This is a genomic window from Pseudomonas sp. E6002, from assembly GCF_013385565.1.
Lineage (GTDB): Bacteria > Pseudomonadota > Gammaproteobacteria > Pseudomonadales > Pseudomonadaceae > Aquipseudomonas.
Window position 1 is genome coordinate 80071 of sequence record NZ_JACAPT010000001.1, and the last position, 112205, is coordinate 192275.

The following is a 112205-nucleotide window of genomic DNA, read 5'->3' on the forward strand; positions in this document are numbered from 1 at the left end:
TTGAAAAAGCCCGACCACACCACCGCGAAATGCGGTGGCAATGAGTTGGTGTAAATCACCGTGGCCACCGCGTTGGCGGTGTCGTGGAAGCCGTTGACGAACTCGAAGCCCAGGGCGATCAACAGCGCCACGCCCAGCAGGAGGAACGGCGTCCAGGTGGTGACCACCGTGCCCAGCTCGTGCATGTCGTGCATCAGGCTGTAGGCGGTGAACAACAGGCCCATGGCGAGTACGGCGAAGAAAATGATCACCGTCACCAGGCCGGGTTTTTTGTCCAGGCGCGGTTTGGGATCGTTGGAGACGGAGGCGGTGGAGGCGGTCAGCGAAGGGGTTGCCATGCCGGAACATCCAGTGTTGAGGGAGGATATCCGTCATGATCGTTGCAGAATGTTACAGAGATGCTGCGGTAAATCAGTGTTTAGGGAATTGAAGTTGCCGCCGGTCTATAAAACACCGCCGATAAAATGTGGGAGCTGGCTTGCCTGCGATAGCGGTGATCAGTCACCACCGCTATCGCAGGCAAGCCAGCTCCCACACTTGATCGCATTTCAAATTCAATAATCCTTGCGCTTGCGAAACGCCCAGCGTCCGGCAATCAGGGTGAATGTCGCCACCAGCGCCACCAGAATCCAGAAGCCTTCCGGGTCTGTGGAGAGCGGCACGCCACCAACGTTCATGCCAAAAAAACCGGCAATGATGTTGATCGGCAACGCCAGCACCGTGACCACGGTCAGGGTGAACAACGTGCGGTTGCTCTGTTCGTTGAGGTTGGCGGCGATCTCTTCCTGCAGCAGCTTGATGCGCTCACCCAACGCCATCAGGTCGTTGATGATCAGCGCAAACTCCTCGGTGGATTTGCGCAGCTCTTTCACGTCTTCCTTCTGCAGCCACTGGGGCGGGCGATTGAGCAGTCGCAGCAACGAGCCCGGCTCCAGCGCCAGCAACCGTTGCAGCCGCACCAGCACCCGGCGCGCGGCACCCAGTTCGGCGCGGTTGGTGGACAGGCGCGACGACAGCAACTGGTCCTCGATCTGGTCGACGCTGAGGCTGGTCTTGCGCACGATCTGCGTCAGCACCTCGCCCTGGTCCCGCAGCAAATGCACCAGCAGTTCCAGCGGCGAGCGAAAGTGCTCACCGGCCTTCACTGACGAGCGCAGCTTGTCCACCGAGTGCAGCGGTTGCAGGCGCGCGCTGATCAGCAGCCGGCTGCGGGCGCACACCCATAAGGTGGAAATGTCTGAAGAGACCATGCTGCTGAAGTTGAACACCACGTCGTTGACCACCGCCAACAAGGCCGAGTCCACGTGTTCGATGCGGGTGGAGCGCGAGCCTTCGTGCAAGGCCTCGAAGAATTCTTCCGGCAGGTTCAGGTGCGCCTGCATCCAGCGCTCACAGGCGGCGTGGGCCAGGTTCAAATGCAGCCACAGAAATTCTTCGGGGTCACCGGGTTGCTGCAAGGCCGCCAGGGCGGTGGCTGAGTCAATCTGTTCGCCCTTTTCACCGGGGCGGAAACGAAAACCGTAGAGCAAGCCAAACAGGTCGGAGTCCTGGTGGCTGTGGTCGATGCTGTGGTTCATGGAGGCTCGCAGGGAAAGTGCCTGTAGGAAATTTCACAGGTTCACTTGAGCGCATCATGGCAACAGGATTTGACGGTTTTGTGACGGTTTGAGGTGGCCGTCAATCACCCGCGGGCAAGCTGAAGCTGAACACCGTGCCGTCCTGCTCGTGGGAAGACACTTCCAGCCGCCCGCCATGGGCGTCGGCAATCTGCTTGACGATGTACAACCCCAGGCCCAACCCGGCCTGGGGCAGGGCGCCCGTCGGTCGGGAGTAGGGCTGGAACAGCAGCGGCATGGCTTGCTCACTGATCAGCCCAAGGTTTTTCACCGTTAACTCAAACGTGCCGGCGTTGACCTGCGCACTGACTTCAACCGGTCCTTGCGGGTTGCCGTGGCTGATGGCGTTGGCCACCAGGTTGGAGAGCAATTGCGCGAGCCGCTCGCGGTCGCCTTTCACACCCTTGAGATTGCCGATGCGGGCGTGGATCAGCCGCTTGGGGTGCACGTGCTGCACCTCTTCCACCACATGCTGCAAAGTGTCTTCAAGCCCGGTGCATTCACTGATGTTCACCGGGATGCCGCTGCCCATTCGGCCACGGGCAAAGTCCAGTACGTCTTCCACCAGTTGCGAGGCCCGGCGGCCGCTGGCCAGCATGTGCCGCACCAGGGTGTCGGTGGCCGGGTCCGGGTGTTTGCGCAGCAGCCGTTCGGCGCCGACGTTGATGGCGAACAGCGGGTTGCGCAGGTCGTGGCCGAGCACGGCGATGAATTGTTCGCGCAGTTCGGCGGTTTCCCGCTCCTGCTGCAGGTCGGCCTCGGTCTGCTGGAGGCTTTCTTCGGCTTCGATCTGCAGCGACAGCACCCGGGCAAACGACTCCATGGTCGACTGGATGGTGCTGCTGCGCAGTTGCGCCGGGTTCGGGTCCAGGGCACAGATGGTGCCGAAGAAACGCCCGTCGGTGCGGAACACCGGCACCGAGATGTAGCTTTCAAAGTGGTAGATGCGCGGCGTGTGGTGGTCGCGGTACAGCGGGTCTTCGCTGGCTTTGTCGATCACGATCGAGACGTGGGAGTCGCGTATTTCGTGGCACAGGGTGGTGGTCAGGTCCAGCTCGCCACCCACGGGCAGGCCGAAGTCCAGTTGGTCGCGCACGGCGCAGGCGGTCCAGGAATCGTCGGTGACCCGGGCCACGGCCGCAAAACGCAAGCCGGTCATCTCGCTGACTACCTGGAGAATCGCCGGGACGGCGCTGATTCTGCCAATGGTGGCAATGTCGACGGCTTTTTGCCCCATGGCGAACGGTTCCGGTCCTGATGCTGCTGGCGTTGTGCCTTGGCTGATGGTTGGGATTCTAGCGAGCTTGGCGGCGTAAGGTACAAATTCGTTCACGCTAATTAGACTAATTGCTCTTCTGGGCGACGAGCGCGCATAAAAAAGCCGCGCGGCCCGAAGGCGGCGCGGCGTTTTTGCAGTTCAACTCAAGTGTCTTGCTTGTTTTCCAGGACTTCGCCGGTCTTGGCATCCAGCTTCACGTCCCACTTCACGTTGCTGGTGTCACGCAGTTCGGTCTCGTAGACCAGGCGGCCGGCTTTGTCTTCCAGTTCGGTGTCAACGATGGTGGCGCCTTTGTGCTGGGCCACGGCCTTGGCGTTGAGCTTTTCAAAATCCATCACGGCACCGGACTTGAGCAGGCTCGGAATCTGGTCCGGGCGAACATCGGCCTGGGCCAAACCGGCGGTAAGGGTCAAGGCGGCAGCGGCGAACAGAGCGGTCAGGTTTTTCATGGTGTGATCCTTTGGGGTGAGCTGTTTAAGTGGGATCAGGTTAACCAGCGCAACTTAACTCACCCTTAAAATTGCGCCGTTTGTTCAATCGGCGGCGAGTGCGGGGTTTCATGCTGGCGTCTCACTTACGGGAGGCACAGATGAAACAGTTAATGGCCTGGGTGTATGCGCCCTTGTTCTGGGCGGGGTTTATCGGGTGGGCGCTGTGGCTGGTGCAGAGGGATGCGCTGCAGTGGCTGGGGCTGGTATTTGTTCTGGCGGTGGCGGTGTCGTTTATCGCCGAGTGGTGGTTGCCCTATGAGCCGCAGTGGAATCGCAACCAGGGTGATCGTCGTCGCGACTTGATTCACGCGTTGGTCAATGAGGGCCTCAATGCGGCGGGCTTGTTGATCTTGCCGGTGCTGACCGCGCTGTTGGCCGTCGACGGTGTATGGCCGCGGGCGTGGCCGCTCTGGGCGCAATTGCTGCTGGCGATCTTCATTGCCGATGCGGGCATCACCCTGATGCATTACGCCAGCCACCGAGTCGCTGCCTTGTGGCGCCTGCATGCGGTGCACCACAGCGTGCAACGGCTGTATGGCTTCAATGGCTTGATGAAGCATCCGTTGCACCAGATGCTGGAAGCCACGGCCGGGTTGGCGCCGTTGATCCTGCTGGGCATTCCCACGGAGGTGGCGCTGCTGCTGGCCCTGGCGATTGCCGTGCAGCTGCTGTTGCAGCATTCCAATGTCGACATGCGCCTGGGGCCGCTGCGCTGGGTGTTCGCCTGGGCGCCGGTGCATCGTTTTCATCACATGAAATATGGCCGGGCTGGGGATGTGAATTTTGGCTTGTTTTTCAATCTGTGGGATTGGCTCTTGGGTACGGCGTTTTACAGCCATGACTATCGAATGGGGCAGGGCGACTTGGGGATTGGCAGCCGGCCGGATTTTCCGCGGGAGTATGTGGCGCAGTTGCGCGATCCGTTCAGGACGGTGCAATTGAGCAAGGAGCCGCCGGTTCCCGCAGGTCTAGTCCAGGATTCGTACGTGCAGGTTGCGCAACGACGCCCCGGCCGTGACGCCGAATAGTTGCTTCATGGTCCGGGAAAAATGCGCCGAATCGGCGAACCCGGCGCCATGGGCAGCCTCGGTCAAGGTGCTGCCGCCGAGCGCCAGTCCCAGCGCCACCCGCAAGCGCCGCCACAACACCAGGCGACGTACCGGCAAACCCAGTTGGTTGGCGAACAAACGTTCCAGCTGGCTCAACGAAACGTGCGCCGCCTGTGCCAGGGCGTGGGCCGAGACCTTGCCACTCAGTTGCTGATCCAGCGCCGACAGCGCGCGCTCCACCCTGGCATCTTCCAGTGCGCGTCTCGGCAATTGGCGCAGCGTGCGCTCGAGTGCTTCCAGGGACCGTTCACTGTCGGCCAGGGCGGCCTGCAAAGAGTCGAAGTCAAAGGCGCCGGGTTCGGCATACACCATCAATACCTCACCATGGGTTTGGAGGATGGCGTGGGGCATTCTGGACGGGATAAACAGGCGATGGGCCGTGGTGGCACGGCCATCGAGGCTGGCCGTGACCGGCCCGCCCGCGGAGAACATCAGCTGATGGGCATAGTGTGCATGGGGCGCGGTGCGCCCCGGTGTGCCCTGGATCAGCCCGTAGTCAGGCCCCAGCCACAGGCGACCTGACCATTCGGGGCTCACTCAGTAACCGTTGTCCTGCAGCAGGTCGGCCACACTCGAGGACGGCCAGCGCTTGTAGTACTTCAGCAGTTCGGCAGCGCGGTTGGTGAAGATGCCGTCGACGCCGGCTTTCATGACCTTGTCGAAGTCCACCGGCTCATCCACGGTGTACACGTGCACCAGCAAGCCCTTGTCGTGGGTCAACTGGTTCATCTCGGGTTTGACCAGGTCGGAGTAGCTCTGGTCGCCCAGGTTGGTCAGTTGTGCCGAAGGGCCGGTACCGATGGCGCCCAGGCTCTTGGCCTCGTCGATCCATTTTTCGAACTCGGCGGCGTCCTTCGGCTCCTGCTTGGCGTAGTAGGCGGCTTTGCTCGGCTCGCCGGACTCGGCGAAGGGCACCTTGGATTTCGGTTCGATGCTGCCTTCACCTACCCACAACAGCAGGATTTTCGGGGTGTTGGGCATCTCTTTTTGCAGTTCTTTCAGGCTGTCTTTCTCAAAGGTTTGCAGCACCACGCGGCCCTTGCCCTGGCCGACGCCGATGTTTTTCTGGGCCTGGTTGGAGCCGGTGGAGCTCAACCAGCCTTTATCCAGCAGTTTGTTCTTCAGGTCGGCCTCGATGCCCGGGAATTGCTTCGGCTCCTTGGTTTCGATGTACAGGCCGGGTTTGTGCTGCGGGTTGCCTTCGGCGATCTTGATGATTTCGTCCAGGCTGAGGATTTTCAGGCCGACGAAGCCCGGGCGGGCACGGTCCGGGTAGGCGGCGTTGAACCAGCTGCCGGCGTCCAGGGTTTTAAGCTCGGCCCAGGTGAACTCGTTGGCCGGGCTGTCCTTGCGCTCCGGGAACTTGGTGGCGACGTCGGTGGTGCGTTGCAGGTTGTTGTCATGCAGGGCGAATAGCACGCCGTCCTTGCTGCGCTGCAGGTCCATTTCCAGGTAGTCGGCACCCAGGTCGCGCGCGACTTTGTAGGCGGCGGCGGTGGATTCCGGTGCATCGAAGGAGGCGCCACGGTGGGCAATCACGGCAGGGTGCGGGATGCCTTCGTTGGCCGCGAGTTCGGTAGGGCTGATCGGGCTTGCCGCCTGTGCCTGGCCAAGGCCCAGCATCAGGGCCAGCAGCAGGGCACTCTTGGTAAACGTGACAGGCATATGCGAAGTCCTTTCGTGGAGGTAACTTTGAGAAGGGCTCCTTTTTAACAATTGCTTGCGAATGGCGCTATCACCAAACCGACATTAACGTGTTCACCGGCCATTTTTCTGCACTTTTGTGCGGTGCGATGCAGTACTCTTGCCTTGAATTGCCCCATCAGAGGGCAGATTTTCCTGCCACGCGTGTAAACCATCTTTCCAGTCCAAGTAGGACTTTTCAGTGAGGTTTACCATGCGCATCACCTCCGAGCTTATCTGCCAGGCCGCCGACCAACTCCAGGGTTTTGTCGGCCTGAACCGCAAGACTGGCCAGTACATCGTCCGTTTCAGCGAAGACTCCTTCGGCATGGACGTGGCCGATGACGGCATTATCCCAACCGCCGAGTTTGTCTGGCTGCCGATCGACGGGCAGGCCATGACCTTGTCCCGCGAGCGGATCCAGTTGTTGCTGGACCAGAACATCGACGATCGCATCAACATCACCGAACCGCTGCGGGTGTACATGCGTCGGGTGGAGATTCCACAGATCAGTGCGGTGCGCAGTCTGGTCAGTTGAGTGCCGCATAGCCCTGCGGCTGGAGCGCTTTTTGTGGCTAGGGAGCTTGCTGTGGCAGGAGGCTTGCTGTGGTGAGGGAGCTCCCTCACCACACAAGCTCCCTCACTACAGCAAGCGCCCTCACCACAGAGCCTCCCTTGTCCACATTAAGTGTTTTACACAGGCTGAGGTTTCAGCGCTCGAACGCGTAAGACCGCTCCACCTTGCACACTCGTGTATGGCACGCCAAGTACCAGGTGGCGCGGCCCTGTTCGCGCACCTCAGTGTGTTCGGCGTGCTGCTTCCACGCCAGGATCGCGGCTTCGCTGCTCCAGTAGGACACCGTGATACCCAGCCCGTCGTCCCCGCGCGCCGATTCCACGCCGAGAAAACCGGGTTGTTGCCGGGCCAGTTCCAGCATGCGGTCGGCGGCTTGTCCGTAACCGTTGTCACCTTCAGTGCGCAATGAACTGAACACCACGGCGTAGTACGGCGGTTTGGGTGTCTTGGCGATCATGCGCAGGCCTTCAGCAGCGCAATGGCCAGCGGCGGGGTGACGTCTTTAAGCGCCGCACGTTCCGGCTGGAACAGGGTGGCGACAAAAAACGGATGGCCCAGCAACTCCACCGCCCGCAGGTCACCCGCCGAGTCATGGCCGCTGGCAATCAGGTCGGCTTCCAGCAATGCGCTTTCGAAGTCTGGATTGATGCCATAGCGGCAACGGTAGCCTTCATGGATATCCAGGGTGGCGTAGGCCTCGGCGATGCGGGTATAGGCCATCAAGCGGATGGTGTCGGTCGCTTCCACCAGCGCACAGGTCAGGGGCGTGAGTACTGCACGGGGCGAATCGGGAGCCAGTTCGCCGTGTTCTGCGTCGGCCCAGCCCAGCACGTTGCGGGCATATTCCAGCACCGCGTGTTGAAAACCGCCGCAGGTGCCGAGGAAAGGGCGCCGCTGTTCACGGGCATAACGGATGGCCAGCAGGGCGCCGTCCAGATCACGGTAAGGGCTGGCGGGGACGCACCAGAAGCCGTCGTAGTGCTGCAGTTGTTCGGTGGATTTGATCGTGTCGGTGGCCAGCCAGTCGAACCGCACCGTCAGGCCCAGCGCCGCGCCGGCCTGTTGCAACGCCAGGGGAATGGCCTGGTGGGCGGTGACCTGTGCATCGTAGTCGCCGATCAGGGCCAGGTGCAGGGTGGTTTTATTCATCGAGGGTATCCGTGGCTTGTTGAGTCCTGGCGCTCACTATAGATTGGCGTTCACGCAATCAATATTGGCGTTAACACACATGTTCAATGCAGCGGCGCACTATCAGATCGACTACCCAGACCTTTCCCTGATCCTCGCCCTGGTGCGCGGCGGCACGCTCGCGCGGGCGGCGGCGTTGCTGCGGGTGGATGTGTCTACGGTGTTTCGCGCAGTGCGGCGGCTGGAGACGGCACTGGGCCAGACGCTGTTCGAAAAGAGCCGCGCCGGCTACCTGCCCACCACCTTGGCCACCACCCTCGCCGAGCAGGCCGAACGTGCCGAACAGGCGCTGGAGGCAGCACGTGTGGGAGTGGAGCAGGGCGGTGAAGTGATCAGCGGTACGGTGCGCCTGACGTGCACGGACTCGGTATTGCAGTCACTGTTGCTGCCGGCCCTGGCGCAGTTCATGCCGGGTTACCCGGCGCTGACCCTGGAGCTGAGCACGTCCAATGACTTCGCCAACCTCAGTCGCCGCGATGCGGATATCGCCCTGCGCCTGACCAAGGCACCGCCCGAGCATCTGGTAGGACGTTGCCTGGGCACGGTGTCGTATCGGGTGTGCGCCAGTGCCGACTATGCCCGCCAGCATGGGGGGGAGGAACTGGCGGCCCTGAACTGGATCGCGCCGGATGACTTCCTGCCGGATCACCCCACCGTCACCTGGCGGCGCCAGCACTTGCCGGGAGTGATGCCGGCCTATCGCTGCAACAGCATGGTTTCGGTAACCGAACTGGTACGCGCGGGACTCGGCGTGGCCGCGTTGCCGGATTACCTGCTGGGCGCGGACCTGCAACCGTTGAGCCCGCCGCTGGTGGGGCACGACACCGCCCTGTGGCTGCTGACGCGCCCCGATTGCCGGGCCTTGCGCTCGGTGGTGACGTTATTTGATCAGTTGGGCCAGCATGTGCGTTTGCCGGTGAGATAACTGTGGGAGCTGGCTTGCCTGCGATACAGGCGCTGTGGTGCATCAGGCATACCGCGGTGATGCAATCGCAGGCAAGCCAGCTCCCACACGGGATGCGTGGGAGGGTCAGGTCTTGCGCACGAATTGGTCGTGCATTTCGCTGGTCAGCCCTTCGATGCGTTCGGTCAGTTGTTTGGTCATCTCGGTGAGCTTGGTGTTCTGCTCCAACAGTTCCAGGAGTTGCTTGGTGGTCTGCGCCGCCTGGGCCTGGCGTTCGGTGTTGGCCACGGCCAGGGCTTCGCGGTGCTGGGCGTCGGCGTCGGATTGGGCCTTGTCCCGTGCGGCCTGGCGGGTCTGGGCGAGCAAAATCAAGGGGGCGGCATAGGCCGATTGCAGGCTGAACGCCAGGTTCAAGAGGATGAACGGGTAGACGTCAAAGTGCGTGATGCCGGTCATGTTGAGCACGACCCACAGAATCACGATTGCCGTTTGCGCCCCCAGGAACGTCGGGGTACCAAAGAAGCGCGCGAAGGCTTCGGCTTTCAGCGCAAAGGTGTCGTTGCCAAAGGTCGGCGCGAGATGGGCGTGTTTACGATGAAAGCGCAGGTGGTCAACGTTGGCTTCAGGTTTATCCGGGGTCATGGCGGGCTCGAATCCGTGGCGTAAGACAAGCCACCACTATAGACCGAGCCCTCGGCCTGGCACATGAAGAAGCCTGTCGCTTACCTGTTGCCCCGTTCATTGGCAAACGCACTCACAGCCTGCACCGCCTCGCTGGCGCCTTCGCGAATCTGCAGGATCACCGTGCCGGCCTGGTTGGCCAGGTCCACGCCCTGGGCGGCGCGGTCGCGGGTACCGTCCATGCTGTCGATGGCCTGGCGGGTTTCGGTCTGGATCATCTCGATCATCGACGAAATCTCGGCCGTTGAACCGCTGGTGCGCGCCGCCAATTGCCGCACTTCATCGGCCACCACCGCAAAGCCACGCCCTTGTTCGCCGGCGCGTGCGGCTTCGATGGCAGCGTTCAATGCCAGCAGGTTGGTCTGGTCGGCAATCCCGCGAATGGTGTTGACGATGGCGGTGATCTGCTGCGAACGCTCGCCCAGCTTGGCGATCAGCGCGGAAGAACCGTCGATATTGGCGGCAATCTCACGCATGCCGGTGGCGGTCTGCTGGATCACCTCGGCGCCTTTTTCGGCGATGTCCCGGGTTTGCAGCGAGATGTGATAAGCCTGGGTGGCGCTTTGCGCGTCGGCCGCGTGTTTCTCCACCATGGCCGTGACGTCGGAGGCGTATTTCACCACCTTGCACAGGCGCCCGCTGGCGTCGTACACCGGGTTGTAGTTGGCTTCCAGCCACACCACCTGGCCGTTTTTGTCGATGCGTTCGAACTGGCCGTTGAACAGCTCACCCTGGTTCAGCCGTCGCCAGAAATCGCTGTAGGCGCTGCTGTTGGCCAGCTCCGGTGTGCAGAACATGCGGTGATGCTTGCCCTGCACCTGCGCCAGGTTGTAGCCCATGCGCTGCAGGAAATTCTGGTTGGCGCTGATGATGGTGCCGTCGAGGTTGAACTCGATCACCGCCATGGCGCGGTCGATGGCCTGCAACTTGGCGTTGGCTTCACTCTCGGCCTGCATTTTCGGGGTGACGTCCATGGCGTACTTCACCACTTTCACCACGCTGCCGGACTCGTCGCGCACCGGGTTGTAGCTGGCCTCCAGCCAGATCGGCTGGCCGTCGCTGGTCACGCGCTCAAAGGTGCCGGACTGGAATTGGCCGTTGCGCAGTTGCGTCCATAGCTGGCCGTACTCGGCGCTGCGGGCAAAGGCCGGGGTGCAGAACAGGCGGTGGGACTGGCCCACGACTTGGTCGGCGGTGTAGCCCATGGCCTTGAGGAAATTCTCGTTGGCCCGCAGGACTGTGCCTTGCAGATCAAATTCAATCACCGCCATGGAGCGGTCGATGGCGTCGAGAAGGCTGGCTTGCTGGGCAAGGGTGGCTTGCAGGGTACTGATGGTTTTTTTATGGGCGTTGAATAGCATGGTCGTGTGCTCGGGGGAAGCAAGCGTCAGGGGTATCCATGGGGGCGCCTGCCACCGTAAGGCCTGGCCATACGGCAAACGTGCTCATTGCCAGCTTCCTTGTGCTGGCAGCGGGGTGGAACAGCGGGTTCTGAGTCGTATGGCCGGCAAGAAGTTCTATGCCAGTCGACCAATGGCGGCATTATGCTATCGGTCGGCGACGGGCGCGTTTAATTCAGACGAGATGCAGAGGGCGGGATTCAGGCGGAATGGGCGACCACGTAGTCGCTGATATTGACTCGGTTACGGCCGGTGTCCTTGGCCGCGTACAGCGCGCGGTCCGCTGCGTTGAGCCACATGGCCGCGTCGGTGAAGGTGCTCTGGAAAGACGCCAGGCCAATGCTCAGGCTGACCCGCAGTTCGGGGATTTCCGGGTTGCGGTAATTGCTGAACACCTCGCGCATGCGTTCCATGACTTGCGCGGCCTGTTCCATGGGCATGTCAGGAAGAATCACACAGAACTCGTCGCCGCCGTATCGCCCGGCCAGGTCGTTTGCCCGCAGGTTGCGTCGAAGTTCCAGGCTTAGTTGGCGCAGAACCTGGTCACCGATGATGTGCCCATAGCTGTCGTTGATCTGCTTGAAATGGTCGATGTCGATCAGTGCGATGGTGGCGTTCCCATGTTGTTGCTGGCACTTGTGAAACTTCAGGTGCAGCAGGTCTTTCCACGAACCGTGGTTGAGCAGGCCGGTGAGGCTGTCGGTGCGGCTCAGGGCGCTCAGGGCGCGTTTGTGTTCCGACAATTTGATCGCCAGGCGGTAGCAGACCATGCCCAGCGCCATGGGATACAGGGTCAGCATCGGCAGGCAGGCGTAGACCTGGACCAGGCTGACGTCTGGATTGAAGTGGATGCCAAACAGCAGCCAGGACACGCCGATACCTGCCAGTTGCGCCACGATGCCGTGGAGGAACAGGCGTTTGCCGCCGGCGGCGACGTTGTTCATGGTCATCATCGACAGGATGGTCACGGCCGTCAGTGGCGTGAACTGTGTAGTCGCCGCCCAGAACCCGCCGAGCAGCGAGTCGTAGAGCAGGTTTCGCCGTTCCGCCTTGTAGGGGAAATCGGAGCGGGTCGAAAGTTGATAGGCCAGGTGCGCCCAGCCAAAACCATTGAACAGCAGCAACGCCCAGACCCAGCCTGGCATTTGCAGTGGGTAGAGCGCGGCGATGACGCTGATGCAGCCGATGCCCAGGCCGATGATCCTTGGCCTGTAGATACGTCTGGCAAATGACAGCCCTTTGCCTCGTTGGTTTTCCATAGATTCCTGGGTCGATTCTTTTTTTGCAGGTACGACGGCACACGTGATCGGGAAAACCACTGGTCGGATAATACGTGTGAATATTGTCAGTTATTCGCGTGGGAATAATCAGTGTCCTTCCAGGCCATTTGCAAAGGACACGCGGCGAATCAGATAAAAACGACCTTGGATGTCGTTCCTGCAACAGGTCAGTGCTGCGGCACGACCTCATAGCCTGCGAGGAACAGGTCGATGGCCGACTCGATGACGTTCGCTTGGGCGTCGGCGTCCAGGGTCGGCTGGCCGAGGGTGATCTGTGGCCAGAAGGCAAAGGCCTTGAGCAGGCTTTGCACCTGGTGGGCGGCGAAGCATGGGTCGGTGCAGCTCAGCCGGCCGTCTTCCTGGGCGGCGCGCACCCATTGGGTGAAGCCTTCTTCACGCTTGCTCAGGCGGTTGACCATGTCCTGGGCACGTTCCGGCGAGTGGATGGTGGCGGCAATCGCGACCCGGGCCAGGTCGAGGAAGTTGGCGTCCGACATCATCGTCATCTTGGCCTGCAGCAACCCGCGCAGTTGCTCTCGCAGCGGGCGGTCGCTGGCGTAGCTGACGTCCAGTTGCGCAACACTGCTGGCCCACAGTTGATGCAGGATCTCGGCGAACAGCTCTTCCTTGCTCGGGAAGTGGTTGTACACCGTGCGCTTGGAAACCCCCGCCGTGGCGGCAATCTTGTCCATGCTGGTGACCTCGAACCCGTTGTCACGAAACTCGGCAATGGCGGCTGCCACGATGGCTTCGCGTTTACGGTCGGTGAGGCGCAGGGGTACAGTCATGGTGGGAGTTCGGCTCTGAAGGGAAACTTACACTCGGTAGTTTACTTGCTCCCGGTTTTGTTGCAATCTAGAAACTACACTGTGCAGTGTAATTTTTAGAGCAGTCTGCAGGAGTTCCTCGGTAATGGCCACGATCTCAACCCGTCTCGACAGTTCTTCTACAGCGCCCAAGTCTTCCGAACAGCATCAAGGTCACTTCACCAATCAGAAGCCCATCCAGCATGGCGGCTTGGGCAAGACCCTGGGCATCATGTGGAAGATGCTCTTCCAGAAGCCCCGTAGCACGCGCCCGGTGGGTGAGATCCCGGTGCAGCCGCTGACTCGCGAGCAACTGTTTGCCGCCCCGGACCATAGCGTTTTCCGCCTCGGCCATTCCACCGTGCTGCTGAAAATGCGCGGCAAGTTCTGGCTGACCGACCCGGTGTTCGCCGAGCGTGCTTCGCCGTTCAGTTGGGCGGGCCCCAAGCGTTTCCATCAGCCGCCGATCAGCCTTGAGGACCTGCCGCCGATCGAGGCGGTGATTCTTTCCCACAACCACTACGACCATCTGGACCACAAGGCGGTGGTGCAACTGGCGGACAAGACCCGCTATTTCCTCGCGCCGCTGGGTGTGGGCGATACCCTGGTCAAGTGGGGTGTGGATGCCAGCAAGGTGCGGCAGCTGGATTGGTGGCAGGGCACTGAAGTGGACGGGATTCGTTTTGTGTCCACGCCGGCCCAGCACTTTTCCGGGCGCGGCCTGTTCGATGGCAACCAGACGCTGTGGTGTTCGTGGGTGATGATCGACGGCTCACGGCGAATTTTCTTCAGCGGTGATACCGGCTATTTCGAGGGCTTCAAGCGTATCGGCGAGCAGTACGGCCCGTTTGACCTGACCCTGATGGAGACGGGGGCCTACAACGTCGACTGGCCCCACGTGCACATGCAACCGGAAGAAACCCTGCAGGCGCACATCGACTTGAAGGGCCGCTGGCTGCTGCCGATCCATAACGGCACGTTCGACCTGGCGTTTCATGCATGGCACGAACCCTTCGACCGCATCATGGCGCTGGCATGGGAGCGTAACGTGTCGATCACCACACCGGCGATGGGGCAGGCGTTCATGCTCAACCAGCCGGAGCGCGGGCAGGCCTGGTGGCTGGAAGTCGAGCATCAGGGCAGTGAAGCGCACGTCAGCGGATAATCACCGTCTGATCGCGCGCTCAGGGATTTTGAACGAGCCATAACCAGCCATTTCCGACAGACATCCACCTCGCTGAAGGGATGCAATCACGCCTCGAAACTTTATTCCGGGGCGTGGGAGTGTATGGACGATAAGAGTAGGAAGGTCACGGGGCCGGGCGTGCGCTGCCTGTTCAAGCCTTCAGGATCGGGGGACAGTTGTACTCCCCAGCCTTGCGCCCCCACTGCCAGCCAGGGTGTTGTGTTTGGCAGTCATGCGGCCGGTACGATCGTCAATTCGGCCACTCACCAGGGCGGCCTGGAGTTTGGCTCCACGGGCGGTTACGGCCCCAGGCTCGACCTCCCTGGCCCCATGATGCACAGCGTGCGCGATCCCGCGTTATCACTGATTGCCCTCAGCGGTGTCGACCCTGAGGGGCGGGTGATGGTGGAGATTCCACCCGTCGCTGATTCGGGTCATCTGATCAACACACCGCCCTTGGCTGGCAGCCGTATTGGTTTTGCCAGCGAGTACGTTACCGGTGATGTGCGCAAACCCGCCAAACACAGCTCGCACTTTGCCCGGGTACTGGACGTACTGCGTGCAGCCGGTGCGCAATTGGTGCCTGTGACGGCGCGGGTGACCGATGACACACGTCACTTCACCCTGGACCCCGGCAATGAGATTAACGACCGGGTCACGGAAAACCGCCTGGATGGGGTGGTGGCGGATGCGCAAGGTGTTGCTTTCCACAAAGCAGCGACTGCCGATAACCCACGCTTCAGCGTGCCCGCGGGCACCGACGTCGACGGGGTGTCGAGGGTCGTCTGGTTCTATGGTGCGCACTGGTCCAGAGATCGTCTGGCGGCGTTGGTGCGAGGTTGCCAGCAGGCTCTAGGGCGGCTTTAAGGGCCTACGCCATGGGGAGAGTGATCGTACGCCGCGGTAAGAGTTGCCCCCGAGTCATCGAGTATTTCGCTTCTTAGACTGAGGCAGGGATATCGAACGGTATTCCCAACATTCAGGCAGGCGGGGAGTATTTATGATCGGACCAGGTTTGGGCGCGGGATGGGCAGCGGGGCTTTTCGATGCAGTGGTGAACCCGCCACAGGCCTACAGGAGTGCCGACGATTTGGCAGCGGCCATGACCCGGCCCAATGGGGCCAGTTCCGATTCGGTGGTGAGGGATTCGCTGAAGCTGATCGCCAACATGGACAAGGGCTTGCAGGGCGGCAATGCATTCATTGAAATCAATCCTGACGCTCGTGTGAAAGCCCGTGCGCTGGATCTGGAACGGGCCGAAGGCAAAGTGCGCGGGCCTTTGCATGGCGTTCCGATAGCGCTCAAGGATGTGTTCGAAACCGGCGACAAGATGCAGACCAGCGGTGGCTCCATGGCGCTGGTGGGCAGGCCCGCTTCAAGGAACGCCAAGGTGGTGGACAACCTGCTGAAGGCTGGCGTTGTGATTATTGGAAAAACCAACATGAGCGAATTGTCCAATTTTCGCTCTGAGGCTCCGGTTGATGGCTGGAGCTCCAGGGGCGGCTTGACCCTCAACCCGCATCGGCTGGATGGCCAGGCGGCGGGATCGAGTACGGGCTCTGCGGTAGCCGTTGCTCAAGGGATTGTGCCCTTGGCATTGGGGGTCGAAACCAATGGTTCAATCATTACGCCGGCGGCTTACAACGGTGTTATTGGTTTCAAACCGACCGAAGGGTTAGTGAGCACTGAAGGGGTGATGACCAGTTCCCGCCAGGACACGGTGGGCACCTTCACCCGTAACGTGCGTGATGCGGCGCAAGCACTGGATGCGATGACGGATACCAACCGCTACACCCAGGGAATCAAGCCTGACGCCTTGGTGGGCAAGCGCATCGGCTATACGCCGTTGCCTGAGTTATCAGCAGAAGATGCCAACGACCCGGCGAAAATAGCCGACAGGCAGCACTTCGAGGATGCCATTACGTTGCTGCGGGGCAAGGGCGCGACATTGGTACCCGTGGGTCAACTGGGTGAGGGCGTCCCGTACGAAACCCATGAACAATATAACGACGCGTTGTTATCGGACGTTAAACACCAGCTTGAAGCCTACCTGGCCGGACGGGCAGGCTTGCCGGTGAAGTCGCTGGCTGAGCTGATTGAATTCAACGAGCGCAACAGCGGTCCGGGTGTGCCGGATCAACAGATGCTCACCATGATCAACGGGATGGATATCAGTGATGAGGCGCGCAATGAGTTATGGGCTGCCATCGGCCCGATTTTCAAAAGCACCATCGATAAGCCGCTGGCCGAGCATAAGCTTGACGCAATAGTGTCCAATTTTCACTCGTACAGTTACTACTACTCGGCAGTGGCCGGTTATCCCGGTATCTCCATGCCATCGGGAATGGACGACGAAGGGATGCCAACGGCTGTTCACTTTTATGGGGCAAATTTGAGCGAAGCCACGTTGCTGTCGGTCGCCTACGGGTATGAGCAGGCCTCCCATGCAATTAGGAAGCCTGCGTTTACACCCGGCCTGCGCTAGTCCGGATTACTTCAACCCATAACGAGCGGCGGGTTCACGGTGCGACAGGTTCGGGCCTAGGGCCAGCCGTGCGCTTTCGTAGGTGTCCCAATCGGCGCTGTCCGGCAGGGACGGAATCGTCACGGCTTCACCCTGGGCAAGGCCTGCCAGGGCGGCGTCCACCAGGTTCTCGGTGGTCATCACCATGGCTTCCGGCAGGTTGTTCACAGGCAGGCCGGCGATGTCCCAGAACTCCGTGGCGGTAGCGCCTGGCAGCACTACCTGGACCACCACGCCCTTGTCACTCAGCTCATGCTGCAGCGATTCGCTGAACGCCTGCACGAACGCTTTGGTACCGCCATACACGCCGTTCAGCACTTTGGGTGCGAGAGCGACAATCGAGCCGATATTGATAATCGTGCCACGGCCCTGGGCGACAAAGTTGGTTGCCGCGGCTTTGGCCAGGCGGGTCAGCGCCAGTACGTTCAGCAGAATCATCGCGTCCATTTTGTCGGCATCCGACTCCAGCAGCGAAGCCGTGGCGCCCACACCGGCGTTATTCACCAGCAGGCTGATACGGCTGTCTTCGTGCGCGATCCGGGCGATTCGCGCCAAGTCGGCTGGCAGATTGAGATCGGCCGCTATCACCTGCACGTCACGCTGGGTATTGGCTTTCAAGCGTGTTGCCAACTGCTCCAGACGTTGCTGGTTGCGGGCCACCAGAATCAGATCGTAGCCGGCACGGGCCAGGCGGTCGGCATACACCGCACCAATTCCTGACGAAGCACCGGTAATCAGGGCATAACCTTTGTGTTGCGACATGGCAGTTGCTCCAAATGGGCCGGGGAGGGGATCGGCCTTGTTGGAACCAAGATTATGGGTGTAATGTGGTGGCTGCAATGTCATATATCCCTCCTTTAGAGACATGAGGTTTGGCCATGGTGTCCGTCGGTATCCTGCTTTTTCCCGGTTTCCAGGTGCTCAGCCTGTCCACCAGCAGCGTGTTCGAGTTTGCCAACTTCGTGGTGGGGCGACCGTTCTACCGCGTGGACTTGTTGTCGGAGCATGGCGGGCCGATAAAAAGCTCCATGGGCTTTGCCATTGATAGCCTGGCGTTCGGGCAGCAGGTCTACGACACGATCCTGGTGCTGGGGGACAACGAACTACTTGAGCCCACTCCTGGCATGGTGGAGTACCTGCAAGCGTCGTTGACGGCGTCGCGCCGGGTTACATCGGCCTGCACCGGTTCGTTCCACCTGGCAGCGGCCGGCCTGTTGGAAGGGCGCAAGGCAACCACCCACTGGTACCACGCCATGACGTTTCGCCAGCGCTACCCCAACGTGAAGCTGGAGGAAGACCGGATCTTCACCGTCGATGGCCCGCTCTGGACTTCTGCCGGGATGACCGCCTGCATCGACCTGGCCCTGGCCCTGGTCGAGCACGATTTGGGCGTGGAAGTGGCCCGCGACGTGGCGAAAAAACTGGTGGTTTACCATCGCCGTGCCGGTGGCCAGTCACAGTTCTCGGCGTTGCTGGAACTGGACCCAAAGTCCGACCGCGTACAAACCGCCCTGGCGTGGGCCAAAGGGCACTTGCACGAGGACCTCTCGGTAGAACAACTGGCGCAAGCGGCACACCTCAGCCCGCGTCAGTTCAGCCGACTGTTCCGCGCCGAAACCGGGCAATCCCCGGCCAAGGCGGTAGAACACCTGCGCATTGAAGCGGCGAGGTTGATGCTCGAATCCGGCAGCCACTCCATCGACGTTGTCGCCCGGGAGACGGGCTTCGGTGACCCGGAGCGCATGCGTCGAGCCTTCCTGCGAGCGTTTGGCCAACCGCCACAAATGATCCGTCGGGCGTTGCAGTTGCAGGCGTGAACTTGCGGGAGCCAGAACCTAGGGCAACTCAGGCGAATAGCACTTCAATACGTCCTTGAGTACGTGAAGCTGGCGCAGCCGTAATAACGATTTGCACATCGCGCCCCAGGCGCGACAAACACTCAAGCATTTTGGCTTCACTGATACCCCGAAACCTGCCACGCAGCATTTCAGACACCTTGGGTTGGGATAAACCGAGAATGACGGAGGCTTGTGCCTGAGTGAGGCTACGTGCCTTGAGAATCTCACCAATCTTCGTCGCCAGCTGTGCCTTGACCTGCATTTCACTGGCGTCGGGCTGCCCGATGTCTTCATAGACATTGCCGGTGCTTTCTTCGATCTCAATCGCGTTGTGATGCTTGTGCATGATCCTGCGCCGCCTTGAGTCGCTGTTTGATCAGTTGTATGTCGTGCTGTGCTGTAGCGATGCCTTTCGTCGACTTTTTCTGGAAGCAATGAAGGACATAAACAGCTGAGTCGAAACGGACGGTATACACACCACGATAAGTGTTGCTGTCGAAATCCTCCACCACCTCAAGTACCGCGTTACCGCCAAACCCTTTCAATGCCTTGGTCTGTGAGTGCTTGCCTCCTCCTTGGGCGAGGTGGAGCGCAAAGCCAAACACATCTTGAACAGGCCCAGGCATTTGCTGCAGATCTTTCTTGCTACCGCCCACCCAGAGGAGTGGCTTCCATGAACTCATGAGAGGATATACCTAAATAGGGATAAGCGTCAGCGCGAAGAGAAATCTTACTCAACCGTTTCAAGCACTGAATGCTCTGACGACAGTGGCAAAGAGCCCCGCACATTCATCCCCCAACCCGGCGCAAAGCCCGGGAAAAACACCAACCCTTCAGCCTCCAGGCGAAACGCCACACTCAGGCGGACAGCATCGTCCACGTCGCCATGGCTTTCAAAACGTTGAAGGGCGTCCACTTCCACATCCGCTTCCCGGGCCAGGTCTTCCCGGCTCCAGCCCAGCATCAGGCGGGCCTGGACGCTGTGCCGTGGGGTGAATTGATGAAGGACGATCTGCTGTTCTACGGTGCTGCTCATTGCCAGAGAGGACATGGACTTTCTCCAGGTTCGACGGGGGGAGGGCAAACTATACTGTGTTTTTGTACAGTTGTTTTGACCGCTCATCAACTGGATTTTCCGATAGCGCTGCCGCCGCTCTATTTCGCCCCTTCCAGGTAGGTGCTCGGTGACTGGCCCAGCACCCGGCGGAACATGCTGGAAAATGCCGCCGGGTTTTCATAGCCCAGGTCCAGGGCGATCCGGGTGACGCTTGCACCGCTGGCCAACCGCGCCAAGGCCTGCACAACACAGGCTCGCTGGCGCCACTGCACGAAGCTCAGGCCGGTTTGTTGGCGGAAATGCCGGCTGAAGGTGCGCAGGCTCAGGTGCGATTGTTGCGCCCATTGAACCGGTGACTGGTGCACGTCCGGCCGCTGCAGAAACGTCAGGCACAGAGCAAGCAGGCGAGGGTCCTCCGGCAGCGGGATATGCAGGGGCAAGTGCGTGGCACGTGCCAGTTCATACAACAGCAGGCTGACCAGCGCACCGTCGCGCCCGGCCTCGTCGTATTCCAGCGGCAGCTCCACCGCCTCCATCAGCAACTGTCGCATCAGGGGTGAAACGTTGATGACGTGGCAGTCGGTGCCCAAGTCGGTGACGGCGTGCGGTTCGATATACAGGCTGCGCGTCGACACGCCGAGCATCAGCACTTCATGGGGCACTTGGGCCGGAATCCACACCGCGCGCTGGGGCGGCACAACCCAGTTGCCTTGCTGGGTGCTGACTTGCATCACCCCGGTGGCGCCATACAGCAACTGGCCGCGGCGATGGCTGTGGCGCTTGAGCAGATAGCCGTGGGGATAGTCGGTGCCGATTGCCACGACCGTTCGCGGGGTCAGGTCGAGCTGAGCGATGGAAACGTTGCGCATGGAGCTGATTCCGGAAGTGGCAATATCTCGCATATTATTGGCCGACATGCGCAAGCGGGCCAAGCCTTGAATCTCTATCGTCGACAGCTCTCCCTGATACTGAAGGCGATTCCCGATGTTCTATCTATTACTGGCACTGTTCGGCTGTATGACCGGCGTGACCGCTGTGCTGTTCGGCTTCGGTGGCGGGTTCGTGGTGGTGCCGTTGCTGTACGGCATGCTCAAGCTCAGCCACGACGCGGGCGTGAGTGGATCAGCGATGCATATCGCGGTCGCCACCTCCACCTGCGTGATGATCGTCAACGCGCTGCTTGCTACCGGAAAACACCAGCGCAAAGGTAATCTGATTCGCCACTACCTGTGGCCGTTGGGCGGGTACATCGGGGTCGGCGCCGTGCTGGGGGCAGGGGCTGCAATGTTCGCCAGCGGCGATTTCATGCGGTACGCCTTTATCGCCTACCTGGCCATCACCATCGTCGATTGTCTGTTGCGCAGGGGCTTTCTCAGCCAGGACGACACACTCCAGCCACGACGCCTGAGCGGCATGGAAGTGACGGGCGGCGGCATCGCCATTGGCCTGATCGCGACCTTCCTGGGTGTGGGCGGCAGCGTGATGACCGTGCCGCTGTTACGCCGTTGTGGCTTGAGCATGTCCCAGTCCACGTCCATGGCCAACCCGCTGAGCGTGCCGGTGGCGCTGGCCGGTACGTTTACCTACATGCTCATGGCGGGATTCGCCGAGGTGCAATTGGGCACGTGGTTTGTCGGCTATGTCGATTTGCTGGCGTTCGCCATCCTCACCCTGGGCTCGCTGCTGGGCATTCGCCTGGCCACGCCGTGGATCGGTCGCATCCCGGATGCACTGCATGCGCGGGTGTATATCGGGTTGTTGGGCGTGGTGATGGTGAGCATGCTGGTCTGACGCAAGTGGATTTTGCGTTCTTTTAGCCGCAGGCTAGGGATACTTCTCTATTCAAAAGAAAGTGACCGGGGGAATGTCATGTCCATTTCCGAAAGCGATTGGCAGAAGTTCAAAGTCCTCAGGGCATTGGCGCTTGAACGCTTTTACCTAGGCGTACTGGCTGATGCAAAGACCATCAGCGAGCGCGAAACGCTTTCTGCCGAGGCTCGGTACAGGACGCTGTATAGCCTCACCAGGGATCGCGATAACGATGTCGTCCGAATGTTTGATCTCTACAGTCGTTCGAAAGCCCGCGAGAGCCTTGCGCAAATGATCAGGCATGATTTGTTGAGTGATTCAGAGTTGTCGGTATTAAGCGAAGAGACATTGAGCGCTATCGGCTACGCGGTCAGGCAGCGTTACGAAATCGAGTGGGTTGCTGCACACGTACAAGGCGACTGAGTCTTGTCTTAGACTTCAGTCAGAATGTTCAGGAAATATCTTGATGCTTAGTTTTAATTGTACGCAGGCGGCTGGTAATTTTTTTAGCCGGGTTCACAAAGGCAAAAAAATTACCCCGGTTCAAAAACCGCCGACACAAGAGCGCCAGGGCGATGACCTGTACGCCGACCCTCATCAGTGGCTGGTCCATGCCGCGACGGTGCAACGTAAACATGTGCTGTTGGCGATACATCTGAAAACCCGCTATTGCATGCTGTTTTTTGATATGAAAAAAGCCGACGCCGATGGCTTCGTGCGCACCTTTATTAATCGGTGGATGAGTGGTGTTTTGGATCTCGCCTTGAAGTCTGATGTTTTGGATTTGGTTGATCCGTCTGTGCCTGAGCAGCAATTCGTCAGTTTGGTCGAGTCGTACTCTCTACAGCAGCGGGGTGATCGGAGTGCGCAGACTCAAATCAACGAAATATTGCGGAGTTTTGAGATGGACGCAGAAGGCGTGGATCTTGTTGCAATGCCTTGGAGCGCTCTGCATTACGACGCTCGAATCAACCATACGCCTCGAAGCTTGAAAGATGTGAAGGGGCTTCATTTACCGGATGAGGAAATGCTGATTCACTGGTTGGTCACGGTAGGCGGCTTGGACCCTGCGGGCGCCGCACTTGCACGTGAAAAGTACCGTTTATTCAGCCGAAGGGCCTGACCTGGAATCGCATTACCGTTCTCCCAACCCCGGCGCCTCGCGAATAATCAGGTGATCCAGGTTCTCGATATTGGCACTGAATACCCCGAACGTCTGCTCGGGGTTTTTCTTGCTTGGCACCTGTTTCAGCTCCGGCGTCACCCCGTAGAAGAAGCAATACAACGGCCGATCACTGTCCACCGCGGCCTTGATCTGCTCCAGGAACGCCTTGCGCTTGCGGTAGTCCTCGATCAGTTTTTTGCTCAGGTAAACGTTGATGGAATAGGGCTTCTTGTCGAGCCAGGCTTTCTTTTCGAAGTCGATGCGAAAGCTGCTGGTGTAGTCCTTGATCTCCTTGATCTTGCCCCAGTAGATCAGGCCTTTATTGTCTTGCAGGTATTCGATCTTCTTGAAAAACGTCCAGTAGGTCGCGGTGTGATCGCCGATCTTCAAGGGCATGCTTTTCAGCTTTTCCTTATCGCCGATATTCGACACGTAGCATTCCACGGGGTGGGCAAAGACGCTGGTCTTGTCCGGGGTGGTGTCGCTTGAGCTGTGAGACAAGGCGTTGCGGGTTGCCGGCGTTTTCGGTGGCTCTTGTGCGGTGCCACCCTCAGCACCGATGACCGGCGTTTTGCGTTCGTACTGGCGCCGCGTCAGGACAAATTCCGACGGGAAGTTTTCCTCCGGCCCATCCTCAGATTCGCCTTTTCCGGCAGGGCGACTGGCGTAACGGCAACCCTCGATATGCCGGGTGCTGGGGATGTTCTTGAAGTGGGGCGTACGCAGGTAATTGACGTTTTTTGCATTGAACGTGCCCAACACATTGCCCGCCGCAAACGCCGCCCGGCATTCGTCGTTGGGGCACAGGAAACTGTCCTTGTCGGAATCGAAGGCGGCGGTTTCGTCGAAATTCAGGTCGCGCACGTCATAGATCGACAGCTTGTCGTCGAGACTCAGGCTGTAGGCCGTGTCGAATTTCATGGGGCTCGGGTCCGTGAGAGGTTTCGCTATTAATAGCGGGATATCGAGCAAATATCAGTAGAAATTACGCACGGACCACCACACGCCGGCCACTCAGGAAACACAAGGTGCCACCCACCGCCGTCAGCCCGCTGAGTACATAGAACATAGAGGCGGGGGATGCGTTGATCAGCAGGTAGCCGCAGATCACCGGGCTCAGTGCCCCGCCAAATGCCGCCAGGTTTTGTGCGCCGTAATAACTGCCGCGCAGGGCGTCCGGGGCGATGGTGTCGATAAACAGGAACTCGGACGGGTAGATGATCATCTCCCCGAGGGTGAACACAAACATCGCGACACACCACGACACCAGGCCGTCCGCCATGCTGAAGCCGATCAACCCGGCAATAAACAGTGAGGTGCCGAGCACGATCCAGTAGCGCAGTTGTTCACGCTTGAGGAAGCGGCCGATCTGGTACTGCATCAGGATCACCGTGATCGCGTTGCACGCCAGCACCGCAGAGAGGATTTTCAGCGCGTTCTCCGGCTTGTAGGCCACCAGCAGAAACTGCGACAGATACAGGGTGTAGCGCCCGTGGACAATGGTGCTCAACAGGCTGCCGCTGGTGAACAGGATCAAGGTGCGATCGCTGCGCAGGGTTCTCAGGGTGCTGAGAAAACTTAAGGGTTTGTTGCTGTCGTCGCGCTGGGTCGGTGGGATGCCGATCATCAGGAACAGGCTGCCAAAGGCAATCGCGCTGGCGATCAGGAACGGTGCCAGGGGCATCTGCCCGGCAATCACCACGCCGAGCATCGGGCCGGTGGCGTAGCCGACATTGGTCAGGGTGTAGCGCAGGGAAAACACCTTGGCCCGCTGGCCCACCGGCAGATTCTCGCTGATGATCGCCTTGGAGCCGATCAGGAACAGTGCCGAAGCGGCTTCGGTGATCACCAGGGTCAGGGTGGTCAGGTACAGGTTGCTGGCGAAGGTCAGCAACAGAAAACCGATGGAACTGGAAAGCATCGCCAGGATCAGCAGCTTGCGCTTTTCCAGGCGGTCGATGATGTAGCCACCGTAGAGGCCCAGCAGGGTGGCGATGAACACGGCGATGCCCATCAGCAAGCCGATGTCTTGCTGGTTGAGGCCCAGGCGGGTGCTCAGCAACAGGGCGAGCAATGGGCTGGTCATGGCGCGGCTGACGACGATGGTCACCGAGCAGATCATCAGGCGGCGGATTACCAGGGAGTACGTGGCCACGGTGGGGCGGATGTCCTTATTCTTTTTTCAAGGCGATGAAGATCCAGTGTGGGAGCGGGCTTGCTCGCGAATGCGGTGTGTCAGTGCCAACTGTACCGGCTGATCCACCGCATTCGCGAGCAAGCCCGCTCCCACATTTAGATCGAGTTACTGGCCGGCATTGATGCTGATTTTTTCCACCGCACCCTGCTCCAGATCCCACTTCTTCAGAATCTTGCCATACGTCCCATCATCAATCATGCCCTGCAACGCCTCACTGATGGCCGTGACCAACTCGGTATTGCTCTTCTCAATCCCAAGCCCGGTGAACTGCTTGGAAATCGCCAGGCCCACTGGCTTGTACTTACCCTTGTCCAGCGACATCAGGTAAGGAATGGTTTCACTGCCCTGCATCGCCGCATCCAGACGGTTCTGCTGCAACTGAGCCCGCGCATCCGCCGAGCCCTCGGTACCAATCACCACGATGGCTGGCTTACCGGCCTTTTCGCAGTTTTCCTTGCTCCACGCGGCAATTTCCGACGGCCAGGTCGTACGTCGGCTGGTGCCGACTTTTTTACCGCACAGGTCAGTCAATTCCTTGAGGTCTTCACGCTTGGCCAGGGTGTACAGCTGCGGGCCGCTGGTGAAGTAGTCGATAAAGGTCACCGCCTTCTGACGCTCGGCAGTGTCGGTCATGCCCGACAGCACAATGTCCACGCGCTTGGTGGTCAGGCCGCTGAGCATTTGTTCGAAGCCGGTTTCCTGCCACTTGATCTTCACCCCCAAACGCTCGGCCAGGGCGTTGCCCAGGTCAAAGTCCAGGCCGGTGAGCTTGTTGGTGGCGGTGTCCTTGAAATCCATCGGTGGGTAGTTCGGCACGATGGCCGCGCTGATCTCACCCTTGTCCTTGATCGCTGCCGGCAATGCCGCCAAAACCGAAGTGGAGGCCATCAGGCCTACGAGCAAACTTGGAAGAAACAGATTTTTCATGGGGGCGTTCTCGTTAGTTTTTTAGTTAAGTGCGAACGGCAGAAATAAAGCTTTGGGTACGCGGGTTTTGTGGGCTTATTAGAATTTCTTCCGGGCTGCCGGCTTCCACAATCTGGCCGGCATCCATAAACACCATGCGGTTGGACACTTCGCGGGCGAAGCCCAACTCATGGGTGACCACAATCATGGTCATGCCGGTGGTGGCCAAATCGCGCATCACCGACAGCACTTCTCCTACCAGCTCCGGGTCGAGGGCCGACGTGGGTTCGTCAAACAACATCAGCTTGGGGCGCATCGCCAGCGCACGGGCAATTGCCACACGTTGTTGCTGGCCGCCGGACAACTCCACCGGGTAGGCATTGCGCTTGTCCGCCAGGCCGACGCGGGCCAACAACTCCAACGCATCCTCGGTGGCTTCCTTGGGCGAGCGCTTGAGCACCTGGCACGGGCCCTCGATGATGTTCTGCAACACGGTCATGTGCGGGAACAGATTGAAGCGCTGAAACACCATGCCGGTGGCCAGGCGCTGACGAGCAATCTGTGATTCATTCAACTCATGCAGCTTGTTGCCGACGACCCGGTAGCCCACCAGTTCGCCATCGACCCACAGGCCGCCCTTGTCGATTTTTTCCAGCTGATTGACGCAGCGCAGCAGGGTACTTTTGCCGGAACCGGACGGGCCGATGATGCACAGCACTTCGCCTTGTTCGACTTCCAGGTTGATGTCCTGCAACGCGTGATACTGGTCGTAATACTTGTTCAGGTTCACGGCCTTGACGATGCTTCTCATGGGCAAATCTCCTCAGTCAGGGCTTACGAGCGCTTGCCGGCGCCGCGGGCAAAACGACGCTCGAGGCGGCTCTGACCGAATGAAAGAACAGTCACCACCGCCAGGTACCAGATGCCGGCAACAATCAGCAGCTCCATGACCCGGGCGTTGGCGTAGTAGATGTTTTGCGCGTTGTGCAGCAGCTCCGAGTACTGGATCACACTCGCCAGGCTGGTCATTTTCACCATGCTGATGAACTCGTTGCCTACAGGCGGAATGATCACCCGCATCGCCTGGGGCAGAATCACCCTACGCAGCGCCTGAAGGCTCGGCATGCCGATCGACTTGGCGGCTTCGTACTGACCGGTGTCCACCGACAACAGGCCGGCGCGCACCACTTCAGCGGTGTAGGCACCCTGGTTGATGCTCAGGCCGAGGAGGGCGGCCACGAACGGCGTCATCAGGTCCACGGTATCGATGCTGAACAGGCCGGGAATCGCGATCACCGGGAAAATCAGCGCCAGGTTGAACCACAACAGCAGTTGCAGAATCAGCGGCGTACCCCGGAACAGCCAGGTGTAGGTGATGGCCACGTAACGCAGGATCGGGTTGGCCGACATGCGCATGATCGCAGTGATCACCCCGATCACCACCCCCAGCGCCATGGCCAGGATCGACATGATGATGGTGTTCACCAAGCCCCAGATGATCGCCTCGGACGTGAGGAACTGACCGATGTAGGACCATTCGATCTGGCCGTTGGCGAATGCACGCAGCAAGGCAGCCAGTGCGATCACGATCAACGTGGCAAAAAACATCCGCCCGTAATAGCGACGCGGCACGTGCTCGTACTGGGTGATATCGAACTGGTTCTCGGTCTGCTGGCGCTCGGCTTGCAAGCGCTCTGCCGGGGTTTGTTTCATGGTGACTCTCCAAAACAACTGAATACACTGATCGTTCCCACGCTCTGCGTGGGAATGCAGCAAGGGATGCTCTGCGTCCCCAAAGCGTGACGCGGAGCATCACAAGAGGCATTCCCACGCAGAGCGTGGGAACGATCTTTAAATTCGAAAGCCGGTGTAGTTTTCTGCCCACTTCTGTTGCGCAGCCAGGGCCACCTTCAACCGCCCAATCTGCTCCCGCACCCGATCCGGCGCCGTACCGCCCCAACCACTGCGCGCCGCAATCGCCGCTTCCAGGGTCAGGCACTCACGCACTTGCGGCGTCAGCCGCGTATCCACCTCTGCCAACAACGCCGGCGAGGCTTCCCACAATTCAATTTCATGCTTCTCACAGGCCTGCACCAAGGCACCGGTAATCTCATGGGCCTCCTTGAACGGCACACCACGAGTGGCCAGCCAATCCGCCACCTCAGTTGCCAATGTGAAACCCATTGGCGCCTGACGCCGCAGCTCTTCCACCTGCACCTTCATCGTCGCGACCATCCCGGCCATCGCCGGCAGCACCAGCAGCAACGTATCCACGCTGTCCAACACGCTGTGCTTGTCTTCACTCAAGTCGCGGTTGTACGACAGCGGCAACGACTTGAGCGTCGACATCAACCCGGTCAGGTTGCCAATCAAACGCCCAGCCTTACCCCGCGCCAATTCGGCAATGTCCGGGTTCTTCTTCTGCGGCATGATCGAGCTACCAGTGGCGTAGGCATCGTCCAACTGCACCCAGCGAAACTGCCGCGACGACCACAGGCAAAACTCCTCCGACAGCCGTGAAATATTCACCCCGAGCATGCCCGCCACAAACAGAAATTCCGCCACGTGGTCACGACTGGCTACAGCATCAATCGAGTTTTCGCACGGCCCGGTGTAACCCATCTCCTTGGCCGAATGCTCCGGCTGGCGAGCAATTGCCGAGCCGGCCATCGCCGCAGCACCCAACGGCGACAACGCCGTACGCGCATCCCAGTCCACCAGGCGCTGCACATCCCGCAGCATTGACTGCGCATGAGCCAGCAGGTGATGGGCGAACACAACCGGCTGCGCCTGCTGCAAATGGGTGAAGCCCGGGCAGATGCTCTCGATATGCTGCTCGGCCTGGTCCACCAGCGCCTGCTGCAATCCCAACACCTCGGTGGTGATGGTGCGCGCGTGGTCTCGCAGGAACAGGCGCAAATCGTTGGCCGTCTGGTCATTGCGCGAACGCCCGGCGCGCAGCTTGCCACCTAGGGCGCCCAAACGCTCGGTCAACACCCGCTCGATGAAGGTGTGCACATCCTCGTCATCCAGCGTCGGGTGCAGGCGGCCAGCGGCAAAGTCCTCACCAATCCGGTCCAGCGCTTCCAGGGTGCGCAAGGTTTCCGACTCATCCAGCAACCCGGCGCGCTGCAACTCACGGGCATGGGCCCGGGAGCCGGCCAGGTCGTAGGGCGTCAGGCGAAAATAGCGCTCGGGGCAACGGGACAGCGCCGCCAAAGCAGCAGACGGGCCGGACTTGAAACGAGCACCCCAGAGGCGATCGGTGGGCTGAGACATGGTGTTCCTCACGCTTGTTTTTAGAAGTGACAAGCCCGATGGACGTGGCTTGGCCTTATGGATTCGGAGGGCAGTAGCAAAACGAAAAGTCCTGATCGAAGTGTCAGGTTTTTATGGGCATTAAATCAGCCGGTAAAAGCTGTTCAACCCGCTATATTCAAGGTTGCCAAGGGCGGTTAAGTATGTTCATTATTGCCGCCCGGCGATGTTCATGGAGTAGGTCAAAGCCTGTTGAATATGGCACTTGAGGTCAACACGTATTATGGAAACCCCACTTTCCAATTCTGGAAACATACCGCCAAAACCCGGCACAAGACCGCCCCTGCAACTCAGTGGCCTGGACTTCAAATTGCTGCGGGTGTTCAAGGCTGTGGTCGAAGCGGGCGGCTTCAGCGCGGCGCAGAACGAGCTGAATGTGGGCCTGGCGGCGATCAGCAAGCAGATTTCCGACCTGGAAATTCGCATCGGCATGCGCCTGTGTACGCGAGGGCGGGAAGGGTTTGGCCTGACCGAAGAAGGCAAATTAGTCTATCAAGCGTCCATTGAATTATTTGCCTCGGTAGACAGTTTCAGAGACAAGCTTAGTTCGGCGCAGAATGAACTGATCGGCGACCTTAGTGTGGGCGTTATTGATAACACCGTCTCCGACGTTAATTCACCATTGATTAACGCGCTGGGAAGATTACATACAGAGTCGCCAAAAATAAGATTACGTCTACATGCCTCGCAACTGGACGAAGTTGAACGGGGCGTGGTGGAAGGGCGGCTGATTGTCGGCATCGTCCCGGTGTACCAGCGACGGGAAGAATTCGATTATTTCCCGCTGTACGAAGAAAAGTCCCACGCGTACTGCGCCGTCGGGCATCCGCTGTTTGAAGCGAGTGACATCAACGCAGATGTGTTGCGCCAGCATGAAGTGGTCAACCATCGTTACGCGATCCACAGCGACAAGGCCAACTTCGTCAGCTACGACAGTCAGTCCGCCTCGGCCTCACAGGTTGAAGCCGTGGCCATCCTCATCCTCACCGGCCGCTTCCTGGGCTTCCTCCCGGAACACTACGCCGCGCCGCTGGTGAAGGAAGGGCGCCTGCGCGTGTTATGCCCGGAGCAGATCCACCTGAGCACAGCGTTCAACCTTATCCTGCGCCACAACGCCCCACGAAGCCCGCTGGTCAAAGCCTTCGCAACGGCATTGGGCGTGGATCTGAAAGCGCCAATCTAATCCGCTCATCCAACTCTGAGGACATACAGAGACCCCCTGTGGGAGCTGTCGAGCCCCAGCGAGGCTGCGATGGGATCAACTCGGTCTACCCGCAGACCATATCCACCCGCATCACCGCCGCAACTTGCCCAACTTCTTCTTCGCATGAAAATGCGCTTCCTGCGCCGCTACCAACAGCTACCTGTTCGGCTACGCTCGTCGGGTAGCTGCTATAGAGCTATGCAATAGAGCACCTGCAAACTATCATTCTTACCTGTCTTCCCATGCCTTAAGAGGTGTTCCTTATGTCTACTGGAACGATCTTCACCAATAACCGTACACAAAATATCCGCATCCCTGCTGACATGCGTTTTCCCGCTGGGGTGAAAACTGTAGAGGTGCGTGCCGTGGGGCGCGAACTGATTATTTCGCCGGTTGAAAACACTTGGGACAGCTTTTTCCTTGCAAGCGAATCGGTATCTGATGATTTTATGGAGGAGCGCGCCGACCAAACCCAGCAAGAGCGAGAGTCCTTTGATGATTAAGTACATGCTTGATACGAACATAGTGATCTACATCATCAAGCGTCGGCCTATGGAAATACTGGAAAAATTCAATGCGAATGTAGGTCGTATGGTGATCTCTTCGATCACCCTTGCGGAATTGATGCACGGGGCCGAAAAAAGCCAGTTTGTTGAGAGAAATACTCGGGCGGTGGAGGACTTCATCTCCCGGCTTGACGTCATTCACTACGATGACAAGGCCGCTTTTCACTACGGCTCGATCCGCTCCGATCTCGAAAAGAAGGGCACTCCAATCGGCGTAAATGACCTGCACATCGCGGGCCACGCCAGAAGCTCAGGATTGGTCTTGGTGACTAACAACGAAGGTGAGTTCAAGCGAGTGAATGGCTTGATCGTGGAAAACTGGATCGCCGCCTAAGGCAGTCAATCCAGCGCACACAGATAGGTCGTCCAGGCGATTCAGCGTTGCTTGATTCGTTTCTTCTTCGCATGAAAATGCCGAAAATGCGCATCCTGCGCCGCCGCCAACAACTCCCGATCCCCGCGCGTATCACCCCAGGCCCTGAGCCGATACTCCCCCAGATCCCCATAAACCGCCTCAAGCCGAAGCACCTTATTCTCACACCGGCAATTATTCCCGGTGAGCTTGCCCGTCAATACTCCGTCAACCACCTCAAGCTCAGTGCCTATCAACCGGATCCCAAGCCGATCCGCAAACGGCTGCAACACCAACGCCGGCGACGCCGAACACAGCGTCACCACCGCCCCGGACTTCACCTCATCGGCCACCGATTGCAGCCCGGTTGGCCGCATCAACTTGTTCCAATAGGCCTGGCAATACGCTTCCGCTTTCTGCTGAACCCACGCCTTATCCACGCCGGTCATAAAGGTGCGGATCAACTGCGCCTTGAGCTCATCACGGCTAATCACGCGCAACAGAAACTGCGCGCCAGGCACCGCCAGCTTCACCATCCTGCGCACGAACTCGCCTTTACCAAAGGCGAACTTCAGGAACGGCACGAAGCTGTCGTGGTGGGTCAGGGTGCCGTCGAAGTCAAAGACGGAGAGCACTTTGGCATCCAAGGGGCCGGATTCGAGCATGTCTGGGTTCACGGGCGGGTCTCGGTCCTATCTCGTAATTTTGGTAATACATCAGTTGTGACCACAGAAGTTTACTCTTCTTTCAATCTTTCGATTTTCGAGTAAAGCCCTTTGGTGAAGTCACCGCGGTCACTTGATCGGTGACAACGCTGATGGCAATTCGGGCACAAGGCTACAGCATTGGTGATGCGATCCGAACCCTTCTGGGCGAGGTGCTTGACGTGATGTACTTCAAGAAATGGCAAGCCATCCACTTCGAAGGGAGCGTTTGAACCGCAGCCTTCGCAAATGCCATTGGCCTCATTCAATACCCAAGCGCGTACTTTGGGATCGCGAACAAAAGCCGTACCGACAATGGACACTTTCTGTGGCTTCGCAATTCCGTCCGGCACCTTCTCGATGGGCTGCTGCAGTAGCTTGGATGCTCGGCGGACGAGGGTTTGTTCATCTGCAGTTTGCGCTGTTTCATCTGATTCAAATATACGAAGGGCAGTGAGGGCTTTGCGAATCTGTTGTTCTACTCCCGAGCCCACGTTATTTGCAGGTTTGTACCCCTTGATCCGATCCAGGCCCATTTGGACCAGAACCGCAGAGATATTCTGCATGCGAAACTCGATGGAGCCTTCTGTACGACCTGCGATTGGTCCCTGACGTAGCAATCGGTTTTCATGGGCTTTATTAAAGGGTTGGCCGTTCTTCTCCAACGCCAACATCTTCAAGTAGGTCTCGACTGCCGCGGCTAATTCCTCGTCGCTCCAGTCGATGCTGTCTTTTGTAATATCCATACAGTCGCCGAGGGTAGAAAGTCCTCGGACGATACTGAGTGGCCACTAGCACGTCTACGAAATTTCCTACGAGACTGTAGGATTTGGCACTCTGCAAATACAAAAAAGCCCTGAACAAGTCAGGGCTTTTCAGTTGGCTAAGGAATCAATCCCAGCTCAGCGCGCCACCAGTCTGATACTCGATCACACGAGTCTCAAAGAAATTCTTCTCTTTCTTCAAGTCCATGATCTCGCTCATCCACGGGAACGGGTTGGTGGTGCCTGGGTATTCTTCTTTCAAACCAATCTGCGACAGACGACGGTTCGCGATGAACTTGAGGTAGTCCTCCATCATCGCCGCATTCATGCCCAACACCCCACGCGGCATGGTGTCACGCGCGTATTCGATCTCCAGCTGAGTCCCTTGCAGGATCATCTGGGTCGCTTCTTCCTTCATCTCGGCATCCCACAGGTGCGGGTTTTCGATTTTGATCTGGTTGATCACATCGATACCGAAGTTCAGGTGCATCGACTCATCCCGCAGGATGTACTGGAACTGCTCGGCCACGCCGGTCATTTTGTTGCGACGGCCCATGGACAAAATCTGGGTGAAGCCGCAGTAGAAGAAGATGCCTTCCAGTACGCAGTAGTAGGCCACCAGGTTGCGCAGCAGCTCTTTGTCAGTCTCAACGGTACCGGTTTCGAACTTCGGATCGGAGATCGAACGGGTGTACTTCAAGCCCCAGGCAGCCTTTTTGGCGACCGATGGAATCTCGTGGTACATGTTGAAGATCTCGCCTTCATCCATGGCCAGCGATTCGATGCAGTACTGGTAGGCGTGGGTGTGGATCGCTTCTTCGAAGGCCTGGCGCAGGATGTACTGGCGGCACTCCGGGTTGGTGATCAGGCGGTACACGGCCAGTACCAGATTGTTCGCGACCAACGAATCCGCAGTGGAGAAGAAGCCGAGGTTGCGCATCACGATGCGACGTTCGTCGTCGGTCAGGCCTTCCGGGTTTTTCCACAGGGCGATGTCGGCGGTCATGTTGACCTCTTGCGGCATCCAGTGGTTGGCGCAGCCGTCGAGGTACTTCTGCCAGGCCCAGTCGTACTTGAAAGGTACGAGTTGGTTGAGGTCGGCGCGGCAGTTGATCATGCGCTTTTCGTCAACGGCGACGCGGGCGGCGGAGCCTTCCAGCTCGGCGAGGCCTTCGGCGACGTCGAGTTTGTCGAGGGCGGCCTTGGCGCGCACGATGGCGGCGGAGTCAGCGGCGGTGACGGCGCGGGCTTCGATGGCGGCAGCAGCGCCGGCGCCGTCGAGGCGGTCCATGTTGGCTTCGGTGGCGTGGCCGGCGTTGGCGCCTTTGGCAACTACTTCGCCGTCTTCTTCTTTGTCGAACTCGTCCCAGCTCAGCATGACGTGTCGTCTCCTGCGTGAGGGCTCTAAGGTGCCCGTGTGAAACCGGATGGTTGGGTGTTCACACGGCCCAAAGGCCGCGGTGGATCTTAAGGAATCGTTTGTTGCAGCTAGCGCACGCATTAAACGGAATCAGGGTTACGGGTGTTCTGCTTGAGGCTTGAGGGGCGGAGCAATGCTTACTGGCTCCAGCGGGGGCCTCAGGTCTGGCTCTTCGTCCCCATGTAAAGGGATATTGCAGGCCCGATTTACCCGCGCATTATAGGGAAAAATTCGACTTTGTGTTGCGGCGGATGGTCTCGGTGAGCGGCCAAAATGGTGGTGTTTGCAGCCAAGGTCCGGGTTTACAAGGCTTTGCCTGGCTTGGATTTTTTTGACGGGCGGTAGGCGTTTGTTTCAGCGCGCCGAACTGGGGCAGATTCGGTCTGGAAGTTCTTGCGCCGTTTGGCGCAAGAACGGGTCGCGGGGGGTTACTGGGCTGCGGCTTTGATGCTGGCAAACATCTGCTTGCCAGCCTTGGCAGGGTCCGCGTCTTTATTGCTCATGAAGTTGCTGACCACATCAAACACCGCCCCTTGCACCGCCTGGGACGTGGACATGTTGAAGGCCATGCTCGGCTCCAGCGTGCCGGCGTTCTCGGCTTCGGCGAAGTCCTTGGCGGAAGCCTGGGCACAGCTGTCGAACTGGCTCATGTCCAGGCCCTTGATCACCGGGATGGAGCCTTTGTTCTGGTTGAACACGCTCTGGAATTGCGGCTCCAGGGCGATCTTGGCCAGGTCGTCGCGAGCCGCGTTGTTGCCCGGCGTATCATTTTTACTGGACGGTTTGAACATGGCCAGTGAGTCGATGGTGTAGCTATAAATGCCTTGTGAGCCGGGGAAGGGCACGCATTCATAATCGGCCCCGGCTTTTTTACCCGCCGCGGTCCACTCACTCTTGGCCCAGTCCCCCATGATTTGCATGCCGGCCTGGCCATTGATGACTTTGGCGGTTTCCATGTTCCAGTCCTGGCCTGCGCCGTTGGGGTCCATGTAGGTCTTCAGCTTGCGCAGCGCGACGAAGACTTCGGTCATTTTGGGGCCGGTGAAGGTGGCTTCGTCGTTGTCGATAAAGGCTTTCTGGAAGCCATCGGCGCCCAGGATGCTGAGCACCAGGCCTTCAAATACGGTGGTGTCCTGCCAGGGTTGGCCGCCGTGGGCGATGGCGATGAAGCCGGCGGCCTTGAGTTTGTCGCCGGCGGCGTAGAGTTCTTCCAGGGTGGCCGGGGCTTTGGACACGCCGGCTTTCTTGAGCACCTCGGGGTTGATCCATAACCAGTTGATGCGGTGGATGTTGAGCGGTACGGCGACGTAGTGGTCGTCGAACTTCATCAGTTGCGCAATGCTTTCGGGCAGCAGGCTGTCCCAGTGATTGGCCTTGGCGACGTTGTCGACGCTGGTCAGCAGGCCCAGCTTGCCCCACTCCTGAATGTCCGGAGCTTTGATCTGCGCGGCAGAGGGCGGGTTGCCGGAGACGGCGCGGCTCTTGAGGACGGTCATGGCAGCAGCGCCACCGCCGCCGGCCACGGCACTGTTTTGCCAGATGAAGCCGTCTTTCTCGATCAGTTGTTGCAGCACCTGTACAGACTTGGCTTCCCCGCCCGAGGTCCAGTAGTGGACGACTTCAACAGTGCCTTTGCTGTCGGCTGCGTGAGCGGCGAACGTGCAAAGGCTGGCGAGGGAGATGGCAACGGCAAGGCGATGGGGGATTTTCATGTGGGATAACCCTTTTTGTTGTTTTGGGGAGCGGTGCTTATTCCAGCCCCAGCCCTTTGCGGCCGAGGGTGTTCAGTTGCGGCGTCATGAAGCGGTCTTTCCACTCTTTCTCGTAGTCCTCCCGGGCGAAATCATCCGGTGAGGCCCCTTGCTCGAACGCCCTGAGCACATCCTTGGCGTACCGCAGGTTTTTCGGGCACATGGGCGCGGCGGGCACGTACATCACGTTGCCCCAGCCCTGTTGATTTTCGACGGGGGCGACGCTGTGGATCACGTCGCAGTGCCACCACACCGAATCGCCGGCCTGCACGTCCGGAATCGGGGTCATGCCCTGGACCAGCAGCGGGTGCCATTTCTCTGAAACTGGCAGCACCTTGCCCGGCGCAACGCCGCACAGCTCATCTTCGGGGACATCGTCCAGCAGCGGGCGCAGCAGCATGTAGGCCATGGCCTTGGGGATCGGCAAGGTATGCAGCACGCCCTGGTCGGCCTGCATGTCGCACAGTGCGGTCCAGCCCTGGAAGGTGCGGAAGGCCGAGCATTTCACCGTGTCCTTGTAGGCGTATTCATCGACTTCGGTGCGATGGGCGGCGTCCCAGGGGTCGTAGGACTTGAAGTCGTTGCGGTAGATCTTGTCGAACACCTTGAGGTAGGCGGGGTGCAGCCAGCGTTCCAGGGCGCCCGAGTCGGTGTGCGGGCCAAGCCCTTTGGAGCTGGTGCCCGGTGGGCGGCGGCGGACGCGGTCGGGGTATAGCGCATTGATGTCTGGGTCGAACCATTGCCGGCCTTGGGAATCGTAGGTCCACAGGCGATTCAGGAACGACTGCGCGGCGCCCATGCGCTCGTGTTGGCGCAGTTGCATCTGGGCGTCGGACCAATAGATCGGGAATATCTCCGGGCGCGAGGCTTCGAGGTTACCGAAGAAATTGTCGGCCGGGCCGCGATACACCTCGTCGAAATGGTTGTGGTCGAGGTAGTCCAGCAGGCTCTTGTCCCACGCGAGCACCTGTTCCCTGGGGAAGTGGTTGCGGATCACCAGGCAGCCCCTGCGCTTGATGATTGCCCGTTGTGCTTCGGTGACCTGGCCGTTGGCGATGGTTTCAAAGTCAAGCTCGGGCCAGGCGGACTGCTGTGCCTTGATCGAGGCGATTTCAGTACTGATGAACTCGCTGACCTCGGCGAACAGCGTAGGCACATCGCCGATCTGCGCGCGCAGGGCCTTTTTCATCGCGACGATGCTGCGCTTGTAGTCGTCCGGCAGCTCGGCGCATTCGAAGGCGTGGTAGTTGCTCATGGGGTGACCTGTCTTGTTGTTGTGTGCATACCGGTATGGAATCACCCCGGCCCGCCTGGGCGGCAGCCTGATTTGGCGCGTTGAGCAGTACGATTGTGGCGTTTGTTGTAAGGCGTATAGAAGAATCGGCTTATTGAAAGTGATGCCCGTGTTGAAGCCGAAACTGTGACGGCGTCATGCCCTTGTGCGCCTTGAACTGCCGATTGAACAACGCCTGGGAGGCATAGCCGACCTGTTCGGAAATCGCGCTGACCGCCAGGTTGCCCTGCATCAATAAAGCGCAGGCATGTCCGATGCGTAGCCGGACGATGTAGTCCAGCGCCGTGCAGCGTGTATGTTTGCGGAACATGCGATGGAAGGCTGAAACGCTGACACAGGCCATTTGCGCCAGCTCGGGAATGCCGACAGGTTGCGCATAGTGGCCGTGCAGGTAGTCCAGGACGCGGCGGATGCGCGCGTCTTCAACGATGTGAGGGGCGGCGTTTTCCGTCGCGATGCGCTGCGCGGCGATATCCCGGGACAATGTGTTGAGCACGGTAAGCAACGAGATCAGTCGCTGGGAAGCGTCTTGCTCGACCATGGCTTCGATCACCGGGCGCAGCGCCCGGGACGTAGCATCACTGAAACTCAACGCCTGTCGCGCAGCAGCCAATAGCGCACGCGTCGACCCCATCTCCGGAAACAGTTGCACCAGCGAGTCCGCCCAGGCCTCGGAAAACCAGATGACCAGGGCAATGTGCGGTTTGGCGGGGTCGATCAGCTCGGCGGAAGACCAGCTATGGGGCACGTTCGGGCCCACCAGCACCAGGTCGCCGTCATCGTACAGCGCCACATCGTTGCTGATATAGCGGTGCCCGCGGCTGTTGAGGGTGAGGGTCAGTTCGTATTCGGGATGGTGATGCCATTCAAACGGAATCGCCTCCTGTAGACGCCTGTTCAGCAGGGTCCAGGAGGTGTTCGCCTCGGTGGGGATTTTTTCGAAACTGGCTCGCATGAATGCATCCTGCCTTGCAGGTGAGGTGGCGGCGCCACAATCGTAGCATTCGATTCAAGCGGTAGGGGATAAGCCGGCTCTTTGCCGCAAGAACGATTTCTTGCGGCGAATAAGATCAGGTTCAGTTCAAACTAACGAAGTTATTATCCGTTAGAGCAACCGTTACCCATGACCTGATATTGAAGAATATGACGCTGACCTTGTGAGTCTTCATATTCCATTTTTACCGGTACAACTTTGCATACATCCGGGACTTCACTCATGGACACTACTTTGGCGACGTCCAGATGGGTGCTGTAAGTGTAATCCTCAACAATCGGGGTGCTCTGGCTGGCTACGTCAGTCGGGGCTTCGTCGGCCAGGGCGGCGGTGGCGCACAAGCTGCTAAGGGCCATAACTAATAACGCTTTCATTTGACTATTTACCTTTTGGCGGTCGAAAGGGGTCACGGGGCCCTTGTGAGGCCACGTGTGTAACTTGATTGGGAAGTTCGGATTAACGTTGCCTTCGTGGGGGCTGTTACGTTGTTAATCACAGTGCCTTGATGGCGAGGTTGATTTTAGGCGTCCGAGTTATATTCATATACCCGTGCTTTTGATAAACACTATTGGTGGTTTTTGTAACAATCGCGAAATGAAGGTTTTTTCAGAAACCTGCAAAGCGCCACGGGCCGCGGGCCAGAGCGCTGCCAGGGGATAGGTGGGCAATTTGTAGGGGCTTGTTACTACCATCGTCGAATGGTTCTATAGGTCCGGCCCGGCTACAACAGGGCCATACAACAACAACTATGTCACCGAGGTAAGAAAGATGAGTGCGGCTTCTCTGTACCCCGTTCGCCCCGAAGTAGCGGCCAATACGCTGACCGATGAGGCGACCTACAAGGCCATGTACCAGCAGTCGGTGGTCAACCCCGACGGTTTCTGGCGCGAGCAAGCCAAGCGCCTTGACTGGATCAAGCCTTTCACCACGGTGAAGCAGACCTCCTTCGACGATCACCATGTCGACATCAAATGGTTTGCCGACGGCACCCTCAACGTTTCCTACAACTGCCTGGACCGCCACCTCGCCGAGCGTGGCGACCAGCCAGCAATCATCTGGGAGGGCGACGACCCTGCCGAAAGCCGCACCATCACCTACCGCGAGCTGCATGAAGAAGTCTGCAAGTTCGCCAACGCCCTGCGCGGCCAGGATGTGCACCGCGGCGACGTGGTGACTATCTATATGCCGATGATTCCCGAAGCCGCGGTCGCCATGCTGGCCTGTGCCCGGATCGGTGCGATTCACTCGGTGGTGTTTGGCGGGTTCTCGCCAGAGGCCCTGGCCGGTCGGATCATCGACTGCAAATCCAAGGTGGTGATCACCGCCGACGAAGGCATTCGTGCCGGCAAGAAAATTTCCCTGAAGGCCAACGTCGACGACGCCCTGACCAACCCGGAAACCAGCAGCATCCAGAAAGTCATCGTGTGCAAGCGCACCGGTGGCAACATCAAGTGGAACCAGCATCGCGACATCTGGTACGAAGACCTGATGAAAGTGGCGGGCACCGTGTGTGCGCCGAAAGAGATGGGCGCCGAAGAAGCGCTGTTCATCCTTTACACCTCCGGCTCCACCGGCAAGCCGAAGGGCGTGCAGCACACCACCGGCGGCTACCTGTTGTACGCAGCCCTGACCCACGAGCGCGTGTTCGACTACCGCCCGGGCGAAATCTACTGGTGCACCGCCGACGTCGGCTGGGTCACCGGCCACACCTATATCGTCTATGGCCCACTGGCCAACGGCGCGACCACGCTGATGTTCGAAGGCGTGCCGAACTATCCGGACATCACCCGGGTGGCGAAGATCGTCGACAAGCACAAAGTGAACATCCTCTACACCGCACCGACCGCGATCCGCGCCATGATGGCTTCCGGCACCGCCGCCTGCGAAGGCGCCGATGGCAGCAGCTTGCGCCTGCTGGGTTCGGTGGGTGAGCCGATTAACCCGGAAGCGTGGGACTGGTACTACAAGAACGTCGGCCAATCCCGTTGCCCGATCGTCGATACCTGGTGGCAGACCGAGACCGGCGGCAACATGATGAGCCCGCTGCCGGGCGCCCATGCGCTCAAGCCGGGTTCGGCGGCGCGCCCATTCTTTGGCGTGGTACCGGCGCTGGTGGATAACCTCGGCAACCTGATTGAAGGCGTGGCCGAGGGTAACCTGGTGATCCTGGATTCGTGGCCGGGCCAGGCACGTACGCTGTATGGCGACCATGACCGGTTTGTGGACACCTACTTCAAGACCTTCCGTGGCATGTACTTCACCGGTGACGGTGCGCGCCGTGACGAGGATGGCTACTACTGGATCACCGGGCGTGTGGATGACGTGCTGAACGTCTCCGGCCACCGCATGGGCACCGCCGAGATTGAGAGCGCCATGGTTGCGCACCCGAAAGTCGCGGAAGCGGCGGTGGTGGGTGTGCCTCATGACATCAAGGGCCAGGGCATCTATGTGTATGTCACGCTGAAAAACGGCGAAGAGCCGAATGAAGCGCTGCGCCTGGAGCTGAAAAACTGGGTGCGTAAAGAGATCGGGCCGATTGCTTCACCGGATGTGATCCAGTGGGCACCGGGCTTGCCGAAGACCCGTTCGGGGAAAATCATGCGCCGGATCCTGCGCAAGATTGCCACCGCTGAATACGACGGGTTGGGCGATATCTCCACCCTGGCGGATCCGAGTGTGGTGGCGCATTTGATCGAGACGCACAAGACCATGAACGTCGCGTAAGGCGGGTTTGTGGGACGAAGCCCCATTCGGCGTAGGCCGGATGGGGCTTTTTTGTGCGATCGGACAGGCGACCTATAACCCCCGTGGGAGCGGGCTTGCTCGCGAAGGCGGCGTGTCAGCCAGCACATCACCCACTGACACACCGCCTTCGCGAGCAAGCCCGCTCCCACATTTTGATTGCATTCCAAGATTGGTCATTCAGTGGCGCGACTTACACAAGGCCAATAAATATCGGATTGTGTTGTAGGAAGTTTCTGAATGTTACCGAACCTAGCAAATGTGTAACCCCACGCCCAAACATGAGGCAAAGTGCTACGCCGTTGCCCCGAAAACCCGCGTCTTAGACGCCCTGAAAAATTAGATCCAACGCTACACTTGCCGTGCTAGAAGGGTTTGCGAATAATAGGCCCGCAACTTGCAGCGTTAACAGGTTTAATATCTTTTGCCTCTGCATAAAATCAAGAGGCTGTCAATGTGCTGGAACCGCTTTCTCGGTGCTTCTGTAAATTGTTGTCGCATTGAGGAAATATCGGCTTCCGGCCTGTCGTTAGAATGCCGATCACTCGCTCGTCGTCGCCGATGCTGAACTGGCGCAGGACGCAGCACCGCTATTCGGTTTCACTCATTCGCATCGTGGGCCCTGGCTCATACTGCTGTTTTGCCCTATACCGATGGAGTCCCAAGATGAAGAAACTCGTGCTGTTGGGCGCCCTGGCGCTGTCCGTGCTGTCCATGCAGGCTTTCGCCGAAGGCAAGCCACTGAAGATTGGTATTGAAGCGGCTTACCCTCCGTTTGCCTCCAAGGCACCGGACGGCAGCATCGTCGGTTTTGACTACGACATCGGCAACGCCCTGTGTGAGCAGATGCAGGTCAAGTGCACCTGGGTCGAGCAGGAATTCGACGGCCTGATCCCGGCGCTGAAAGTGCGCAAGATCGACGCCATCCTGTCCTCGATGTCCATCACCGACGATCGCAAGAAGTCCGTGGACTTCACCAACCGCTACTACCTGACCCCAGCTCGCCTGGTATTGAAGGAAGGCACTGCCGTCAGCGACAGCCTGGATGAATTGAAAGGCAAGAAAATCGGCGTGCAGCGCGGTTCGATCCACGACCGTTTCGCCAAGGAAGTGCTGGCTCCCAAAGGCGCCACCATTGTTCCTTACAGCTCGCAGAACGAAATCTATCTGGACGTAGAAGCCGGTCGCCTTGATGGCACCGTGGCCGACGCCACCCTGTTGCAGGAAGGCTTCCTCGACACGCCAGCCGGTAAAGGCTACGCGTTCACCGGCCCGGCCTTCACCGACGCCAAGTACTTCGGCGACGGTATCGGCATCGCGGTACGTAAAGGCGACAAGGAAAACCTGGACCGCATCAACGCTGCAATCGCTGCGATCCGTGCCAACGGCAAGTACAAGGCAATCCAGGACAAGTACTTCAACTTCGACATTTACGGCCCAGAAGCCAAGTAAACCGTCGCAGCTGTCTGTCCAGAATGGCGCAAGCACCAGGATCTCTGAAGTTTGCGCCATTTTTTCATCCCCCTTTTCGAGGACCTGAATCATGTTGAAAGGCTACGGGGCTGTCATCCTCGATGGCGCTTGGTTGACGCTTCAGCTCGCCTTGTCGTCCATGGCCCTGGCCATTGTTCTGGGTCTGATCGGGGTCGCGTTGCGCCTCTCGCCGGTGCGCTGGTTGGCCTGGCTGGGCGACCTGTACTCCACGGTGATCCGCGGGATCCCCGACCTGGTGCTGATCCTGCTGATTTTCTACGGTGGTCAGGACCTGCTTAATCGTGTTGCGCCGTTGCTCGGCTACAACGACTACATTGACTTGAACCCCTTGGCCGCCGGTATCGGCACTCTGGGTTTCATCTTTGGCGCCTACCTTTCGGAAACCTTCCGTGGCGCCTTCATGGCCATTCCCAAGGGCCAGGCCGAAGCCGGCCTGGCGTATGGCATGAGCCCGTTCCAGGTGTTTTTCCGGGTGATGGTGCCGCAGATGATTCGGCTGGCGATCCCCGGGTTTACCAACAACTGGCTGGTACTGACCAAGGCCACCGCATTGATTTCGGTGGTGGGCCTGCAAGACATGATGTTCAAGGCCAAGCAGGCGGCAGACGCCACCCGCGAACCTTTTACCTTCTTCCTCGCAGTGGCGGCGATGTACCTGGTGATCACCAGCGTGTCGTTGCTGGCCCTGCGTCATCTTGAGAAGCGCTACTCGGTAGGCGTAAAGGCGGCTGATCTATGATCTTCGACTACAACGTCATCTGGGAGGCCATGCCGCTGTACCTCGGCGGCTTGCTGACCACCCTGAAACTGCTGGCCATTTCGCTGTTCTTCGGTTTGCTCGCGGCCTTGCCCCTGGGCCTGATGCGCGTGTCCAAGCAGCCGATCGTCAACGGTGTTGCCTGGCTCTACACCTATGTGATTCGCGGCACGCCGATGCTGGTGCAGCTGTTCTTGATCTACTACGGCCTGGCCCAGTTCGAAGTGGTGCGCGAAAGCTTCCTGTGGCCACTGCTGTCCAGCGCGACCTTCTGCGCCTGCCTGGCGTTTGCCGTGAACACCAGCGCCTACACCGCCGAGATCATCGCCGGCAGCCTCAAGGCCACGCCCCACGGCGAGATCGAGGCAGCCAAGGCCATGGGCATGTCGCGCTACAAGCTGTATCGCCGGATCCTGCTGCCATCGGCCCTGCGCCGGGCGCTGCCGCAATACAGCAACGAAGTGATCATGATGCTCCAGACCACCAGCCTGGCCTCCATCGTCACCCTGATCGACATCACCGGTGCCGCACGCACGGTGAACGCCCAGTACTACTTGCCGTTCGAAGCCTATATCACGGCGGGTGCGTTCTACCTGTGCCTGACCTTCATCCTGGTGCGCCTGTTCAAGTTGGCCGAAGGCCGCTGGCTGAGCTACCTGGCTCCACGGAAGCATTGATATGGAACGTATCGATCACCTGTTGCCCTGGGGTCACCTGGGCTGCGAACGCCAGCTGACGGTGTTTCGTTTCGGTAGCGGCGAGCGCAAGGCTTATATCCAGGCCAGCCTGCACGCGGATGAATTGCCCGGCATGCGCGCCGCCTGGGAGCTGAAAAAGCGCCTGACGGAACTGGAACAGCAAGGCGCCCTCAACGGCGTGATCGAGCTGGTTCCCGTCGCCAATCCGATGGGCCTGGGGCAACTGCTGCAAGGCAGTCACCAGGGCCGTTTCGAGATCGGCAGCGGCAAGAATTTCAACCGCGACTTCGTTGAGTTGAGCGAGCCGGTTACCGAGTTGCTCAACGGCAAGCTGGGGGATGATCCTCACGCCAATGTGCGCTTGATCCGCCAGGCCATGAGCGATGCGCTCAATGCGTTGCCGGCGCCGAGCAGCCAGTTGCAAGGCATGCAGCGGGTGTTGCTGAGCCATGCCTGCACCGCCGACGTGGTCCTCGACCTGCATTGCGACGCCGAAGCCGCGTTGCACATGTACGCGCTGCCGCAACACTGGCCGCAGTGGCGTTCGCTGTCGGCGCATCTGAATGTGAAGGTCGGCCTGCTGGCGGAAGATTCCGGTGGCAGTTCGTTTGACGAAGCCTGCTCGCTACCGTGGCTGCGCCTGGCCCGGGCGTTCCCCGAGGCGCAGATTCCCCTGGCGTGCCTGGCGACGACTCTGGAGCTGGGTGGCCAGGCCGATACTGGCCGTGACGAAGCGATTTTCCACGCTGAAGGCATCCTGGCGTTCCTCGCCGAGCAAGGCCTGATCCGTGGTGAATGGCCCGCGCCGCAGCACGAGCCCTGCGAAGGCCTGCCCTTCGAAGGCACCGAGTTGTTGTTCGCGCCCCACGCCGGCGTGATCAGCTACCTGCGTAAAGCCGGTGACGTAGTCGAAGCCGGCGACCCGATATTTGAAGTGATCGATCCCTTGTCCGACCGCGTGAGCATTGTTTGCGCGGGCACGCCTGGGGTGCTGTTTGCCGTTGAACGGCTACGTTATGCCCAAGCGGGTTTCTGGCTGGCCAAGGTGGCGGGGCGCGAAGCGCTGCGGCACGGGCGCTTGCTCAACGACTGACCAACTGTTTTTGTGAGAACCGACCGCATGTACAAACTTGAAGTCCAAGACCTGCATAAACGCTATGGCAGTCATGAAGTGCTCAAAGGTGTGTCCCTGGCCGCCGCGGCCGGTGATGTGATCAGCATCATCGGGTCCAGTGGCTCGGGCAAAAGTACCTTTTTGCGCTGCATCAACCTGCTGGAGCAGCCCCACGCCGGCAAGATTCTGCTCAATAACGAAGAGCTGAAACTGGTGGCCAACAAGGACGGCGCCATGAAGGCCGCGGACCCGAAACAGCTGCAACGCATGCGTTCGCGACTGTCGATGGTGTTCCAGCATTTCAACCTGTGGTCCCACATGACCGCGCTGGAAAACGTCATGGAAGCACCGGTGCACGTCTTGGGCATGTCGAAAAAAGACGCCCGGGAAAAGGCCGAGCACTACCTGGCTAAAGTCGGTGTGGGCCATCGTAAGGATGCGTTCCCTGGCCACATGTCCGGCGGTGAACAGCAACGCGTGGCGATTGCCCGTGCCCTGGCGATGGAGCCTGAGGTGATGCTGTTCGACGAACCCACTTCGGCGCTGGACCCGGAGCTGGTGGGCGAAGTGCTCAAGGTGATGCAGGACCTGGCCCAGGAAGGCCGGACCATGGTGGTGGTGACCCACGAAATGGGCTTTGCCCGTGAAGTCTCCAACCAACTGGTGTTCCTGCACAAGGGCATCGTCGAAGAGCGTGGCAACCCGCGCGAAGTGCTGGTCAACCCACAGTCCGAGCGTTTGCAGCAGTTTCTTTCCGGCAGCTTGAAGTAAACAGAACTGCTTTTATGCACTGAATTAGTGCAAGCTTCACAATCCTGAGGTTGCCCAATCCCCTGTGGGAGCGGGCTTGCTCGCGAAAGCGGTGTATCAGTTGATACATCCGGTGACTGATCCACCGCATTCGCGAGCAAGCCCGCTCCCACATTTGGATCTTCACCCGCTTTAGAGATTTGTGTTGGTTTACCGGCTAGCATTGGCCTTTGTCTTCATTACTGTTACTCGCTTCGGATAGCACTCCATGACTGCCCATCGAATTGGTTTCCTGATTTGGCCCAGCACTAAAGCACTGACGCTTGCGCTGGCTGAGGAGGCCTTGCGCGTTGCTCAGCGGGTGCATCCGGACGTGGTGTACGAACTCTCGTTTTTGCAGGCCGAACCGCCAATCGACGGCGCCTGGCAACTGCCGGGTGAGCCCTGGGCTGGCAAGCTGGAAGGTTTCCAAAAGCTGTTCCTGCTGGCCGATGAGCCACCGACCGTCATCGCCTCCCAGCTCAGCACCGCCCTCAAGCAACTGGTGCGTGCCGGGTGTGTGATCGGCGGCCTGTCGGCCGGTGTGTATCCGCTGGCCCAGCTCGGTCTGCTCGACGGTTACCGCGCCGCTGTGCACTGGCGCTGGCAGGACGATTTCGCCGAGCGTTTCCCCAAGGTCATCGCCACCAGCCATCTGTTCGACTGGGACCGTGACCGCCTGACCGCCTGCGGTGGCATGTCGGTACTCGACCTGCTGCTGGCAGTGCTGGCCCGTGACCACGGCGCCGAACTGGCCGGGGCAGTCTCGGAAGAACTGGTGGTGGAGCGCATCCGCGAAGGCGGCGAGCGCCAGCGCATTCCGCTGCAAAACCGCCTGGGTTCCAGCCATCCAAAGCTGACCCAGGCGGTTTTGCTGATGGAGGCCAACATCGAAGAGCCGCTGACCACCGACGAAATCGCCCAGCATGTGTGCGTGTCCCGACGACAGCTCGAGCGGATCTTCAAGCAATACCTCAATCGCGTCCCCAGCCAGTACTACCTGGAACTGCGCCTGAACAAGGCCCGCCAGATGCTCATGCAAACCAGCAAGTCGATCATCCAGATCGGCCTGTCCTGCGGCTTCTCCTCGGGGCCGCACTTCTCCAGCGCCTACCGCAACTTCTTCGGCGCCACCCCTCGTGAAGACCGCAACCAGCGCCGCAGCAGCAGCCCGTTCGAATTGTCGTCGGTGCCGTCCGAGCGCGGCTAGGCATCAGTGCTCGGCCGGCATCTCCAGGCATGGCGCTGTTCCTGTGCGCGGATGAGATCAGCAGCAGACCAAAACGGCCATCGGCGACGGCATTGGATAGTTGTGCCTCACCGACCGCCCAAAACCGGCCCGGGCGGTTTAAACTGCGCCATTGCGATGCTATTTGTCGCATTGGCGTAAACCCGCGAAAATCGCGGGTTGGCGCTATAAGAAGTTGTCGCTTGGCGGCAAGGCCGCGCTGAAAACTGTCCTTACAATCCCTGCATCGCCCGCCAGTTTCAGGCAGGCGTTCCTCTTCAGGAGACTCCGATGTCCGTTGAGCAAGCCCCGGTGCAACGTGCCGATTTCGACCAGGTCATGGTTCCCAACTACGCACCTGCCGCTTTCATCCCCGTGCGTGGCGCAGGTTCGCGCGTATGGGACCAGGCGGGCCGAGAGCTGATCGACTTTGCCGGCGGCATCGCGGTCAACGTATTGGGCCACGCCCACCCGGCGCTGGTCGGTGCACTGACCGAACAGGCCAACAAGCTGTGGCACGTGTCCAACGTCTTCACCAATGAGCCGGCCCTGCGCCTGGCCCATAAGCTGATCGACGCCACGTTTGCCGAGCGTGTGTTCTTCTGCAACTCCGGCGCCGAAGCCAACGAGGCCGCCTTCAAGTTGGCCCGTCGTGTCGCGTTCGACCGCTTCGGCACCGAGAAATACGAAATCATCGCCGCGCTGAACAGCTTCCACGGCCGTACCCTGTTCACCGTGAACGTGGGTGGCCAGTCGAAGTACTCCGACGGCTTCGGTCCGAAGATCGTCGGCATCACCCACGTGCCTTACAACGATCTGGAGGCGCTGAAAGCCGCCGTCTCGGACAAGACCTGCGCCGTGGTGCTGGAGCCGATCCAGGGCGAAGGCGGCGTGCTGCCGGCAGAACTGTCGTACCTGCAAGGTGCCCGCGACCTGTGCGACGCGAACAACGCGCTGCTGGTGTTCGACGAAGTGCAAACCGGCATGGGCCGCAGCGGCGAGTTGTTCGCCTATCAGCATTACGGCGTCGTGCCGGACATCCTCACCAGCGCCAAGAGCCTGGGCGGCGGTTTCCCGATCGCCGCCATGCTGACTCGCGAAGACCTGGCCAAGCACTTGGTGGTCGGCACCCACGGCACCACCTACGGCGGCAACCCGCTGGCGTGCGCGGTGGCGGAAGCGGTGATCGACGTGATCAACACGCCAGAAGTGCTGGCCGGCGTTAACGCCAAGCACGACTTGTTCGTTTCCCGTCTGGAGAAGATTGGCCAGCAATACGGCATCTTCACCGAAGTGCGTGGCCTGGGCCTGTTGCTCGGTTGCGTGCTGAGCGATGCCTGGAAAGGCAAGGCCAAGGACATCTTCAACGCCGCCGAGCGCGAAGGCTTGATGATCCTGCAAGCCGGCCCGGATGTGGTGCGCTTCGCCCCGAGCCTGGTGGTGGAAGATGCCGATATCCAGGAAGGTCTGGACCGCTTCGAACGTGCGGTGAAAAAGCTGACGCAAGCCTGATGGACCGTTGGGTGCCCGGCGAGTCGGGCGCCCAACACAAATTTTGTATGCCGGACTCTTTAGTTGAAGCTGTGAAGATCAAATGTGGCAGCGGGCTTGCTCGCGAATGCAGTGGCTCAGTCACCTGAAATGTTGAATGACACACCGCTTTCGCGAGCAAGCCCGCTCCCACACTTGACCTCACTGATTTCAAGATCGTGTCCGGCATTTTTTCCTGTGAGTTTTCGAGTTAAGGAGTGACACCATGCTGGTGATGCGCCCCGCGCAAATGGCTGATCTGGGCGAGGTACAGCGTCTGGCTGCGGACAGCCCGATTGGTGTCACCTCCTTGCCGGATGATGTCGAACGCCTGAGCGACAAGATCGCTGCGAGCGAAGCGTCCTTCGCCGCCGAGGTCAGCTTCAACGGTGAAGAAAGCTATTTCTTCGTCCTGGAAGACACCGACGCCGGCAAGCTGGTGGGCTGTTCGGCCATCGTTGCCTCGGCCGGCTACTCGGAACCGTTCTACAGCTTCCGTAACGAGACCTTCGTGCACGCTTCCCGCGAGCTGAAGATCCACAACAAGATCCACGTGCTCTCGCAGTGCCATGACCTCACCGGCAACAGCCTGCTGACCAGCTTCTACGTGGTGCCGGAGCTGGTGGGTTCGCCGTGGTCGGAACTCAACTCCCGTGGCCGCCTGCTGTTCGTGGCCGGCCACCCGGAGCGCTTCGCCGATTCGGTGGTCACCGAGATTGTGGGCTACAGCGACGAGAACGGTGATTCGCCGTTCTGGGACGCCATCGGCCGCAACTTCTTCGACCTCAACTACGCCGCTGCCGAGCGCCTGTGCGGGTTGAAGAGCCGGACCTTCCTCGCCGAGCTGATGCCGCACTATCCGATCTACGTGCCGCTGTTGCCCGACGAAGCCCAGGAAGCCATGGGCCAGGTGCACCCGCGGGCGCAGATCACCTTCGACATCCTGATGCGCGAAGGCTTCGAGACCGACCATTACATCGACATCTTCGACGGCGGCCCAACCCTGCATGCGCGCGTCTCGGGCATTCGCTCGATCGCCCAGAGCCGTGTGGTGCCGGTGAAGATCGGTGAGATGGTCAAGGGTGTCGGCCGCCAGTACCTGGTGAGCAACGGCCAGTTGCAGGATTACCGCGCGGTGATGCTGGAGCTGGACTACGCGCCGGGCAAGCCAGTGACCCTGGACCTGGAAACCGCCGAAGCCCTGGGCGTCGGCGAAGGTGCCAGCGTTCGACTGGTAGCGGTTTAAGAATGAGTTTCGCGGGTGGCTTGCAAGGCGGCCCGTTTGAGGAGATAGCATGATCGTTCGTCCCGTACGCAGCAGCGATTTACCGGCCCTGATTGATCTGGCGCGCAGCACCGGCACCGGCCTCACCACCTTGCCGGCCAACGAAGAGCGCCTGACCCATCGGGTCGGCTGGGCTGAAAAGACCTTTCGCGGCGAAGCCGGGCGCGGTGATGCGGACTACCTGTTCGTGCTGGAAAACGACGAAGGTCGCGTGGTGGGGATTTCCGCCATCGCCGGTGCCGTCGGCCTGCGTGAGCCTTGGTACAACTTCCGGGTCGGCCTGACGGTCAGCGCCTCCCAGGAGCTGAACATCTACCGTGAAATCCCGACGCTGTTTCTGGCCAACGACCTGACCGGCAACTCCGAGCTGTGCTCGTTGTTCCTGCACGCCGATTACCGCAACGGCCTTAACGGCCGCATGCTGGCCAAGGCGCGCATGCTGTTTATCGCGGAATTCCCGCAGCTGTTTGGCAACAAGATCATCGCCGAGATGCGCGGCATGTCCGACGAAGCCGGGCGCTCGCCGTTCTGGGAAAGCCTGGGCCGGCACTTCTTCAAGATGGAATTCAGCCAGGCCGACTACCTCACCGGCGTGGGCAACAAGGCGTTTATCGCCGAGCTGATGCCGAAGTTTCCGCTGTACACCTGCTTCCTGTCTGAAGACGCGCGCAATGTGATCGGCAAGGTCCACACCGACACCGAGCCGGCCCTGAGCATGCTCAAGAGCGAAGGTTTCAGCTACCAGGGCTACGTCGACATCTTCGACGCGGGCCCGGCGGTGGAGTGTGAAACCACCAAGATCCGCGCCGTGCGCGACAGCGAAGCGCTGGTGCTGGCGATTGGTACGCCGGGCGACGACGCCACGCCGTTCCTGATCCATAACCGCAAACGTGAAGATTGCCGTATCACCGCCGCGCCGGCGCGGTTGGCTGCGGGCACCCTGGTGGTCGATCAACAGACCGCCAAGCGCCTGCAACTGATCGCCGGTGATCAAGTGCGTGCCGTACCGTTGTCCGCTGCCCGGGAGTCGAAATAATGAATTCGCTATACATCGCAGGTGAATGGCTGGCTGGCCAGGGTGAAGTGTTTGAGTCGCTGAACCCGGTGACCCAGCAGGTGGTGTGGTCGGGTAATGGCGCCACCGCCGAGCAGGTCGAGTCCGCCGTCCAGGCCGCACGCCAGGCGTTTCCGGCCTGGGCCAAGCGTTCCTTGGAAGAGCGCCTGAGCGTGCTGGAAGCCTTCGCCGCCAACCTGAAGAGTCGTGCTGACGAACTCGCCCGCTGCATCGGTGAGGAAACCGGCAAGCCTTTGTGGGAATCGGCGACTGAAGTCACCAGCATGGTCAACAAGGTCGCGATCTCGGTGCAAAGCTACCGCGAGCGTACCGGCGAGAAGAGCGGCCCATTGGGCGACGCCACTGCCGTGTTGCGCCACAAGCCCCACGGTGTAGTGGCGGTGTTTGGCCCTTACAACTTCCCGGGTCACTTGCCTAACGGGCATATCGTGCCGGCCTTGCTGGCGGGTAACACCGTGCTGTTCAAGCCGAGCGAGCTGACCCCGAAAGTCGCCGAGCTGACCGTGCAATGCTGGATCGACGCCGGCCTGCCGGCGGGCGTGTTGAACCTGCTGCAAGGCGCACGGGAAACCGGGATCGCCCTGGCGGCGAATCCGGGCATCGACGGTCTGTTCTTCACCGGCTCCAGCCGCACCGGCAACCATCTGCACCAGCAATTCGCCGGGCGCCCGGACAAGATCCTCGCGCTGGAAATGGGCGGCAACAACCCGCTGGTGGTGGACGAAGTGGCCGATGTGGATGCGGCCGTGTACACCATTATCCAGTCGGCGTTTATCTCCGCTGGCCAGCGTTGCACCTGTGCCCGTCGCCTGCTGGTGCCGGAAGGCGCCTGGGGCGATGCGTTGCTCGCACGCCTGGTGGCGGTGAGCTCGACCATCGAAGTCGGCGCATTTGACCAAACGCCGGCGCCGTTCATGGGCTCGGTGATTTCCCTCGGTGCTGCCAAGGCGTTGATGGATGCCCAGGAATTGCTGTTGGCCAATGGTGCCGTGGCGCTGTTGGAAATGACTCAACCCCAGGCCCAGGCTGCGTTGCTGACGCCGGGGATTATCGATGTGACCGAGGTTACGGAACGCGCTGACGAAGAGCTGTTCGGCCCACTGCTGCAAGTGATCCGCTACGCTGATTTCGAGGCGGCGATTGCCGAGGCCAACAACACTCAATACGGCTTGGCGGCCGGGTTGCTGTCGGATTCCGAGGCGCGTTACCAGCAGTTCTGGCTGGAAAGCCGTGCCGGGATCGTCAACTGGAACAAACAGCTGACGGGTGCTGCGAGCAGCGCGCCATTTGGCGGGGTAGGGGCTTCGGGCAACCATCGCGCCAGCGCCTATTACGCGGCGGACTATTGCGCGTACCCGGTGGCCTCCCTTGAGACCCCGAGCCTGGTGCTACCGGCGACGTTAACCCCGGGTGTGACGCTGATCTAAATGTGGGAGCGGGCTTGCTCGCGAAGGCGGTGTGTCATTCAACATTTCAGGCGACTGAACCACCGCTTTCGCGAGCAAGCCCGCTCCCACACTTGATTTGTGGTGTGTTCAAGTAATTTGATGCCTATAAAAATACAGATGTTCGTGGAGCCTCGCCGATGAAATCCTGTGAAGTCAATTTTGACGGTCTAGTGGGGCCGACCCATAACTACGGCGGCTTGTCCTACGGCAACGTCGCGTCCCAAAGCAACAGCCAGCAGTCCTCCAACCCGAAGGAAGCTGCGCTGCAAGGCTTGGCGAAGATGAAGGCCCTGATGGAAATGGGCTTTGTGCAAGGTGTGCTGGCGCCCCAGGAACGTCCGGATGTGGCCGCCTTGCGCAACCTCGGTTTTGCCGGTACAGACGCACAAGTCATCCAGCAGGCCGCCAAGCAAGCCATGCCGTTGCTGGTTGCCAGTTGCTCGGCGTCGAGCATGTGGGTGGCCAATGCCGCCACCGTCAGCCCGAGCGCCGACACCTTTGACGGCCGCGTGCATTTCACCGCCGCCAACCTCAACTGCAAATACCACCGCAGCATCGAACACCCGACCACCAGCCGCGTGCTGGGGGCGATGTTTGCCGATAGCAAACACTTCGCCCACCACGCCGCGCTGCCGGCCGTGGCGCAGTTCGGCGACGAAGGCGCGGCCAACCACACGCGTTTCTGCCGGGACTATGGTGAGGCGGGCGTAGAGTTTTTCGTGTTCGGCCGCAGCGCGTTCGATACCCGCTACCCGGCGCCGCAAAAGTACCCGGCACGCCAGACCCTCGAAGCTTCCCAGGCGATCGCGCGCCTGCACGGCCTGCGGGATGACGGCGTGGTCTACGCCCAGCAGAACCCGGCGGTGATCGATGCCGGTGTGTTCCACAACGATGTGATCGCGGTGGGCAATGGCGAGGTGCTGTTCTATCACGAGGATGCGTTCCTCAATACCGATCAGATGCTCGGTGAATTGCAGGGCAAGCTCGGCAAGCTCGGCGGCAATTTCCAGTCGATCTGCGTGCCACGGGCCCAGGTGGGTGTTGAAGACGCGGTGCGTTCCTACCTGTTCAACAGCCAGCTGCTGACCCGCGCCGACGGTTCGATGCTGCTGATCGTGCCGGAAGAATGCCGCGCCAACGAGCGTGTCTGGCAGTACCTGCAAGGCCTGACGTCCTCCGGCGGGCTGATCCGTGAAGTCAAAGTCTTCGACCTCAAGCAAAGCATGCAGAACGGCGGTGGCCCGGCGTGCCTGCGCTTGCGTGTAGCCTTGAATGAAACCGAACTGGCGGCGGTCAACCCAGGGGTTATCATGACGGCGCCGTTGTACGACACGCTGACCCAATGGGTCGACAAGCACTACCGCGACAGCCTGCGGGAAACCGACCTGGCTGACCCGCAATTGCTGCTTGAGTGCCGGACGGCACTGGATGAACTGACGCAAATCCTTAAACTGGGCTCGGTTTATCCTTTCCAGATCAATTAACGCCGCACGGCTGAGAACTATTTATGACCACCGACACCCTGAAACTGATCCTTGAAGATACCGACGGCACCCAGCTGGAAACCTCCTGCACCCGCGTCGCCGTGGTGTGGCAGGGCAAGGAGATCTGGATCCAGCACGACGGCCGTGGCCAACTGCTGATCGGCGTGGACGTGGAAGAAGGCGACGCGGAATACGCCAACCTGCTGATGCGCCCATTGGCCACCAACCTGATGAGCCTGCAACTGGAAATGGAACCGGCCGACGTTGAAGGTGATGACGACGATCACGTCCACGGTCCTGGCTGCAACCACTAAGGAAGCTGCGTATGCTCGCCCTCGGCAAACTGCTTGAACTGACCCTCGCCGGTCGCGAACCGGCGCAAAAAATTCAACTGACTGTCGACGGCGTGCAACTGCGCTGGCTCAGTGAGGGCGCGCTGGAAGTGCGGCCTCCTGAGGCGCGGGACAACGGCAGCGACGTACTGCTGTCGTCCGGCATCCATGGCAACGAAACCGCGCCGATCGAATTGGCCGACCGCTTGCTGCAGGGCATCGCCCGTGGGGAGATCAAGCCCCGTACCCGTATTCTGTTCCTGTTCGGCAACCCCGAGGCCATGCGCCGCGGCGAGCGTTACCTCGAACTGGACGTCAACCGGCTGTTCAATGGCCGTCACGAACAAAACATCGGCCCCGAAGCCATGCGCGCCGCCGAGCTTGAGCAGTTGGCCCGCACCTTCTTCAGCGTGCCTGGGCGTAGCCGTTTGCACTACGACCTGCACACCGCCATCCGTGGCTCGAAGATCGAGCAGTTCGCACTGTACCCGTGGAAGGACGGTCGCCAGCATTCACGTCGTGAACTGGCGCGCCTGCGAGCCGCCGGCCTGGAGGCGGTGCTGTTGCAGAACAAGACGTCGATCACCTTCACGGCGTTTACCTATGAGCAGCTGGAGGCCGAGTCCTTCACCCTGGAGTTGGGCAAGGCCCGGCCGTTCGGGCAGAACCAGGGCGTGGACGTATCGCGCCTGGAAACCCGCCTCACGCAGATCATCGAGGGTAACGAGCCGGCCACCGAGAGCCTGGATGGCCTGCAGCTGTTCAGCGTCTCCCGGGAAGTGATCAAGCACAGCGATACCTTCGTCCTGCATTTGCCGGCGGACGTGGAAAACTTTTCGGAGTTGGAGAAGGGTTATCTGCTGGCCGAGGACATTGCCAAGACCCGCTGGGTAATCGAAGAGGAGGGCGCACGCATCATCTTCCCGAACCCGAAGGTCAAGAATGGCTTGCGAGCAGGGATATTGATTGTGCCGACCACGGATGCCGGCCTGGCCTGAACCCCGAGACCGACTCGGTCAAATGTGGGAGCGGGCTTGCTCGCGAAGGCGGTGTATCAGTCAGACATGTATTGACTGACACTCCGCCTTCGCGAGCAAGCCCGCTCCCACATTTGCTTGGTGGTGTTGCTTAAACCGCTACCGCCCGTGGCTCATTGCGACGCAGTGCGCGAACCTTGTGCAGGGTGTCGGCGCAGGTGCGTGCCGCTTCCTGGCCCTTGTGCACGAAGTGCTCATAGAAGAACGTATGGTGCTCGCTGCCCGCGTGGAAGTGGTGCGGGGTCAGGGATACCGAGAACACCGGCACTTCGGTTTCCAGCTGGACCTGCATCAGGCCGCTGACCACGGACTGGGCCACGAACTCGTGACGGTAGATCCCGCCGTCCACCACCAGGGCGGCCGCGACGATACCGGCATAACGGCCGGACTTGGCCAGCAGCTTGGCGTGCAGGGGCATTTCAAAGGCGCCGCCGACTTCGAAGAAATCGATGTCCGATTCCTGGTAGCCCTGGGCGATCATTTCGGCGAGGAAACCTTTACGGGATTGGTCGACAATATCCTTGTGCCAGCAGGCCTGGATAAACGCGACGCGCTCGCCGTGGTGGTTTTTGCTTTTGCTGTCGATTGCGGTGGGTTGCATGTTCTGACTCCTGTTTAAGAAAAAAACAGGGCGTTATGAATCGAATGGGATTTAAGGGTACGCACAGCGGGCTCATGTGAACATGACGTCAGCGCGGCCCTTAGGTGCCAATCCCGTTCTCTCTTCATCCGGACTATGACCGTCGGCCCCGGGATCACACCGGGTCTGCTGACCTTGTCGCCGTCCTGCCGAGGCAGTTCGAGGCGCCAAGCGCTCGCGGGCTATGCACGTTGCGTGCAATTACCGCCGGTGGGGAATTACACCCCGCCCTGAGAACGTTGCCGCCAGAACCCTGGCGGCGGAGAGTTTTTATCATGGTTTTTCAGAAACTGCACGGTTGGTTTATCGATAACCTATATCGGTTTGTTTGGTTGGTATTCGATTGTGCAAGCACGGGGCTTGATATTCCGCGGGTTTGCCCGCAGTAATCGTTAACACAAGAAACGCTCCAATCCGCTAGAGGCTAGTTTGATGAACGTGATTGACCTGCGCAGCGACACAGTGACCCAACCGACCCCTGGCATGCTCGAGGCGATGGCCACGGCCGCCAGCGGCGACGACGTCTACGGCGAGGACCCGAGCGTCAATCGCCTGGAAGCCGAACTGGCCAAGCGCCTGGGTTTTGCCGCCGCGTTATTCGTGCCCACCGGCACCATGAGCAACCTGCTGGCGTTGATGGCGCACTGTGAGCGTGGCGAGGAATACATCGTCGGTCAGCAGGCCCACACCTACAAATACGAAGGCGGCGGCGCGGCGGTTCTCGGCTCGATCCAGCCACAACCCCTGGAAGTGCAGGCCGACGGTTCCCTGAACCTGGAGCACGTGCTGGCCGCGATCAAGCCGGACGACTTCCACTTCGCCCGTACCCGCTTGCTGGCGCTGGAAAACACCATGCAGGGCAAGGTCCTGCCGCTGGAATACCTGGCGGCCGCGCGAGCCTTTACCCGGGAACACGGCCTGGCCTTGCACCTGGACGGCGCGCGGCTCTACAACGCGGCGGTCAAGCTGGGTGTGGATGCGCGGGAAATTGCCCAGCACTTCGATTCGGTGTCGGTGTGCCTGTCCAAGGGCCTGGGCGCGCCGATCGGCTCGGTGCTGTGCGGCTCCACCGCGTTGATCGCCAAGGCCCGTCGTTTGCGCAAGATGGTCGGTGGCGGCATGCGCCAGGCCGGTTCGCTGGCGGCGGCGGGGCTGTACGCCCTGGATCACCAGGTGCAGCGCCTGGCCGACGACCACGCCAATGCCCAATGGCTGGGGGATGAACTGCGCAAGGCGGGTTATACGGTGGAGCCGGTGCAGACCAACATGGTCTACGTCGACATCGGTGATCGAGCCCAGGCCTTGAAGGCGTTTGCTGCCGAACGCGGGATCAAGTTGAGCACGGCGCCGCGCCTGCGCATGGTCACTCACCTGGACGTCAGCCGGGCACAGATCGAGCAAGTGCTCGCGACATTTGTCGAGTTTTCCCGGAAATGACAGTGCAGACCGTCTAATTGACTGTTTCTATCACATAAACACGCTGTACCACGGGCAAAGGGCCGATATAATGCGGCCCTTTGCCGTCGCTCCGTCTGATGACGTTTAGCACTGGCCTTTGGCCGCAGCCTCCGTGGAAGAACCTAATGAAAAGCGCAGAAATCCGTGAAGCCTTCCTTCGCTTCTTCGAAGAGCAAGGTCACACCCGTGTCGCCTCCAGCTCCTTGATCCCAGGCAATGACCCAACCCTGCTGTTCACCAACGCGGGGATGAACCAGTTCAAGGACTGCTTCCTGGGCCAGGAAAAGCGCGCCTACACCCGCGCCACCAGCAGCCAGAAGTGCGTACGCGCCGGCGGCAAGAACAGCGACCTGGAAAACGTGGGCTACACCGCCCGCCACCACACATTCTTCGAGATGCTGGGTAACTTCAGCTTCGGCGACTATTTCAAGAAAGACGCGATCACCTTTGCCTGGACCTTCCTGACCGGCGTGCTGAAGCTGCCGAAGGAAAAACTCTGGGTGACCGTCTACGCCACCGATGACGAAGCCTACGACATCTGGACCCAGCAAATCGGGGTGCCGGTCGAGCGCATGATTCGCATCGGCGACAACAAGGGCGCGCCTTACGCGTCCGACAACTTCTGGACCATGGGCGATACCGGCCCGTGCGGGCCGTGCACCGAGATTTTCTACGATCACGGCGCCGACATCTGGGGTGGCCCACCGGGCTCGCCGGAAGAAGACGGCGACCGCTACATCGAAATCTGGAACAACGTGTTCATGCAGTTCAACCGCACCGCCGATGGCGTGTTGCATCCGTTGCCAGCGCCGTCGGTGGACACCGGCATGGGCCTGGAGCGGATCAGTGCGGTGATGCAGCACGTTCACTCCAACTACGAGATCGACCTGTTCACCAACCTGCTGAGCGCTTCGGCGGCGGCCATTGGCTGTGCCAACGACAACCAGTCGTCGCTCAAGGTGGTGTCGGATCACATCCGTTCCTGCGGCTTCCTGATCGCCGATGGCGTGCTGCCGTCGAACGAAGGCCGTGGCTATGTGCTGCGCCGCATCATCCGTCGCGCCTGCCGTCACGGTAACAAGCTGGGCGCCACCGGCAGCTTCTTCTACAAGATCGTTGCCGCGCTGGTGGCCGAGATGGGCGATGCCTTCCCGGAACTCAAGCAGCAGCAAGCCAACATCGAGCGCGTGCTCAAGGCTGAAGAAGAGCAGTTCTCCAAGACCCTGGAGCACGGCCTGAAGATCCTCGAGCAGGACCTGGTCGAGCTCAAGGGCACCGTGGTGCCGGGCGACGTCGTGTTCAAGCTGTACGACACCTACGGTTTCCCGATGGACCTGACCGCCGACATCGCCCGCGAACGCGAGCTGACCATCGACGAGGCCGGGTTTGAGCGTGAGATGGAAGCCCAGCGCGTCCGTGCCCGTTCCGCCAGCTCCTTTGGCCTGGACTACAACACCCTGGTAAAGGTTGATGTGGCGACTTCGTTCATTGGTTACGAATCCACCGTTGGCTCGGCCAAGATCGTGGCTATCTATAAGGACGGCAAGTCAGTCGACGTGCTGAACGAAGGTGATGAGGGTGTTGTGGTCCTCGACCAGACCCCGTTCTACGCTGAATCCGGTGGCCAGGTTGGCGACTGTGGTTTCCTGAGCTCCACCTCCGGTCGTTTTGAAGTGCGCGACACCACCAAGACCGGCGGTGCGTTCCTGCATCACGGCGTGCTGGTGCTGGGCAACCTGACCGTCGGCGCGCCGGTGGACACTCAGGTAGATGCCGACGTACGGCATGCAACTGCCTTGAACCATTCTGCCACTCACTTGCTGCACGCTGCGTTGCGTCAGGTGCTGGGTGAGCATGTGCAACAGAAGGGTTCGTTGGTCGATAGCCAGCGCCTGCGTTTTGACTTCAGTCATTTCGAGGCGATCAAGCCTGAGCAGTTGAAGGCCCTGGAAGACATCGTCAACGCCGAGATTCGCAAGAACACCCCGGTGGAAACCGAAGAAACCGATATCGAGACCGCCAAGCAAAAAGGCGCCATGGCGCTGTTTGGCGAGAAGTACGGCGACGAAGTGCGCGTATTGAGCATGGGCGGCAGCTTCTCGGTGGAGCTGTGTGGTGGTATTCACGCCAGCCGTACCGGCGACATCGGCCTGCTGAAAATCATCAGCGAAGGCGGCGTGGCTTCCGGCGTACGTCGTATTGAAGCGATCACCGGTGCTGCGGCCCTGGCGTACCTCAATGCGGCAGAAGAACAACTCAAGGAAGCGGCCGGCCTGGTCAAGGGCAGCCGCGAAAACCTGATCGACAAGCTCTCCGGCGTACTGGAGCGCAACCGTCAGCTGGAGAAACAGCTGGAGCAGTTGCAGGCCAAGGCGGCCAGCGCGGCGGGCGACGATCTGTCGGCTTCTGCCCTGGACGTCAAGGGTGTGAAAGTGCTGGCCGTACGCCTGGACGGTCAGGACGGCAAGGCGCTGTTGGCCTTGGTCGATCAGTTGAAGAACAAGCTCGGCCGCGCAGTGATCCTGCTCGGCAGTGTCCATGAGGAAAAGGTCGTTCTGGTTGCCGGTGTAACCAAGGACCTGACTGGCCAACTCAAGGCCGGTGATTTGATGAAGCAAGCCGCCGCGGCAGTGGGCGGGAAGGGCGGTGGTCGTCCGGACATGGCGCAAGGCGGTGGTGTTGACGCCGGCGCCCTGGACGCGGCCCTGGCCCTGACCGTGCCGTTTGTCGAGGCAGGTATTTAAGGCGCTGTTAATGAGCCCGTGGTCTAGTCGCGGGCTCAGTCAGTGCTGGTTGATTGAATAACAGGCGCCCCTTTACGGGCTGAGGCGGCTTAGAAATGGCTTTGATCGTACAGAAATTTGGAGGCACCTCGGTCGGCTCTGTCGAAAGAATCGAGCAGGTCGCCGACAAGGTTAAGAAATTCCGCGATGCCGGCGATGACCTGGTGGTGGTGCTGTCGGCCATGAGCGGCGAGACCAATCGCCTGATCGATCTGGCCAAGCAAATCAGTGGCGATCAGCAACCGGTTCCCCGTGAACTGGACGTGATCATTTCCACCGGTGAGCAGGTGACCATCGCATTGCTGGCCATGGCGCTGAACAAGCGTGGTGTGCCGGCGGTGTCCTACACTGGCAACCAGGTCCGCATTCTTACGGATAGCGCGCACACTAAAGCCCGCATCCTGCAGATTGATGACCAGAAGATTCGCGCTGACCTGAAAGCCGGTCGTGTGGTAGTTGTCGCCGGTTTCCAGGGCGTCGACGAGCACGGCAACATCACCACCCTCGGTCGTGGCGGTTCCGACACCACTGGCGTGGCCCTGGCGGCAGCCCTGAAGGCTGACGAATGCCAGATCTACACCGATGTGGATGGCGTCTACACCACTGACCCGCGGGTCGTATCCGTGGCTCAGCGCCTGGACAAGATCACCTTCGAAGAGATGCTGGAAATGGCCAGCCTCGGTTCCAAGGTGTTGCAGATCCGTGCCGTTGAGTTCGCCGGCAAATACAACGTTCCGCTGCGCGTACTGCACAGCTTCAAGGAGGGTCCGGGCACCCTCATTACTATTGATGAAGAGGAATCCATGGAACAGCCGATCATTTCCGGTATCGCTTTCAACCGTGATGAAGCCAAGCTGACTATCCGTGGCGTGCCAGACACCCCGGGCGTGGCTTTCAAGATCCTGGGCCCGATCAGTGGCGCGAACATCGAAGTCGACATGATCGTGCAGAACGTCTCGCACGATAACACCACCGATTTCACCTTCACCGTGCACCGCAACGAGTACGATGCGGCGGAGCGGATCCTGCAGAACACTGCGAAGGAAATCGGCGCCCGTGAAGTGGTCGGCGATACCAAGATTGCCAAGGTGTCGATCGTGGGTGTGGGCATGCGTTCCCATGCGGGTGTTGCCAGCCGCATGTTCGAAGCCCTGGCCAAGGAAAGCATCAACATCCAGATGATCTCCACATCGGAAATCAAGGTGTCGGTGGTGATCGAAGAGAAGTACCTGGAACTGGCTGTACGCGCACTGCATACCGCTTTTGAGCTGGACGCTCCGGCCCGACAGGGCGAGTGATGCGTTGCCAGGAAGGCGCGGTTATCCGCGCCTTTCATTTTTTTGCCGGGTGTGTGGTTAAGACCTGTTCTTTTACCTGCGCTCGACAATACTTAGGTGTGTAGGGCTATGGCCATTTGGTTGTAGGTCGAATGCCTTTTTTTTGCAGACTGTTGTTCCCGAAATGAAATGCGTGAGGAGAAAGGTATGCTGATTCTGACTCGTCGATGCGCAGAAAGCCTGATTATTGGTGATGGCGAAATCACCGTGACCGTGCTCGGCGTCAAAGGCAATCAAGTGCGTATCGGGGTTAACGCTCCGAAAGAGGTGGCTGTCCACCGCGAGGAAATCTACCTGCGGATCAAGAAAGAGAAGGACGAAGAACCAAGCCATTAATTTTTATCGTTTTTTATGTTTGCAAACGGGGATGAAGCTGGTTAATATACGCCCCGTGTTGCGGAGAGCTGGCCGAGTGGCCGAAGGCGCTCCCCTGCTAAGGGAGTACACCTCAAAAGGGTGTCGGGGGTTCGAATCCCCCGTTCTCCGCCATTATTTGCTTAGTACGTTGCAATCTGGTTTTTTCGCTAAGTTGTTGAAACTAAACGAAAAAATAGCTTTACATAGAGATTGAACGGCCTATAATGCGCGGCAACAAATGCACTCGTAGCTCAGCTGGATAGAGTACTCGGCTACGAACCGAGCGGTCACAGGTTCGAATCCTGTCGAGTGCACCATTTAAGAGTTAGTTGCAGCAATGCAGGTAGCTTGGCTTCAACCAGTTGTGATCTGGTCTAAAAACACAATCTGCACTCGTAGCTCAGCTGGATAGAGTACTCGGCTACGAACCGAGCGGTCACAGGTTCGAATCCTGTCGAGTGCACCAAACAACAAAAAGCCCGCCTAGTGCGGGCTTTTTGCCGTCTGGGGTTTTTATTTCCCGGGGCGCCTTTTTCTCCCGCCCATGTGTTTTCCTCTCAAGCTGCGTCGTCGCAGTTCATATGTGTGGCCAATGCTCAGCTTTGTGTCGCAAGCGCTTGTTCTTTCCAGTTTTTTGACGTTAAACGCGGCCGCCCGGTGTATCATTGCGCCCGTCAGCCCCGCCGGGGCTTGTGGAACACCTCCATGGACTTACCCAGTAGTTACTCAGTACCCCGTTTTACCAATCATGAATTGACTGATTGATCCTTCCGGCGTGCCCCGCTGCTGGGAGTGGAGTTCGCCTATGACCGAAGTTGAAGTAAAGAAAACACAAGAAAGCCTGCAGGATCGCCTGGCTCAAGTCGTCGAGCTGCTGCAGCGCCAGCGCGTGGTCGAAGACCTGACGCATCGCCAGGAAGGCGCGAACAATGACCGGGTCGAGAACCTGGTCCACCGGCAAAACCTTGTCGAGCTGCAACGCAAGCTCGATGACCTGCACTCCGCCGACGTTGCCTACATCCTCGAAGCCTTGCCGCTGAATGACCGCCTGACCCTTTGGCAGTTGGTCAAGGCTGACCGCGACGGCGACATCCTCCTCGAAGTATCCGACTCGGTCCGTGAAACCCTGATCGCCGACATGGACGATCACGAGCTCCTGGCGGCCGCCAAGGACATGGATGCCGACGAACTCGCTGACTTGGCTTCCGAGCTGCCGCGTGACGTCGTCCATGAGCTGATGGAAACCCTCGATGGCCAGCAGCGCGAGCGTGTGCGCTCGGCGTTGTCCTACGACGAGGAGCAGGTCGGTGCGTTGATGGACTTCGAGATGGTCACCATCCGCGAAGACGTCAGCCTGGAAGTGGTTCTGCGCTACCTGCGCCGGTTGAAAGAGCTGCCAGGCCACACCGACAAGCTGTTCGTGGTCGACTACGAAGGGATCCTCAAGGGCGTACTGCCGATCAAGCGCCTGCTGGTCAATGATCCGGACAAAAAAGTCGCGGACGTCATGGCCAGTGACCCGGTGAGTTTCCATCCGGACGAAGACGCTTACGACGCGGCCCAGGCGTTTGAGCGTTATGACTTGATCTCGGCCCCGGTGGTCGACAAGAACGGCAAGCTGATCGGCCGTCTGACCATCGATGAAATGGTCGACCTGATTCGTGAGGAGAGCGAAAGCGAAGTCCTCAACATGGCCGGTCTGCGGGAAGAAGAGGATATTTTTGCGTCGGTCTGGAAGTCCCTGCGTAACCGCTGGGCCTGGCTGGCGGTGAATTTGATTACCGCGTTTATTGCTTCACGGGTGATCGGCCTGTTTGAAGGCTCCATCGAGAAGCTCGTGGCCCTGGCTGCACTGATGCCGATTGTGGCGGGTATTGGCGGTAACTCGGGTAACCAGACCATCACCATGATCGTCCGCGCCATGGCGCTGGATCAGGTGGGGACCGGGCATGGCAAGCGTTTGATGCGCAAGGAGCTTGCGGTCGCGCTGATCAACGGCCTGGTGTGGGGCGGTGTCATCGGTATCGTGGCGTACCTGCTGTATGGCAGCTGGTCGCTCGGCGTGGTCATGACGGCGGCCATGACGCTTAACCTGCTGCTGGCAGCGTTGATGGGGGTTCTGATTCCAATGACCCTGGTGCGCCTTGGACGAGACCCGGCGATGGGCGCCAGTGTGATGATCACGGCCATGACCGACAGTGGCGGCTTCTTCATCTTCCTGGGCCTGGCAACCATCTTCCTGCTTTGATCCCTTCCATGGATCGGGGGCGTTTGCCCCTTGATCCTTTCCTGACCAAATCCCGGGCAAAAAAAAGCCAGCGCATGGCTGGCTTTCAGCTTTCAGTTGCCAATCAGTTGGCTTCTGCAGCTGCCTCAACGTCGTGGGCGATCAGCGAGACGAGAGCATTTTGCTGGCGGTGGGAGAGCTGACGAAAACGCTGCAGCAGTTCGCGTTCGTGCAGTGACAGCTCGGGGCTGTCCAGGCGCATGCTCAGCTCGTCGCCCAGCGCACCTTCCTGAATCAGGCTTTGTTCCAGGCGTGCGATGATTTCGGAGTTCATGCTGCGGTGATGATTGCGAGCCACCTCGGCAATGCGTTCCCGCATTCCGTCTGGCAGACGTACGACGAACTTGTCAGCCGTACGGCTGGAATAAATTGCCTGTTTCAATGGGCGCATATATTTAACCGGTTAGTTCAGGGGAGCGGTTTTTGGAATTGGCCGCAAGATGCATGTTAGGACAAGGTTTGCTGCCAAATGTTCAACCTGAATTGCAAAGAGGCCGCATCATGCCTCAGATTTGCCAGTTCCTTGGCGTCAATTCTGTGACAAATATTGAACCGGCTACCGGCTTTATGCCAGTACTCATTTCAAAATTTGCGGACTGGTTGGAAAACTTTCCGCGGACGCACCCAAATGAGTGTTGAGCCCGCAGACCCTGGGCGCAAAAGGCTTTTCGGGCGCACATCCTATAGCAATATGGCCTTTTGCCCTTAACTTTAAGATTAGTGGCAAATTGCCAATTTACGAATGCGGAGCGACATATGGTCGGCTGTCCGGACGGACGAGCCGAGGCGTGGCAGCGATTTTAGCGAGGGCGACGAGCGGGGGGATTCAGCGCAGTACGGGATCGAATTTGATGCGGCGACCAATGAAGACTGCCAATACCCACAGGCTGCCAAACACGCCGGCGGCGACGAAGGAGACTGTCTGTACGTCTTGCGACAATACGTTAAGGCCGAGGCCGGCGGCGGCCAGTGCCAGGGTCAGAAACAGCCAGGCGGACTTGTTCATGGAATGCTCCGGTAAGCGGTTCAGAAAACCCAGTGTTCAGTGGCAGGAGCAGCTTGAGTGCCCTGGGTCAGTTGCAGTGGGGATTGCATGTTCGGCTTCATGACAGCCAGTTGCGGACGCTGCTGCAGGTGGTGGGGAATCGCCTGGCTGACCTGTGCGGCGTCGTCGGAAGTGGTGGACTGAAAATGGAACATCACCAGCGCAGCCAGTGCAACGGTATTGAGGGCTAGTAGAAGTGCGCTGTTCATGTGCATGTTCTCCGCAGATGGCTGGGCCGGACTGTATTTGTAGGATAAAGGATTGCAGGTGTCGTGCCAGTCTTTAATTGACAATAAATCCTTTAAAATCAAACATTTATATAGTGTTCAGATTGTCATGCTGTTGCAATTTGCAATGATGGCATTTTGGGGGGAGTGCATTTTGCACGATGGTCCGAACCGTCCGTAATCGTTGAGCGGAATACCACCGGGTGTCACTGGCATGGGCCTACACTCAAAAAGCCAACGGACGACATGACAAAATTCACCTGCGCCGTTAACATGCACGCCGTCCGTCGCCGTGCCCATCGCCGGTTGGCTGTCATTAGTCCCAGTAGCTCAATTGGATAGAGCATCCCCCTCCTAAGGGGAAGGTTGGCCGTTCGAACCGGCCCTGGGACACCACTTCACCGTTGCTGCCCAAGCGGCCTCGACGTCCGCAAGCCCCGATCAGATTTATCTGGCGGGGCTTTTTTGTGGCCGGGCGTTTGAGTGCGGCAGTCTTTTCAAACACCAACCGAACCTTGCCCGCGTTTGAGGTTCACACGGGAGGCAAGAGCGGGGCGGCGCAAGTATTCGTCTGCATCCTGTACCTCGCGGGTGACTGGCGAGCGTCTGACACGTAGCCAATTGGCATGAGCAAAATATTCCCCGGCAACCGCATGTTTTGGCTGTCCGGACCCGACGACCCGGGACTATCATTCCGGTAGTCCTGACACCCACAGCAAGGAGCCGCTCGGAACGCCGATGCGCCAGATCTGGAAACCTTTTCGAGCCCTTTATTTTGCTTCCCTGATGATGCTGATCGGCTCTGGCCTGCTCAGTACTTACCTGGCCTTGCGCCTGGCGGCAGATCACGTCGACAGCCTGTGGGTCGGTGCGTTGATGGCCGCCAACTATTTTGGCCTGGTGTTGGGGGGCAAGATCGGTCACCGCCTGATTGGCCGCGTCGGGCATATCCGGGCCTACGCCACCTGTGCCGGGATCGTCGGCGCGGCGGTGTTGGGCCACGGGCTGATCAACTGGCTGCCAGCCTGGATTGTGCTGCGGATGATTGTCGGCCTGGGCATGATGTGCCAGTACATGGTCATCGAGAGCTGGCTTAACGAACAGGCTGAAGCCAAGCAACGCGGTGCGGTGTTCAGCGGCTATATGATCGCCTCGTACCTGGGCCTGGTGCTGGGGCAGTTGATCCTTGTGATGCACCCGCAGTTGGGGCTTGAGTTGCTGATGCTGGTCGCGCTGTGTTTTGCGCTGTGCCTGGTGCCGGTGGCCATGACTCGCCGCATTCACCCGGCGCCGCTGCATCCGGCGCCGATGGAGCCGCGCTTCTTTATCAAGCGGGTGCCGCAGTCCCTCAGTACGGTGTTGGGGGCCGGGCTGATCGTCGGCTCGTTCTACGGTTTGGCACCGCTGTACGCGTCTCAGCAAGGGCTGACCACCGAGCAGGTCGGCCTGTTCATGGGTAGCTGCATTTTCGCCGGGCTGCTGGTGCAGTGGCCGTTGGGCTGGCTTTCCGATCGATATGACCGCGCGCTGTTGATTCGCTGTTTCGCCTTGTGCCTGGCGGTGGCCGCGTTGCCGTTGGCGATCATGACCCAGGTACCACTGGAAGTGCTGTTCGTCGCGGGCTTTCTCTGTTCCCTGGTGCAGTTCTGCCTGTACCCGCTGGCTGTGGCGTTTTCCAACGACCACGTCGAGGGCGATCGCCGGGTGTCGCTCACTGCGATGTTGCTGGTGACCTACGGCATCGGCGCCAGTGTCGGCCCGCTGTTGGCCGGTGTGGTGATGAAGCTGTTCGGCAGCCATATGCTGTATGCGTTTTTCAGCGTGTGCGCATTGATCCTGGTGTGGCGCATCCGGCCCAAGGCGGTCACCAACCTGCATCAGGTGGACGACGCACCGCTGCATCACGTGGCGATGCCCGACAGCATGTCCAGCTCGCCCCTGGTAGCGTGCCTTGATCCGCGAGTGGACGAACAGGTGGTGCAGGACCAGATGCAGACCGCCGTTGTGGATCCCGAGCCAGTAGTCGATCCCGAGCTGGATCAGCCGGAGCCTGTCACCGAGCCACCAGAGCATCCGGACCCGGATGATCACCCCCACGACTTGAGCAGGGCGCGCCCCTGAAAGCAAAAACGGGCAGCCCCCTTGAGGGACTGCCCGTTTTTTTGTCGCGACCTTTATTGTTTAAAGGTCGTCGTCCTTGTCAAACCGGCGCGCTTCACGCTGCAGTTGATACACAAACCGCTCGACCTGGCGCTGCACCAGCCCGCTCATGTTATGAAAACGTAGGCCGGCGAAGGTGGTGTTGATCCTTTCTTCGAAGTGCAGGTAACGCAGTTCTACCGAGGTGGTCATGCTGCCAAAGGGTAGCGCGGCGATAAATCGGTCGTAGACCTGGCCCAGTTGCAGGCGCTCGGAAATATCCCCTTCGAAGCGCAATTTGCAGCCGGTGGCGGAAATATCCAGCAACTTGCCGCTGATGGGGGCCTTGAGTTTGTCGCCGCCCAGTTCGACGCTCACCAGTTGCGCCAGCTTCAGCGCCGCGCGGAAGGCGTTGCGACGCTGATGGTAAATCACCTCGCCAGGCATGCTGCCGCGGTAAATACGGTGGCCGCCGGCTTCATCGAGGGTCAGGGTGCCGTTGCTTTCCCAGGCTACCCGCACCCCCTCGTGAAAACCTTCGATCCGGAAAGCTTCGCCATTCTCGAGGTAGCGTTCGCCGTCGCGCGGGACCATTTCGTCCAGGGCCAGTGTCTTGCTGTCCCGGTCGATTTCCACCAGGTAGCTTTGAAACCGCTGGTTGCGTTCATGGAAGGTGATGATCAGCGGATCATGGCTTTCTTGCAGCATCCGCAAGGTGCCAGCGATTTCCAGCGGCGTGGTGAGTACCTTGGGTGGCTGCGGAGCATCTTCCGCGTTAAGGGCGTTGAACACGGTTCTTCCATCTCCAGACAAAATACGACTACACGCAAGTGCTGTCATTTTGCCAGTATGTGGCGCGACTTGGATAGGGCGCGCTCAAACTGGTTTCAGGCTTGGCTGCGGGTGCTTGGCTTGGCCAGGCGTGAGGTGGAGCCTTGAGCGTTGTAGAGAGCCGGAGGCTCGCCGCCGTGGAGGATACGCAACTGATTGGCGGTCGTGGCTTGCTGAAGCTGGATGGCCTGGCCGTTGAGGAGGTTGGTTTCCTGGCACAGGGTCAGCAACTGGTTGAGTTCTTTGCTCTGGGCCAGCAACTGGTCGCCCACCGTGGAGTGGCTGGCGAGTTGTTCCAGGCCCTTGTGGTCGGCCGTGAGGCCCAGGCTGATCAGAATCTGGCTGCGCTTCTTGCCGTGCTGTTCCAGCAGGACGATCAGCGATTGCTTGCGCGCCAGGATTTCTTCCAGCATGCGCATGTCCCGGCCGTACAGGGCCAGTGATTCTTCTCGAAGGAGCTCCAGCAGCTGCTGTGCGGGAGGCAGGTCTTCAATGATCAGTTGTAGCAAGTTTTCGTCGTGCATGGCTGGCCTTGGGGTTTAAGCGTCCAAAAGCCTGGCGCAGGCCTTTGCCTAGCGCTCGGCTTCGAAGTTAAGCAGTTTGCTGGCTACACGGTTGCTGTCGACCTTATAGCTGCCATCGGCAATCGCCTGTTTCAATTCGGCCACACGGGCTTTATTGACAACTGGCTGATCGCTCAGCGAGTCAGTGACCTTCTGCAACTGTTGAGCCTCATTGCTCAGGTGTACCGATTCCCCGCTTTGGCTCGCACCGGCCTGTTCTGTCTTGGCAGGCAGAGGCTGGGACTTGGCTTCAACGCTGTCTTTGGCACCGTTGGTGCGCGAAGAACTGGGCGTTGGCAGGGCGTTATTCAAACGACTGAAATCGATGACCATGTTAAAAAAACCTCTGGGTATTTGGACGCTTGCCATGTTTTCGGCCATACCCGGACAAACTTTAGGCTCGATTGACAATAAACCTATGCGCGATGCCGCTTTGCGCACAGTGTAGGAAAAGCTGGCGTCCGATGCCAGTGATCTATAAAGCCACCTCAACCTGCCCCGGCGCAGTCACCCGGGCCTTGATCACGCGGTTGGAATTCAGGTTCTTGACGCGAATCTGTTCACTCATGCCGCCGTTGGACAGGGCTTCCCCCGGCATTTTTACATTCAGGCCACCGCTGCTGGCGGAAATCACCACCTGGTCACCTTTGCGCACGACTTCGGCCTGCTCGAGATGGACCAGGGTAATCACCTGGTCGGCGACCATTGGTCGGGTAAGTTTCTGCCCGAGTGCCTGGTCAAGGGACGTGAGGTAGCTCTGGGTGATCATGCTGATGTCGCGCTCGCGCATCGCGACGTCATCATAACCAATGATTCCGGTACGTTTCAGCGGGCGCGTCACCACCACCACTTCGCGAAACAGTTTGACTTGGGCGGGCACGAACACCGTCCAGGGCGAGGCGCCTTCGCAGCGCACTTTCACGGTCACGCGCCCGATGGGCTGGGCGGGGCTTTCCAGGGAAGCTGTCAATTCTCTGTCGCACATGGGCATGCGCAGGCGCGGATCCAGCTGGTTGACCTGGATTTCGTAGCGGCCCGGTGTCTGCGTCGTGGCCAGATAATCTTCTACAGTGAACTCAAGAAAGCCTTGAGTGACGCCGATAAGCAGATCAGGCAAGGTGACGTTATCGGCGCGGGCCGGCTGGCCCGTAGCCAAGGCAAGCAACGCCATCGAGACGCAGAGCAATCTGCGGTACTGTGGGGATCGGAGGCGTCGGGAAACTGTCGTTTTGATGTCCATGGCCAATAAAAAAGCAAAGCTCGTGCCGTTTAGTGTTGGGTACGCGTCGTACCCCTAAGTTTTAGCGTAGGAGTCTGGGCATGGCCGGTGTAATGGATTCAGTGAACCAGCGCACACAGCTGGTGGGGCAGAATCGCCTGGAGTTGCTGTTGTTCCGTCTGGACGGCAAGCAGCTGTACGGGATTAATGTCTTCAAGGTTCGCGAAGTGTTGCAGTGTCCCAAGCTGACAATAATGCCCAAGTCCAGCCCGGTGGTTTGCGGTGTGGCGAACATTCGTGGCGCGACCATCCCGATTCTTGACCTGGCAATGGCCACCGGTTCGGCGGGGTTGCAGGACCGCGAGAGCCCGTTCGTGATCATTACCGAGTACAACACCAAGACCCAGGGTTTCCTGGTGCGCTCGGTGGAGCGCATCGTCAACATGAACTGGGAAGAGATCCATCCGCCGCCCAAGGGCACCGGTCGCGATCACTACCTCACGGCGGTGACGCGGGTCGACAACCAGTTGGTGGAAATCATCGACGTGGAGAAAATCCTCGCCGAAGTGGCCCCGACCTCCGAGGCGATATCGGTGGGCGTGGTAGACGCCGAAACCGCGCACAAGGCGATCTCGCTGCGGGTGCTGACGGTGGACGACTCTTCGGTCGCGCGCAAGCAGGTGTCCCGTTGCCTGCAGACCGTTGGGGTCGAAGTGGTCGCGCTCAATGACGGTCGCCAGGCCCTGGATTACCTGCGCAAGCTGGTGGATGAGGGCAAGAAGCCGGAAGAAGAATTCCTGATGATGATCTCCGACATCGAGATGCCGGAAATGGACGGCTACACCCTCACGGCCGAGATACGCAACGACCCACGCATGCAAAAACTACATATCATCCTGCATACTTCGTTGTCGGGTGTATTCAATCAGGCGATGGTCAAGAAGGTCGGTGCCGATGACTTCCTGGCCAAATTCCGCCCTGATGACCTGGCATCCCGGGTAGTCGACCGGATCAAGGCAGCAGATCACGGCTAGGGGCCTTTTCCCTGGCGGTCACACGATTTAAGAGGCGGTATCATTGTCTACGGGTAATTTGGATTTCGAACAGTTCCGGGTCTTCCTGGAAAAGGCCTGTGGCATATTGCTCGGTGAAAACAAGCAGTACCTGGTATCCAGCCGTCTCAACAAACTGATGGAGCAGCAAGGCATCAAGTCCCTCGGGGAGTTGGTGCAACGGATCCAGGGCCAGCCACGCAGCGGGCTCAAGGAGATGGTGGTCGACGCCATGACCACCAACGAAACCTTGTGGTTTCGCGATACCTATCCGTTTGAAGTGCTCAAGAACAAGGTGCTGCCCGAGGCGATCAAGGCCGCTCCCGGCCAGCGCCTGCGCATCTGGTCGGCCGCCTGTTCGTCGGGACAGGAACCGTATTCGATTTCGATGGCCATCGATGAGTTCGAGCGGACCAACATGGGCCAGTTGAAGGCCGGGGCGCAAATCGTGGCCACGGATTTGTCCGGCACCATGCTCACCAACTGCAAGACCGGCGAGTACGACAGCCTGGCGCTGGGGCGCGGGTTGTCCCAGGAGCGCTTGCAGCGTTTCTTCGATCCCAAGGGAGCAGGGCGTTGGGCGGTCAAGGCGCCGATCAAGAGCCGGGTGGAGTTTCGTTCGTTCAACCTGCTGGACAGTTATGCCAGCCTGGGCAAGTTCGACATGGTGTTTTGCCGCAACGTGCTGATCTACTTCTCGGCCGAGGTGAAGAAAGACATTCTGTTGCGCATCCACGGCACCCTCAAGCGTGGCGGTTATCTGTTCCTGGGGGCTTCCGAGGCGCTGAACGGTTTGCCGGATCATTACCAGATGGTGCAGTGCAGTCCTGGAATCATTTACCAGGCCAAGTGACGAGTGCTTGGACAAAAAGGGAGGCCTGCACAGGCCTCCCTTTTTTTATGGCCGCAAAGCGGCAAGCCCTCATTGCCGCTTTACTGGCGTTTCGCGGAAACCCTTTGCCGCTTTTCTGGCATTGCCGCCGGCAACTCCCTCGCAAACCCTTGATTTACGGGGCTCAAGCAACTTGGCATGGCCCTTGCTAAATCCTTGTTACGAAAAGCAGGTCAGCCCCTAAAGGTTTCCGCCATGAGCATCAGCTTCGATAAAGCGCTCGGTATCCACGAACAAGCACTGGGCTTTCGCGCCCAGCGTGCCGAAGTCCTGGCCAACAACATCGCCAACGCCGACACCCCGAACTACAAGGCTCGGGACCTGGACTTCTCTGCCGTGCTCGCCGCCCAGCAAGACAAGACCAAGAACGGCACCTTCGCCCTGAACATGACCAACAGCCGTCATATCGAGGCGCAAGGCCTGGGCAATGGTGACGAGTCGCTGCTGTATCGCACGCCGATGCAACCGTCGATCGACCAGAACACCGTGGACGCCCAGTTGGAGCAATCGGCCTACGCCGAGAACTCAGTGAACTTCCAGGCCAGCTTCACCCTGCTCAACAGCAAATTCAAAGGGCTGATGTCAGCCCTGCGTGGAGAATAAGCCATGTCCCTCGCCAGTGTTTTCAATATTGCCGGTAGTGGCATGAGTGCGCAGACCACGCGCCTCAACACCGTCGCCAGTAACATCGCCAACGCCGAGACCGTGTCTTCGAGCATTGACCAGACCTACCGCGCCCGGCACCCGGTGTTCGCCACCATGTTCCAGGGCGGCCAGGGCGGCCAGAGTGGCAGCGGCGATTCGCTGTTCCAGAACCAGGATGCCGCAGGCCAGGGCGTGCAGGTGCTCGGTGTGGTCGAAGACCAGAGCAACCTCGAAGCCCGCTACGAGCCGAACCACCCTGCCGCGAACGAAAAAGGGTACGTGTACTACCCCAACGTCAACGTGGTCGAGGAAATGGCCGACATGATTTCCGCCAGCCGCTCGTTCCAGACCAACGCGGAAATGATGAACACCGCCAAAACCATGATGCAGAAGGTCCTGACCCTGGGTCAGTGATAAGGGGCGCCAAATAATGGCCATTGTTGATAACAGTTCGACGAACACGGCAGTCCAGGACCTTTTTAACTCCAAGGTCAAGACGGCGACAGATAACACCAGCGTCGGTGACGCCGCCAAGTCGGCGACGGGCAACCAGGCGATGGGCAAGGACGCGTTCCTGCAATTGCTGGTGACCCAGCTGAAAAACCAGGACCCGCTGTCGCCCCAGGACAATGGCGCGTTCGTCGCACAGTTGGCGCAGTTCAGCAGTCTGGAAGGCATCAACAACCTGAATGACTCGGTGAATGCGATTTCCAGCAACTTCAGCTCCTCCCAGGCGCTGCAGGCTTCGTCGCTGGTGGGGCGTTCGGTCATCACCCAGACCGACAAGGCGATGGTGGATACCAGCAAGAGCATGACCGGTTCCGTGGCGGTGACGGCGGCGACGGGCAACGTCTCCGTCAAGATCACCGACAAGGATGGCAACGTCGTTCGCACCATCGACATGGGCGCCCAGAGCGCCGGCAACTCCAGCTTCGTCTGGGACGGCAAGACCGATGCGGGTGAGACGGCGCCACCCGGCACCTACACCTTCAATGCCACCACCAAGAATGACAAGGGTGACTCGGTGGCCCTCGCCACCTCGCTGCCGGCAACGGTGACCAGCGTAACCCTGGGCACGAACGGCGCTGAAATGGTGCTGAACCTGGCGGGCGGCCTGGGCAGTATCAAGCTGTCGCAAATTCAGACTATCGGTACATAGAGCCGGCTAAATACGGCAAAAGGAGAGAACAATGTCTTTTAACATCGGCCTTAGCGGCCTCTATGCGGCCAACAAACAACTGGACGTGACGGGCAACAACATCGCCAACGTCGCGACCACCGGCTTCAAGTCGTCCCGTGCGGAATTCGCGGATATCTACGCGGCTTCCAAGCTGGGTACCGGCCAGAACAGCGTCGGCAACGGCGTGAACCTGGCGGCCGTGTCCCAGCAGTTCACCCAGGGTGACGTCAACAACAGCGGCGGCACGCTCGACATGGCGATCCAGGGCGGCGGCTTCTTCGTGCAGAAGGGCAGCGACGGTTCGCTGGAATACACCCGCAACGGTGCGTTCCGGGCCGACAAGGACGGCTACATCACCAACAACACCGGCACCTCGCGGCTGCAAGGCTACGCAGCGGATGCCGATGGCAACATCCAGAAGGGCGGCTTGACCGACCTGCAGCTCAACCTGTCGTACCTGCCGCCGAAGGCTTCGAGCAAGGTGGATTCCACCAGTAACCTGAACTCCTCCGAGACGGCGATCGACCAGACGGCGCACCCGTTTGATCCGACCAAATCGGACAGCTTCACCACTCAATATTCCACCACGCTCTACGATACGCAGGGCAACGCGCATCCGATGGTGCAGTACCTGGTGAAGACCGACTCCAACACCTGGAAGTCCTACACCCTGATCGATGGGCGCAACCCTGACGGCTCGCCGATCAGCGGCACCGGTACTGACGTGAAGGCGCCAGTCGCCTCGACGCTGTCGTTTGACACCTCCGGCAAGCTGACCGGGATCGTTACCCCGCCAGCCACCGCTTCCAATACCACCCTGACCATTTCCGACTGGAAGCCGGGCGGCCTGGTCAATGGTGTCTGGACGCCTAACGGTGCGGCCGCCAACGCAGACGGCGTTGCCGTCAACATGGGGAACATCACCCAGTACAACTCCGCCACCTACCGCAACCCGCCGACCACCGATGGCTACGCCACCGGGCAAATCACCGGGCTGAAAATCGACGGCAGCGGCGTACTGTTCGCCACGTTCAGCAACCAGCAGAGCAAGGCCATCGGCCAGATCTCCCTGGCCAGCTTCAACAACGAGCAGGGCCTGCAGCCAGCCGGCGGCACCACCTGGAAAGAAACCTTCGCGTCGGGCCAGCCGGGTTTTGATACCCCGCAAGTCGGTACCCTGGGTTCGATCGTGGCCAACTCCCTGGAGAACTCCAACGTCAACCTGACCAACGAGCTGGTGGACCTGATCAAGGCCCAGAGCAACTATCAGGCGAACGCCAAGACCATCTCCACCCAAAGCACCATCATGCAGACCATCATTCAGATGACCTGATGTTGTCGCTTTAACTCGCTTTACCGAAAAGCCCCTCGCGTGAGGGGCTTTTTTTTGGACGTTCAGATAACGCCTATAGGCGGGGGCGTTACAGGCGGATACACGACTGTCGGAACGGTCCAAGGCCAACCGGGCGATATCTGGAGCGGATTCAGTCAGGGCCCTGGCGGCAACTGCATCACTGTTTCAGCGATAAAAGTCGCCATGATGCACGTCGGCCAGAAGCCCACCGATGTTTTCAAGGAGGTGAAATACCTGCGCGAATCGCGACGGTGTTGTTCCAGGCAAAAGAAACCCCCGATACGCCGTAGGCCTATCGGGGGTTTTTCAACATTGGGTGGTTAGACCCAGGGTGTGCTCAGCTTATTGGCAAGCTTCGCAATCCGGCTCGTCGATCGCGCAGGCTTTAGGCACTGGCGCCGGGCCGGCAGGTGCGGCGAGAACCGAATCATCACCGTGGTTGCCGCCGCTGGAAACAGCGTTCAGCTTGCCGGTGTTGATGGTCGACTTCTCGGTGCTGGTGGCAGCCAGGGCACGGAGGTAGTAAGTGGTTTTCAGGCCACGGTACCAGGCCATGCGGTAGGTCACGTCGAGCTTCTTGCCCGATGCGCCGGCGATGTACAGGTTCAGCGACTGAGCCTGGTCGATCCACTTCTGGCGACGGCTGGCGGCGTCGACGATCCACTTGGTGTCCACCTCGAAGGCAGTCGCGTAGAGCTCTTTGAGTTCTTGCGGGATGCGCTCGATCTGCTGCACCGAACCGTCGTAGTACTTCAGGTCGTTGATCATGACCGAGTCCCACAGGCCGCGGGCTTTCAGGTCGCGAACCAGGTACGGGTTGATCACGGTGAATTCGCCCGACAGGTTCGATTTCACATACAGGTTCTGGTAGGTCGGTTCGATCGACTGCGATACGCCAGTGATGTTGGCGATGGTGGCGGTCGGTGCGATGGCCATGATGTTGGAGTTACGAATGCCTTTCTGCACACGGGCACGTACCGGCGCCCAGTCCAGGGATTCGTTCAGGTCAACGTCGATGTACTTCTGGCCACGTTGCTCGATCAGGATCTGTTGCGAATCCAGCGGCAGGATGCCTTTGGACCACAGCGAACCCTGGAACGTCTCGTAGGCGCCACGCTCGTCGGCCAGGTCGCAGGAAGCCTGGATCGCGTAGTAGCTGACCGCTTCCATGGACTTGTCGGCGAACTCGACTGCAGCGTCCGAACCGTAAGGAATGTGCTGCAGGTACAGCGCGTCCTGGAAGCCCATGATGCCCAGGCCGACCGGACGGTGCTTGAAGTTGGAGTTCTGCGCCTGGGGTACCGAGTAATAGTTGATGTCGATAACGTTATCGAGCATGCGAACGGCGGTGTTCACGGTGCGTTCCAGCTTGGCGGTGTCCAGCTTGCCGTTGACGATGTGGTTCGGCAGGTTGATCGAGCCCAGGTTGCAAACGGCGATCTCGTCCTTGTTGGTGTTCAAGGTGATCTCGGTGCACAGGTTCGAGCTGTGGACCACGCCCACGTGCTGCTGCGGGCTGCGCAGGTTGCACGGGTCTTTGAAGGTCAGCCATGGGTGGCCGGTTTCAAACAGCATGGAGAGCATTTTGCGCCACAGGTCTTTGGCCTGGATGGTCTTGAACAGCTTGACCTTGCCCGGGTACTCGGTGAGGGCTTCGTAGTACTCGTAGCGCTCTTCGAAAGCCTTGCCGGTCAGGTCGTGCAGGTCCGGTACTTCGGATGGCGAGAACAGGGTCCACTTGCCGTCATCGAAGACGCGCTTCATGAACAGGTCAGGGATCCAGTTGGCGGTGTTCATGTCGTGGGTACGACGACGGTCATCACCGGTGTTCTTGCGCAGCTCGATGAACTCTTCGATGTCCATGTGCCAGGTTTCCAGGTAGGCACATACAGCGCCCTTGCGCTTGCCACCCTGGTTCACGGCTACGGCGGTGTCGTTCACTACTTTGAGGAACGGTACAACGCCCTGGGACTTGCCGTTGGTGCCCTTGATGTACGAACCCAGTGCACGCACCGGGGTCCAGTCGTTACCCAGGCCGCCAGCGAATTTGGACAGCATGGCGTTGTCGTGGATCGCGTGGTAGATGCCCGACAGGTCATCCGGCACGGTGGTCAGGTAGCAGCTGGACAGTTGTGGGCGCAGGGTACCGGCGTTGAACAGGGTCGGGGTCGACGACATGTAGTCGAAGGACGACAACAGGTTGTAGAACTCGATGGCACGGTCTTCTTTGTGCTTCTCTTCGATCGCCAGGCCCATGGCCACGCGCATGAAGAACACTTGCGGCAGTTCGAAGCGGATCCCGTCCTTGTGGATGAAGTAACGGTCGTACAGGGTTTGCAGGCCCAGGTAAGTGAACTGCTGGTCGCGCTCGTGGTTGATCGCCTTGCCGAGTTTTTCCAGGTCGAAGGTGGCCAGGATCGGGTTCAGCAATTCGAATTCGATACCCTTGGCGATGTAGGCCGGCAGGGCCTTGGCGTACAGGTCGGCCATCTCGTGGTGGGTGGCGCTGTCGGCGACTTTCAGGAAGCCCAGGCCTTCGGCACGCAGGGTGTCCATCAGCAGGCGCGCGGTGACGAACGAGTAGTTCGGCTCACGCTCGACCAGGGTACGGGCGGTCATCACCAGTGCGGTGTTGACGTCGGTCAGGGCCACGCCGTCGTACAGGTTCTTCAGGGTTTCGCGCTGGATCAGGTCGCCATCGACTTCTTCCAGGCCTTCGCAGGCCTCGGTGATGATGGTGTTCAGGCGGCCCAGGTCCAGCGGTGCAAACGTACCGTCGGCCAGGGTGATGCGGATCGACGGGTGAGCTTGTACGGCAGCTTCTTCGGCCGGGGAACGTACGGCACGTTCCTTGGCGCGCGAGTCACGGTAGATCACGTAGTCGCGGGCGACTTTCTGCTCGCCGGCACGCATCAGGGCGAGTTCGACCTGGTCCTGGATTTCTTCGATGTGAATGGTGCCGCCCGATGGCATGCGACGCTTGAAGGTTGCGGTGACCTGTTCGGTCAGGCGGGCAACGGTGTCGTGGATGCGCGACGAGGCAGCAGCGGTGCCGCCTTCAACTGCAAGAAACGCTTTGGTGATCGCGACGGTGATTTTGTCATCGGTGTAAGGAACGACAGTGCCGTTACGCTTGATCACGCGCAATTGGCCGGGCGCGGTGGCGGACAGATCCAGGTTCGAATCAGCGGCCTGCGGCACGGAGCCCTGCGGGTTCTCGCGAGTTGTGTCGGTTTGCATGGGGGGTTGTCTCCACATTCTATATTTATTTGGGCACCATCACGGTGCCCACCGTTCCGTCCTGAAGCACTTACAACAGGCCAGGGGCCTGGCATAACAACTTCGGGACAGGAGGAAGGGAGCTGTTCGCGCCGCTTCCATGCCGAAGTCTTCGGTTACAAGCCTTGGGGCTCTTTACCGTATTCCTGGTGGGTGACAGTTTCGTACTGCAACACCCGTACCGTTTTCGCCTGATCGGGGCAGAAAGCGGCTGCCATCCGCGTGCGCGGTTTGGTCTTCTGAAAAAGGCTTAAGTTCACCAAACAGGAGCAAGAAAGAGCTTGAGTTTCTTGTCTGATTTGTGTTTGGTCTTTTCGCTGAAAACCCTACATGTAGGGTTTTTTTGGCGACGACCTACAAGATAATGCGTTTTGGGGGGCTTAGCAACGGACTACCTGTGGATAACGCTGTGGGTAAAATGTGTATGAAACGTGGAATGGCCGTGTAGGCCGCAGTACTGCTGCATTGCGCCGTTTGTCACCGAATATTCCGAGGTAAAAACAACCGGTTGGATTTTTGCGGGCGCGAACCCTATCACAAAAAAACACGATGTCCGAACGCATTTGCGCGCTTGTGGCAGAGGGCCGGCCCGTTGCTACAATCGGCGGTTATCCATACAGTTTATGCCTCGCCTACATGACAACTGTAGGAGCGGGCTTGCCCGCGAAGGACGTCAACGATGACGCTGGAAACCTGAATAAACGCGGCGCCCTCGAGTTTTCTCGGGCAAACCCGCCCCTACAATAATTAGAACCGAGGTAACGCATGGAGCAAGAAGCCTGGCAGGTATTGATTGTCGAGGACGACGAGCGACTGGCCGAGTTGACCCGTGACTACCTGGAGAGCAACGGCTTGCGGGTGTCGGTGGAAGGCAATGGCGCCCTCGCGGCGGCGCGGATCATCGCCGAGCAGCCGGACCTGGTGATCCTCGACCTGATGTTGCCCGGTGAAGACGGCCTGAGCATTTGCCGCAAGGTGCGCGAGCGCTACGACGGGGTGATCCTGATGCTCACCGCGCGCACCGACGACATGGACCAGGTGCTGGGCCTGGACATGGGCGCCGACGATTACGTGTGCAAACCCGTGCGTCCACGCCTGTTGCTGGCACGCATCCAGGCCCTGCTGCGGCGCAGCGAAAGCGTCGAGCCGGCACTCCCCGAAAAACAGCGGCGCCTGCAATTCGGCCCGCTGGTGGTGGACAACGCCCTGCGTGAAGCCTGGCTGCACGAAGGCGGCATCGAACTGACCAGCGCCGAATTCGACCTGCTGTGGTTGCTGGTGGCGAATGCCGGGCGGATCCTGTCCCGGGAAGAAATCTTCACCGCCTTGCGCGGCATTGGCTATGACGGCCAGGACCGCTCCATCGACGTGCGCATCTCGCGCATCCGTCCGAAAATCGGCGACGACCCGATCCACCCACGCCTGATCAAGACCATTCGCAGCAAAGGCTACCTGTTCGTCCCCGAAGCCGCGGCTGACCTGACGCCGTGAACTCAATCTTCCTGCGCATCTACGGCGGCATGTGCGCGGCGCTGATTCTGGTGGCGTTGCTTGGCGTACTGGCCTTGCACCTGCTCAATGAAGTGCGCAGCGGCCAGTACCGCGAGCGCCTGGCCCACGGCACCTTCGCGCTGATGGGCGACAACCTGCAACCCATGAGTGCCATCGAGCGCCGCCGCGCCCTGGCAGTGTGGGAGCGCTTGCTGGGTATCCCGCTGCAATTGCAGACCGTGGCGGAGGCGCACCTGGACCTGACCCAGCGTACCCGTCTGCAACGCGGCCAGGTGTTGGTGGAGCAAACCGGGCCTCACGCGGCCAGGGTGCTGCGCTTGGTCAGTGACCAGGAGCAACTGTTGCTGACCGGTGAAGTGCAGCAAATCAGCGAACAACTGGCCCGCGCGACGATTTACCTGCTGGCCGATGAGCTGGTGCGTTTCCCGGTGGCGGAGCAACCGCAGAAACTCGCAGACCTGAAGGAAGCCAAGGGCTTTGGTTTCGAGATGCACCTGGTGATGCTCAATCAGGCTGATATGGACGAAGACCAGCGCCGCCGCGTGTCCGAAGGCGATACCGTGATGGCCCTGGGCAAGGGTGGGGATTCGATCCGGGTATTTGCCGGCATGGTCGGCACGCCGTGGGTCCTGGAAATCGGCCCGCTGTATCAGATGAATCCGTACCCGGCGCAATGGCTGATCCTGATTGCGCTGATCAGCCTGACCTTGATCGGCTTGATCGTCTATTTATTGGTGCGCCAGCTGGAGCGGCGCTTGAGTGGCCTGGAAGCCGCCGCCACGCGCATCGCCAAAGGCAGCCTGGAAGTGCGGGTGCCGGCCCGCGGCGCCGATTCGGTGGGGCGCCTGGCGGCAGCGTTCAATGGCATGGCCGAGCACCTGCAACGCCTGTTGGCAATTCAGCGCGAACTGGTGCGGGCGGTGTCCCACGAATTGCGCACCCCGGTGGCGCGCCTGCGGTTCGGCCTGGAGATGATCGGCGACGCGGCCACGCCTGAAGCGCGGCGCAAGTATATGGAGGGCATGGACAGCGACATCCAGGACCTCGATGGCCTGGTGGACGAAATGCTCACCTACGCGCGGCTGGAACAGGGGGCGCCGGCACTGAATTTCCAGCGGGTCGACCTCAATGCGTTGCTGGATCAGGTAATTGATGAACTGTCACCGCTGCGCCCGGAAATCAACGTGGCGCGGGGCATCTGCCTGTCCTCGGCGCATTGGGACGATGCATGGGTGGAGGCCGAGCCGCGTTACCTGCACCGTGCCCTGCAAAACCTGGTGAGCAACGCCATGCGCCACGCCCAGGGGCAGGTGCTGATCAGTTACCAGGTGGGCCAGGTGCGTTGCCGCATCGACGTGGAAGACGACGGGCCGGGCGTACCGGAAAGTGCCTGGGAGCGGATTTTCACGCCGTTCCTGCGCCTGGATGACAGCCGGACCCGCGCGTCGGGTGGGCACGGCCTGGGGTTATCCATTGTGCGGCGGATCATCTATTGGCACGGCGGCCGGGCGTTGATCAGCAAGAGCAACAATCTGGGTGGCGCGTGTTTCAGCCTGAGTTGGCCACGGGATCAGGAGAAGGTCTAGGCCTGGACGGCCACCAGGCTCAACAACTGCCCGCCATCCACCGCAAACTGCGCCTCCAGTTCCTTGCCATGGCACCATTCTGCGGACAAGTCCGTCAGCAACCGCAGCCGCGCATGGCCGGTATCCGACCACTCCAGCAACTCGGCATGCTCAAAATAAAAGCGCTTCTGCACGATCGGGTAGAGCGCCTTGAACAGGCTCTCTTTCGCCGAAAACGTCAGCGTCACCAGTTGCGCAACCTGCTCCCGCGGCCCGGCGGCCATGCGCAGCAATTCATCCGGTGTGAGGATCTCCCCGGCCAGGCGTTCCGCCCGCTCCAGGGTCAGCAGGTTCTCCAGGTCCATCCCCAGCCCGCGCCACTGTGTCTTGTGGGCGACGATGGCCGCTGCATGGCCGGTGCTGTGGGTGATCGAACCGCTGATGTGCGCGGGCCAGACCGGCGCGCGGTCCTCGCCGATCGCCGGTACGCAATCCAGCCCGTCCAGCTGTTGCAGGGCCGCGCGGGCGCACAGGCGACCGGCCAGGAACTCCGCCTGCCGCTTGGCCACCGAACGCTGGATGCTCGCGGGTGGCGGCACGGCGCTGCGCTGGAAATCGCCGATGGCCAGCAGGGCCGGGTCAAAACGGGTGCTCAGCAAGACCGTGCCGGGCAAGGCATCGGGCAACGGCCAATGGGCGTCAAGTGGGGTGCAGCAGGCGGGTAGGGAATTCATGCCGGGTATTTTGCCGAGTTGCAGGGCCGCTGGATAGCCTGCGGCCGGGGATACGTAAATAACTCTTTACACAGTAGCCGGCCTCGGTTCAGCCCAGGTTCAGAGAGTGTTCAGGGGGAGTTCAGGGGTGTCTGCGTAGTCTGGCCCCGTACCCAAAGCCCAAGCGTATGAGGTAGCACCATGACTGCGATCAAGAAGCTGATGTTGGCCTTAACCATGCTCAGCGCCACCGCTGGCGTCCAGGCCTCTGATTCGAGTTTCGCGGGTTTCTCCAAGGAGAAGAGCAAAAAGCCCTACAGCCTTCTCCAGCGGGTGAGCTTCGAGGATGCCGGAGAACAGGCGGCTCCATGGGGCCAGTCCCTGGGCCAGCACACCCCGCAGTCAGACTACCGCGTGGGCAATGAAAACCTGTCAGGTCACTTCAACGGCAGTAAATTGCGCCAGCAAGACCTGCAGGGCCGCTATGATATACCCCAGTTGGAAAGTTGATTTGCCTTGGAGAGCTTTATGAAATTGCTGGTTGTCGAAGATGAGGCGTTGCTGCGCCATCACCTGTTGACCCGCCTTACCGACAGCGGTCACGTGGTCGAGGCCGTCGCCAATGCCGAAGAGGCGCTGTACCAGACCGGGCAATTCAACCACGACCTGGCGATCATCGATTTGGGCCTGCCCGGCATGGGCGGCCTGGACCTGATCCGCCAATTGCGCGCCCAGGCCAAGACCTTCCCGATCCTGATCCTGACCGCCCGTGGCAACTGGCAGGACAAGGTTGAAGGCCTGGCAGCGGGTGCCGACGACTACGTGGTCAAGCCGTTCCAGTTCGAAGAGCTGGAAGCGCGGATGAACGCACTGTTGCGCCGCTCCAGCGGTTTCACCCAATCCACCATCGTCGCCGGGCCGTTGCTGCTGGACCTCAATCGCAAGCAGGCGTCCCTCGACGAACAGCCACTGGCGCTGACCGCCTACGAATACCGCATCCTCGAATACCTGATGCGGCATCACCAGCAAGTGGTCGCCAAGGACCGCCTGATGGAACAGCTCTACCCCGATGACGACGAGCGTGATCCGAACGTGATCGAAGTGCTGGTGGGCCGCCTGCGCCGCAAGCTGGAAGGCCCGGCGGGTTTCAAGCCGATCGACACCGTGCGTGGCCTGGGCTACCTGTTCAATGAGCGCTGCCGTTGATTCGCTCGCTACGTGTACGTTTGATGCTCGCGGCCACCATCCTGGCCGTGCTGTTTATGCTGGCCTTGTTGCCGGCCATGCAGGGCGCCTTCAGCCTGGCCCTGCAGGACTCCATCGAGCAGCGCCTGGCGTCGGATGTCACGACGCTGATTTCGGCTGCCCGGGTTGAAAACAATCGCCTGCTGATGCCCGCGCAGTTGCCGGACGAGCGTTTCAACCTCACCGACAGCCGCCTGCTGGGCTACATCTATGACCGCGAAGGCCATCTGGTCTGGCGGTCGCGCGCCACACAGGAAGAGAACATCAACTACAAGCCGCGCTATGACGGGCGCGGTAACGAATTTGCGCGGATCCGCGAGGCCAACGGCCAGGAATTTTTTGTCTATGACGTCGAGGTCAAGCTGCTGGGCGGCAAGAGCGCGGCGTTCAGTATTGTCGCCCTGCAACCGGTGCGCGAATACCAACTGACCCTCGAAGGCCTGCGGGAAAACCTCTACCTGGGCTTCGGCGCCGCCTTGCTGGTGCTGCTGACCCTGTTGTGGCTGGGCCTGACCTGGGGCCTGCAGGCGCTGCGCCGGCTGAGCCAGGAACTGGATGAAATCGAAGGCGGTACCCGGGAAAGCCTCAGCGAGCAACACCCGCGCGAGCTGCTGCGCCTGACCGGCTCCTTGAACCGGTTGCTCCACAGCGAGCGGGAGCAACGCACCCGTTACCGCGATTCCCTGGATGACCTGGCCCACAGCCTGAAAACCCCGTTGGCGGTGTTGCAAGGCGTGAGTGAAGACATGGCCCAGCGCCCCGAAGATCGGGACCAGGCCTGGGTACTGCAATCGCAGATCGAACGCATGAGCCAGCAGATCAGCTACCAATTGCAGCGCGCCAGCCTGCGTAAAAGCGGCCTGGTGCGCCACCAGGTGCGGCTGGAGCCGGTGCTGCAAAGCCTGTGCGACACGCTGGACAAGGTTTATCGCGATAAGGGCGTGAAGGTCGCCTTTGAATTGCCGGACGAATGCGACGTGCCGATCGAGAAGGGCGCCTTGCTGGAACTGCTCGGCAACCTGCTGGAGAACGCCTATCGCCTGTGCCTGAGCGAAGTGCGCATCACCTTGCAGGAAAGCCTGGAGGGCACCGAGTTGTGCATCGAAGACGATGGCCCCGGCGTGCCGCCGGACCAGCGTGCGCGCATCCTGCAGCGGGGCGAGCGGCTCGACCGCCAGCATCCGGGGCAGGGGATTGGCCTGGCGGTGGTCAAGGACATCATTGAAAGCTATGGCGCCCGGCTGACCCTTGGGGATTCACCGCTGGGTGGGGCTGCGTTCAAGATTCACTTCCCGGCTGTTTGATCTTTATTGGCTGTGCCGGCCTCTTCGCGAGCAAGCCCGCTCCCACATTCGATGGCATTCCCAACGTGGAACTCGGTCAAATGTGGGAGCGGGCTTGCTCGCGAAGAGGCCAGTCGCATCAATACACACCTAGGTTTCTTGTGCTCTATAGGCCCCCGGCGTCAACCCGGTCCACTTCTTGAACGCCCGATGAAACGCCGACGGTTCGGAAAACCCCAGCTGCTCGGCGATTTCCTGCAACGACAAATCCGCCCGCCCCAAATGATAGATCGCAATGTCCCGGCGCAACTCATCCTTGAGCGCCTGAAAGCTGGTGCCTTCCTCCCGCAAATGCCGACGCAGGGTCTGCGGGCTGATATGCAGGTGCTGGGCGACGGCTTCGAGGTCAGGCCAGGGCGTGCGGTCGCGGCTCAATAGGCGGCGCAACTGGCTGCTCAGGCTGTCGCCTTCATCCGGCCGCGACAGCAGGTCGGCCGGGGAGCGTTCGAGGAAATGCTTGAGGGTGCGCTCGTCCTGCAACAACGGCAGGCTCAGGTAGCGGCTGGGGAACACCAGGCTGCTGGTGGGCGCCGCGAATACCTGCGGGCAGGGGAACAGCAAGTCGTACTCACCGGCGTGGGGCGGCGTCGGGTAGCTGAAGGTGGCCTGGTGCAGGCGGATGCGCTGGCCAATCAGCCAACTGCCGAGGCGGTGCCAGATCACCAGCAGGCATTCGCTGAGGAAGTGATCCGGGTCCCAGAGTTGCGAATCGTCCAGGCTCAGGCGGGCCATTTCTCCTTCACGTGTCAGACGCCAGCGCGGACCCTGCGGGAATAGGCTATAAAATAATAAGCCGCGTTCCAGAGCCTTCTCCAGGGTGCGGCAGTGAATCAGCGCGTGGCACATCATGGCGAAAGTGCCGCGCTTGCTCGGGCCTTCGGCGAAGCCCAGGTATTCGTCATCCAGCGCCAGCCACAGCATTTGCAACAACTGGGTGAATTGCTCGGGGGCGATGCGGGCGCGGGGCTCGCTCAGCAGTTCCGCAGTGATGCCGACCTGCTGCAGCAGGCCCGAATAATCGTAGCCGGCCCGGCGAGCACCGCCGAGAGCGGCTCGGGCGTAGTGACTGGCGATGGTTCGTTCACGCATGAGGGGCCTCGTCCATTGAGTGGCGGATGTTAGCCACCCCGGGCGGGTGCAACAAGGCGGATATCCGCCAAATTGTAGGACGAGATCAGGCGAGCAGGCGGAAATCCGCCACTGTCTGTAGGCATAACCTTAAGCTGGAAATCGCCCGAGCGCTGATGTCTAAAGGCCTTCAGGGAGTTTCAGCAGAAGTGGCACGACGCTTGCGATACAGAGCGCAGGGAGACCGCCTCGAGCAGGCTCTCAAACAACAAATCCCTCCAGTGCAGGAGGGTTCGCAATTCAAGTGTCGTGGGCAATGGCGGATATTTGCCACACGGGACGATTGAGGAACTTTGCAATGACGACTCGTCAGCCACTGTACAAATCCCTGTATTTCCAGGTGATCGTTGCAATCGTTATCGGTATTTTGCTCGGTCACTTCTACCCGCAGACCGGCGTGGCCCTCAAGCCACTGGGTGACGGCTTTATCAAGCTGATCAAAATGGTCATCGCCCCGATCATCTTCTGCACCGTTGTCAGCGGCATCGCTGGCATGCAAAGCATGAAATCGGTCGGCAAGACCGGCGGCTACGCGCTGCTGTACTTCGAAATCGTCTCCACCATCGCCCTGCTGATCGGCCTGGTCGTGGTCAACGTCGTGCAACCGGGCGCCGGCATGCATATCGACGTGGCTACCCTGGACGCCTCCAAAGTCGCGGCCTACGTGACTGCCGGTGCCGACCAGAGCATCGTTGGCTTCCTGCTGAACGTGATCCCGAACACTATCGTTGGCGCGTTCGCTACCGGTGACATCCTGCAAGTGCTGATGTTCTCGGTGATCTTCGGTTTCGCCCTGCACCGCCTGGGTGCCTACGGCAAGCCGGTGCTGGACTTCATCGATCGTTTCGCCCACGTGATGTTCAACATCATCAACATGATCATGAAGCTCGCGCCACTCGGTGCCCTGGGCGCCATGGCGTTCACCATCGGTGCCTACGGCGTAGGTTCGCTGGTGCAGCTCGGTCAGCTGATGATCTGCTTCTACATCACCTGCATCCTGTTCGTGGTGCTGGTGCTGGGCGCCATCTGCCGCGCACACGGCTTCAGCGTCCTGAAACTGATCCGCTACATCCGTGAAGAACTGCTGATCGTACTGGGTACTTCCTCGTCCGAATCCGCACTGCCACGCATGCTGATCAAGATGGAGCGCCTGGGCGCCAAGAAGTCGGTAGTCGGCCTGGTTATCCCGACTGGCTACTCCTTCAACCTGGACGGTACTTCGATCTACCTGACCATGGCTGCCGTGTTCATCGCCCAGGCGACTGACACCCACATGGACATCACCCACCAGATCACCCTGTTGCTGGTACTGCTGCTGTCGTCCAAGGGCGCTGCTGGTGTGACCGGTAGTGGTTTCATCGTACTGGCCGCTACCCTGTCGGCTGTTGGCCACCTGCCGGTTGCCGGCCTGGCGCTGATCCTGGGTATCGACCGCTTCATGTCCGAAGCCCGCGCACTGACCAACCTGGTTGGCAACGCTGTTGCAACCCTGGTTGTGGCCAAGTGGGTCAAGGAACTGGACGAAGACAAGCTGAAAGTCGAACTGGCTTCCGGTGGTCGCGGTATCTCCGACACCCGTGAAGAAGACGACCTGGGCGTGGCCGAAGGCCCGGCTCCAACCGCCGTCAAGTAAGGCTGCAGCGTTTGTGAAAAACCCATCTTCGGATGGGTTTTTTTATGCCTTCGGGAAGCATCAGTCACTTCGGATGATGGTTTATGTGATTGCCGCCGACCGCCGGGTTTGCCTACTCTGTGGCCAATCGAATCGGAATCGGAGTCCGCATGTCAGGTCCCTTGGCGTCCCTCAAAGTACTGGATTTCTCCACCTTGCTGCCGGGGCCGTTCGCCTCGTTGCTGCTGGCCGACATGGGCGCCGAGGTGTTGCGCATCGAATCCCCCACGCGCATGGACCTGCTGCGAGTACTGCCGCCCCATGACCAGGGCGTGTCGGCCAGCCATGCCTATCTGAACCGCAACAAACGCAGCCTGGCCCTGGACCTCAAGCAGGCCGAGGCGGTGGCGATCGTGCGGCAACTGGTGGCGGACTATGACATCGTCCTCGAGCAGTTCCGCCCTGGGGTCATGGAGCGCCTGGGCCTGGGTTACGAGGCGTTGAAGGCGATCAACCCAAAGCTGATCTACGTCTCCATCACCGGCTACGGCCAGACCGGCCCCTACAAGGATCGCGCCGGCCATGACATCAATTATCTGGCCCTGGCAGGCATTGCCAGCTACACCGGGCGCCAGGACAGCGGGCCGTTGCCCTTGGGTGTGCAGTTGGCGGATGTGGGGGGCGGCTCGTTGCACGCGGTGATCGGTTTGCTGGCGGCGGTGATTGCCCGGCAGCACAGTGGGGTGGGGCAATACCTGGACGTGAGCATGACCGACTGCGCCTTCAGCCTGAATGCCATGGCCGGCGCCGGTTACCTGGCGTGCGGCGTGGAGCCGGCGTGGGAGAACCAAGTGCTCAATGGCGGCAGTTTCTATGACTATTACCGATCGCGGGAAGGACGCTGGTTGTCGGTGGGCAGTCTGGAGCCGGCGTTTATGCAGCAGTTGTGTACGGCCCTTGGCCGCCCTGAATTGGCGGCAATGGGCCTATCGCCCAAACCCGAGCAGCAGAAAGCCCTCAAGCTGGCGCTGCAGTTCGAGTTCGAGAAACGCAGCTTTGATGAGCTGTGTGAGCTGTTTGCCGGGATTGATGCGTGTGTCGAGCCGGTGCTGAATCTGAGCGAGGCCGTTGAACACCCGCAGTTGAAAGCCCGGGAGTTGGTCAGCCAGGTGCCGCGGGGCGATGGTTCCAGCCAGGCGCAAATCGCCTGCCCGCTGAAGTTCTCCGAGGGCTTGCCGGCGGCCAGGCATATCGGGGCGGCATTGGGCGCCCACAGCGATGAGGTGTTGGTGGAGTTGGGCTTCAGTGCTCAGCAGATAGATGATCTGCGGCGTGCCAAGGTGATTCAGTAGCGCCTGGGCCGGCCCCTTCGCGAGCAAGCCCGCTCCCACATTCAACCGAGTTCCATCGTTGGAATGCGATCAAATGTGGGAGCGGGCTTGCTCGCGAAGAGGGCCTTACAAGCACCACAAACCTCACTCGACGCGGGTTTCCCCGGTAAACACCAAAGTCTGCCGGCACCTGCGACACAAATACCGCCGCCCCTGGCCCACCAACCCGTGACGCTGGGGCGAAAACGGGAAGTCACTGTCGGCACACGGACAGCGGTAGATATACCGCGTGACGCGCCGCCGCTGGATTTCATAGGTGTGGCAGCGGTCCGGCGGCAGTTCGTAAACCCCACGCATGATCAACTGCCATTCCTCGCCATGGGGCTGGATGCGCTCGCCGAACAATTGGTGGGCAATCAGGTGCGCCACTTCATGGGCGACTGTCTGTTTAAGGAAGTGTTGGCTGTTTTCACGGTACAGCTGCGGGTTGAAGCGCAGCAGGTTCTCGTGCAAATGCGCGACACCGGCCTTCTGGCCCCGCAGCTTGAGGCTGACCTGAGGGCGTTTGAAGCTTCGTTTGAAAAAGGATTCGGCTTGCAGGAAACAATCTTCGACGCGGGTATTGAGTTGCTCGGGCATGCTGTACATATCTCCAGAGACGTCCAGTATGCCGCAAACAAGGGTGTATCCGAATCTGTCAGGCGCCGAATGGTCATGCATAACGCACAAAGCCACCTTGCGGTGGCTTTTCCTGCGGGTAAACCGCGTCAGTTGGTGTAGATCGGGCCTACGCCCAGCCCCCAGACGATCACGGTAAAGGCCATGATCGCCACCAGCACCACCAGGCCTACCGCCAGTACCGAGCTGGAAAACAGGAAGCCCTCGTCCGGGTGGATGTTCATGAAGGTCGGCAGCCCCACGTACAGCAGATACACCGTGTAGCAAATGGCCGCCGTACCCACCACCATGCCCAGCCACATATGCGGGTACAGCGCCGCCAGCCCGCCGATAAACAGCGGTGTCGCGGTGTAGGTGGCAAACGCCACGCAGCGCGCCATGCTGGGGTTGGCGTCATAGGTGCGGGCCATCCAGTGAATGAACGCGCCCATCACCGCCACGCCGCCGAGCATCGCCGCGTAGGACATGAGGGTCATCCACAACGCGCTTTCCACCGTCAGCATCACCGGGGCGCGGCTGCCGATGACCCAACCCACCTGAGTGGTACCGATAAAGGCTGAGACAGCGGGGATGGCCGCGAGAATCAGCGTGTGGGTGAGGTACATGTGGCCGATGCTTTCTTCTTTATCGCCACGAATTTCCCGCCATTCCTGATCGGGGTGGGTGAAAAGTCCCACGACGTGATGGATCATGCCAGTCACTCCTGTCGTTATTACCATCGCCCCCCAGCGGAGCGCCCACGGGCCAATTGGCCTGAAAGGTCTGGATATATGTGCGACCTTATGTCGCAGTATAGGAAGTGATGACCGGAAAAAGTGTGGGGCTTTAGAGCAAATTGCGCTGTAAACATTGGGCTTAATCGCGGCGGGGTCTGTTGATTGGAATGCGGTCAAATGTGGGAGCGGGCTTGCTCGCGAATGCGGTGGGTCAGCTAAACACCTGGCGAATGACACTTCGCGTTCGCGAGCAAGCCCGCTCCCACATTGGAACTCGGTCGTCCATCCCGGTAAAATACCCGGCTTTTCGTCACACACCTTTCGCGGATCCAAGCGCCATGGGCACTCTTACGGTCAACCAGAACAAACTGCAAAAACGCCTGCGTCGCCTGGCCGGCGAGGCAGTCGCCGATTTCAATATGATCGAAGAGGGCGACAAGGTCATGGTCTGCCTGTCCGGCGGCAAGGACAGCTACACCATGCTCGACGTGCTGATGCACCTGCAAAAGGTCGCGCCGATCAAGTTCGACATCGTTGCCGTGAACATGGACCAGAAGCAGCCGGGTTTTCCCGAGCATGTGCTGCCGGCCTACCTCAAGGAATTGGGGATCGAGTACCACATCGTCGAGAAAGACACCTATTCGGTGGTCAAGGAGCTGGTCCCGGAAGGCAAGACCACCTGCTCGCTGTGCTCGCGCCTGCGCCGTGGCACGCTCTATACGTTTGCCGACGAAATCGGCGCGACCAAGATGGCCCTGGGTCATCACCGCGATGACATCGTCGAAACCTTCTTCCTCAACATGTTCTTCAACGGCAGCCTCAAGGCCATGCCGCCCAAGCTGCGGGCCGATGACGGGCGCAACGTGGTGATCCGCCCACTTGCGTACTGCCATGAGAAGGACATCCAGGCCTACTCCGACCTCAAGCAATTCCCGATCATCCCGTGCAACCTCTGCGGCTCCCAGGAAAACCTGCAGCGCCAGGTGGTCAAGGACATGCTCCAGGATTGGGACCGCAAGACCCCGGGCCGCGTCGACAGCATCTTCCGCAGCTTGCAGAACGTGCAGCCGTCGCAGTTGGCTGACCGTAACCTGTTCGACTTCACCAGCCTGCGTATCGACGAAAGTGCGGCGTCGCGCTTCGTCAACGTAGTGAACCTCTGAGTGTTTTCAGCGCTCTGACAGACGGCGCTCCTGGGCGCCGTTTTCATTTCAATCCTTAGGAGAGGGCATGCGCGATTACAAGTGGCTGCACGAATATTGTCTGAACCGGTTTGGTTCGGCGGCCGAGTTGGAAGCCCACCTGCCTGTGCCCCTGACCCCGGCGAAACTGCGCAAGATCAGCGATGACCGCTACCTGTCGACCCTGTCGCTGCGGGTGTTTCGTGCCGGCCTGAAGCACAGCGTGGTGGACGCCAAGTGGCCGGCCTTCGAGCAGGTGTTCTTTGGGTTTGACCCGGAAAAAGTCGTACTCATGGGCGCCGAGCACCTGGAGCGGCTGATGCAGGACACGCGCATCATCCGTCACCTGGGCAAGCTCAAGAGCGTGCCGCGCAATGCGCAGATGATTCTGGATATCGAGAAGGAAAAAGGCAGCTTCGGCGGGTTTATTGCCGACTGGCCAGTGACCGATATCGTCGGCCTGTGGAAGTACCTGAGCAAGCACGGCCACCAGTTGGGCGGGCTGTCGGCGCCGCGCTTTTTGCGGATGGTGGGCAAGGACACGTTCGTGCCGAGCTATGACGTGGTGGCGGCGCTGAATGCGCAGAAGATCGTCGACAAGGTGCCCACCAGCCTGCGGGACCTGGCCACGGTGCAGGGCGCGTTCAACCAGTGGCATGCCGAGAGCGGGCGGCCGATGTGCCAGTTGTCGATGATGCTGGCGTATACCGTCAACCACTAAGCCCGAAAATACCCAGTGGGGAGAGAGCTTGCTGTGGCGAGGGAGCTTGCTCCCGCTGGGCTGCGTAGCGGCCCCAAAATCTTGGGAGCGCTTCGCACTCCAGCGGGAGCAAGCTCCCTCGCCACAGCAAGCTCCCTAGCCACAAAAAAGCTCCCCAGCCACATTGATTGCGGCTTTGCCCGAAAAGTGTATTCAGACAGGCAATCCTTCCCCCGCCAACCGCCGATTCAGCTGATGCCGGTACCGCACATACATCAACGCCGTGCAGAACACCGCCAGGCTCGCCAGCATTTCCAGCACACCAAACCACTGCCGGTTCGGGTCATACGCCGCCAGCGCGCCCTTGATGAAATACAGGTTCACCACAAAGCACATCCATGAATGCCCGCGCGCGCTGCCCAGGATCATCCCCGGCGCCAGCAACAGCAGCGGCACCAACTCGATCAGCAGAATCACCCACGGCCGCGCGCCATGCAGATCGGCGAACACCAGGTAGTAGGCACACAGCAGCCCCACCAATCCCAGGAACGCCAGCAGGCTCAACGCCCGCATCGCCTTGACCCGTGGCTCCAGCCAGGCCTGGGGCGGCAGTAGCTTAGGCTTCCTGGCCACGGCCGTTCTCCAGTAGCGCAGCGGTCTTCGCCAGGCGCAAGCCGAGGGCGCGGCACAGGGCGATCTCGTGTTGATCCAGCGCACGCTTGCCGTCGGCCCCGGAATGGTGGCTGGCGCCATAAGGCGTACCGCCGCCCTTGGTGTCGAGCAGCGCCTGTTCACTGTAGGGCAGTCCGGTGATCAGCATGCCGTGGTGCAGCAGCGGCAGCAGCATCGACATCAGCGTGGTCTCCTGGCCGCCGTGCAGGCTGGCGGTGGAGGTGAACACACCTGCCGGCTTGCCGACCAGGGCGCCGGTCAGCCACAGGTTGCTGGTGCCGTCGAGAAAGTACTTGAGCGGCGCGGCCATGTTGCCGAAACGGGTCGGGCTGCCCAGCGCCAGGCCTGCGCAGTTCTTCAGGTCGTCGAGGCTGCAGTACAGCGGGCCGTCGACCGGAATGTCCGGCGCCACGGCCTCGCATTCACTGGAGATGGCCGGCACGGTGCGCAGCCGCGCCTCAAGCCCGGCTTGCTCGATGCCCCGGGCAATCTGCCGGGCCATTTCGCTAACTGAACCGTTGCGGCTGTAATACAACACCAGCACATACGGCGCACTCACGAAACCAGCTCCAGGATGTTCTCCGGTGGGCGGCCGATCACGGCCTTGTCGGCGGTGGCGAGGATCGGACGCTCCATCAGTTTCGGATGAGCGGCGATAGCAGCGATCAACTGTGCTTCGCTGAGGCTGGTGTCAGCCAGGTTGAGGGTTTTATATTCGTCCTCGCCGGTACGCAGCAGTTGCCGCGCGCTGATGTTCAGCTTGCCCAGCAGGGCCTGCAATTGCGCGGCGTCGAGCGGGGTTTCCAGGTAGCGCACCACGGTCGGTGTGAGGCCACGGGCTTCCAGCAGTTCGAGCGCACCGCGGGATTTCGAGCAGCGCGGGTTGTGATAAAGCGTCAGATCGGTCATGTGCGGGTCGCATCTTGCGTAAGGTGGCGGGTATTCTACCCGCGCTGCGCCGCGTCCTTAAACCATGAGAGGCGATAGGCCGCAGCCAACGTTCATTTTTACGAAGGATTACCCCATGACGAGGCGACTGTTAGGCGCATTGGCAATCATCGGCACACTGCTGCTCAGCGGCTGTGGCAATGATTATGGCGTTGACCAATATGGTCAGAAAGTGGCCGCCGAACGCCTGGACAAGCAATGGCTGGTGGTTAACTACTGGGCCGAATGGTGTGGCCCTTGCCGTACCGAAATCCCGGAACTCAACGCCTTGGCCGAACAGCTCAAGGGCCAGTCGGTGGGGGTGTTCGGGGTAAATTTCGACAACGTCCAGGGTGAAGAGCTCAAGAGCGCCAGCGAGAAGCTGGGCATCAAGTTCACCGTACTGGCGCAGAACCCGGACGGGATCTTCGACATTCCCCGCAGTGAAGCCCTGCCGGTGACCTACATCATTGATGACAAGGGCAAGGTGCGCGAGCAACTGATGGGTGAGCAGACGGCGGAAGGGGTGTTGGCCAAGCTCAAGGCGTTGCGCGGATAAAAAATGTGGGAGCGGGCTTGCTCGCGAATGCGGTGTGACAGTCACCGGATACATCGACTGATCCACCGCTTTCGCGAGCAAGCCCGCTCCCACATTTAGACCTGCTGCGCCTTACAGATCAGCCTTCTTCCAGCCACAACCGCAACGGCTTGCCATCCGCCGGCCAGAAGCGGGTCTGTTCGATCGGCGAAATGTCCCAGCGCTGCACGCCCTGCAGGGCCTGGAAGAAGCGGTGCTCCTGCTCCATCAGCGCTTCGGCGCAGAGTTTGCGGGTGCTGCCGACCTTGCCGAAGCTCAGCTTGTCGCCGTCCAGGGTGTAGGGCGCAAACCAATGGTTGCAGCCACCATTGCCATAGGCCCGGCCATCGGCGCCGAGGGTCACGGTCAGGTGGGCGTAATCCATCAGCGGCCGCTCACCGATCCATTCCACCACGTAGCTGTGATCCTGCTTGAGCTTGACCTCGTCGCTGGCGCAGCCCGCAAGGCCTGCGCCGAGCACGGCCAGCATCAGCAGGGCTTTCATTGCGCGGCCTGCTGGCATTTCGGGCAGCGGTGCTTGTCACCCAGGGTGGCCCAGCCCAACTCGGTAACCCGTGCAGTGGCGGCCGGTTGCAGCGGTTCCTTGGTCAGCTTGGTTTCCACCGCAAATTCAAACTCCAGCACGTTTTCGCAGCTGTCGCAGTTGACCTTCCAGGTGTGAATCTCCAGTTCGCCGAATTTCGGCCCCTGGGCCATGGCGACCCACTGGCCCGCCGGGCGGATGGAGTAGCGCGCATCGCCTTCGACGGTCAGGCGCATCGACAGGGTTTTGCTGCCGCGCAGGGTGACGATCAGAACGTCGCCGTTCTTGATCGAGCCACCGTTGCCGGTGACTTGATAACGGCCCGGCACCAGGGCGCGGCATTCGATCAGGGTGTGTTGCGGGCTCAGCAAGCTGAAGCGGAAATCGTGTTCGGCCATGGATCCTCCAAATAGGCGCGGCATCCTATCATGCGCCGCTACCCATCATGGCGCGGCTATGTGACCGCTGATCATCCTTCGACGAGGTTTTGCGCCTGCCCGCCAGCCCACGCCGCGATGTTGGCCAGGGTGGTGCCGGCAATCGCCCCCAGCGCCTCGCGGGTCAGGAAGGCCTGGTGCGCGGTGATGATCACATTGGGGAAGGTCAGCAGGCGCGCCAATACGTCGTCTTGCAGGGGCAGGTCCGAGCGGTCTTCGAAAAACAGCTGGGCCTCTTCCTCATACACATCCAGCCCCAGATAGCCGAGCTGGCCGTCCTTGAGTGCGTCGATCAGCGCCGGGGTGTCCACCAGGCCGCCGCGCCCGGTGTTGATGAGCATCGCGCCGGGCTGCATATGGGCGAGGCTTTGGGCGTTGATCAGGTGTTTGCTGTCCGCCGTCAGCGGGCAATGCAGGCTGATGACCTGTGACTCGCCCAGCAACTGCGGCAGGCTCACATACCGGGCGCCAAGGGCCTCGACCTGCGGATTGGGGTAGGGGTCGTAGGCCAGCAGCTGGCAGCCGAACCCGGCCATGATCTTGGCGAATGTGGCGCCGATCTGCCCGGTGCCGACCACGCCGACGGTCTTGCCCACCAGGTCGAACCCGGTCAGGCCGTGCAGGCTGAAGTCACCGTCGCGGGTACGGTTGTAGGCGCGGTGCAGGCGGCGATTGAGGGCCAGGATCAACGCGACCGCATGTTCGGCCACCGCATGGGGCGAGTAGGCCGGCACCCGCACGATGGTCAGGCCCAGGCGCCTGGCGGCGGGCAGGTCGACATGGTTGTAACCGGCGGAACGCAGGGCGATCAGGCGGGTGCCGCCGCTGGCCAACTGCTCCAGCACCGGGGCGCTGAGGTCATCGTTGATAAAGGCGCAGACCACTTCGTGGTGTTCGGCCAGGGCCACGGTGTCGATGTTCAGCCGGGCCGGCTGGAATTGCAGCTGCATGCCTTCGGGCAGCGGTTGGGCGAGAAAGCTGTCGCGGTCGTAGGTCTGGCTGCTGAAGAGGATGATGCGCATCAAATATTCCTTCTTGATGATGGAAAGCTGATTTTGTGGCGAGGGGGCTTGTCTGTGGTGAGTCAGCTTGCTGTGGCGAGGGAGCTTGCTCCCGCTGGAGTGCGAAGCGCTCCCAGGATTTTGGGGCCGCTGCGCAGCCCAGCGGGAGCAAGCTCCCTCGCCACATTGCCCCGAAAGTTTACGCGCTGACCCGCGCCTCGCTGGCCAGCCGGGCAATCGCCATGTCCAGTTCATCCAGGGCCGGCATGGCCTTGGCGTCGTCCTGCTTGAGCAGGGTCTCGGCCCGTTGGCAGGCCGCACGCAGTTGCGGCACGCCGCAATACCGGGTGGCGCCGTGCAGGCGGTGCACCCGTTCGATCAGGGCGTTGCGGTCATTGGCGTCACGGGCGACGCGAATCGCTTCACGGTCCGCTTCCAGCGAGGCCAGCAGCATCGCGAGCATGTCTGCCGCCAGATCCGCCTTGCCGGCCGCCAGGCGCAAACCTTCTTCATGGTCCAGTACCGGCAATTGCGTGGCATGCCCGAAACTTTCGGTGCCACGGTCCGGGCCCTGGTTGCGCAGGGCCAGCCCGGTCCATTTCAACACCACCTGGGCCAGTTGCCGTTCGCTGATGGGTTTGGTCAGGTAATCATCCATGCCGCTTTGCAGCAGGGCGCGTTTTTCGTTGGCCATCGCATGGGCCGTCAGCGCGACGATGGGCAGCGGTGTGCCATGGCGTTCGCTTTCCCACGTGCGGATTGCCTCGGTGCTCTGGCGACCGTCCATCCCCGGCATCTGCACGTCCATCAGCACCAGGTCGAAGGCTTCCTGCTTCACTGCCTCGATGGCCGAGTAACCGCTTTCCACCGCCTGGACCTTGGCGCCCATGTCTTCCAGCAGGGTTTGCACCAGCAGCAGGTTGGCCGGGTTGTCGTCGACACACAGCACCCGCGGCGCGCGGCTGGACAGGGGCTCGCCGGGTTCGCTGCGCAGCGGGCGCGGGCTGATCAGGTCGGCCAGGGCGCGACGCAGTTTGCGGGTGCACGCGGGCTTGGCCTGCAACTGGCTGTTGGGGTTGGGCACCGAGGGGTTGAACAGCAGCTGTTCGGTGGTCGGGCACAACACCAGTACCTTGCAGCCCAGGTGTTCGAGGTCCCACAGGTGCTGGTTCAAACGCTCCGGCGGAATGTCGTTGGCGGTGATGCCCAGCACGGCCAGGTCAATCGCCTGTTCGGTCTGGTGGGCGCTGGTGATGCCGTTGGTCAGGCTTTCCAGGCTGTTGAACGGGGTGACTTCCAGGCCGCAGTCTTCCAGCTGATGTTGCAGGGCCTGGCGCGCCAGCTCGTGGTTTTCCAGCACCGCCACGCGCCGGCCCAGCAGCGGCGCGGAGGGCAGGTCTTCGATATCGTCACGGGTTTTCGGCAGGTTCAGGCTGATCCAGAATTCCGAGCCTTCTCCCGGCGTGCTGTCGACGCCGATCTCACCGCCCATCTGTTCGATCAGGCGCTTGGAAATCACCAGGCCAAGGCCGGTCCCGCCGGGTTGGCGTGACAGCGAATTGTCCGCCTGGCTGAACGCCTGGAACAGCGCCCGCACATCCTGGTTCGACAGGCCGATGCCGGTGTCCTGCACGCTGATGCGCAGTTGTACGCTGTCTTCCTGTTCGTCTTCAATCATGGCGCGGGCAACGATGGTGCCTTCGCGGGTGAACTTGATCGCGTTGCTCACCAGGTTCGTGAGGATCTGCTTGAGCCGCAGCGGGTCACCCACCAAGGCGAGCGGCGTGTCGCGGTAGACCAGGCTCACCAGCTCCAGCTGTTTGGCGTGGGCGGCCGGGGCGAGGATGGTCAGGGTGTCTTGCAGCAAGTCCCGCAGGTTGAACGGGATGCTGTCGAGCACCAGCTTGCCGGCCTCGATTTTCGAGAAGTCGAGGATTTCGTTGATGATGCCCAGCAGGTTATCGGCGGATTTTTCGATGGTGCCCAGGTAATCCAGCTGGCGCGGTGACAGTTCGCTTTTCTGCAACAAATGGGTGAAACCAAGGATGCCGTTCAACGGCGTGCGGATCTCATGGCTCATGTTGGCCAGAAACTCCGACTTGATGCGGCTGGCTTCCAGGGCTTCCTTGCGGGCCAGGTCCAACTCGATGTTCTGGATCTCGATGGTTTCGAGGTTTTGCCGCACGTCTTCGGTGGCCTGGTCGATGCTGTGTTGCAATTCTTCCTGGGCGTTTTGCAGGGTCTCGGCCATGCGGTTGATGCCCGAGGCCAGGTGATCCAGCTCCTGGCTACCCAGGGGTGGCAAGCGGGTTTCGAGATTGCCGTCCTTGAGCTGTGCGACGGCCTGTTTGATCAGGCCGATCGGTGAGTTGATCGTACGGCTGATGCGCAAGGCGAGGGCCGCCGTGCAGATCAGGCCGATGGCGATCAGCAGCAGGCTGGCGAACAGGCTGCGGTAGCCCCGCAGCAACATGCCGTTGTGGGACAGTTCCAGCTCGACCCAGCCGAGCAGGCGGTCGGATTCATCCGGGATCAGTTCACCGGCGAGGTTGCGATGGCGGCCAAACACCGGCAGCAGATAACGGGTGGCGTCATTGCCGGTGCGCTGCAACAGGTGCGAACTGTTGCCGATGGGCGGCTGGTTGAGCATGGTCGGCCCGGCGTGGGCCAGGGGCGTGCGGTCGGGCCCGAGGAACGACACGGCGCGCACATCGGTTTGTTCCAGGGACTGGGTGGCGATGCGTTCCAGCAGGTCGGTGTTCCTGGTGCCGAGGGCCGGGGCCACCAGCGGCGCCAGTTGCTCGGCGATCATCTCGCCGCGTTGCAGCAACTGCGACTGCAACTCCGAAAGCTGCATCCAGGTGAAGTACCCGCCCAGCAGCAACGCCATCAGGCTGGTAGGCAATAAGGTCAGCAACAGTACGCGGCCTTTTATCCCCATTCTTTTAAGCACGCCACTCTCCTGCTACCACACTGTTGTCGAATTCCACGCAGGCATCCGGCCCGCGCCACCTGCGCAGTGTAGCCATTTGCGCGGCGGGGAATCTTGCAAAATTAATGACCTGAGGCAAACCTTGGGCCGCCGGACGCCCGGCGGCGGTTGCTCATGGGGGGGCAATCTTGAATAATCAGTCATTGAGAATGACTTGCAGACGCTAATGAATCCCGCAGCACTTGGCTTACCCAGTATCCTGGCGATTGAAGACGATCCTGTGCTTGGCGCCTATGTCCATGAGCAATTGGGCCTCTGTGGCTTCCAGGTGACCTGGTGCCAGAATGGCCAGCAGGGCCTGCAAATGGCCCGCGATCAGCGCTTCGACGTGGTGTTGATGGACATCCTGCTGCCGGGCATGGACGGTTTGTCGGTGCTCACGCATTTGCGCCAGAGCCATTCGATGCCGGTGATCCTGATGTCGGCCCTGGGGGCCGAAGCCGATCGCATCAGCGGTTTTCGCCTGGGGGCCGACGATTACCTGCCCAAGCCGTTCAGCATGGCCGAGTTGCGGGTGCGCATCGAAGCGATCCTGCGCCGGGTCGCCCTGGACCGGCGGCCGTTGCCGGCCCTGGCGGCGGTGCGCGGCGATGCCCGCAGCCTGCGTTTCGATGACGAGCTGTGTGATGTGTTTCACCGGGAGCAGTGGGCCGGCCTGACCCGCAGCGAATATCGCCTGTTGGAAACCCTGCACCGCAACGCCGAAGAAGTCCTCAGCAAAGCCTTCCTCTACCAGCATGTGTTCCAGCGCGGCTATGCGCCCCATGACCGCAGCCTGGACATGCACATCAGCCAGATTCGTCGCAAGCTCAAGGCTGTCGGCTACAGCGAGCGGGAAGTGCGCACGGTGTGGGGCAAGGGCTATGTGTTGAGCGGTCACGATGACGGGCTTTAAAGCCGCGTTCAAACGGCTGCCGGGCAAGCATTCGTTATTCTGGAAACTGGCCTGTCTGCTGATCGCGTTCTGCTTGCTGATGATCTGGCTCAGTTGGTCATGGGGCCGGTATATGGAAGAGCAGAATGCCTTTCTATCCAGCGAGGCCCGCGCCACCCTGAGCGGTTATGCCGCTGGCGCGGAACTGGCCTGGAACAAGGGCGGCAACGCCGGTGTGGACGAATGGTTGCACACCTTGGGCCAGCGCGAGCGCACCTGGGTGGGGGTCATCGGCAACGACCTGCAATCCCTGAGCAGCTACCCACTGACGGACAAGGAGAGCCAGCGCCTGACCTTCCTGCGCGGCCTGGACTGGCCCGTCAGCCGGCATGCCAAGGGCCTGCCGTGGTTGAAAATCCCGTTCCCGCTCGACCCGGGTGCGGGCTCCCTGGTGATCGAGTTGCCGCGGCGTTTCATGCCCGGGCAAAACCAGCTGCTCTGGCGGATCGTCACCAATGGCGTGATTCCCGGCCTGTTCACCCTGCTGCTGTGCATCGGCCTCTACCGGCTGTTGATCATGCCTCTCAACCACCTGCGAGAGCAGGCCAACGCCTGGCGTGCCGATCAACTGGGCACCCGGCTTTCCCGCGACACCACCAGCCGCCAGGATGAACTGGGGGAATTGGGCCGCGCGTTTGACCAGATGTCTGAACGCCTGCAAGGCACCGTGGCCCTGCAACAGCAACTGCTGCGGGATTTGTCCCATGAGTTGCGCACACCGTTGAGCCGCCTGCGTGTGGCCAGTGACAGCGAGCAGGACCTGACCCAGCTGCGCGAGCGCCTGGGGAGGGAAATCGACGGCATGCAGCGCCTGGTGGACGACACCCTGCAACTGGCCTGGCTCGACACCGAACGCGCGCCGTTGCCCAAGGAAGACATCCAGGTGCAGGCGCTGTGGGACATGCTCCGGGAAAACGCCTGTTTTGAAAGTGGCTGGCCGGCTTCACGCTTGCAGTGCGAGCTGGGGGCCGACTGCTGGGTGCGCGGTCATCTGAACCTGCTGGCCCAGGCATTGGAGAACATCCTGCGCAATGCCATCCGGCACTCTGCGCAAGACGGAACGGTGCAATTGGGCGGGCAGCGTGAGAGGGATCACTGGCACTTGTGGCTGGAAGACCAGGGCGGCGGGATCGATGAGGTGGAGTTGGAGCGAATCTTTGCGCCATTCACCCGGCTGGACGGTTCAAGGCCCGGCGACGGCGGCTTTGGCCTGGGCTTGAGTATTGCGCGCAACGCCGTGCAGCGTCAGGACGGCAGCCTGTGGGCGGAAAATACCGGCCAGGGTTTGCGTGTGCACATGCGCTTGCTGGCGCGCTAACGGTTACAACCTGCGCTGTTTGCGTTTTTTCCACTGGCGGGCCACCCACCAGCGCCAATAGCCCATGGTCAGGCAATAACCCAGCACCGCCATCACCAGCCCCAGTACTACCGAGCCCAGCAGGAACGGTTGCCACAGCGTCGACAACTGCCCGCTGATCCATTCCCAGGTCAGCTCGTCGGGCATGCTGCGGGGTGGCACATTCATCAGCCAGGCCCCGGTCATGTAGGTGCAGAAAAACACCGGCGGCATGGTAATCGGATTGGTCAGCCAGACCAGGCTCACGGCAATCGGCATGTTGCCGCGCACGCTGATGGCGAGGACCGCTGCCAGCAGCATCTGCAAGGGAATGGGGATGAATGCCGCGAACAGGCCAACGGCCATGGCCCGCGCGACCGAGTGCCGATTGAGGTGCCAGAGATTTGGGTCATGCAGCAACTTGCCGAGAAAGCGTAAGGACTTGTGTTCCCGAATGCTGGTCGGATCGGGCATGTACCGTTTGAATAAGCGCCGTGGCATAAGGGGTCCAGGTCAGTTCGAGGGGCAAGTATGCCCGCATTCCACGAACGTGAAATTCAGACTTTGTGACAAATAATAATAGGCCACACCGCTAGCCCGGCTAAGACTCAATGGGTCGCTTTCAAGGAAAGATCCATGAGAACAGGGATGTTCGCACTCGCGCTGGGGCTGCTCGCCTTGCGTTTTTTACCCGCGTTGCCGTCCGGCGGCTGGCTGTTGCTGATGCCGGTGCTGGCCCTGATGCTGTTGCCTTTTCGTACCTATCCGCTGGGGTTTTTCCTGCTTGGCCTGGGCTGGGCATGCCTCAGCGCGCAGTGGGCGCTGGATGACCGGTTGGCCCCGCATCTGGATGGCCAGACCCGCTGGGTGGAAGGGCGTGTCAGCGGGTTACCGCAGCAGATGGGCGACGGTGTGCGCTTCGAACTGACCGACAGCCGGTCACGCAAGGACCTGCTTCCCAAGCGCATTCGCGTGTCCTGGCGCGGCGGCCCACCGGTTAAGAGCGGTGAGCGCTGGCGACTGGCGGTGACTCTCAAGCGTCCTTCCGGATTGCTCAATGCCGATGGCTTTGACTATGAAGCCTGGCTGCTGGCCCAGCGGATTGGCGCCACCGGCTCGGTCAAGGACGGCCAACTGCTGGCACCGGCACGACATGCCTGGCGCGACGGGATTCGCCAGCGGCTGCTGGCAGTGGATGCCCAGGGGCGAGAGGCGGGCCTGGCGGCGCTGGTGCTCGGCGATGGTTCCGGGTTGGCCGCCGAGGATTGGCGGGTCCTGCAAGCCACTGGCACCGTGCATTTACTGGTGATATCCGGGCAGCACATCGGCCTGCTGGCGGGGTTGATCTATGGCCTGGTCGCCGGTCTTGCGCGCTACGGGGGTTGGCCGAAACCTTTGCCGTGGCTGCCCTGGGCCTGCGGCCTGGCGTTTGCTGCAGCGCTGGGCTACGGCCTGCTGGCAGGTTTCGAGGTGCCGGTGCAACGGGCCTGTGTGATGGTGGGCCTGGTATTGCTGTGGCGTCTGCGGTTTCGTCACCTGGGAATCTGGTGGCCGCTGTTGCTGGCGCTGGACGCGGTGCTGATCCTCGAACCATTGGCCAGCCTGCAGCCGGGGTTCTGGCTGTCTTTTGCGGCTGTTGCGGTGCTGATTTTGGCGTTCAGTGGCCGATTGGGCCCCTGGCCCTTGTGGCAAGCCTGGACCCGCGCCCAATGGATGATTGCCATCGGCCTGTTTCCGCTGCTGCTGGTGCTCGGCCTGCCTATCAGCCTGAGCGGGCCGCTGGCCAACCTGGTTGCGGTGCCGTGGATCAGCCTGGTGGTGCTGCCCCTGGCCTTGCTGGGTACGGTGTTATTGCCGCTGCCTTATATAGGAGAGGGGTTGTTATGGCTGGCGGGCGGCACGCTGGACGGGCTGTTCAAGGCCTTGGCGCTGCTGGCGCAGTACTTGCCGGCCTGGATACCGGCGCAAGTGCCCATTGGCTATTGGCTGGTGAGCCTGCTGGGGGCGGTGCTGTTATTGCTGCCCAAGGGCGTCCCGTTTCGGCTGCTGGGTTGGCCGATGTTGCTGCTGGCGGTGTTTCCGCCGCGGGAGTCGATACCTCATGGGCTGGTCGAGGTGGTGCAACTGGACGTCGGCCAGGGGTTGGCGATCATCCTGCGTACCCGCAACCATGTACTGCTGTATGACGCCGGGCCGCGCTCCGGTGAGTTCGATCTTGGCGCGCGTGTCGTATTGCCTGCGTTGCGCAAGCTGGGTGTCGCAGAGCTGGACGTGATGCTGCTCAGTCATGCCGATGCCGATCATGCCGGCGGCGCGTTGGCCGTCGCCCAAGGGTTGCCGGTCAAGCGTGTGGTGGGCGGTGAGACGGCACGGCTGCCGGCCTCGCTCGGTACCCAGGCGTGTGTCAGCGGCGAGCAGTGGGAGTGGGACGGCGTGAGGTTCGAGCTATGGCAATGGCCTGATGCGACGGACGGTAACCAGATGTCCTGCGTGTTGCGGGTGCAGGCCAATGGCGAGCGCTTGTTGCTGACCGGGGATATTGACCATGACGCCGAGCGGGCATTGCTGGCCACTCCCATGGGCGCTCCTGTCGATTGGCTGCAAGCGCCGCACCACGGCAGCCGCAGCTCGTCGTCATGGGCCTTTCTACAGCGCCTGGCACCCAAGGCCGTGTTGATTTCCCGGGGGCGCAGCAATGGGTTTGGCCACCCGCATCCACAGGTGCTGGAGCGTTACCAGGCCGTGGGCAGCGTGATTTATGACAGTGCCGAGCAAGGCGCACTCCGCCTGCGACTGGGCACCTTCCAGCCGCCGCTGGCCGCGCGCAGCCAACGGCGTTTCTGGCGCGAGCGCCCGCCGCAAAACAGCGTTACCAAAGAGCGGCTCCTGCGACAGGATGCTCTGGGGCAGGCCAGCCCTTCCACCGGACCCTTATGGTAAAGTGGCGCACTTTTTCGAGGGGACATTCACTGTGTGGGAATTGGTCAAATCCGGCGGCTGGATGATGTTGCCGATCATTTTGAGTTCCATCGCCGCACTCGGCATCATCGCCGAACGCCTATGGACCCTGCGTGCCAGCCGTGTAACGCCTGACCACCTGCTGGGCCAGGTCTGGGGCTGGATCAAGAACAAGCAGCTCGACAAGACAAAGCTCAAGGAACTGCGCGCCAACTCGCCCCTGGGTGAAATCCTCGCCGCCGGCCTCGCCAACTCCAAGCACGGTCGCGAGATCATGAAGGAGTGCATCGAAGAGGCCGCCGCCCGGGTCATCCATGAGCTGGAGCGCTACATCAATGCCCTGGGCACCATCGCCGCCATGGCACCGTTGCTCGGCCTGCTCGGTACGGTGCTGGGCATGATCGATATTTTCAGCTCATTCATGGGGTCGGGCATGACCACCAACGCCGCAGTGCTGGCCGGTGGTATTTCCAAGGCCTTGATCACCACGGCGGCGGGCCTGATGGTCGGTATTCCTTCGGTGTTCTTCCACCGTTTCCTGCAACGGCGCATCGACGAACTGGTGGTGGGCATGGAGCAGGAAGCCATCAAGCTGGTGGAAGTGGTACAGGGCGACCGTGACGTGGACCTGGTTGAGGGCAACGCGTGAAATTTCGTCGCAAGCAACGGGAAAACGTCGATATCAACCTGGCGTCGTTGATCGACGTGGTGTTTATCCTGCTGCTGTTTTTTGTCGTCACCACCACCTTTACCCGGGAAACCCAGCTGCGCGTCGACCTGCCGGAAGCCGTCAGCGGTTCGCCGGCGGAAGACCAGCAGGCCAAGCAACTGGACATCGCCATCAGCGCCGATGGCGTGTTCTCGGTGAATAACCAGTTGCTGGAGAAAAACGACCTGGCCAGCCTGATGGAAGCACTGCAGAAGGAGTCCGGTGGCGACACTAACTTGCCACTGTCCATCAGCGCCGATGGCAACACCAAGCACCAGGCCGTGATCACGGCGATGGACGCTGCCGGCAAGCTCGGCTTCAGCCATTTGCGCATGACCACCGTCGAGGCGGCGAGCCAACCCTGATGGCCATGACTGATCGTTTGCTCAAGGCCTGGTACGAAGGCCATCCTGCACTTGCGTTATTGCAGCCGCTGGAATCCCTCTATCGCCGGGTGGTGCAGCGCAAGCGCGCACGGTTCCTGGCGGGCGAGGGCGAGATCTATCAGTCGCCGGTGCCGGTCGTGGTGGTAGGCAATATCACGGTGGGTGGCACCGGCAAGACGCCCATGATTCTCTGGCTGATCGACCATTGCCAGCGCAGTGGTTTGCGCGTCGGTGTGGTCAGCCGCGGTTATGGCGCCAAGCCGCCACAGTTTCCATGGCGCGTAGAGGCCGATCAAACCGCTGCGGTGGCGGGGGACGAACCCTTGCTGATCGTGCAGCGCAGCGGCGTGCCGCTGATGATCGACCCCGACCGCAGCCGCGCCGTGAAGGCGCTGTTGGCCAGCGAAACCCTCGACCTGATCCTCTCCGACGACGGCCTGCAACATTACCGCCTGGCCCGTGACCTGGAACTGGTGCTGATTGACGCCGCCCGCGGGCTGGGTAACCGTCGCTGCCTGCCGGCGGGGCCGTTGCGTGAGCCGGTCGAGCGTTTGCAGAGCGTCGATGCGCTGCTTTACAACGGCGCAGGTTCTGACCGTGACGACGGCTATGCCTTCCGTCTGTTGCCTGCCGCGCTGGTCAACCTGCATACCGGCGAGCGTAAACCCGTCGAACACTTCCCGGTGGGGCAGCAGGTACATGCGGTGGCCGGCATCGGCAACCCGCAACGTTTCTTCAACACCCTTGAAACGCTACACTGGCGCCCAATACCCCATGCTTTTGCCGACCACGCGCCGTACAGCGCCGAGGTCTTGAATTTCACACCGGCACTGCCGTTGGTCATGACTGAAAAGGACGCGGTGAAGTGCCGCGCCTTTGCCAGGCCCGACTGGTGGTACCTTGCGGTGGACGCGGCACCGTCACCGGCGTTTATCGCCTGGTTCGACACGCAGTTGATGCGCTTGCTGCCCGCTCGCCTTTTGCCTTAAAACGCTGCTCTCCAGGACATACTCATGGACACCAAACTGCTCGATATCCTCGCTTGCCCGATCTGCAAGGGGCCGCTCAAGCTCAGCGCCGACAAAACCGAGCTGATCAGCAAGGGCGCCGGCCTGGCGTACCCGATTCGTGATGGCATTCCGGTAATGCTCGAAAGCGAAGCCCGCACCCTGACCACCGACGAGCGCCTGGATAAATGACCACCGCCTTCACCGTTGTCATCCCGTCCCGCTACGCCTCCACCCGCCTGCCCGGCAAGCCGCTGCAACTGATCGGCAACAAGCCGATGATCCAGCTGGTGTGGGAACAGGCCTGCAAAAGCAGCGCCGAAAGGGTAGTGGTGGCCACCGACGATCCGCGCATCATCGAGGCCTGCAAAGGCTTTGGTGCCGAAGCGGTGCTGACCCGTGAAGACCACAATTCCGGTACCGACCGCCTGGCCGAAGTGGCCACCAAGCTGGGCCTGGCGGCGGACGCCATCGTGGTCAACGTGCAAGGCGACGAGCCGTTGATTCCGCCCAGCGTGATCGACCAGGTGGCGGCCAACCTGGCAGCCCATGGCGAAGCGCGCATGGCGACCCTGGCCGAGCCGATTGAAGACATCGAGACCCTGTTCAACCCCAACGTGGTGAAAGTGGTCAGCGACATCAATGGCCTGGCGCTGACCTTCAGTCGCTCCACCTTGCCGTGGGCGCGGGATGCGTTCGCCAAACAGCCTGACGTGCTGCCGGCTGGCGTGCCTTACCGTCGCCACATCGGCATCTACGCCTACCGCGCCGGTTTCCTGCACGACTTCGTGAGCTGGGGCCCGTGCTGGCTGGAAAATACCGAATCCCTGGAACAACTGCGTGCCCTGTGGCACGGCGTGCGCATTCATGTGGGCGATGCCCTGGAAGCGCCGCCGACGGGCGTCGACACCCCTGAAGACCTCGAGCGCGTCCGTCGCCTTCTGGGGGCCTGATGCAGGTTCTGTTCGTCTGCCTGGGCAACATCTGCCGTTCGCCCACGGCCGAAGGCGTTCTGCGCCACAAATTGCGCGAAGCCGGCCTGGCCGATCAGGTTGAAGTGGCCTCTGCCGGTACCGGTGATTGGCACGTCGGCAACCCACCGGACAAGCGCAGCCAGCGTGCAGCGCTGCAACGCGGCTACGACCTGTCGGCCCAGCGTGCACAACAGGTGTCGCGTGCCGACTTTTCCCGCTACGACCTGATCCTCGCCATGGACCAGAGCAACCTGCGCAACCTCAAGGCCATGCAGCCGGCTCAAGGCAAGGCGGACCTGGACCTGTTCCTGCGCCGCTACGACTCGGTGGTGGATGAAGTGCCGGACCCGTACTACGAAGGTGACCAGGGCTTTGAAACTGTCCTCGACCTGATCGAGCGCGCCTGTGACCTGTTGGTGATTGAATTGAAGGGCCGGTTATGACTTTGCAGGTACGGGCACAGGTTTCGCTCAAGCCGTTCAACAGCTTTGGTATCGACGTGCGTGCCCGGCTGTTTGCCGAGGCCCACAATGACGCCGACGTGCGTGAGGCCCTGGCCTGTGCCGCCGAGCAACAACTGCCGTTGCTGGTGATTGGCGGTGGCAGCAACTTGCTGTTGACCCAGGATATTGACGCACTGGTGCTGCGCATGGCCAGCCAGGGCATCCGGGTGTTGCACGACGATGGCGTGCAGGTCGTGGTTGAGGCCGAAGCGGGCGAAGCCTGGCATCCGTTTGTGCTGTGGACCCTGGCCCAGGGCTTTTCCGGCCTGGAAAACCTCAGCCTGATTCCCGGCACGGTCGGCGCCGCACCGATGCAGAACATCGGCGCCTACGGTGTAGAGATCAAGGATGTATTCAGCGGCCTGACCGCCCTTGATCGCCAGACCGGCGAACTGCGGGATTTCAGCCTGGCCGAGTGCAACTTTGCCTACCGCGACAGCCTGTTCAAGCACGAAGTGGGGCGCTGGCTGATCCTGCGGGTGCGTTTTGCCCTGAGCCGCGCCGTGCATCTGAAACTTGAATACGGGCCGGTGCGACAGCGCCTGACCGAGCAAGGCATCGCGCAGGCCACGCCCAGCGATGTCAGCCGCGCGATTTGCAGCATTCGTAGCGAGAAACTGCCCGACCCGGCGGTGCTCGGCAATGCGGGGAGTTTCTTCAAGAACCCGCTGGTGTCCCAGGCACTGGCTGCCGAGTTGCAGCGTCAATACCCGGACCTGGTGGCTTACCCCCAGGCCGACGGGCAGATGAAACTGGCCGCCGGCTGGCTGATCGACAAGGCCGGCTGGAAAGGCTTTCGCGATGGCGATGCCGGCGTGCATCGATTGCAGGCGCTGGTATTGGTGAACTACGGCGCGGCCAGCGGCCAGGACATTGCCGGGCTCGCGCTGCGTATCCAGCAGGACATCGAAAAGCGCTTCAAGGTGGTGCTGGAAATGGAGCCGAATCGCTATTGAACTAAGCTTGTTTTTTGACGCACCAAGCCCTGCATTGCAGGGCTTTTTTATTGCCGGTGAGTTAACTTAGCTGACTACCGATATTTTTGATCAACCCATAGATGCTGTTTATCAAAATCAGTTGCAAGGTTGGCGGGAGGCGAAAGCCTGATGGACAGTGTTGATCTGAATGTATTACGCAGCGTGCTGGAATGGCGCCTCGCCGGGCAGCGAGTGGTGCTGTACAGCGTGGTCCAGACCTGGGGCAGCGCCCCGCGTCCGCCGGGGGCCATGCTGGCCTTGCGCGGCGACGGCGTGGTAATTGGCTCGGTGTCTGGTGGCTGTATCGAGGACGACTTGATCGCCCGTTTGCAGGATGGTCGGTTGCCTGAAGACGGGCCGCCGGTGCAGCTTGTCACCTACGGCGTCACCCGGGACGAAGCGGCGCGTTTTGGTCTGCCGTGTGGCGGCACCTTGCGTCTGACCGAAGAGCGGGTGGGTGATCCAGGTTGGGTCGCTGAACTGCTGGCGCGCTGCGAAGCCCACGAGATTGTCGCCCGTGAGTTGGACCTGGCCACGGGGGAAGTGGTGTTGAGCGGTGCGAGCAAGACCGATGTGGTCAGCTTCGACGGCGAGCGTTTGCGGGCGATTTATGGCCCGCGCTGGCGCCTGCTGCTGATCGGCGCCGGCCAGCTGTCACGCTATGTGGCGGAAATGGCCCGACTGCTGGATTTCGAAGTGCTGATCTGCGACCCGCGCCAGGAGTTTGTCTACGGCTGGGAAGAACAGCACGGGCGCTTTGTGCCGGGCATGCCCGATGAAGCCGTGCTGAATATCCAGACCGATGAACGCACCGCTATTGTCGCGCTCACCCATGACCCGCGTCTGGATGACATGGCGTTGCTGACGGCCCTCAATTCCCGGGCGTTCTACATAGGCGCGCTGGGTTCGCGGGTCAACAGCCAGAAGCGCCGGGAAAACCTCGCGGCACTGGGGCTCAGTGCGGACGCCATTGCGCGGCTGCATGGGCCGATTGGCCTGCATATCGGCAGCCATACGCCGGCGGAAATCGCCTTGTCGTTGATGGCGGAAATCGTCGCCATCAAGAACGGGATCGATCTGCTGCAGAAAAAGCCGTTGCAGGCAGCGGTCAGTTGACGGGCATCGCCGTAATCATCCTGGCGGCGGGGCAGGGCAGTCGTTTTCGGGCCGAGGCGGGTGCCGATCAGGACAAGTTGCTGGCGCCCTGCGTGGGCCGGGATGGCATTACGCGGCCGGTGATCGAGCAGGTATTGGTGAATTTGCCGCCTGTGGCTACGAGACGTTGGCTGGTGACGTCACCGGATCGCACCGAAGTGATTCGGTTGGCTAAGGTGCACGGTTGCGAAGTATTGCTTTTGCGCTCGCCGGGCATGGGTGACAGCATCGCCGCAGCGGTGGCGGCCAGTGGGCCGTCGGCTGGTTGGCTGGTGGTGTTGGGGGATATGCCGTTTATCCTGCCGGCAAGTGTCGAGCAAGTGATGGCAGGCCTGGAGGAAGACGGTATCAGCGCCCCGGTGCATGCAGGTCAGTACGGGCACCCCGTGGGGTTTGGCCGTTCATTCGGCCCGGCCTTGATCGCGCTGACCGGAGACCGCGGGGCAAAACCGTTATTTGCCAATGCTTCGGTGCAGGAAGTCGTAGTCGATGATCCCGGTGTGTTGTGGGACGTCGATGTGCCGGCGTTGTTGAACTACCGCTAGCGGATAGCGCAGGCATAAAAAAGCCCCGCCTGATCACTCAGGCGGGGCTTTTTAGTGGCCGATGGAATCAGACGAGGGGTTTAGGCTCGTGCTCTTCTTCCAGGGCCTTAGGGTGGTGCTCTACCACTTCCTCAACGGAACGTACGTTCTCGTCGATGGCAGGGGCAGTGTGCTCAACCACGGCTTCGGTGACCGGAGCAGGGGTTGCTTGGGCAACTTCAGCGACGGCTGGAGCAGCTTCGGCAGCGGCCTTGGCAGCAGCGGCAGCCGCTTCAGCTTCCTTGCGACGACGACGCACTTCGCGTGGGTCGTTCGGCGCACGGCCATTTTCGGTCAGGGCGCTGGCCGGAGCGGCTTCAACCACCGGGGCTGCCACTTCGGCAACCACTGGCGCTTCAACCACTGGCGCAGGCTCGGCAACAACGGCAACAGGTTCAGCAGCGACCACCACTTCAGCGACTGGCGCTGGAGCTTCTTCGACCACTGGCGCAGGCGCTGGAGCTTCGACCGCTTCAACCACCGGGGCAGGTTCGGCAGTCCACTGGAAGGCGGTCTGTTCTTCGCGAACTTCACGCACTTCAGGGGTTGGCTCGGCAACCGGTGCTTCAACGGCGGCTTCAACCACGGGCTGTTGTTCAACAACAGCGGCAGGCTCGGCAACCACTTCAGCTTCAGGCTTAGACTCGCGGACTTCGCGAACTTCACGAACGTGACGAGCCGGCGCTACTTCCACTTCCGGAACAACCGGGGCTTCGACCGGGGTCGTTGCTTCAACCACTGGCGCTTCGACGGCTGGCGTCTCTACAACAGTGTTTCCCTGGATGGCAGCGGTGGCTGCTTCAGCTTGCTCGTTGGCCTGGGCTTCAGCAGGTGCGCTGATGACCGAGCTGGCGACAGCAGCGGTAACGGCCAGGCCGGCAGCCAGTTCGGCGCCAGTCGGTTCGCCGGTAGCGGCTGCGTTGGCTTCGCCGGTCTCTTCCGAGCCTTCGATTTCGTTGCCGTTGGCATCACGTTGACGCTCACGACGGTTGCTGCGACGACGCTGGCCACGGGAGCGGCGGCGTGGACGATCGCCTTCGGCGTTGTCCTGGCCGTCTTCCTGTTGCTGGTCTTCGTTGGACAGCAGCTCTTCTTCTTCACCGGCGGGAGCCGCTTGCTCGGCACGTGGTTGACGCTCTTCACGAGGAGGGCGTGGCGCACGTTCTTCACGCGGCTGACGAGCTGGACGCTCTTCAGCAGTGGCAGCGGTGGCAGCAGCAGCGGCTACGGCTGGAGCGGCATCCAACGGCTCGCGCAGTTCACGCACGCGTTCTTCACGCTCGCCACGTGGCTTGCGGTCTTCACGTGGAGCACGTGGAGCACGCGGTGCACGTTCTTCGCGTGGTGCACGCTCTTCACGGGCTACGGTTGGTGTTTCTTCACGGGCTTCGCGCGGTTGGCGCTCTTCACGTGGGGCGCGTTCTTCGCGGGGTGCACGTTCTTC

The 112205-nt window shown here is 60.6% G+C and carries 113 protein-coding genes, 4 tRNA genes and 1 riboswitch (2 of these 118 only partly in view); of the genes, 65 read left to right on the plus strand and 52 right to left on the minus strand.

The genetic code is table 11. The annotated features are described in order from the left end of the window. From HX815_RS00405 to HX815_RS00420, 4 genes are all read right to left on the minus strand, one after another. Positions 1-338, minus strand: partial view of an inorganic phosphate transporter gene (locus tag HX815_RS00405; protein ID WP_177027662.1) — the beginning only. It extends 1279 nt beyond the left edge of the window; the window shows 338 of its 1617 coding nt (coding positions 1-338); the start codon lies at positions 336-338; its stop codon lies beyond the left edge, outside the window. 216 nt (positions 339-554) lie between these two features. Then, on the minus strand, positions 555-1577 hold the full coding sequence (locus tag HX815_RS00410) for a transporter (RefSeq protein WP_177027663.1): 1023 nt from the start codon (positions 1575-1577) through the stop codon (positions 555-557). 100 nt (positions 1578-1677) lie between these two features. Then, positions 1678-2853, minus strand: coding sequence for a GAF domain-containing sensor histidine kinase (locus HX815_RS00415; RefSeq protein ID WP_177027664.1), 1176 nt, complete (start codon positions 2851-2853; stop codon positions 1678-1680). 185 nt (positions 2854-3038) lie between these two features. Next, positions 3039-3344 (minus strand): PepSY domain-containing protein, encoded by a 306-nt coding sequence (locus tag HX815_RS00420; RefSeq protein WP_003211453.1) that lies wholly within the window; start codon positions 3342-3344, stop codon positions 3039-3041. 140 nt (positions 3345-3484) lie between these two features. Here HX815_RS00420 and HX815_RS00425 point away from each other — a divergent pair, with 140 nt between their 5' ends. Then, positions 3485-4414 (plus strand): sterol desaturase family protein, encoded by a 930-nt coding sequence (locus HX815_RS00425; protein WP_177027665.1) that lies wholly within the window; start codon positions 3485-3487, stop codon positions 4412-4414. Here HX815_RS00425 and HX815_RS00430 read toward each other — a convergent pair. Together HX815_RS00430 and HX815_RS00435 are read right to left on the minus strand one after the other, a co-directional pair. Next, positions 4355-5032 carry a helix-turn-helix domain-containing protein gene (locus HX815_RS00430; RefSeq protein ID WP_177027666.1) on the minus strand — a complete coding sequence of 226 codons (678 nt, stop codon included), beginning with the start codon at positions 5030-5032 and terminating at the stop codon, positions 4355-4357. The two genes, HX815_RS00425 and HX815_RS00430, sit on opposite strands and share 60 nt — an antisense overlap. Next, entirely contained in the window at positions 5033-6160 is a 1128-nt protein-coding gene (locus HX815_RS00435) for a glycerophosphodiester phosphodiesterase (protein ID WP_134327191.1), read from the minus strand. 232 nt (positions 6161-6392) lie between these two features. Between HX815_RS00435 and HX815_RS00440 the strand changes: the two genes are divergently transcribed. Then, positions 6393-6716: a DUF2025 family protein gene (locus HX815_RS00440; RefSeq protein ID WP_177027667.1), complete on the plus strand. Its 324-nt coding sequence runs from the start codon at positions 6393-6395 to the stop codon at positions 6714-6716. 172 nt (positions 6717-6888) lie between these two features. Here HX815_RS00440 and HX815_RS00445 read toward each other — a convergent pair whose 3' ends face one another. Beyond that, on the minus strand, positions 6889-7212 hold the full coding sequence (locus HX815_RS00445; RefSeq protein ID WP_177027668.1) for an antibiotic biosynthesis monooxygenase: 324 nt from the start codon (positions 7210-7212) through the stop codon (positions 6889-6891). Next, complete coding sequence (locus HX815_RS00450) at positions 7209-7904, minus strand: CTP synthase (protein ID WP_102369737.1); 696 nt, start codon at positions 7902-7904, stop codon at positions 7209-7211. The genes HX815_RS00445 and HX815_RS00450 overlap by 4 nt, the downstream gene beginning before the upstream one ends. A 79-nt stretch (positions 7905-7983) precedes the next feature. On the opposite strand from HX815_RS00450, the gene HX815_RS00455 reads away from it, so the two are divergent. Further along, on the plus strand, positions 7984-8868 hold the full coding sequence (locus HX815_RS00455) for a LysR family transcriptional regulator (RefSeq protein ID WP_177027669.1): 885 nt from the start codon (positions 7984-7986) through the stop codon (positions 8866-8868). A 105-nt stretch (positions 8869-8973) separates the two neighbouring features. On the opposite strand, the gene HX815_RS00460 is transcribed toward HX815_RS00455, so the two are convergent. The 4 genes from HX815_RS00460 to HX815_RS00475 form a co-directional block, all read right to left on the minus strand. Further along, complete coding sequence (locus HX815_RS00460; RefSeq protein WP_003211469.1) at positions 8974-9489, minus strand: DUF1003 domain-containing protein; 516 nt, start codon at positions 9487-9489, stop codon at positions 8974-8976. An 80-nt stretch (positions 9490-9569) separates the two neighbouring features. Further along, complete coding sequence (locus HX815_RS00465; protein WP_008432948.1) at positions 9570-10889, minus strand: PAS domain-containing methyl-accepting chemotaxis protein; 1320 nt, start codon at positions 10887-10889, stop codon at positions 9570-9572. A gap of 239 nt (positions 10890-11128) precedes the next feature. Beyond that, entirely contained in the window at positions 11129-12187 is a 1059-nt protein-coding gene (locus HX815_RS00470; RefSeq protein ID WP_003211472.1) for a diguanylate cyclase, read from the minus strand. Positions 12188-12375: 188 nt separating this feature from the next. Further along, positions 12376-12996: a TetR/AcrR family transcriptional regulator gene (locus tag HX815_RS00475; RefSeq protein ID WP_003211473.1), complete on the minus strand. Its 621-nt coding sequence runs from the start codon at positions 12994-12996 to the stop codon at positions 12376-12378. Positions 12997-13120: 124 nt separating this feature from the next. Here HX815_RS00475 and HX815_RS00480 point away from each other — a divergent pair, with 124 nt between their 5' ends. The 3 genes from HX815_RS00480 (at position 13121) to HX815_RS00490 (ending at position 16685) form a co-directional block, all read left to right on the plus strand. Then, positions 13121-14179: an MBL fold metallo-hydrolase gene (locus HX815_RS00480; protein ID WP_003211475.1), complete on the plus strand. Its 1059-nt coding sequence runs from the start codon at positions 13121-13123 to the stop codon at positions 14177-14179. Positions 14180-14302: 123 nt separating this feature from the next. Next, positions 14303-15067 (plus strand): amidase family protein, encoded by a 765-nt coding sequence (locus tag HX815_RS00485; RefSeq protein WP_177027670.1) that lies wholly within the window; start codon positions 14303-14305, stop codon positions 15065-15067. A 235-nt stretch (positions 15068-15302) separates the two neighbouring features. Next, positions 15303-16685 (plus strand): amidase family protein, encoded by a 1383-nt coding sequence (locus HX815_RS00490; RefSeq protein ID WP_256351031.1) that lies wholly within the window; start codon positions 15303-15305, stop codon positions 16683-16685. A 6-nt stretch (positions 16686-16691) separates the two neighbouring features. Here HX815_RS00490 and HX815_RS00495 read toward each other — a convergent pair whose 3' ends face one another. Continuing rightward, positions 16692-17486 (minus strand): SDR family oxidoreductase, encoded by a 795-nt coding sequence (locus HX815_RS00495; RefSeq protein ID WP_008432939.1) that lies wholly within the window; start codon positions 17484-17486, stop codon positions 16692-16694. A gap of 116 nt (positions 17487-17602) precedes the next feature. Here HX815_RS00495 and HX815_RS00500 point away from each other — a divergent pair, with 116 nt between their 5' ends. Then, positions 17603-18541 (plus strand): GlxA family transcriptional regulator, encoded by a 939-nt coding sequence (locus HX815_RS00500; RefSeq protein ID WP_008432938.1) that lies wholly within the window; start codon positions 17603-17605, stop codon positions 18539-18541. A 28-nt stretch (positions 18542-18569) separates the two neighbouring features. On the opposite strand, the gene HX815_RS00505 is transcribed toward HX815_RS00500, so the two are convergent. The 4 genes from HX815_RS00505 to HX815_RS00520 form a co-directional block, all read right to left on the minus strand. Then, positions 18570-18908 (minus strand): helix-turn-helix domain-containing protein, encoded by a 339-nt coding sequence (locus HX815_RS00505; RefSeq protein WP_003211485.1) that lies wholly within the window; start codon positions 18906-18908, stop codon positions 18570-18572. Continuing rightward, a complete protein-coding gene (locus tag HX815_RS00510; protein ID WP_003211487.1) occupies positions 18883-19245 on the minus strand; it encodes a type II toxin-antitoxin system RelE/ParE family toxin in 363 nt (120 codons plus the stop codon). Before HX815_RS00510 ends, HX815_RS00505 begins: the two co-directional genes overlap by 26 nt. 47 nt (positions 19246-19292) lie before the next feature. Continuing rightward, entirely contained in the window at positions 19293-19613 is a 321-nt protein-coding gene (locus HX815_RS00515; RefSeq protein ID WP_023659239.1) for a helix-turn-helix transcriptional regulator, read from the minus strand. Positions 19614-19717: 104 nt separating this feature from the next. After that, complete coding sequence (locus HX815_RS00520; RefSeq protein WP_177022219.1) at positions 19718-20488, minus strand: helix-turn-helix transcriptional regulator; 771 nt, start codon at positions 20486-20488, stop codon at positions 19718-19720. A gap of 115 nt (positions 20489-20603) precedes the next feature. Here HX815_RS00520 and HX815_RS00525 point away from each other — a divergent pair, with 115 nt between their 5' ends. From HX815_RS00525 to HX815_RS00535, 3 genes are all read left to right on the plus strand, one after another. After that, a complete protein-coding gene (locus tag HX815_RS00525) occupies positions 20604-21410 on the plus strand; it encodes a sulfite exporter TauE/SafE family protein (protein ID WP_177027671.1) in 807 nt (268 codons plus the stop codon). 78 nt (positions 21411-21488) lie between these two features. Then, positions 21489-21851, plus strand: a complete 363-nt coding sequence (locus tag HX815_RS00530) for a hypothetical protein (RefSeq protein WP_003211495.1) — start codon at positions 21489-21491, stop codon at positions 21849-21851. Positions 21852-21894: 43 nt separating this feature from the next. After that, positions 21895-22551 carry a hypothetical protein gene (locus tag HX815_RS00535; protein ID WP_023659241.1) on the plus strand — a complete coding sequence of 219 codons (657 nt, stop codon included), beginning with the start codon at positions 21895-21897 and terminating at the stop codon, positions 22549-22551. 12 nt (positions 22552-22563) lie between these two features. Here the strand turns inward: HX815_RS00535 and HX815_RS00540 are convergent, their stop codons facing one another. The 6 genes from HX815_RS00540 to argH all read right to left on the minus strand — a co-directional run bounded on the left by HX815_RS00540 (position 22564) and on the right by argH (position 28975). Next, positions 22564-23514 carry a hypothetical protein gene (locus HX815_RS00540; protein ID WP_177027672.1) on the minus strand — a complete coding sequence of 317 codons (951 nt, stop codon included), beginning with the start codon at positions 23512-23514 and terminating at the stop codon, positions 22564-22566. A 64-nt stretch (positions 23515-23578) separates the two neighbouring features. Further along, on the minus strand, positions 23579-24748 hold the full coding sequence (locus HX815_RS00545) for an MFS transporter (RefSeq protein WP_003211499.1): 1170 nt from the start codon (positions 24746-24748) through the stop codon (positions 23579-23581). Between the two features lie 147 nt (positions 24749-24895). Next, the gene (locus HX815_RS00550; RefSeq protein ID WP_177027673.1) at positions 24896-25717 is read right to left on the minus strand and encodes an ABC transporter substrate-binding protein; all 822 of its coding nucleotides are present in this window, start codon (positions 25715-25717) and stop codon (positions 24896-24898) included. A 25-nt stretch (positions 25718-25742) separates the two neighbouring features. Beyond that, on the minus strand, positions 25743-26507 hold the full coding sequence (locus HX815_RS00555) for an amino acid ABC transporter ATP-binding protein (protein ID WP_003211502.1): 765 nt from the start codon (positions 26505-26507) through the stop codon (positions 25743-25745). Between the two features lie 23 nt (positions 26508-26530). Next, complete coding sequence (locus HX815_RS00560; RefSeq protein ID WP_003211504.1) at positions 26531-27409, minus strand: amino acid ABC transporter permease; 879 nt, start codon at positions 27407-27409, stop codon at positions 26531-26533. Positions 27410-27547: 138 nt separating this feature from the next. Beyond that, the gene (gene argH / locus HX815_RS00565; protein ID WP_177027674.1) at positions 27548-28975 is read right to left on the minus strand and encodes an argininosuccinate lyase; all 1428 of its coding nucleotides are present in this window, start codon (positions 28973-28975) and stop codon (positions 27548-27550) included. Between the two features lie 262 nt (positions 28976-29237). On the opposite strand from argH, the gene HX815_RS00570 reads away from it, so the two are divergent. The 3 genes from HX815_RS00570 to HX815_RS00580 all read left to right on the plus strand — a co-directional run bounded on the left by HX815_RS00570 (position 29238) and on the right by HX815_RS00580 (position 31118). Then, a complete protein-coding gene (locus HX815_RS00570; RefSeq protein ID WP_087693116.1) occupies positions 29238-30197 on the plus strand; it encodes a LysR family transcriptional regulator in 960 nt (319 codons plus the stop codon). Positions 30198-30481: 284 nt separating this feature from the next. Then, positions 30482-30721, plus strand: a complete 240-nt coding sequence (vapB, locus tag HX815_RS00575; RefSeq protein ID WP_008432930.1) for a type II toxin-antitoxin system VapB family antitoxin — start codon at positions 30482-30484, stop codon at positions 30719-30721. Next, positions 30714-31118 (plus strand): type II toxin-antitoxin system VapC family toxin, encoded by a 405-nt coding sequence (locus HX815_RS00580; protein WP_008432929.1) that lies wholly within the window; start codon positions 30714-30716, stop codon positions 31116-31118. Before vapB ends, HX815_RS00580 begins: the two co-directional genes overlap by 8 nt. A gap of 41 nt (positions 31119-31159) precedes the next feature. Here HX815_RS00580 and HX815_RS00585 read toward each other — a convergent pair whose 3' ends face one another. From HX815_RS00585 to HX815_RS00615, 7 genes are all read right to left on the minus strand, one after another. Then, on the minus strand, positions 31160-31801 hold the full coding sequence (locus HX815_RS00585; protein WP_003211514.1) for an HAD-IB family hydrolase: 642 nt from the start codon (positions 31799-31801) through the stop codon (positions 31160-31162). Between the two features lie 71 nt (positions 31802-31872). After that, entirely contained in the window at positions 31873-32586 is a 714-nt protein-coding gene (locus tag HX815_RS00590) for an HNH endonuclease (RefSeq protein WP_177027675.1), read from the minus strand. 145 nt (positions 32587-32731) lie between these two features. Further along, positions 32732-33982: a ribonucleotide-diphosphate reductase subunit beta gene (locus tag HX815_RS00595; protein WP_023659243.1), complete on the minus strand. Its 1251-nt coding sequence runs from the start codon at positions 33980-33982 to the stop codon at positions 32732-32734. 470 nt (positions 33983-34452) lie between these two features. After that, positions 34453-35736, minus strand: coding sequence for an ABC transporter substrate-binding protein (locus tag HX815_RS00600; RefSeq protein WP_003214355.1), 1284 nt, complete (start codon positions 35734-35736; stop codon positions 34453-34455). Between the two features lie 37 nt (positions 35737-35773). Further along, positions 35774-37030, minus strand: a complete 1257-nt coding sequence (locus tag HX815_RS00605; protein ID WP_177027676.1) for a DUF1479 domain-containing protein — start codon at positions 37028-37030, stop codon at positions 35774-35776. A gap of 130 nt (positions 37031-37160) precedes the next feature. Beyond that, positions 37161-38024: an AraC family transcriptional regulator gene (locus tag HX815_RS00610; protein WP_087693120.1), complete on the minus strand. Its 864-nt coding sequence runs from the start codon at positions 38022-38024 to the stop codon at positions 37161-37163. A 143-nt stretch (positions 38025-38167) separates the two neighbouring features. Beyond that, positions 38168-38437 (minus strand): DUF2790 domain-containing protein, encoded by a 270-nt coding sequence (locus tag HX815_RS00615; RefSeq protein WP_008435250.1) that lies wholly within the window; start codon positions 38435-38437, stop codon positions 38168-38170. Positions 38438-38831: 394 nt separating this feature from the next. Here HX815_RS00615 and acs point away from each other — a divergent pair, with 394 nt between their 5' ends. The 14 genes from acs (at position 38832) to astE (ending at position 55037) form a co-directional block, all read left to right on the plus strand. Further along, a complete protein-coding gene (acs, locus tag HX815_RS00620) occupies positions 38832-40787 on the plus strand; it encodes an acetate--CoA ligase (RefSeq protein ID WP_003214346.1) in 1956 nt (651 codons plus the stop codon). Between the two features lie 684 nt (positions 40788-41471). Further along, on the plus strand, positions 41472-42257 hold the full coding sequence (locus tag HX815_RS00625; RefSeq protein ID WP_003214343.1) for an ABC transporter substrate-binding protein: 786 nt from the start codon (positions 41472-41474) through the stop codon (positions 42255-42257). A 91-nt stretch (positions 42258-42348) separates the two neighbouring features. Beyond that, positions 42349-43038 carry an ABC transporter permease gene (locus HX815_RS00630; protein ID WP_003214341.1) on the plus strand — a complete coding sequence of 230 codons (690 nt, stop codon included), beginning with the start codon at positions 42349-42351 and terminating at the stop codon, positions 43036-43038. Then, positions 43035-43733: an ABC transporter permease gene (locus tag HX815_RS00635; RefSeq protein WP_003214339.1), complete on the plus strand. Its 699-nt coding sequence runs from the start codon at positions 43035-43037 to the stop codon at positions 43731-43733. The genes HX815_RS00630 and HX815_RS00635 overlap by 4 nt, the downstream gene beginning before the upstream one ends. Before the next feature lies 1 nt (position 43734). After that, the gene (locus tag HX815_RS00640; protein WP_177019546.1) at positions 43735-44847 is read left to right on the plus strand and encodes a succinylglutamate desuccinylase/aspartoacylase family protein; all 1113 of its coding nucleotides are present in this window, start codon (positions 43735-43737) and stop codon (positions 44845-44847) included. A gap of 27 nt (positions 44848-44874) precedes the next feature. Further along, positions 44875-45639, plus strand: coding sequence for an ABC transporter ATP-binding protein (locus HX815_RS00645; RefSeq protein ID WP_003214336.1), 765 nt, complete (start codon positions 44875-44877; stop codon positions 45637-45639). A gap of 247 nt (positions 45640-45886) precedes the next feature. Continuing rightward, positions 45887-46867, plus strand: coding sequence for a GlxA family transcriptional regulator (locus HX815_RS00650; protein WP_003214334.1), 981 nt, complete (start codon positions 45887-45889; stop codon positions 46865-46867). A gap of 309 nt (positions 46868-47176) precedes the next feature. Beyond that, positions 47177-48397 carry an aspartate aminotransferase family protein gene (locus HX815_RS00655; RefSeq protein ID WP_003214332.1) on the plus strand — a complete coding sequence of 407 codons (1221 nt, stop codon included), beginning with the start codon at positions 47177-47179 and terminating at the stop codon, positions 48395-48397. A gap of 244 nt (positions 48398-48641) precedes the next feature. Then, the gene (aruF, locus tag HX815_RS00660) at positions 48642-49661 is read left to right on the plus strand and encodes an arginine/ornithine succinyltransferase subunit alpha (RefSeq protein WP_003214328.1); all 1020 of its coding nucleotides are present in this window, start codon (positions 48642-48644) and stop codon (positions 49659-49661) included. A gap of 49 nt (positions 49662-49710) precedes the next feature. Continuing rightward, a complete protein-coding gene (gene astA, locus HX815_RS00665; protein WP_003214325.1) occupies positions 49711-50736 on the plus strand; it encodes an arginine N-succinyltransferase in 1026 nt (341 codons plus the stop codon). Further along, entirely contained in the window at positions 50733-52202 is a 1470-nt protein-coding gene (astD, locus tag HX815_RS00670; protein WP_168197533.1) for a succinylglutamate-semialdehyde dehydrogenase, read from the plus strand. Before astA ends, astD begins: the two co-directional genes overlap by 4 nt. Positions 52203-52360: 158 nt before the next feature. After that, positions 52361-53707, plus strand: coding sequence for an N-succinylarginine dihydrolase (gene astB / locus HX815_RS00675; protein ID WP_177027677.1), 1347 nt, complete (start codon positions 52361-52363; stop codon positions 53705-53707). A gap of 23 nt (positions 53708-53730) precedes the next feature. After that, on the plus strand, positions 53731-54021 hold the full coding sequence (locus HX815_RS00680; protein ID WP_003214319.1) for a hypothetical protein: 291 nt from the start codon (positions 53731-53733) through the stop codon (positions 54019-54021). 11 nt (positions 54022-54032) lie between these two features. Then, a complete protein-coding gene (astE, locus tag HX815_RS00685; RefSeq protein ID WP_003214315.1) occupies positions 54033-55037 on the plus strand; it encodes a succinylglutamate desuccinylase in 1005 nt (334 codons plus the stop codon). Positions 55038-55167: 130 nt separating this feature from the next. Here astE and HX815_RS00690 read toward each other — a convergent pair whose 3' ends face one another. Then, entirely contained in the window at positions 55168-55677 is a 510-nt protein-coding gene (locus HX815_RS00690; RefSeq protein WP_076015023.1) for a 6,7-dimethyl-8-ribityllumazine synthase, read from the minus strand. A 111-nt stretch (positions 55678-55788) separates the two neighbouring features. After that, positions 55789-55958, minus strand: a riboswitch (FMN riboswitch). Between the two features lie 190 nt (positions 55959-56148). On the opposite strand from HX815_RS00690, the gene ltaE reads away from it, so the two are divergent. The 8 genes from ltaE to mgtE all read left to right on the plus strand — a co-directional run bounded on the left by ltaE (position 56149) and on the right by mgtE (position 63899). Beyond that, positions 56149-57153 carry a low-specificity L-threonine aldolase gene (ltaE, locus tag HX815_RS00695; RefSeq protein WP_177027678.1) on the plus strand — a complete coding sequence of 335 codons (1005 nt, stop codon included), beginning with the start codon at positions 56149-56151 and terminating at the stop codon, positions 57151-57153. Positions 57154-57299: 146 nt separating this feature from the next. Continuing rightward, entirely contained in the window at positions 57300-59918 is a 2619-nt protein-coding gene (alaS, locus tag HX815_RS00700; protein ID WP_177027679.1) for an alanine--tRNA ligase, read from the plus strand. Between the two features lie 95 nt (positions 59919-60013). Further along, positions 60014-61255: an aspartate kinase gene (locus HX815_RS00705; protein ID WP_003214308.1), complete on the plus strand. Its 1242-nt coding sequence runs from the start codon at positions 60014-60016 to the stop codon at positions 61253-61255. A gap of 186 nt (positions 61256-61441) precedes the next feature. Then, positions 61442-61630 carry a carbon storage regulator CsrA gene (gene csrA / locus HX815_RS00710; protein WP_002554426.1) on the plus strand — a complete coding sequence of 63 codons (189 nt, stop codon included), beginning with the start codon at positions 61442-61444 and terminating at the stop codon, positions 61628-61630. 62 nt (positions 61631-61692) lie between these two features. Further along, a tRNA-Ser gene (locus tag HX815_RS00715) sits at positions 61693-61783 on the plus strand. Between the two features lie 108 nt (positions 61784-61891). Next, positions 61892-61968: transfer RNA gene (locus HX815_RS00720), tRNA-Arg, on the plus strand. 72 nt (positions 61969-62040) lie between these two features. Further along, positions 62041-62117, plus strand: a tRNA-Arg gene (locus HX815_RS00725). Between the two features lie 339 nt (positions 62118-62456). Beyond that, positions 62457-63899, plus strand: coding sequence for a magnesium transporter (gene mgtE, locus HX815_RS00730; RefSeq protein ID WP_003214265.1), 1443 nt, complete (start codon positions 62457-62459; stop codon positions 63897-63899). Positions 63900-64002: 103 nt separating this feature from the next. Here mgtE and HX815_RS00735 read toward each other — a convergent pair whose 3' ends face one another. The 3 genes from HX815_RS00735 to HX815_RS00745 all read right to left on the minus strand — a co-directional run bounded on the left by HX815_RS00735 (position 64003) and on the right by HX815_RS00745 (position 65192). After that, the gene (locus tag HX815_RS00735) at positions 64003-64329 is read right to left on the minus strand and encodes an Arc family DNA-binding protein (RefSeq protein WP_003175643.1); all 327 of its coding nucleotides are present in this window, start codon (positions 64327-64329) and stop codon (positions 64003-64005) included. 435 nt (positions 64330-64764) lie between these two features. Then, complete coding sequence (locus tag HX815_RS00740; RefSeq protein ID WP_003214263.1) at positions 64765-64944, minus strand: PA3371 family protein; 180 nt, start codon at positions 64942-64944, stop codon at positions 64765-64767. A 20-nt stretch (positions 64945-64964) separates the two neighbouring features. Then, entirely contained in the window at positions 64965-65192 is a 228-nt protein-coding gene (locus HX815_RS00745) for a hypothetical protein (RefSeq protein ID WP_003214261.1), read from the minus strand. A gap of 337 nt (positions 65193-65529) precedes the next feature. Between HX815_RS00745 and HX815_RS00750 the strand changes: the two genes are divergently transcribed. Then, positions 65530-65606 (plus strand) — tRNA-Arg (locus tag HX815_RS00750). 342 nt (positions 65607-65948) lie between these two features. Further along, on the plus strand, positions 65949-67331 hold the full coding sequence (locus HX815_RS00755; RefSeq protein ID WP_102369716.1) for an MFS transporter: 1383 nt from the start codon (positions 65949-65951) through the stop codon (positions 67329-67331). Between the two features lie 60 nt (positions 67332-67391). Here HX815_RS00755 and HX815_RS00760 read toward each other — a convergent pair whose 3' ends face one another. The 4 genes from HX815_RS00760 to flgA all read right to left on the minus strand — a co-directional run bounded on the left by HX815_RS00760 (position 67392) and on the right by flgA (position 69983). Further along, positions 67392-68141, minus strand: a complete 750-nt coding sequence (locus HX815_RS00760; protein ID WP_087694479.1) for a flagellar brake protein — start codon at positions 68139-68141, stop codon at positions 67392-67394. A gap of 95 nt (positions 68142-68236) precedes the next feature. After that, the gene (flgN, locus tag HX815_RS00765) at positions 68237-68704 is read right to left on the minus strand and encodes a flagellar protein FlgN (protein ID WP_003214256.1); all 468 of its coding nucleotides are present in this window, start codon (positions 68702-68704) and stop codon (positions 68237-68239) included. Positions 68705-68752: 48 nt separating this feature from the next. Then, entirely contained in the window at positions 68753-69076 is a 324-nt protein-coding gene (gene flgM / locus HX815_RS00770; RefSeq protein WP_177027680.1) for a flagellar biosynthesis anti-sigma factor FlgM, read from the minus strand. A 142-nt stretch (positions 69077-69218) separates the two neighbouring features. Beyond that, positions 69219-69983: a flagellar basal body P-ring formation chaperone FlgA gene (gene flgA / locus HX815_RS00775; RefSeq protein WP_032899382.1), complete on the minus strand. Its 765-nt coding sequence runs from the start codon at positions 69981-69983 to the stop codon at positions 69219-69221. Positions 69984-70063: 80 nt separating this feature from the next. Here flgA and HX815_RS00780 point away from each other — a divergent pair, with 80 nt between their 5' ends. The 6 genes from HX815_RS00780 to flgE all read left to right on the plus strand — a co-directional run bounded on the left by HX815_RS00780 (position 70064) and on the right by flgE (position 75064). Next, positions 70064-70996: a chemotaxis protein CheV gene (locus HX815_RS00780; RefSeq protein ID WP_003214250.1), complete on the plus strand. Its 933-nt coding sequence runs from the start codon at positions 70064-70066 to the stop codon at positions 70994-70996. A gap of 43 nt (positions 70997-71039) precedes the next feature. Further along, positions 71040-71867: a protein-glutamate O-methyltransferase CheR gene (cheR, locus tag HX815_RS00785; RefSeq protein WP_003214248.1), complete on the plus strand. Its 828-nt coding sequence runs from the start codon at positions 71040-71042 to the stop codon at positions 71865-71867. 234 nt (positions 71868-72101) lie between these two features. Beyond that, positions 72102-72509: a flagellar basal body rod protein FlgB gene (gene flgB, locus HX815_RS00790; RefSeq protein ID WP_003214246.1), complete on the plus strand. Its 408-nt coding sequence runs from the start codon at positions 72102-72104 to the stop codon at positions 72507-72509. A gap of 3 nt (positions 72510-72512) precedes the next feature. Beyond that, positions 72513-72965, plus strand: coding sequence for a flagellar basal body rod protein FlgC (flgC, locus tag HX815_RS00795; RefSeq protein WP_003214244.1), 453 nt, complete (start codon positions 72513-72515; stop codon positions 72963-72965). 16 nt (positions 72966-72981) lie between these two features. Next, positions 72982-73710 (plus strand): flagellar hook assembly protein FlgD, encoded by a 729-nt coding sequence (flgD, locus tag HX815_RS00800; protein WP_003214242.1) that lies wholly within the window; start codon positions 72982-72984, stop codon positions 73708-73710. 31 nt (positions 73711-73741) lie between these two features. After that, positions 73742-75064: a flagellar hook protein FlgE gene (gene flgE / locus HX815_RS00805; RefSeq protein ID WP_087694478.1), complete on the plus strand. Its 1323-nt coding sequence runs from the start codon at positions 73742-73744 to the stop codon at positions 75062-75064. A gap of 363 nt (positions 75065-75427) precedes the next feature. Here the strand turns inward: flgE and HX815_RS00810 are convergent, their stop codons facing one another. Continuing rightward, a complete protein-coding gene (locus HX815_RS00810) occupies positions 75428-78325 on the minus strand; it encodes a ribonucleoside-diphosphate reductase subunit alpha (RefSeq protein ID WP_003214238.1) in 2898 nt (965 codons plus the stop codon). An 804-nt stretch (positions 78326-79129) separates the two neighbouring features. Between HX815_RS00810 and HX815_RS00815 the strand changes: the two genes are divergently transcribed. Continuing rightward, positions 79130-79855 (plus strand): response regulator, encoded by a 726-nt coding sequence (locus HX815_RS00815; protein ID WP_008435295.1) that lies wholly within the window; start codon positions 79130-79132, stop codon positions 79853-79855. After that, positions 79852-81462: an ATP-binding protein gene (locus HX815_RS00820; protein ID WP_008435298.1), complete on the plus strand. Its 1611-nt coding sequence runs from the start codon at positions 79852-79854 to the stop codon at positions 81460-81462. Before HX815_RS00815 ends, HX815_RS00820 begins: the two co-directional genes overlap by 4 nt. On the opposite strand, the gene HX815_RS00825 is transcribed toward HX815_RS00820, so the two are convergent. After that, complete coding sequence (locus HX815_RS00825) at positions 81459-82175, minus strand: 4'-phosphopantetheinyl transferase (protein ID WP_177019554.1); 717 nt, start codon at positions 82173-82175, stop codon at positions 81459-81461. The genes HX815_RS00820 and HX815_RS00825 overlap by 4 nt on opposite strands. A gap of 180 nt (positions 82176-82355) precedes the next feature. On the opposite strand from HX815_RS00825, the gene HX815_RS00830 reads away from it, so the two are divergent. The 3 genes from HX815_RS00830 to HX815_RS00840 are packed head-to-tail and all read left to right on the plus strand — an operon-like array spanning position 82356 to position 84703. Continuing rightward, on the plus strand, positions 82356-82664 hold the full coding sequence (locus HX815_RS00830) for a hypothetical protein (RefSeq protein ID WP_003214230.1): 309 nt from the start codon (positions 82356-82358) through the stop codon (positions 82662-82664). 18 nt (positions 82665-82682) lie between these two features. Then, complete coding sequence (locus tag HX815_RS00835) at positions 82683-83360, plus strand: response regulator transcription factor (RefSeq protein ID WP_003214228.1); 678 nt, start codon at positions 82683-82685, stop codon at positions 83358-83360. After that, on the plus strand, positions 83357-84703 hold the full coding sequence (locus HX815_RS00840) for an ATP-binding protein (protein ID WP_023659245.1): 1347 nt from the start codon (positions 83357-83359) through the stop codon (positions 84701-84703). Before HX815_RS00835 ends, HX815_RS00840 begins: the two co-directional genes overlap by 4 nt. A gap of 129 nt (positions 84704-84832) precedes the next feature. On the opposite strand, the gene HX815_RS00845 is transcribed toward HX815_RS00840, so the two are convergent. After that, on the minus strand, positions 84833-85831 hold the full coding sequence (locus HX815_RS00845) for an AraC family transcriptional regulator (protein ID WP_003214223.1): 999 nt from the start codon (positions 85829-85831) through the stop codon (positions 84833-84835). A gap of 337 nt (positions 85832-86168) precedes the next feature. Here HX815_RS00845 and HX815_RS00850 point away from each other — a divergent pair, with 337 nt between their 5' ends. After that, positions 86169-87503: a dicarboxylate/amino acid:cation symporter gene (locus tag HX815_RS00850; protein ID WP_008435307.1), complete on the plus strand. Its 1335-nt coding sequence runs from the start codon at positions 86169-86171 to the stop codon at positions 87501-87503. A 149-nt stretch (positions 87504-87652) separates the two neighbouring features. Continuing rightward, entirely contained in the window at positions 87653-88834 is a 1182-nt protein-coding gene (locus HX815_RS00855; protein WP_177027681.1) for a CaiB/BaiF CoA-transferase family protein, read from the plus strand. A 123-nt stretch (positions 88835-88957) separates the two neighbouring features. Here the strand turns inward: HX815_RS00855 and HX815_RS00860 are convergent, their stop codons facing one another. Next, a complete protein-coding gene (locus HX815_RS00860; protein WP_004371405.1) occupies positions 88958-89452 on the minus strand; it encodes a SprT family zinc-dependent metalloprotease in 495 nt (164 codons plus the stop codon). A gap of 128 nt (positions 89453-89580) precedes the next feature. Beyond that, positions 89581-90183 (minus strand): Yip1 family protein, encoded by a 603-nt coding sequence (locus tag HX815_RS00865; RefSeq protein ID WP_004371402.1) that lies wholly within the window; start codon positions 90181-90183, stop codon positions 89581-89583. Positions 90184-90545: 362 nt separating this feature from the next. Here HX815_RS00865 and ttcA point away from each other — a divergent pair, with 362 nt between their 5' ends. Both ttcA and HX815_RS00875 read left to right on the plus strand, forming a co-directional pair. Then, a complete protein-coding gene (gene ttcA, locus HX815_RS00870; protein ID WP_008435321.1) occupies positions 90546-91370 on the plus strand; it encodes a tRNA 2-thiocytidine(32) synthetase TtcA in 825 nt (274 codons plus the stop codon). Between the two features lie 67 nt (positions 91371-91437). Beyond that, positions 91438-92109, plus strand: a complete 672-nt coding sequence (locus tag HX815_RS00875; RefSeq protein WP_004371396.1) for a DNA-3-methyladenine glycosylase I — start codon at positions 91438-91440, stop codon at positions 92107-92109. A gap of 192 nt (positions 92110-92301) precedes the next feature. Here the strand turns inward: HX815_RS00875 and HX815_RS00880 are convergent, their stop codons facing one another. Genes HX815_RS00880 through arsC form a run of 3 tightly spaced genes read right to left on the minus strand, consistent with a single transcriptional unit; the run spans position 92302 to position 93669 of the window. Next, on the minus strand, positions 92302-92721 hold the full coding sequence (locus tag HX815_RS00880) for a DUF2069 domain-containing protein (RefSeq protein WP_177027682.1): 420 nt from the start codon (positions 92719-92721) through the stop codon (positions 92302-92304). Continuing rightward, on the minus strand, positions 92705-93319 hold the full coding sequence (gene wrbA / locus HX815_RS00885) for an NAD(P)H:quinone oxidoreductase (RefSeq protein ID WP_004371390.1): 615 nt from the start codon (positions 93317-93319) through the stop codon (positions 92705-92707). Before wrbA ends, HX815_RS00880 begins: the two co-directional genes overlap by 17 nt. Then, positions 93316-93669, minus strand: coding sequence for an arsenate reductase (glutaredoxin) (gene arsC, locus HX815_RS00890; protein ID WP_004371385.1), 354 nt, complete (start codon positions 93667-93669; stop codon positions 93316-93318). Before arsC ends, wrbA begins: the two co-directional genes overlap by 4 nt. 115 nt (positions 93670-93784) lie before the next feature. Here arsC and HX815_RS00895 point away from each other — a divergent pair, with 115 nt between their 5' ends. Continuing rightward, entirely contained in the window at positions 93785-94246 is a 462-nt protein-coding gene (locus tag HX815_RS00895; protein ID WP_004371382.1) for a TlpA disulfide reductase family protein, read from the plus strand. Positions 94247-94364: 118 nt separating this feature from the next. On the opposite strand, the gene HX815_RS00900 is transcribed toward HX815_RS00895, so the two are convergent. From HX815_RS00900 to HX815_RS00915, 4 genes are all read right to left on the minus strand, one after another. After that, positions 94365-94769, minus strand: coding sequence for an META domain-containing protein (locus HX815_RS00900; RefSeq protein WP_004371380.1), 405 nt, complete (start codon positions 94767-94769; stop codon positions 94365-94367). Beyond that, positions 94766-95206 carry a hypothetical protein gene (locus HX815_RS00905; protein WP_177027683.1) on the minus strand — a complete coding sequence of 147 codons (441 nt, stop codon included), beginning with the start codon at positions 95204-95206 and terminating at the stop codon, positions 94766-94768. Before HX815_RS00905 ends, HX815_RS00900 begins: the two co-directional genes overlap by 4 nt. Positions 95207-95277: 71 nt before the next feature. Next, entirely contained in the window at positions 95278-96267 is a 990-nt protein-coding gene (locus tag HX815_RS00910) for a 2-hydroxyacid dehydrogenase (RefSeq protein ID WP_177027684.1), read from the minus strand. Positions 96268-96445: 178 nt separating this feature from the next. Next, on the minus strand, positions 96446-99199 hold the full coding sequence (locus tag HX815_RS00915; RefSeq protein ID WP_008434994.1) for a response regulator: 2754 nt from the start codon (positions 99197-99199) through the stop codon (positions 96446-96448). A gap of 205 nt (positions 99200-99404) precedes the next feature. Between HX815_RS00915 and HX815_RS00920 the strand changes: the two genes are divergently transcribed. Together HX815_RS00920 and HX815_RS00925 are read left to right on the plus strand one after the other, a co-directional pair. Next, positions 99405-100133, plus strand: coding sequence for a response regulator transcription factor (locus tag HX815_RS00920; protein ID WP_004371371.1), 729 nt, complete (start codon positions 99405-99407; stop codon positions 100131-100133). Further along, entirely contained in the window at positions 100120-101490 is a 1371-nt protein-coding gene (locus HX815_RS00925) for a sensor histidine kinase (protein WP_177027685.1), read from the plus strand. Before HX815_RS00920 ends, HX815_RS00925 begins: the two co-directional genes overlap by 14 nt. A gap of 3 nt (positions 101491-101493) precedes the next feature. Here HX815_RS00925 and HX815_RS00930 read toward each other — a convergent pair whose 3' ends face one another. Further along, positions 101494-102009 carry a DUF2062 domain-containing protein gene (locus HX815_RS00930; protein ID WP_004371367.1) on the minus strand — a complete coding sequence of 172 codons (516 nt, stop codon included), beginning with the start codon at positions 102007-102009 and terminating at the stop codon, positions 101494-101496. Positions 102010-102156: 147 nt separating this feature from the next. Between HX815_RS00930 and HX815_RS00935 the strand changes: the two genes are divergently transcribed. The 10 genes from HX815_RS00935 (at position 102157) to HX815_RS00980 (ending at position 110722) form a co-directional block, all read left to right on the plus strand. Next, a complete protein-coding gene (locus HX815_RS00935; protein ID WP_177027743.1) occupies positions 102157-104448 on the plus strand; it encodes a DNA internalization-related competence protein ComEC/Rec2 in 2292 nt (763 codons plus the stop codon). Positions 104449-104479: 31 nt separating this feature from the next. Next, positions 104480-105115, plus strand: coding sequence for a MotA/TolQ/ExbB proton channel family protein (locus HX815_RS00940; protein WP_004371363.1), 636 nt, complete (start codon positions 104480-104482; stop codon positions 105113-105115). Further along, complete coding sequence (locus tag HX815_RS00945) at positions 105112-105540, plus strand: biopolymer transporter ExbD (protein WP_004371361.1); 429 nt, start codon at positions 105112-105114, stop codon at positions 105538-105540. The genes HX815_RS00940 and HX815_RS00945 overlap by 4 nt, the downstream gene beginning before the upstream one ends. Then, positions 105540-106550 (plus strand): tetraacyldisaccharide 4'-kinase, encoded by a 1011-nt coding sequence (lpxK, locus tag HX815_RS00950; RefSeq protein WP_008434985.1) that lies wholly within the window; start codon positions 105540-105542, stop codon positions 106548-106550. The genes HX815_RS00945 and lpxK overlap by 1 nt, the downstream gene beginning before the upstream one ends. Positions 106551-106574: 24 nt before the next feature. Then, on the plus strand, positions 106575-106760 hold the full coding sequence (locus HX815_RS00955) for a Trm112 family protein (RefSeq protein ID WP_003174668.1): 186 nt from the start codon (positions 106575-106577) through the stop codon (positions 106758-106760). Beyond that, entirely contained in the window at positions 106757-107521 is a 765-nt protein-coding gene (kdsB, locus tag HX815_RS00960; protein ID WP_177027686.1) for a 3-deoxy-manno-octulosonate cytidylyltransferase, read from the plus strand. Before HX815_RS00955 ends, kdsB begins: the two co-directional genes overlap by 4 nt. Further along, positions 107521-107985: a low molecular weight protein-tyrosine-phosphatase gene (locus tag HX815_RS00965; RefSeq protein ID WP_004371338.1), complete on the plus strand. Its 465-nt coding sequence runs from the start codon at positions 107521-107523 to the stop codon at positions 107983-107985. Before kdsB ends, HX815_RS00965 begins: the two co-directional genes overlap by 1 nt. Continuing rightward, complete coding sequence (murB, locus tag HX815_RS00970) at positions 107982-109001, plus strand: UDP-N-acetylmuramate dehydrogenase (protein ID WP_004371335.1); 1020 nt, start codon at positions 107982-107984, stop codon at positions 108999-109001. The genes HX815_RS00965 and murB overlap by 4 nt, the downstream gene beginning before the upstream one ends. A 150-nt stretch (positions 109002-109151) precedes the next feature. Beyond that, positions 109152-110138, plus strand: coding sequence for an XdhC family protein (locus HX815_RS00975; RefSeq protein ID WP_177027687.1), 987 nt, complete (start codon positions 109152-109154; stop codon positions 110136-110138). Continuing rightward, entirely contained in the window at positions 110135-110722 is a 588-nt protein-coding gene (locus HX815_RS00980; protein ID WP_177027688.1) for an NTP transferase domain-containing protein, read from the plus strand. Before HX815_RS00975 ends, HX815_RS00980 begins: the two co-directional genes overlap by 4 nt. Positions 110723-110789: 67 nt before the next feature. On the opposite strand, the gene rne is transcribed toward HX815_RS00980, so the two are convergent. Beyond that, positions 110790-112205 carry the end of a ribonuclease E gene (gene rne / locus HX815_RS00985; RefSeq protein ID WP_177027689.1) on the minus strand. It continues 1839 nt past the right edge of the window, so 1416 of the gene's 3255 nt are visible here — the last part of the coding sequence; the start codon falls outside the window, past its right edge — the gene reads right to left on this strand; its stop codon occupies positions 110790-110792.

Excerpts from the sequence above, each read along its gene's own strand:
- HX815_RS00560 (WP_003211504.1), bottom strand. The coding sequence starts at position 27,409 with ATGAAACAAACCCCGGCAGAGCGCTTGCAAGCCGAGCGCCAGCAGACC.
- HX815_RS00535 (WP_023659241.1), top strand. The coding sequence starts at position 21,895 with ATGCTTAGTTTTAATTGTACGCAGGCGGCTGGTAATTTTTTTAGCCGG.
- HX815_RS00860 (WP_004371405.1), bottom strand. The coding sequence starts at position 89,452 with ATGCCCGAGCAACTCAATACCCGCGTCGAAGATTGTTTCCTGCAAGCC.
- HX815_RS00510 (WP_003211487.1), bottom strand. The coding sequence starts at position 19,245 with ATGAGTTCATGGAAGCCACTCCTCTGGGTGGGCGGTAGCAAGAAAGAT.
- murB (WP_004371335.1), top strand. The coding sequence starts at position 107,982 with ATGACTTTGCAGGTACGGGCACAGGTTTCGCTCAAGCCGTTCAACAGC.
- HX815_RS00830 (WP_003214230.1), top strand. The coding sequence starts at position 82,356 with ATGACTGCGATCAAGAAGCTGATGTTGGCCTTAACCATGCTCAGCGCC.
- HX815_RS00875 (WP_004371396.1), top strand. The coding sequence starts at position 91,438 with ATGCGCGATTACAAGTGGCTGCACGAATATTGTCTGAACCGGTTTGGT.
- HX815_RS00455 (WP_177027669.1), top strand. The coding sequence starts at position 7,984 with ATGTTCAATGCAGCGGCGCACTATCAGATCGACTACCCAGACCTTTCC.
- aruF (WP_003214328.1), top strand. The coding sequence starts at position 48,642 with ATGCTGGTGATGCGCCCCGCGCAAATGGCTGATCTGGGCGAGGTACAG.
- HX815_RS00925 (WP_177027685.1), top strand. The coding sequence starts at position 100,120 with ATGACGGGCTTTAAAGCCGCGTTCAAACGGCTGCCGGGCAAGCATTCG.
- HX815_RS00815 (WP_008435295.1), top strand. The coding sequence starts at position 79,130 with ATGGAGCAAGAAGCCTGGCAGGTATTGATTGTCGAGGACGACGAGCGA.
- HX815_RS00705 (WP_003214308.1), top strand. The coding sequence starts at position 60,014 with ATGGCTTTGATCGTACAGAAATTTGGAGGCACCTCGGTCGGCTCTGTC.
- HX815_RS00580 (WP_008432929.1), top strand. The coding sequence starts at position 30,714 with ATGATTAAGTACATGCTTGATACGAACATAGTGATCTACATCATCAAG.
- HX815_RS00955 (WP_003174668.1), top strand. The coding sequence starts at position 106,575 with ATGGACACCAAACTGCTCGATATCCTCGCTTGCCCGATCTGCAAGGGG.
- HX815_RS00920 (WP_004371371.1), top strand. The coding sequence starts at position 99,405 with ATGAATCCCGCAGCACTTGGCTTACCCAGTATCCTGGCGATTGAAGAC.
- HX815_RS00520 (WP_177022219.1), bottom strand. The coding sequence starts at position 20,488 with ATGCGCAACGTTTCCATCGCTCAGCTCGACCTGACCCCGCGAACGGTC.
- HX815_RS00500 (WP_008432938.1), top strand. The coding sequence starts at position 17,603 with ATGGTGTCCGTCGGTATCCTGCTTTTTCCCGGTTTCCAGGTGCTCAGC.
- HX815_RS00530 (WP_003211495.1), top strand. The coding sequence starts at position 21,489 with ATGTCCATTTCCGAAAGCGATTGGCAGAAGTTCAAAGTCCTCAGGGCA.
- HX815_RS00425 (WP_177027665.1), top strand. The coding sequence starts at position 3,485 with ATGAAACAGTTAATGGCCTGGGTGTATGCGCCCTTGTTCTGGGCGGGG.
- HX815_RS00505 (WP_003211485.1), bottom strand. The coding sequence starts at position 18,908 with ATGCACAAGCATCACAACGCGATTGAGATCGAAGAAAGCACCGGCAAT.
- HX815_RS00630 (WP_003214341.1), top strand. The coding sequence starts at position 42,349 with ATGTTGAAAGGCTACGGGGCTGTCATCCTCGATGGCGCTTGGTTGACG.
- HX815_RS00935 (WP_177027743.1), top strand. The coding sequence starts at position 102,157 with ATGTTCGCACTCGCGCTGGGGCTGCTCGCCTTGCGTTTTTTACCCGCG.
- astA (WP_003214325.1), top strand. The coding sequence starts at position 49,711 with ATGATCGTTCGTCCCGTACGCAGCAGCGATTTACCGGCCCTGATTGAT.
- HX815_RS00585 (WP_003211514.1), bottom strand. The coding sequence starts at position 31,801 with ATGCTCGAATCCGGCCCCTTGGATGCCAAAGTGCTCTCCGTCTTTGAC.
- HX815_RS00550 (WP_177027673.1), bottom strand. The coding sequence starts at position 25,717 with ATGAAAAATCTGTTTCTTCCAAGTTTGCTCGTAGGCCTGATGGCCTCC.
- HX815_RS00420 (WP_003211453.1), bottom strand. The coding sequence starts at position 3,344 with ATGAAAAACCTGACCGCTCTGTTCGCCGCTGCCGCCTTGACCCTTACC.
- HX815_RS00470 (WP_003211472.1), bottom strand. The coding sequence starts at position 12,187 with ATGGAAAACCAACGAGGCAAAGGGCTGTCATTTGCCAGACGTATCTAC.
- HX815_RS00610 (WP_087693120.1), bottom strand. The coding sequence starts at position 38,024 with ATGCGAGCCAGTTTCGAAAAAATCCCCACCGAGGCGAACACCTCCTGG.
- HX815_RS00475 (WP_003211473.1), bottom strand. The coding sequence starts at position 12,996 with ATGACTGTACCCCTGCGCCTCACCGACCGTAAACGCGAAGCCATCGTG.
- arsC (WP_004371385.1), bottom strand. The coding sequence starts at position 93,669 with ATGACCGATCTGACGCTTTATCACAACCCGCGCTGCTCGAAATCCCGC.
- HX815_RS00440 (WP_177027667.1), top strand. The coding sequence starts at position 6,393 with ATGCGCATCACCTCCGAGCTTATCTGCCAGGCCGCCGACCAACTCCAG.
- HX815_RS00865 (WP_004371402.1), bottom strand. The coding sequence starts at position 90,183 with ATGATCCATCACGTCGTGGGACTTTTCACCCACCCCGATCAGGAATGG.
- HX815_RS00555 (WP_003211502.1), bottom strand. The coding sequence starts at position 26,507 with ATGAGAAGCATCGTCAAGGCCGTGAACCTGAACAAGTATTACGACCAG.
- HX815_RS00600 (WP_003214355.1), bottom strand. The coding sequence starts at position 35,736 with ATGAAAATCCCCCATCGCCTTGCCGTTGCCATCTCCCTCGCCAGCCTT.
- HX815_RS00900 (WP_004371380.1), bottom strand. The coding sequence starts at position 94,769 with ATGAAAGCCCTGCTGATGCTGGCCGTGCTCGGCGCAGGCCTTGCGGGC.
- astB (WP_177027677.1), top strand. The coding sequence starts at position 52,361 with ATGAAATCCTGTGAAGTCAATTTTGACGGTCTAGTGGGGCCGACCCAT.
- HX815_RS00445 (WP_177027668.1), bottom strand. The coding sequence starts at position 7,212 with ATGATCGCCAAGACACCCAAACCGCCGTACTACGCCGTGGTGTTCAGT.
- HX815_RS00460 (WP_003211469.1), bottom strand. The coding sequence starts at position 9,489 with ATGACCCCGGATAAACCTGAAGCCAACGTTGACCACCTGCGCTTTCAT.
- flgN (WP_003214256.1), bottom strand. The coding sequence starts at position 68,704 with ATGCACGACGAAAACTTGCTACAACTGATCATTGAAGACCTGCCTCCC.
- HX815_RS00825 (WP_177019554.1), bottom strand. The coding sequence starts at position 82,175 with ATGAATTCCCTACCCGCCTGCTGCACCCCACTTGACGCCCATTGGCCG.
- HX815_RS00495 (WP_008432939.1), bottom strand. The coding sequence starts at position 17,486 with ATGTCGCAACACAAAGGTTATGCCCTGATTACCGGTGCTTCGTCAGGA.
- HX815_RS00850 (WP_008435307.1), top strand. The coding sequence starts at position 86,169 with ATGACGACTCGTCAGCCACTGTACAAATCCCTGTATTTCCAGGTGATC.
- HX815_RS00640 (WP_177019546.1), top strand. The coding sequence starts at position 43,735 with ATGGAACGTATCGATCACCTGTTGCCCTGGGGTCACCTGGGCTGCGAA.
- HX815_RS00735 (WP_003175643.1), bottom strand. The coding sequence starts at position 64,329 with ATGCGCCCATTGAAACAGGCAATTTATTCCAGCCGTACGGCTGACAAG.
- HX815_RS00540 (WP_177027672.1), bottom strand. The coding sequence starts at position 23,514 with ATGAAATTCGACACGGCCTACAGCCTGAGTCTCGACGACAAGCTGTCG.
- astE (WP_003214315.1), top strand. The coding sequence starts at position 54,033 with ATGCTCGCCCTCGGCAAACTGCTTGAACTGACCCTCGCCGGTCGCGAA.
- HX815_RS00740 (WP_003214263.1), bottom strand. The coding sequence starts at position 64,944 with ATGAACAAGTCCGCCTGGCTGTTTCTGACCCTGGCACTGGCCGCCGCC.
- HX815_RS00855 (WP_177027681.1), top strand. The coding sequence starts at position 87,653 with ATGTCAGGTCCCTTGGCGTCCCTCAAAGTACTGGATTTCTCCACCTTG.
- HX815_RS00910 (WP_177027684.1), bottom strand. The coding sequence starts at position 96,267 with ATGCGCATCATCCTCTTCAGCAGCCAGACCTACGACCGCGACAGCTTT.
- HX815_RS00680 (WP_003214319.1), top strand. The coding sequence starts at position 53,731 with ATGACCACCGACACCCTGAAACTGATCCTTGAAGATACCGACGGCACC.
- HX815_RS00975 (WP_177027687.1), top strand. The coding sequence starts at position 109,152 with ATGGACAGTGTTGATCTGAATGTATTACGCAGCGTGCTGGAATGGCGC.
- HX815_RS00625 (WP_003214343.1), top strand. The coding sequence starts at position 41,472 with ATGAAGAAACTCGTGCTGTTGGGCGCCCTGGCGCTGTCCGTGCTGTCC.
- HX815_RS00570 (WP_087693116.1), top strand. The coding sequence starts at position 29,238 with ATGGAAACCCCACTTTCCAATTCTGGAAACATACCGCCAAAACCCGGC.
- HX815_RS00605 (WP_177027676.1), bottom strand. The coding sequence starts at position 37,030 with ATGAGCAACTACCACGCCTTCGAATGCGCCGAGCTGCCGGACGACTAC.
- HX815_RS00595 (WP_023659243.1), bottom strand. The coding sequence starts at position 33,982 with ATGCTGAGCTGGGACGAGTTCGACAAAGAAGAAGACGGCGAAGTAGTT.
- mgtE (WP_003214265.1), top strand. The coding sequence starts at position 62,457 with ATGACCGAAGTTGAAGTAAAGAAAACACAAGAAAGCCTGCAGGATCGC.
- flgD (WP_003214242.1), top strand. The coding sequence starts at position 72,982 with ATGGCCATTGTTGATAACAGTTCGACGAACACGGCAGTCCAGGACCTT.
- HX815_RS00745 (WP_003214261.1), bottom strand. The coding sequence starts at position 65,192 with ATGAACAGCGCACTTCTACTAGCCCTCAATACCGTTGCACTGGCTGCG.
- alaS (WP_177027679.1), top strand. The coding sequence starts at position 57,300 with ATGAAAAGCGCAGAAATCCGTGAAGCCTTCCTTCGCTTCTTCGAAGAG.
- flgA (WP_032899382.1), bottom strand. The coding sequence starts at position 69,983 with ATGGACATCAAAACGACAGTTTCCCGACGCCTCCGATCCCCACAGTAC.
- HX815_RS00635 (WP_003214339.1), top strand. The coding sequence starts at position 43,035 with ATGATCTTCGACTACAACGTCATCTGGGAGGCCATGCCGCTGTACCTC.
- HX815_RS00690 (WP_076015023.1), bottom strand. The coding sequence starts at position 55,677 with ATGCAACCCACCGCAATCGACAGCAAAAGCAAAAACCACCACGGCGAG.
- kdsB (WP_177027686.1), top strand. The coding sequence starts at position 106,757 with ATGACCACCGCCTTCACCGTTGTCATCCCGTCCCGCTACGCCTCCACC.
- flgE (WP_087694478.1), top strand. The coding sequence starts at position 73,742 with ATGTCTTTTAACATCGGCCTTAGCGGCCTCTATGCGGCCAACAAACAA.
- HX815_RS00655 (WP_003214332.1), top strand. The coding sequence starts at position 47,177 with ATGTCCGTTGAGCAAGCCCCGGTGCAACGTGCCGATTTCGACCAGGTC.
- HX815_RS00930 (WP_004371367.1), bottom strand. The coding sequence starts at position 102,009 with ATGCCACGGCGCTTATTCAAACGGTACATGCCCGATCCGACCAGCATT.
- HX815_RS00965 (WP_004371338.1), top strand. The coding sequence starts at position 107,521 with ATGCAGGTTCTGTTCGTCTGCCTGGGCAACATCTGCCGTTCGCCCACG.
- argH (WP_177027674.1), bottom strand. The coding sequence starts at position 28,975 with ATGTCTCAGCCCACCGATCGCCTCTGGGGTGCTCGTTTCAAGTCCGGC.
- acs (WP_003214346.1), top strand. The coding sequence starts at position 38,832 with ATGAGTGCGGCTTCTCTGTACCCCGTTCGCCCCGAAGTAGCGGCCAAT.
- HX815_RS00615 (WP_008435250.1), bottom strand. The coding sequence starts at position 38,437 with ATGAAAGCGTTATTAGTTATGGCCCTTAGCAGCTTGTGCGCCACCGCC.
- ltaE (WP_177027678.1), top strand. The coding sequence starts at position 56,149 with ATGAACGTGATTGACCTGCGCAGCGACACAGTGACCCAACCGACCCCT.
- HX815_RS00835 (WP_003214228.1), top strand. The coding sequence starts at position 82,683 with ATGAAATTGCTGGTTGTCGAAGATGAGGCGTTGCTGCGCCATCACCTG.
- HX815_RS00480 (WP_003211475.1), top strand. The coding sequence starts at position 13,121 with ATGGCCACGATCTCAACCCGTCTCGACAGTTCTTCTACAGCGCCCAAG.
- vapB (WP_008432930.1), top strand. The coding sequence starts at position 30,482 with ATGTCTACTGGAACGATCTTCACCAATAACCGTACACAAAATATCCGC.
- flgB (WP_003214246.1), top strand. The coding sequence starts at position 72,102 with ATGAGCATCAGCTTCGATAAAGCGCTCGGTATCCACGAACAAGCACTG.
- HX815_RS00415 (WP_177027664.1), bottom strand. The coding sequence starts at position 2,853 with ATGGGGCAAAAAGCCGTCGACATTGCCACCATTGGCAGAATCAGCGCC.
- HX815_RS00465 (WP_008432948.1), bottom strand. The coding sequence starts at position 10,889 with ATGCTATTCAACGCCCATAAAAAAACCATCAGTACCCTGCAAGCCACC.
- HX815_RS00780 (WP_003214250.1), top strand. The coding sequence starts at position 70,064 with ATGGCCGGTGTAATGGATTCAGTGAACCAGCGCACACAGCTGGTGGGG.
- HX815_RS00895 (WP_004371382.1), top strand. The coding sequence starts at position 93,785 with ATGACGAGGCGACTGTTAGGCGCATTGGCAATCATCGGCACACTGCTG.
- HX815_RS00410 (WP_177027663.1), bottom strand. The coding sequence starts at position 1,577 with ATGAACCACAGCATCGACCACAGCCACCAGGACTCCGACCTGTTTGGC.
- flgM (WP_177027680.1), bottom strand. The coding sequence starts at position 69,076 with ATGGTCATCGATTTCAGTCGTTTGAATAACGCCCTGCCAACGCCCAGT.
- HX815_RS00485 (WP_177027670.1), top strand. The coding sequence starts at position 14,303 with ATGGACGATAAGAGTAGGAAGGTCACGGGGCCGGGCGTGCGCTGCCTG.
- HX815_RS00845 (WP_003214223.1), bottom strand. The coding sequence starts at position 85,831 with ATGCGTGAACGAACCATCGCCAGTCACTACGCCCGAGCCGCTCTCGGC.
- csrA (WP_002554426.1), top strand. The coding sequence starts at position 61,442 with ATGCTGATTCTGACTCGTCGATGCGCAGAAAGCCTGATTATTGGTGAT.
- HX815_RS00450 (WP_102369737.1), bottom strand. The coding sequence starts at position 7,904 with ATGAATAAAACCACCCTGCACCTGGCCCTGATCGGCGACTACGATGCA.
- HX815_RS00810 (WP_003214238.1), bottom strand. The coding sequence starts at position 78,325 with ATGCAAACCGACACAACTCGCGAGAACCCGCAGGGCTCCGTGCCGCAG.
- HX815_RS00515 (WP_023659239.1), bottom strand. The coding sequence starts at position 19,613 with ATGTCCTCTCTGGCAATGAGCAGCACCGTAGAACAGCAGATCGTCCTT.
- HX815_RS00905 (WP_177027683.1), bottom strand. The coding sequence starts at position 95,206 with ATGGCCGAACACGATTTCCGCTTCAGCTTGCTGAGCCCGCAACACACC.
- HX815_RS00435 (WP_134327191.1), bottom strand. The coding sequence starts at position 6,160 with ATGCCTGTCACGTTTACCAAGAGTGCCCTGCTGCTGGCCCTGATGCTG.
- HX815_RS00650 (WP_003214334.1), top strand. The coding sequence starts at position 45,887 with ATGACTGCCCATCGAATTGGTTTCCTGATTTGGCCCAGCACTAAAGCA.
- ttcA (WP_008435321.1), top strand. The coding sequence starts at position 90,546 with ATGGGCACTCTTACGGTCAACCAGAACAAACTGCAAAAACGCCTGCGT.
- flgC (WP_003214244.1), top strand. The coding sequence starts at position 72,513 with ATGTCCCTCGCCAGTGTTTTCAATATTGCCGGTAGTGGCATGAGTGCG.
- HX815_RS00590 (WP_177027675.1), bottom strand. The coding sequence starts at position 32,586 with ATGGATATTACAAAAGACAGCATCGACTGGAGCGACGAGGAATTAGCC.
- HX815_RS00525 (WP_177027671.1), top strand. The coding sequence starts at position 20,604 with ATGTTCTATCTATTACTGGCACTGTTCGGCTGTATGACCGGCGTGACC.
- HX815_RS00755 (WP_102369716.1), top strand. The coding sequence starts at position 65,949 with ATGCGCCAGATCTGGAAACCTTTTCGAGCCCTTTATTTTGCTTCCCTG.
- HX815_RS00490 (WP_256351031.1), top strand. The coding sequence starts at position 15,303 with ATGACCCGGCCCAATGGGGCCAGTTCCGATTCGGTGGTGAGGGATTCG.
- HX815_RS00645 (WP_003214336.1), top strand. The coding sequence starts at position 44,875 with ATGTACAAACTTGAAGTCCAAGACCTGCATAAACGCTATGGCAGTCAT.
- lpxK (WP_008434985.1), top strand. The coding sequence starts at position 105,540 with ATGGCCATGACTGATCGTTTGCTCAAGGCCTGGTACGAAGGCCATCCT.